We start from the raw sequence: 98,395 nt of genomic DNA on the forward strand, positions 1-98,395 counted from the left end.
GGATACTGTTATACCAACGTATAGCAAATTTTACAACCCTAATTTTTCTGTTTATGGCCATCGACTTACAGCAAATCGGTAAAAGATTCAGGTTTTATACCAACCTTAAAGAACTGGACATGGAGCAACTCAAGTCCATGACCGGAAGCGATGAAACCACCCTGGCGAACATCATTTCGGGCCAGAATTACTTACTCGACGACCTGGTAGCTATTGTGCAGAACTTTAAGGAGCTTAATTCGCAGTGGCTCATTTACGGCGAGGGCAGTATGTTTAAGCCCATGAACGCCGACGGCTCCTGCCACGACCATCACAAGGGCTGCCTGAAAAAAAGCAAGACCGCCTACCTTAACCAGATGAAGGACATGCTGCAAGAGCTGGATGCCGCGGAGGTAGCCCGTGGGCACCATGCAGACGTAGACGCGCTAAAAGCCAAGCTGGATCAGTACAAAGCCACGCTTTAATACCATTCTCATTGCTACTGGCCAGCTCAGTGCGCAGCGACACAACGCTGCTGTGCGGCCTGTTGCGGAATAGGTTGGATTAAATATGCCCCCTTTAAGCGGAGTCGCCTTTAAGCGTGATCCCGTTCAGGATCAGGTTAACCGTAAACAGCACGTCGCGCTCTATCTTTTCAAAGTCGATGGTGGGCAGTTGATGGAAGTCTGCCCGCTGAAACTCATCAAACTGGATCAGGTCTTTTACGACCATGATCGAGTACCCCACCCGCTCTGCCTCGCACGCAGCAAAAGTACCGTTGGCGATTCCCTCTTTCAGCACTGTAGCGTAATAGTTGGTTTCCTTTGCCCTCGATTCGCGAAAGAGCTCCAGGAATAGAGTGCGTGTTTCGATGAGCACTTTTATGGAGATGGTGTGGTGCGTTACGATTTCCTGGTAGTAGCGCAACGAAGAGCGGATGTATAACAGCAGGCGCTCGTGCGGGTCGGCTTCCTGCTCGGCAATACGCTTTATCCGCGATAGGCTCTCTTTCCACTCCTGCGAGAAGGCCTCGATAAATAGCCCTTCCTTGCTTTTGTAATAGTAATACAGCGTGGGCTTTTTCAAGCCGATGGCATGCGCAATGTCGTCAAGCGTGGCTTTGCTATACCCTACCCTGCCAAAAACTGACTTTGCTGCCTCCAGGATCAGCTCTTTTTTAGCCTCTGCTTTCTTACCCAAAATGTTAGCGGTATGGTTTACAGGCGGAAAGCACAAGTGCCCTTCGTCGGATATATGGTGTTTTTGTATACTTACAAGCCTGCTTACTATTGTTTTACAGGTACTTCCAGCACTCCCTTGTCATTTTCAGGAAACCACTCTACGTAAAAGTCCTGCAGCTGCAGTTGCTCCTCCTTGGCATAGTCGAAGGCGGCCGCGTACAACTTTTTTGGCGAAACGGTTACATGTGCGTTTACTTCGGCGTGTACCACCTTTTTGCCTCCGGGCACCGTGCGCAAAGTAAAGCCGGCAGGCAGCGCTACTGAAGAGTCCGGCACTATAACGCCAATAAACGCCCGGATGCTGTCGCCGCTCTTGTCGGGGTCGTTGTAGTAAATGTTGCCCAGCATGCCTGCCAGTTCTTTCTTATCGAGCACCTCGGCTGCCCGCTGAAATGCCTTACCCATGGCTTCATCTTCCACGGAGCCCATAAAAGGTTGCCCCGCCACATACATGGTCTGCGATGTTGCCATGCGCACCTCCGGCGCCGTAAATCCTCCGATATAGGTATAAAGCACCAGCAGGATAATGGCTAAGCCAGCCATTACATAGAAAAGTTTTTTCATAAATCGATCATGTTCTTGTACTGCATGTGATACAACTGCGCATAGTAGCCGTTATGCTCCAGCAGTTCCTCATGGTTGCCCATCTCTTTCAGTTCGCCCCGGTCCAGCACAATGATCTTGTCTGCCTTTTGGATGGTGGACAAGCGGTGCGCGATCACGATGGAGGTACGACCCTGCATCAGCTGATCGATGGCGTACTGAATCAGCTCCTCGGTTTCGGAGTCTACGCTGGAGGTGGCCTCATCCAGGATGATGATCTCGGGGTTGTACACCATGGCGCGCACAAAGGAAATAAGCTGCCGCTGGCCCACCGATAAAGTGGCGCCCCGCTCCATTACTTTGTAGTGCAGCCCGCCCGGCAAACGCTCAATGAACTTGCGCGCCCCTACCAGGTCGGCGGCCTGCCACATCTGCTCCTCGGTAATGCTTTGGTTACCCAGGCTAATGTTGTCGGCTATGGTGCCGGAGAATAGAAACACATCCTGCAACACCACCCCGATGTGGTGGCGCAGCACGCTCAGGTCATACTCTTTCAGGTCATGGCCATCCACGATGATATGCCCCTTGTTGATCTCGTAGAAGCGGTTGAGCAGGTTGATCACCGAGGTTTTTCCGGCACCTGTGGCCCCGACAAAAGCAACGGTTTCGCCGGCTTTCACTTTAAACGAGATATCACGCAATACCCACTCCTCATCATTGTAAGCAAACCACACGTTCTCAAAGGTCACGTTGCCTTTTATCCTCTCCGGGGCATAGTTTCCGGTATCGGCTATCAGCTCGGTGCTATCCAGTAGTTTCATGAGGCGCTCGGTGCTCACCACCCCCAGCTGCAGGGTGTTGAACCGGTCCGCGATCATGCGTATGGGCCTGAAGAACATCTGGATATAAAGTATAAAGGCCATCAGCGTACCCAACGATGTTTCGTCGTCTATCACGCCATGGGCCCCATACCACACCAGCAGGCCGAGCCCGGCCGCACCAATGATCTCGGCCACCGGGAAGTAAACCGAATAGTAGAGCACCGAGCGAATGTTGGCGCGGGTATGCTCTTTGTTAATGGCCTTGAACTTATCCAGCTCGCGCTTCTCGTTGTTAAATATCTGCACGATGCTCATGCCCGTGATGTGCTCCTGCACAAAAGAGTTCAAACGGGCCACCGCCGTTCGCACCTCCTGAAAGGTATCCTTTATCTTCTCTTTAAAAATGTAGGTGCTGATGATCATGATCGGAAAGGTGGAAAGGCTGACCAGTGCCAGCTCCCAATCAATGTAAAACATGAAGCCCACAATAAACACCAGCTGCAGGATATCACCGATCATGGCAGCCAGGCCCTCGCTGAACACGTCGGAAAGCGTTTCCACATCCGACACGTTGCGGGTAACCAGGGTGCCGATGGGGGTGCGGTCAAAGAACTTGAGGCGCAGGTCCAGGATGTGGCGGTAAAGTTTGATGCGGATATCGCGCACCACGTGCTGCCCGAGCCAGCCGGCAAAGTAGGTATGCAGGTATTGCACAATGGCATGCACGACCAAAAGGATGCCCAGGATCACGAACATCTTATTGAGACCTTCCCAGTCGTTCTGCAGTATTTCCTGGTCTACGGTGTACTGGATGAGGAAAGGGCGCAGGGCTGCAAGTATGGCCGAAGCGAAGGTCAGGAAAATGATAAAGTAGAATATCCGCACATACGGCTTCACAAACGTGAAGAGCCGCTTCAGCACGTCTGAATCAAATACTTTACCGGGGGCTTGCTGTTTGTCTTCCAACGTTTGTGTAAGGTTTTAACTGGTTTGCAGGTGTATACGCCACGAAACAGTCTCTTCTGTACGTACACCTATGCTAAACCGGTTGTAAAGTTAATGGTTTTGGATCAGGATTTTAAGGATTTATAGGCAAGCGGCTTTGGGTGCCCGAAAGATTTATACTTGCCAGCCAACACTCCGGATTTTACTGCCTGCCTTCCTGACGGAGCTCTCTATACCACAGGATTGGGGTTTATGCGTCAGCTCAGCCTCGTTAATCATGAAATTTGAAAATGATAGCAGGTGTGGCAGGTTCACTCCTCGCTTTCAACAAGGAAGTGCCAGGTTGGTTGCGGCTGACTTTCAAAAGCAAAAGGGCCGGCACCAAACCGATGCCAGCCCCTTCAAGACGGTGCCAGTGGTTTACACTTCCGCCAGGGCCTGCGCTATATCCGAGATAATATCATCGGGGTGCTCTAGGCCTACGGATATCCTCACCATGCCTTCGCCGATGCCCATCTTGGCGCGGTCGGCCAGGCAGATGTCGGAGTGGGTCATGGAGGCGGGGTGCTCGGCCAGCGACTCGGTGCCGCCCAGGCTTACGGCCAGTTTGATTAAGCGCAGGCTGTTCAGGAATTTAAAGGCTTCCTTTTCGCCGCCTTTCAGGTCGAAGGAGATCATAGAGCCGGCGGCTGTGCACTGCTTGTCGTAGATGGCCTGCTGCTGCGGGTTGTCCTGCAAATCGCCCAGGTAGTAGATCTTCTCCACTTTCGGATGCTGCTTTAAATACGCTGCCACAGTCTCAGCGCCTTTGGCTTGCGCTTCCATCCGTATCTTCAGTGTCTCCAGGCTGCGCATCAGCATCCAGCCCGTCCAGGGGCTGGCCATAGAACCAGCGAACGTGCGCATGCCCTTTATCGCTTTCATCAGAGGGGCCGCGCCCACGCAGGCACCTGCGATCAGGTCGGAGTGGCCGCCGATGTATTTGGTGGCGGAATACAGCACCAGGTCGGCGCCATGCTTGAGGGGGTGCGAGAAAACCGGCCCCAGAAAGGTATTGTCTATGGCTACAACCACTTTTTTATCGACTGTACTGTGTTTCCTGGCCAGTGCCACACAGGCTTCAATGTCAACCAGGTGGTTGGTTGGGTTTGCCGGCGTTTCTACGTAGACCATGGCCAGTTTATCGCCCAGGCCAGAATCATCCAGTTGCCTGGAAACCTCTTCGGCGGTAGCGCTTGCCTGAAAGCCCATACTCTGGATGCCGAACTTGGGCAGTATGTTTTTGATGTAATAATCGGAGCCGCCGTAGATCGGCTCGCTGTGCAGGATCACATCGCCAGGCTTCAGCAGGGCAAGCAGCGTGGTGCTGATGGCAGCCATGCCACTGGCGAAAACGGCGGCGTCTTCGGCGCCGTCCCAAAGGCGGAGGCGGTTCTCCAGTATTTCCAGATCAGGGTTATTCAGGCGACTGTAGATCAGGCCCAGCTGCTCTTCGGCGCCTTTCTCACGCAGGCCATAGGCCAGTTCAAAAAAGGCTTTGCCCTCCTCGGCATTCTTAAAAACAAAGGTGGATGTTTGATAAATCGGGGCTTTCACGGCCATTTCTGACCACTCGGGATTATACCCGTAGCTCATCATTAAACTTTCTGGCCGCAGGTGCTTACCGTTTAAATGCGGCCCCTGATGGTCTTCTTCCAATTGCATAGATCTATAGTTTTGTTTGAGTCGTGCTCTTTAAAATGTGCTCCGGGTACGCTACTTTGGCTAGAAAAAGGCCCTCGGCGGGTGCTGCCCCACTTGCCCTACTCCTGTTTTGGCTGGCTATGATCTCCTCGAAAGCCGCAACTGTTAATTTGCCACGGCCCACATCCACGAGTGTGCCCACCACCAGCCGCACCATGCCGCGCAGGAAGCGGTTCGCCCGGATAGTGAAGATCAGCTCCTCGCCCTGTTGCTGCCAGGCTGCTTCGTACATGGCGCAGCGGTAATGCCTGGTGTCGCCTTTCACTTTGCTGAAGGTAATAAAATCCTCGTGCTTTAAAAGTATGGCCGCGGCTTCGTTCATCTTTCCTACATCCAGGGGGCGGCTGTGGCACCAGGCATAGTGTCTTTTAAAGGGATTGGCGCGCAGGGTGATGTGGTAGTGGTAGGTGCGGGCCAGGGCATCAAAGCGGGCATGCGCCTGGTCTGACACCGGGTATAAGTTCAGGGCCGCCACATCGTTTGGCAGGATACGGCTCATGCGGTACAGGACATGCGCCACATCCAGTTGCTGCGCAGTATCGAAATGCACGAACTGCTGGCTGGCGTGCACGCCGGTGTCGGTGCGCCCGCTGCCTGTGGTACTGATCGGCTCGCGCAGCACTTTGCTAAGGCAGTCTTCCAGCAGCTCCTGCACCGACAGGGCGTTGGGCTGCACCTGCCAGCCATGGAAACGAGAGCCGTCGTAAGCTATTTCTAAAAAGTACCGCATGGGGCAAAGGTATAAAAAATCCCCGCACGGGCTTAGCGCCTGTGCGGGGATGTTGGTAGCAATTGCTAAAGTAGACGCCGTAAAGTGCTGCTGCCTTTTCGGGCAGGCAATGGGCTAATTTGTTACGCTTTACGAATACACGCGTTTATACTTTATATTAGTTAGATCCGGTTTGCCCGTTTCTAACGCCGCCTAAAATAATATCACCTACTGACCGGGATCCGTTTCTGCTGCGGTCCTCTCTTCTACGGTCCTCCTCACGTCGTTTCTCCCAGCGCCCATCCTCACTTCTTCTCTCTTCGTCGCGTCTGCTCCAGGTGCCGTCCTCATGGTTTTTGCAGTCGTCGTGCTTCTTGGCGTATTTCTTTTGCTCCTTATCATATGCTTTCTCTTTTTTCCAATCGGCGTGGGCGCGGTGTTTCTCATCTACAAAAGAAGGCTTGCCCTTTGCTTTGCCTTTGCCATTGTTATGCCCATGCCCATCTGCCAGCGCGGCGCGGCCCGTAAAGGCAAAAGACAACATGATCGCGAAAGTGAGTAACTTTTTCATATCCTTAGTGTTTAGGTTCTACTACTGTAATGCAAAGTGAATGCCAAAAGCTATATAGTGGGGCTACATTGTGGTGGGCAAGTTTACCAGAAAAGCAAAAAGCCCGCTCTACGGCCGTAGAGCGGGCTTTTTAAAATATATTAAGTTACCTCTTTAACGCTGCAAAGTATAAATTATACTTTCTCGTAGATAACGGCTACTCCCTGGCCTACCCCAACGCACATGGTGGCCAGGCCATACTTCACCTCGCTGCGTCGTTTCATTTCGTGCAGCAGGGTAGCAGAGATGCGTGTGCCGCTGGCTCCGAGTGGATGGCCAATGGCGATAGAACCTCCGTTCACGTTCACGATATCCGGATTGATATCCAGCTGCTGTACGCAAGCCACAGCCTGCGATGCGAAAGCCTCGTTAATTTCTGCCAGCCCAATGTCATTTATACTTAGTCCGGCACGCTTCAGCGCCTTCTGCGTGGCTGGCACCGGCCCCATGCCCATGTGCGCCGGATCTACGCCGGCTACGGCAGCCGACACCACGCGCGCCATGGGTGTCAGGTTGTAGCGCTTCAGCATTTCCTCACTCACAACAATGGAAATGGCAGCACCGTCGTTTATGCCTGACGAGTTACCAGCCGTTACAGAGCCTCCTTTTTTGAAAGCCGGATTCAGGCTTGCCAGCTTCTCTACTGATGAAAGGCGAGGATGCTCGTCTGTGTCGAACACGATATCCTCACCCTTGCGCTGCGAAATATGCACTGGCACGATCTCATCTCTAAACTTCCCCGCCTCGGCGGCGGCTTTATACTTTACCTGTGACTGATGCGCAAATTCGTCCTGGGTTTCACGTGAAATGCCGTAGTGCTCTGCTACATTCTCGGCAGTTTCACCCATGGCAAACGGGTAGTGCAGTTTCGACAGCTTTTCGTTGGTGAAGCGCCAGCCGATGGTGGTATCGTATATTTCCGGTGTGCGCCCAAACGCCGTTTCGGATTTTGCCATCACAAAAGGCGCGCGTGTCATACTTTCCACGCCCCCGGCCAGGTACACCCCGCCGTCGCCGGAAGTGATGGCCCTGGAGGCGTCGATGATGGCTTGCAAGCCGGATGCGCACAGGCGGTTCACGGTAACGCCCCCAATCTCCTGCGGAAGCCCCGCCAGCAGCAGCGCCATACGCGCCACGTTGCGGTTATCCTCGCCTGCCTGGTTAGCCGCCCCCATTACCACGTCCTCAATCAGGGCAGGATCCAAGCTCGGGTTACGGGCCACGATTTGCTTCAGCACAAGGGCCGCCATATCATCGGGCCGCACCGTGCTCAGGGCACCGCCGAACTTGCCGACCGGTGTTCTTAAAATATCAACTATGTATGCTGTGTACATCTATTTTTTAGTTTACAGGTCTTTGTCTAATTTTGCATCTCATTGCAAGTTAAATTAACCACTCTATGATACAAAGAATTCAATCCGTATTTCTGTTCCTGCTGGTGCTGGCAATGGTTGCCATGCTGTTTCTGCCGCTATGGTCTAAGACCGACGCCACAACCGGCGAGGAGGTGGTGCTCACAGCCTGGAACATTACATCCTATGCGACAGCTGAGAACTCCGCTCCCGGCACTATTCCACAACAAAACACTGTAGCGATTGGTTTGCTGGCACTTGCCGCAGGCGCTGTGGCACTTTACGAGATCTTCCAGTTTAAAAACCGCCTGAACCAAATGAAGCTGGGTTTGCTGAACACGTTGGTGCTTGCAGCGCTGTTGGGCACTTCGTTTTATTATGCGGCCTATGTTGGTGCAGAACTGGTAAAGGCTGATGACAACGGCGCCTACCAGGCTGGTTTCTATATGCCGATGCTGGCACTGCTGCTTAACGCCCTGGCCAACCGTTTCATCAAACGCGATGAGGACCTGGTCAGGTCGGTGGACAGGTTGAGATAGGTTTTTTTAAATTTAAATGAGCGGATGGGTGATTATACTTACTGCTCATATGACAAAGAAGCCGCTTTCGGATAAGTCCGGAAGCGGCTTCTTTAGTTTTAGACAGACTCGCAGTTGTAAAACCCACCCCTAACCCCTCCGAGGAGGGGAATTTCGTGCCATTCTACTTTGATAAAGACTAAATACTAGTTGTGGATTCAAGTGCAGACGAATTTACATAATAACATCTTTATTTTACGCCACCTTGCTGCATCTTTATTTCAAATACCAGGAACGATTCCCCTCCTCGGAGGGGTAAGGGGTGGGTCAATCATTAGTAGAACTCTCCTCACCTCCTGCCACTATACCGCTCCAGTTCCTGCACACTGCTATCAAACTTGAAGAGGTCGTAGATGTAGTAGAAGTGCTCTTTATCGCAGAGGTAGTCGTAGGCGTATTTGGCAAACTCTACCCGGGTGGTTTCATAGTCGAACTGCTGCAGCACGCGCTTCAGGTCATCGGCAAGTATACTGCTGCTGCGCACGGCATCGCGGGCTATACTTAGTTTAGTGCTCTCGAAGTCGCGGCTGCGCATGGTCTGTATCAGGCGGTCCACTTCATGAGCTGTCATCAGGTTACGGCAATCGCCTCGGTAGCGGTCATCGTAGCGTGGCGGCACGGGCTCGTAGCGGTGGTCGCGTTCGTGGTCGTCATAGCGGTCTGGGAAGCGCGGCAGTGGCCTTGGTACCAGAGGCGCTAAGGGCACTTCGCTGATCAGGCGCAGGTACGCTTTGCCGCTTCTGCCTACGGTGCGCACGGCATAGTTTGCCTCTACCCCATTGGGCACCACAATGCATTGCCCCATTGTGTATACTCCATGGCGAGCTCTCACCTTCACCTCTACATAATGCTTGCCCGGCCTTACCGGCGCTATGCGCACAAAGTTAGAGGCGGTGTGGTTAACGGTTCTGTCGTTTAGTTGAATGTGGAACACCTCACCACGCTCGGCGGTGAAGGTTATTACAGAGGCTTGTGCAAACACCGGCACAGTCAGCAGCACAAGCAAAAGCGGAAGTAGAAGCTTTTTCATCGAAGTATAGGTTTTTGCTTATACTTCCGAGAATTTCAATTATTGTGCCAGTGTTTTAAAAGTAAGTGATAAACTACAGTGGCCTGAATCCCGGCCTTATGCTAACCCTGCCTGTAGGCTTGTCTGCTTTTGTTTGAATAGTACCCAACATTCCCTACAAAAAGAGCAGCCCCAGGTTCTGCACCTGTGGCTACTCAAAAGTATAGGTTTATACTTTGCTTACCCTGCGTAGTAGAACTCGCCTTTATCGCTTTTAATAGTAAGTTCGTTGTGTTCGCTTGCTTCTACACGGCCAATGATCTGCGCCTCCACGCCAAAAGATTTTGAGATGTCGACCAGGCTTTGGGCGTATTCCTCCGGCAGGTAGATCTCCAGGCGATGGCCCATGTTAAAGACTTTGTACATCTCTTTCCAGTCGGTGTGGCTCTGCTCCTGTATAATGCGGAACAGCGGCGGCACCGGGAACAGGTTATCTTTGATGATGTGCACCTTATCAGTGAAATGCAGCACTTTGGTTTGAGCGCCTCCGCTGCAGTGCACCATGCCATGTATGTTTTGGCGATGCTGCTTTAATACCTCCAGCACAACGGGTGCGTAGGTGCGGGTTGGCGAAAGCACCAGTTTGCCTATTTCCATACCGGTTTCCTCATCCAGGTCGGTTAGCTTGTGGCTGCCGGAATATACCAGGTCGGCGGGCAGTTCCGGATCGTAGCTCTCCGGGTAGGAGGCCGCCAGGTATTTATGGAACACATCGTGGCGGGCCGAGGTGAGGCCGTTGCTGCCCATGCCGCCGTTATACTCTGTTTCATACTTAGCCTGCCCATAAGAGGCAAACCCCACGATCACATCGCCGGGCTGAATGTTGTCGTTGGAAATCACCTCATCGCGACGCATGCGGGCCGTAACGGTGCTGTCCACGATAATGGTGCGCACCAGGTCTCCTACATCGGCTGTCTCGCCGCCGGTGCTGTAAATGCCCACGCCGTTTTCGCGCAGCATCTGCAGCACCTCTTCTGTACCGTTGATAATGGCGGCAATCACCTCGCCGGGTATCAGGTTTTTGTTTCGACCGATGGTGGAGGAAAGCAGGATGTTATCGGTTGCCCCCACACACAGCAGGTCGTCGGTGTTCATCACTACGGCATCCTGGGCTATACCTCTCCACACGCCCAGGTCTCCGGTTTCTTTCCAGTACATGTAAGCCAGCGACGATTTAGTACCCGCCCCATCGGCGTGCATGATGGCACAGTAGTCAGGGTCGCCAGTAAGTATATCGGGGATGATCTTGCAGAACGCTTTCGGGAAAAGCCCTTTGTCGATGTTCTTGATGGCGTTATGCACATCTTCTTTAGAGGCAGAAACGCCGCGGCGCAAATATCTATTTTCTTCCATAGCTGTGGATGATTTGCTTACAAATTTAACAAACGGAATGGCAATAGCGACAGCAGCGGCTATTAATTATGCATTCCTGCATAATTTCTGATGCCAGTTGCAACGGTTTCATCTGCGCCGGGGTCTCGAGTATAGATGTATCACCATAATTACATATAACTATGAAAACCAAACTGCTGCTCCCGCTGCTGGGTGCCTTCGCTATTTTCGCTGTGCCTGTTTTAGCACAGGATGCCGTTCCTACGTCTAAACCAACAGCCACGGCTCCTTACAGGACATCCGTAGGTTTACGTTTTTCACCTTCCGGCAGATATGGTACTGACCTTACGCTTACTGCAAAGCATTTTATCAAACCAGAATCCGCTATGGAGGCACAGGTCGGATTTACCAATTACAACAGAGGGTATCAGGCGACTTTACAGTATGTATGGCAGCCGCAGTTGCTTACATCCAACCGGCTGAGGCCTTATGCCGGCATCGGCCTTGGGGTAACAGGCACTGAATTTAACCGCTATGGAGAGCAACAGCCTTTAGCCACTAACCTGATAGGCGTAGCAAGCATTGGCATAGAGTATACATTCCCGAAAGTGCCGGTTACCTTGTCTCTGGACTACCGGCACGCTTTCGCCGGCTATAAAACCGACCCAATTAAAGATGTACCGCTTAACCGATTTAACAATGTTGGCTTAAGTGTAAAGTATAGTTTCGGGAGGTAACTTTGGTTTTTTTAATCAGGATGTGCAGGACTAGTGGATAGGCAGGGTTGTTTTGCGGCACCGGGTCCAACCACCCCCGCCCCTCCTTATCCAAGGAGGGGAGTTTTTTCTACTCATCATACTTCTTTGCGTTTACTTAACTACAACAAGTTATTACTACTAAATGAAGAGGAGAAAAAAGAGCTTGAATATTAGAGTGCTCCGCTTCGAGAATAAAGAAGTATTCGAACACCTTGAGTCAGTACTACAGCGCATTAGAAGCGCCTTTGGTAAATAAAGTTCCCCTCCTTATTCAAGGAGGGGAAGGGGTGGTTGGACCTGGTACTTCCGAAACAAAAAGAGCCGCACAAGTATAAACTTATGCGGCTCTTTTTGTAGCGCTACACTGATTACTCTTGTATACGCACTACTTTAAATTCGGTGCGGCGGTTGCGCTGATGTTCTTCTTCGGTGGTGGCGTTCTTAACCACTAGCCTGCTCTCGCCATAGCCCCTTGCCGTAATGCGGGAGCGGTCTATGCCTTTCGAGATGATATACTCCACGGCAGACTCGGCACGGCGCTGCGACAGATCCTGGTTATAGGCGTCGCTGCCGCGTGCATCGGTGTGTGAGCTAAGCTCTATCGAAATGCCGGGGTTATCGGTGAGTACCTGTACCAGTTTGTCCAGTTCCTGGGCTGCATCCGGCCGAATGTCGGCTTTGTCGTAGTCGTAGAAGATGTTCTCCAGTACTATGGCCTTTTCTTTCACTATCTCGTTCAGCACTAGCGTAGCCGTCAGGCGCACCTCGTTCTCCTCCTCAGTGAGCTCCTCCTGCCTGGGCATTTTACCTACCGTGCTGATGCGCTGGCGGGCCGTAAAAAAGCCGGGTTTCTCGGCTATCAGAAAGTAGGTAGCGGCCGTGTCCAGTGCAAAAGTAAACTGGCCATTTTCACCTGTTTTCGTGCTACGAATGGCGTTACCAGCCTCATCCTGTAAGGTTACCTCATGGCTAGGCACTGCTGCGCGTTGCTTGGCCCCTTCGCGCAGCTGGAAAAGCATGCCATCCAACACGAAGTTCACCCGCTTGCGCGCAGACTTGGAGAGGGCATACAGGTCGTCTCCTCCTTTGCCGCCTTCCCGGTTAGAAGAGAAGAAGCCTTTGTTCTCGTTTTGCAGAAAGATGCCAAAGTCGTCGCCGGGTGAGTTGATGGGCTGCCCCATGTTAACGGGCTTACCATCTTCTATCTTAAACAGATCCAGATTGCCTAAACCAGGCAAACCATCCGAAGCAATGTAAAGCGTACCATCCGGACCAACCGAAACAAAGCTTTCGTTGCCTGCGGTGTTGATGGATGGACCTAAATTTTCGGGAGTAGAGAAGCGGCCGTTTCCATCAATAGTTGATTTGTAGATGTCATTCCCGCCCAGGCCTCCCTTGCGGTCAGAGGAGAAGTATAAAGTTTTGCCATCCGGAGAGAAAGCCGGGGATGAATCCCAGGCGCGGGTATCGTTGATGCTCAAAGGCTTTGGCTCGCTCCAGGCACCTGACCGGAAGAAAGAGATGAACAGGTCCACGTTCTGGCGGCCTTTCTTGGTGCCCTCGTTGCTGCGTGCGAAAACCATGGTGCGGCCCTCGTCGGTAAAGGTCGGCAGCGCATCGTGCATCCCCTCCAGATTAATGTTCTCATACTTGCGCACGTTACGCCCTATCGCTGCAACAGAGTCTGTAAGTGGTGTGGCAAAAATGTCTATAAAGCCTTCGCCGTTGCCCAGGTATACTTTGCCTGCACCGCGCGTGGATGAGAACACCAGATCATTGTTCAGCACGTACGGCGCAAACTCCGACCCTTCGGTGTTCAGGGCTTCCAGGTTTTGTATCTCGTAGCGTGGCGCTTTATCACGTATACTTTGTACGGTGCTGAAGGTCTCTATCTCACGGGCAGCTCTTGCTTTTAACCCAGGATTTGAGCCAAACTTCACATAGTCCTGGAACTGGCCGCGTGCTTTGTCATACTTGCCGTTCGCCTTCAGGGCCAGTCCGTAATAGAAAAAACCATCTTCTTTTCGAAAGTTGGCATCCAGGGCGGCCTTATAGTACGGCTCAGCTTCTGACAACCGGTTAGAAAGGCGGTAAGCTTCCGCGATTTTATAGTTTACCTCTCCTGGGTTCGCTGCATTTTCGAGTCCTTTGGTATAGTACTGAATAGCCCGCTCATACTGCTCCTGCTCAAACCGCTTATCACCTTTACTGATATTTTTACCCGCCCCGCAGGAGCCCAGAAACAGTGCCAGCAGCAGTAGCAGTGCAGCTAGTCTAAACTGATGCGCAAGATGCCCGATATATAGCGTTTGAAGCATGAACAAGTGTGGTTAGTGTTTGCTTTATCAGAAATATTTGGAGAGCCAGCTAGTGCCGGCAGGCCGTGGCCATGCCTGTTGCAGCTCTCCATAATTATTTATTAAAGTATCGAAGTATAAGGTATGTTGCTCTATCTCTTTTGCCGCCACTTTGCTTTTCAGGTCGCTTAGATTAACCTGCTTCACTTCACCCTCTTTTAAAAAGGCCAGCTTTGTACGGTCAAAAAATGAAACCCTGAGCCGCTGCTCCAGCTCCCGCACAAAACGCACAGAGGCATCAATGGAACAGCCACTAGCCGATGTAGCCGACTCATTATTTGCCAAAACCAGAAACTGGCCATAAAGCAACTTTGCAGATGCCTGCAAGCCTTTCCCGTGGCTACTCCACTCCGTAGCAAAACGCTCCAGAAGCGGTTTTATTTCGCTTTGCTCCGCCTCGGTTAACGGCCTGTCGGCCTGGTAAATCCAGAGGCGCGCATGTGGCGGCAATTCGTCAAACGGAATATACATAGTAATGGTTAAATAGGTAAACTATTGTGTGGCTACACAGTTGATGATGAAGCCACGTAACAGTTTATTTAGTTAAGCCTTCGGCCTGTGCGATCAGTTCAGCTATGTCGAAAACTCTTACGTTTTCTTCCTGCTCCTTGTTCTTCACGCCATCGTTCATCATCACCATGCAAAAGGGGCAGGCAGTGGCAATTACCCCTTCGCCGGCACCCAGCGTTGCCAGCGCTTCTTCGGTACGCTCTATGTTGATGTCTTTTTTACCCGGCTCCGGCTCTTTAAACATCTGGGCACCTCCGGCACCGCAGCAAAGGCCGTTGGCGCGACTGCGTTTCATTTCCACCAGATCAGCATCCAGGGCAGCCAGCACTTCGCGCGGCGCCTCGTAAATATCGTTTGCACGCCCCAGGTAGCAGGAGTCATGGTAAGTGATGCGCTTTCCTTTAAAGGCCTCGCCACCCTTTACGTGCACTTTGCCCTCGTTTATCAGCTGCTGCAGGAACGTGGAGTGGTGGATCACCTCGTAGTTGCCCCCCAGGTCGGGGTACTCATTCTTGATGGTGTTAAAGCAGTGGGGGCAAGCCGTCACGATCTTCTTCACGTTATAAGCGTTCAGCACTTCGATGTTGGTAAGCGCCTGCATCTGGAACAGGAACTCATTGCCGGCACGCTTGGCCGGGTCGCCGGTGCAGCTTTCTTCGGTGCCCAACACGGCGTACTTCACACCTACATGCTCCAGTATCTGCACAAAGGCGCGGGTTACTCTTTTATAACGGTCGTCGAAGGCGCCTGCGCAACCCACCCAAAACAGGATCTCCGGCTCTTCGCCATTCGCGGCCAACTGGGCCATGGTAGGCACCTTTACTAATCTTTTATTCTCTTCCATCTGGTTATTTAAAAAGGACAAAGGACTGTTTGACAAAAGACAAAGGAATACAACACATAATTATCTTCCCTAGCAAAGGTCTTTCGTCCTATGTCTAAAAGTTCTTTTGTCTAGTTTTTCGAAGGTACATAAAGCTCGTCGGCCCAGTTAAAGCGGTCGGCTGGCGAGAAGGCCCACGGCGCACCGTTGTTCTCGATGTTGGTGAACATGGCGTTCAGCGAAGCCGGCGCTGCCGACTCCTCCAGCACCAGGAAACGGCGCAGGTCCATGATAGTGGACAGCTGATCGATGTTTACCGGGCACGACTCTACACAGGCGTTGCAGGTAGTGCAGGCCCAAAGCTCTTCAGGCGTGATATAGCCGCGCAACAGGGTTTTCTCATCGGTTACCTCCACGCGCTCCACACCCATTTCTTTATAATGGTTAGGGTGATATATAGCAGGGTGTTCTCCTTTCTCCTCCATCCTGTCGCGGGTGTCCATCACGATCTTGCGCGGCGACAGGAGCTTGCCCGTTATGTTGGCCGGACAAACGGATGTGCAACGGCCGCACTCGGTGCAGGTATAAGAGTCCATGAGCTGTTTCCAGGTCAGGTCTTCCACGTCTTTGGCGCCGAAGCGCTGAATAATCGGGTTTCCTTCGGCATCCATCTCCGGAGCGGGTGGCTGGTAGCTTGGGTCCAGCATGGCCTTGATCTCGTGCGTGATGGTTGGGTTTGTGGTGAACTTGCCCTTCGGTAACAGCTTAGAGAAGTACACGTTCGGGAAAGCCATGATGATATGGAAGTGCTTGGAGCTTGGCAGGTAGTTCATAAAGGCCAGGATGCCCAGAATGTGGAACCACCAGCCCACACGCCCAATGATGCGCAGGGCATCCGGGTCGCTGCCCAGGGCATTCACAAACAGCGAGCTCACCGGGAAGGCCCCGGCCAGGTGCGTGCCCCTCAGTTGGGCCAGCTTCAGGTCAGAGATATTGAAGGCAAACAGGGCGATCATGAGCACGATCTCAGTGATCAGGATCAGGTTGGCATCCAGCTTCGGCCAGGCACGCATTTCCACCCCGTTAGACAGGCGCGGCACATGCGTTACATTGCGGCGCCACAAGAACATGGCGCAGGCCACAATCACAAGCGCGGCCAGTATTTCGTTTACTGCCATCAGGCCGCTGTATAGGATACCGGCAAACCCCAGTATCCGGTGCGTTCCAAAAACCCCGTCGATCAGTATTTCCAGCACCTCGATGTTGATGACCAGGAAGCCTACATAGACAAAAAGGTGCAACACAGCCGGCAGCATGCGCTTGAACATCTTCTGCTGGCCAAAGGCCACCAGCAACGTTTTCTTGATGCGTTCGGCAGGATTGTCTTCCATTTCCAGGTCGTGGCCCAGGAGCACGTTTTTACGGATCTTGCGGATCTGCCATACAAAAAGGCCAATACCCAAGGCAGCTACAATCAGAAAGATGATATTCTCTAGTCCTATTATCACAGCAATTTATTCGTTATACATACTAATTGGTATATAAAGATAGCAGATTAATGAGAAACATGTACGCCAGCGCACTTTTTAAAAATATTTTTCTCGAGAATGCTTGCTACTTAAAAGTTAGTTACTACTTTTGCATACCCTTACGAAAGGGAAACAACAAGAGCTGGTGATGTAGCTCAGTTGGTAGAGCAAAGGACTGAAAATCCTTGTGTCGTTGGTTCGATTCCAATCATCACCACCAGCACAACCCTCTCCTTAACCGGTGAGGGTTTCTTGTTTTTATAGCCTTTCATTAAGCTGCTCTTTACTACACAACCGATCAAACAGTTACTCCTGCACTTTCCTTTATATAGCATCAAAGCGGATGCACCCGTCTCAGTCCTGGCAATTAGCCCTCAGTTCCAGCAGGGCAGCAGAATAGCCCAACTGGTAGGCTTTGTAAAAATGCACACAGGCCGAGTCAGACATTTGCTGCTCCTGTTCTGTGCGGCCCAACAAGTACAGCGCCCTGCCATTCTCCTTATCCGAATAAAGCACCATCCTGTAATCCTGCTCCGCCGCAACGTAGTCTTTCAGCTTATAGTACCCAAAGCCCCGGTAGGTCAGGGCGTCCACCCAATCCGGACTGCCCGCTTTCTCGTGTTGGAGCATGGTTGTCAGGTCCTCTATGGCCCCCTCATATTTATGCAGGAAGAACAACCGCACCTCTCCCCGGGCCAGGTACGCGCGCCAAAGCTCCTCGTTCAGGCGAAGGGCGCGGGTGAGGTCTTCTTCCGCTTGCTCATACTTGGCTAGTTGTTGGTAACTGCGGCCACGCATGAGGTATACTTGGGCCGAGGGACTCTTCCGGAGAGCCATTGCCTGGTTGAGGTCGTTTAGCGCTGCCGGGTAATTCTCATACACGTCCAGTTCTATCTGAGCCCTGGCCTCGTAAGCGGCGGCGTTGTCGGGCATAAACTGAATGGCATCGGATAGCAGGCGGTGCGCGCTACTATATTTGCCATCTTCTATATATGTTAAAGCAGTTTTATACTTATCTTCACCCGTCACCTGGTCCATAACCACTTTCAGCAGCAGGCTGAAAGTGAGCAGACCGGCAACAAAAGAGACGGTGATGTACCAGTCTTTGCGCGAAAAGCGTTTTTCTTCGCGCCTGATGGGGCGGTAATGCCTCTCGGAAACGCCTGCCGGCTCACGGGTGTGGGCATAGCGGGCATCCGGCTGGTAGGTTTGCTGCCGCACGCGCCTCTGCTCCTGCTGGTATTGCAACCGCATATCGTAGCGCACCCGTTTGCCGGGGTTCCCCAGGGTTTGGTAGGCTGTGTTCACCAGCTTAAACAACTCCTCGGCCCTGGCATTGCCCGGGTTTCTGTCAGGGTGGTATTTAAGCGCCAGTTGCTTATAAGCCACCTTCACCTCCTGCGAAGAGGCCCCCGGACTGATACCCAAAATATGGTAGAAGTTACGTTCCAATCAGGTAAAAATCTAATAAAGATCAGGTTTAAAATTAGCTAAAAACAGTCAATATACGTCAATTACCGTACTACACTTTTGTTAAGGCGTACTTAACGTAAATATTTACATCTACCCCACGTATACACAAAAAGCATAAAAAAAAGCTGCATCATACTATGGATATACAAGACAACGGCACTCGCGAAAAGAGCAATAACCTCATCGAGAATTTAATGGGTTACATCGATACCCGTATTGATATCATACGATTGGAAATACAGGAAAAGCTAAAAGCGACTTTTGTAAGTCTGATCCATGTGGTACTGCTGGGTGTAATTGCCTTCATGTGCGTTATTTTTGTGAGTATTTTTTTAGGCCTGTTGCTCAACGAGCTGCTTGACAGTTCTTTCTGGGGCTTTGGCATAGTGGCTCTGATCTATATCATCTTACTGATTGTGCTGGTAGTAGGGCTTGATAAGAAGGTATTTGAAGACATCGCCGATAAAACATTTGACAACACAATTTATAAGTCTGACAAAAGAGAGAAAAACATATGAGTGAATTATCAAATCCGCTGTTCGATAACGAGCGGGAGTTTCTGGAACGACAAAAGGAAGAATACAAAAATGCTTTGATGGGTGATGTAGACCACATCAAAACACAAGGCCAGGAGATCGGGAAAAAGGTAGCCATGGCAGGCGGCGTTTTAATGGCAGGTTACTTGCTAAAGCGCCTGTTCAGCGGCAGCGAAAAAAAAAAGGCAAATAAGCCCGGAAAAATAAAAAAGAATAAGAAGCCCGAGTATCATGCCATTCCGGTAACAGCTCAAATGGCCGGTTACGACTCGTTTGTGCACGAACAGGAAGACGGTTACACGCTTTCGTCGGAGCGCATGCCGCATGCGGCACAGGGCAGCCGCTCAAAAAAAAAAGCTAAAGGCATCCTCGACTCAGGCGTTGCAAAAGTAGTTTCGTCGCAGGCTGCGGCGCTGTTGCTGCTGTACATAACGAAAAAGGTGGATGAACATCTTAATAGTGTCTCTAAAAATAGCGATATTGCGGCAGCCCCTGTAGCGGCTACCACAAGAACCACTAGCGAGTACATTGTTCCAAAAGAAGATGCCATTTAAAGACCTTCGCCAAAAAAAGCATATTTCAGGCAGAAAACACTTTGCTGTTTTGCTCGATCCGGATAATCTCACAGAGACCTCTTGCCTGCAGGTGCTCTCTATGAGCGAAACGCACCAGGTCGATTTCTTTTTTGTAGGCGGCAGTCTGATCACATCTGACAACCAGACAGCGATCATTAAACTCATCAAGGATAACAGCAAGATCCCTGTTATCCTCTTTCCCAGCAATAGCCTCCATATCGACAAGCAGGCAGATGGCATTCTGCTGCTTTCCCTGATCTCGGGGCGCAACCCCGATTTTCTGATCGGGCAGCACGTGGTATCTGCCCCCATTCTGAAGGACAGTCAGCTGGATATTTACCCAACCGGATACATGCTGGTGGATACGGGCCGGCAAACCACTGCGTCTTACATGAGCGGCACAACCCCTTTGCCTTACGATAAACCAGCTATAGCTGCCTGCACGGCCCTGGCCGGTGAGATGCTTGGCCTGCGCTACATTTACATGGACGGAGGAAGCGGCGCCATGAAACCCATTTCCCCTGAAATGATAGCGGCCGTACGCAAGGCCGTTGATGTTCCTTTGATTGTAGGTGGCGGCATTGATACCCCCGAGAAAGCTAAAACAGCTTTGCACGCAGGAGCAGATGTGCTGGTGGTAGGTAACCACATAGAAAAAAACCCCGGCTTTTTGGCCGAGGTTTCTCATCTTGTTGCTTCGTATAACGTAGCCTTAGCTTAGATATTCATCGCTGACTCACGTCGGCGCATCTTACCTGCTGGTATACCAAACATCATCTTAAAGCGACGGCAGAAGTAAGCGGTATCTTTGTAGCCCACCTCTTTCCCGATCTCGCGGATACTCTTCTTGGTAGTGCGAAGCAAGAACACGGCACGCTCCATACGCTGGTACTCAATGTAATCTTGCGGGTTAATGCCTGTCAGCATTTTAAAGTACTGCCCTACATAATCCTCGGATACATTGGCCACGTTAGAGAGCACTTTATTCGATAAGTCGCCACCCAGGTTCTCCTTGATGTAGTTGAACAGGTCGATGAGGCGAGGATCTTTAAAGTATGTGCTGTTTGTAGCTAACTGCTCAACAAACATTCTGTTTCTCAGGATGTGACGAACGATCTCTACCACAATGTTCTCTGTGTAGATGTTGATCAGGCGTTCTTTTCCTGGCAGTTCCTGCATGCTCTCCTCTACAACTTTGATAACCAGGTTGGCTAACTTGTTGTTATTCGAGATCAGGAAGGCAGGCAGATCCAGGGAGGCAAAGAAGTTAACCGAGTCAAAAACCTTTGCCTCGAAGCTCACAAAGCTGTGGCTTTCCTCTGCGTCTCCGATCAAATCCAGATCGTTGTTATTTTTGAAAAACTTCTCTTTGTTCGTGATCAGATCATCGTTAGAGATCGTCTTTCCTTCTCCGGCAGGACCGTACGTAACTCGTGTACTGCGTCCACCTGGTATAAACAACAACTCGCCTTCTTCAACCATTTGCTCTTCGTCCCCAAAGAAGATGCTACCTTTATGAAGCAGGATTAAGTTATTGCCTACATCGTAGGAGTTGCGAACCGTAAACGGCTGCTGCAACACCAGATTCTTTGCTTTAATGAACCGCACCCCAAGCGATTCAATAATTTTATTGTAATCTTCCATGTGTGTTACCAACTAACTTTTATACTATAAACCCTTAATTATGGCCTAAATCTAAGACTAATCTTTATAAAATTCAAAATTATTTAAAAAATTAATTTTAATTCAGAAAATTCTATTCTTAGCTTAAACAACATGGAAACAATGTTTTAATGGTATTTCTACTTCAGCAGTTCTCTCGAAATTACTATTTTCTGTATCTCCGAAGTGCCTTCGTAAATCTGTGTTATTTTGGCATCGCGCATTAAACGCTCTACATGGTACTCTTTCACGAAACCATAACCACCATGAACCTGAACAGCTTCCACAGTTGTTTCCATCGCTACTTTTGATGCAAAAAGCTTCGCCATAGCGCCCGACTTGGCATAATCTGCGTGCGTATCCTTATCGTGTGCCGCCTGAAGGCACAGCAGGCGCGCCGCCTCAATGTTTGTGGCCATATCGGCCAGCTTGAACTGGATAGCCTGGTGCTTGGCAATCTCTACGCCGAACGCCTTACGCTCCTTGGCATACTTCACGGCCAGCTCATAGGCTCCGGAGGCAATGCCCAGCGCTTGTGAAGCAATCCCGATCCGTCCGCCGGCAAGGGTAGCCATCGCGAACTTAAAGCCAAAGCCATCTTCGCCAATTCTATTCTCCTTTGGTACTTTAACGTCAGTAAACATTAAAGAGTGCGTATCTGAACCACGAATACCCAGTTTGTTCTCTTTCTGGCCAATAACAAAGCCGTCCATGCCGCGCTCTACAATCAGGGCGTTAATGCCGCGGTGTCCTTTTTCGACGTCGGTCTGCGCGATAACCAGGTACACCGAAGCCGTGCTGCCGTTGGTTATCCAGTTTTTAGTGCCGTTAAGCAGGTAATAGTCTCCTTTGTCTTCGGCGGTGGTGCGCTGTGAGGTGGCATCGGAGCCTGCCTCAGGCTCCGAAAGGCAGAAAGCACCGATAATCTCGCCGGTAGCCAGCTTGGTGAGGTACTTCTGCTTTTGCTCCTCTGAGCCGAACTGCTCAATTCCCCAGCACACCAAAGAGTTGTTCACAGACATGACAACAGAAGCCGAGGCATCAACTTTGGAGATCTCCTCCATGGCCAGCACATAAGAGATAGCATCCATGCCGCCGCCGCCGTATTTCGGGTCAACCATCATTCCTAAGAATCCAAGCTCTCCCATCTTCTTGATCTGCTCTGTCGGGAATTTTTGATGCTCGTCGCGCTCAATAACCCCTGGCAGCAGCTCAGTCTGTGCAAATTCGCGTGCAGCAGCTTGTACTGCCAAATGTTCTTCTGTTAATTGAAAGTTCATGCTTATCTATGTTAAGAATGATGTAATCGATATATGCGTGCAAAATTAGAAAATACAATTGTATTAAATCAACCAGGTATACTATAATTTGTTATGCCTGCCGAATAATTATGCCTGAGCAGGTGCCATTTGCCAGCTGGTTAGTGTGGCGCTAAACAAAAAACGCCTCCTGTGTGAAAACCACAGGCGGCGTTTTTTTAAGCTATACTTTGCCAGGTTGCATTAGTTGCGGCGACCCATTAAAATAGATACGTAATAGAGCAGGGTAGCCAACGAGCCCAGTGCCGCCACTACATACGTCAGGGCAGCCCACTTCAGGGCGTCTTTTGCCATGGCGTGCTCTTGTTTCGTTACAACGCCGCGCTGGTCTATCCAGGCAAGCGCGCGCTTGCTGGCGTCGAACTCTACGGGCAGGGTGATAAAACTAAAGATAGTGGTGAGTCCGAACAGCGCCACGCCAATTGCAAGCGGGACGGGGGTAGCCTGTATCATCAGGATACCGATCAGGATAATCCATTGCATGTAGCGGGAGGCAATGCTGAGGGCCGGTACCATGGCCGATCGGAACTTCAGAAACGCGTAAGCCCTGGCGTGCTGCACCGCATGGCCGCACTCGTGTGCCGCCACTGCTGCGGAGGCGGCACTGCGCCCCTCATACACATACTCGCTCAGGTTTACAGTTTTATCCGAGGGGTTGTAGTGGTCGGTCAATCTCCCTGCCACCGACATCACCTTTACATCCGTGATCCCGTTATCCTGAAGCATCATCTCCGCAATCTCGCGGCCGCTAAGGCCCGAGCTAAGCGGCGTTTGGGAGTACTCTTTAAACTTGCTTTTTAAGCGGGCACTCACGGCCATGCTTATCAGCAAAAAGGCGATACCTATAATATATATTCCTGCCATGGCTTTGCGTATGAATTAAACGTGTTTTTTAGTATTCTCTATTTTTCTAACGATGTTCGTGGTAGAATAACCTTTAACGAGCGGTACTGTTTTCACTTCGCCACCTGCCGCCATTACTGCCTCGTGCCCCACAATCTGCTCCGTGCTGTAATCATCGCCCTTCACCAAAATATCGGGCTGAACCGCTTTGATAAGTTCCAGGGGCGTGTCCTCGCTAAAGAGCACCACAGCATCCACAAACAAAAGGGATGCCATAACCCGCGCCCGCGACAATTCGTCCTGCAGTGGCCGGTCCGGTCCTTTTATACGGCTGATGGAAGCATCTGTATTAAGGCCCAGCACCAATTTATTGCCAAGTTGTCGTGCTTTTTCCAGGTAGTCTACGTGGCCGAGGTGCAGCAGGTCGAAGCACCCGTTGGTGAACACGACCTTATCCCCTTGCGCGCGCCAGGCCTGTAGCTGCTCTAGCAGTTGCGCTACTGTTACGATCTTATCACTTGAGAGCATAAGCTTAGGTATTGATTTGAGCGGGCTGCCCCGTTGGTTTTGCATGCCGTTGCAACACACTGCCTAAAAAGCTGGCCACTCCCATTAAAACGACTAAAAGCGTCTGGGAAGTATGCACGAGAAGCGCGTAGGCCATACCTGCCTCTTTGGGCACCCCGTACAGCAGCAGTGTTGCCTGCACGAGCAGGTGGTACACCCCCACGCCGCCTTGCACGGGCGCCGCCATCCCCAGGCTCCCGACTACCAGTATCGAAAGACCCGCCCCCCAGCCAAGGTTACTGGTGGCCGGCATGGCATAAAAAACAACGACGCTCATGCCATAGTACATCAGCCACACAAAAAAAGTGTGGCCCCAGAAAGCCGCCTGGTTATCGAGCTTGCCAATACTGAAGATGCCCTGCAGCATCCCCTTAAAAAAGACCGCCGCCTTTTGGTAGTAAGCATTTTCGCGCAGGCGGCTCAGGTAGCGGAGCACCAGGACCAAACCGAGCACCGCCGCGCCCATAAATACCCAGAAGACCCAGTAAAGCGAACTCATTGCCGCTGCCAGGTTGGTGTACTTATCAGAGAAAAGGCCTAGAAAAAAATCCCGTATCCGGTTAAACTCTACCAGGAAGGTAATGCCAATGGCCAGCAACAGCATCAGCATGTCAATAAAGCGCTCTGCGATCACGGTGCCGAAGCCCGTGTTCACCGGCACGCCATCGGTGCGTTTCAAGATACTGCACCGCACCACCTCGCCCATGCGGGGCAGCACCAGGTTGGCCAGGTACCCAACCATCATGGCCCGGTAAGTATGCAGTAAGGAAGGGTGGTATCCGGTTGGTTTAATCTGCATGTGCCAGCGAAGCGCACGGCTAATATAGGCCGTTATCCCCATTACCAGCGAAACGCCTACCCACAGGTAATTGGCGTTGCGCAGCTCTGCCCACATTCTCTGAAAATCCAGCTCCTTAAGCGCATACCACATTAACAGGGCAGATACGCCAAGCAGTACCGCATATTTCAGAACCGAAAGCAGTTTTTTCATGCAGCAGGTTTAAACCAGGCGATTATGCTGATCCGGGAAAACAAGCGTTGGGGTATGGCTTTTGGCATCCTCGAACTTAATGCTGCAGTAAGAGATCACGATCACAATATCCCCGACCTGCACCTTGCGGGCGGCCGGGCCATTGAGGCAAACGGTGCCGGTGCCCCGCTCTCCTTTTATCACATAGGTCTCGAAGCGCTCGCCGTTGTTGATGTTAACGATCTGTACTTTTTCATTCTCCACCACGTTGGCGGCGTCCATCAGGTCCTCGTCTATGGTGATGCTGCCTACATAATGCAGTTCGGCCTGTGTTACCTTGCAACGGTGGATTTTGGATTTTAAAACCTCAATATACATGGTTCTTTCTGTAATAAAGCGCAAAGTTAGAGAATTGCCTGCACATTAGCTATCCACGCGGGGGGGGCTGCCTGACGATTTCCTACGTTCTGCTAACATTTTACTGTTCCTTAAAATTCACCAGCAGGTTGTCTATTAACCGTACAGGCCCCACAAAGGCAGCCAGGCAAAGCGCTACCTCCTGCCCCCCCGTAAGTTGCTGCACCGGTTGCAGGGTGGTTGCATCGGCTATCTCAAAGTATTCCACCTCCACCTGCTCCAGGCCGCTCAGGAAATCAAGCACCTGGTTTTTAACAGCTGGCAGGGGTTGCCGCCCCAAATGGCTTTCTGCCAGTTGCAAGGCCTTGTACAGGTTAGCGGCAAGCAGGCGCTGCTCGGCATTGAGTCGCTTGTTCCTTGAGGACATGGCCAGCCCATCCTCTTCCCGAACGGTGGGGGAACATACCAGCTCCAGGTCGAAGCTCAGGGCCTGTATCAGTTGCTTCACGATGGTTACCTGCTGCAGATCCTTTTGGCCAAAGTATGCCTTGTGCGGCTGCACATAATGGAAGAGTTTACTGACAACAGTGGCAACGCCGTTGAAGTGCCCGGGCCGGTGCGCGCCCTCCATCACTGCCTCCAAGGGGCCGAAACTAAATTGAAGCAGCGCTTGTTGAGGATACACATCCGCCGCACTTGGGGCAAACAGGTAATCGCAGTTGACAGACGCTAACAGCGTGATGTCCTGCTCCAGGGTGCGCGGATACAGTTGGTAATCATCCGGGTTGTTGAATTGTGTGGGGTTAACAAAGATGCTGCAGATGGTGACCTCGTTCTCCTGGGCAGAAGTACGCAGCAGCTGCAGGTGCCCCTCATGCAGCGCACCCATGGTGGGCACAAAGCCGATCCGCTTTCCGCCACAACGTAGCGCCTGCACCTTTTCGCGGATGGTGCTAACCTGCTTTATAACTTCCATGTAAACGGTAAACTTTAGAGGTGCCTGCTCAGAACCGGCAAATGTAAGTTAGAACGCATTAAATTGAAAATTAGAATAAAAAATGCTAATTTTGCACGTCCTATTACTGTTGCTTATTAATTTTTAACCCAATACCCATGTCTAAATTGCGAATCCTATACGCTGCCACCGAGATCAATCCTTTCTTACAAACCACTAAAGTAGCAGAATTTCTCCAAACGCTACCACAGGGAATGCAGGAACGGGGAATGGAGATTCGTATCTTTGTCCCACGATTTGGCCTGATAAACGAGCGTAAGAACCGTTTGCATGAGGTGGTTCGCCTGTCGGGCATCAATATCGCGGTAGGCGAGGAGGAGAAACCATTGGTCATTAAAGTGGCCTCTATCCCGAATGCCAAATTACAGGTTTATTTTATTGACAACGAAGACTATTTTCACAGAAAATCCGTTTTCGTTGACAAGAACAACAAATTTCACCAGGACAACGACGAACGGGCTATCTTCTTCTGTAAAGGTGTGCTCGAAACTGTTAAAAAATTAGGCTGGGCACCAGACATTGTGCATTGCAACGACTGGATGACAGGTTTAATACCCATGTACCTGAAAACGACTTACAAGAAAGACCCTATTTTTAAGGATTCTAAGTCGATGTTTACAGTGTATAACCATAATTACAAGCACCAGTTTGATGGCAACCTGCTGGAAAAGGTGAAAATGCTGGATATCGATGATAGCATGCTCTCGAACCTGAAATCTGCGGACCTGGATAGTTTTCTAAAGATCGGAATGGAATATGCCGACTCGGTAATTAAAACGAACGAGGACTTCAGCGAGAACATCGACGCCCTTTTTAATGAGTACAAGCAAACCAACAGCATCAGTACTGTTTGTGCCGACGACACCCTGTTAGACTCTTACTATAACCTGTATAATGAACTTAGCCGTTAGAAGATTTCTCTTATTCTTCTTTTCTATCGCCACCCTTGCCTCCTGCGACGACCCAACTGAGATTGGTATTGAGCTTCAGGATGAGAACCAAATAGGCACAGATTTTACTGACACCCTTACGATCAACACGGCCACCGTGCTGTTAAGCGACTCTTTGTTGTCGTTTAAGGTGCCGCCTACGCAGGCTGGCAAGCTGGTAGACCCGGTATTTGGCGCCCTGCAAGCGACCACCTTTACCCAGGCTACCTTAGGCGGGGCAGATGTGAAGTTCGGTGATAACCCCGTGCCAGACTCGTTGGTTCTCACGCTGGACTACAGCTATATATACGGCGCCAAGAACCAACCCCTGACACTGCAGGTTTACCGGTTAACGGAAGGTTTTAACGAAAAAGCCTCTTACTTCACCAGTTCTACGCTGCCTACTGAGGCCATGCCTTTGGGCTCAACCACATTTGTGCCCAAGTTGCTGGAGAAGAAAAAGTCGTTTGCTGACTCTACCTCGGCTCAGAAGCTGGTTAAGATCAAGCTCAACCAACGCTTTGTGAATGAGCTGGTGGCACAGTCTGGCCAGACAGCGCTGAAAACGCAGGCTGATTTCAATAATTTTCTGAAGGGCCTGGCCATTGTTCCGCAAGGAGACCCATCCAGCATCCTGACGATCAACCTGAACGCCGACAGCACCAAGCTGGTCTTGTTTTACAAGAATGGCGCCGACAAGAAGAAGCATACTTTCCGGTTTGCCCAAACCAACACGATCAACTTCTTCACAAAGTTTGAGGGAGACCGTACCGGTACTGCCGTTGCCACCCTGGATGAGAACGCCGAGTTATTGCCCTCCAGCCAGACAGGCGGAGAAAGTTATATCCAGAACAACACCGAGCTGGTAACGAAGTTAACATTTCCATACCTTCAGAAATTCAGGGAGGCGAACCCATCCGTTATTATTAACAAGGCAGAGTTGATCGTTCCGGTTAAAGCAGCTTCTACTGGCTTCTTGCCCGCTCCGCCCCAGCTGGTGCTTTACCAGACCAACGACACGAACCGTATCCTGAAAAACGCTAACGGTTCGCCACTATCTGTGCAACAAAACAGAGTAGGCGCTTTGGAGAGCACGGCTTTCACTTTGCCGCTTATATTTGACACCAGCAGAAACAGGTACACCATTGACATTACCTCTTATTTTCAGGCGATGTTGTTAGGCAAAAAGCCGAATACGGGCCTGTTGCTGGCCCCTGCTTCGGTAAGCGCAAATCAGAACGGGTCTTTTCAGATCATTCCTGACGTTAGGCCCAACAGAGCCATTATTACTAATACGCCTGACAGCAAGGTAAAGCTAGTGGTGTATTACTCAAAACTTGATTAGAATTTTATTGTATTTAAGATAAATAGGTACCTTTGCGGGTACCTATTGTTTTTTTAAGAAGAAAATATGTGTGGAATTGTAGCATATGTAGGGCACAGAGAAGCCTGCCCGATTATAATTAAAGGTCTCAAAAGACTAGAGTATAGAGGTTACGATAGTGCTGGCATCGCCTTAATGAATGGTGGCCTTAGCGTTTATAAGAAAAAAGGCAAAGTGGCGGAGCTGGAGGCCTTTATCGCTGACAAGGACACACACAGCAACATTGGCATGGGCCATACACGCTGGGCAACACATGGCGAGCCTAACGACGAGAATGCACACCCCCATTATTCTACCTCCAAAAATATTGCGATCATTCACAATGGCATCATTGAGAATTACGCGTCTTTAAAGAAATTATTGATCGGTAAAGGCCATACTTTCCATTCAGACACCGACTCGGAAGTGTTCATTAACCTGATCGAGGACATACGTGTGAACAACAACTGCACCCTGCCGGAGGCAGTGCGCCTGGCCATGCACGAAGTAGTGGGTGCGTATGCCATCGTGGTGCTGTCAAAAGACAGCCCCAACCAGTTAATTGCCGCCCGCAAAGGCAGCCCGTTGGTGGTAGGCGTTGGAGACGGCGAGTATTTCCTGGCTTCCGATGCAACCCCCATCATCGAGTACACCAACGATGTGATCTACCTGAATGATTTTGAGTTGGCAGTGGTCAACAACGGTGAGCTGGAGATACGCACCAAAGAGGATGTGAAGCAAACGCCATACGTGCACCGGTTGGAGATGGCCCTGGAGTCAATCGAGAAAGGTGGCTACGAGCACTTCATGCTGAAAGAGATCTACGAGCAGCCCCGCTCTATCCTGGACAGCATGCGCGGCCGCATGGTGGCCGAGAACGGGCACCTGATGATGGGTGGCATACGTGAGTATGAAAATAAATTTGCCAATGCAGAGCGCATCATTATTGTGGCCTGCGGCACGTCTTGGCATGCCGGCTTGGTAGCCGAGTACCTGATCGAGGACCTGGCACGGGTACCTGTAGAGGTAGAGTATGCCTCAGAGTTCCGTTACCGAAATCCGATCATTACGGAGAAAGATATCGTGATCGCCATTTCACAGTCCGGAGAAACAGCGGATACGTTGGCAGCCATTGAACTGGCGAAATCAAAAGGCGCCACTATTTTTGGCATTTGCAACGTGGTGGGTTCCTCTATTGCCCGTGCCACCGATGCCGGTGCATATACCCATGCGGGCCCGGAGATTGGCGTTGCCAGCACCAAGGCCTTCACGGCACAGGTGACGGTACTTACCATTATTGCCATGATCATTGGCAGCAAGCGCGGCGCTTTAGAAACAACCAGGCTGCGCCAGATGATCGTCGAACTGGAGAACATTCCTGCCAAGGTAGAGAAGGCTTTGCAGCTGAACGAGCAGATTGTGGAGATTGCCGAGGTGTTTAAAGATGCAACCAATTTCCTGTACCTGGGCCGAGGCTATAACTTCCCGGTTGCCCTGGAGGGTGCGCTTAAGCTAAAGGAGATTTCCTATATACACGCAGAAGGCTACCCTGCCGCTGAAATGAAGCACGGCCCGATCGCTTTGATCGACGAGCAGATGCCAGTGGTGGTAATCGCGACAAAAGACAGCTCTTACGAGAAGATCGTATCTAACGTGCAGGAGGTAAAGGCCCGTAAGGGTAAAGTTATCGCCATTGTAACGGAAGGCGATACGACAATCCCATCCATGGCCGATTATGTGATTGAGATTCCGGAGACAAGCGAGCACCTGATGCCTTTGCTTTCTGTGATTCCACTGCAGTTGCTTTCGTACCACATTGCGGTAATGCGCGGCTGCAACGTAGACCAGCCACGAAACCTGGCCAAGTCGGTAACAGTAGAATAACGCTTATCTGTTGATATAAAACAAAAATGGGAGCCCTGCAGCTCCCATTTTTGTTTTATAATCCTTTCTGCTAAAAGAAAGGTAGCATAACTATAGTGCTTCGCCTCGCAGGTACTGTGTTTTCAGCAGTGGGCATACCTTGTATCTTTCTTCCTTCGTATCCTCATAAACAGCCTGCAGCACCTTGTAAACATTTTCGATGCCGAGCTGGCTTGCCCACTCAAAAGGGCCTTTCGGGTAGTTGGTGCCGAGTTTCATGCCCTGGTCTATATCCTCCATGCTGGCTGTGTTCTCCTGCAAAGTATAAAATGCTTCGTTAATGATCATGCAGATCATGCGCGGCGTAACCATTCCGACACGATCATCCACCAAAAGGTAATCGGTGCCTAACGCATTACATACTTCTTTCAGCTTCTGCTCTCCTTTCTTATTTAGCAGGCTTACCTCCAGTACCGTGCGATTGAAAAGGGTAGGCAGTCCGTTGAAACCAATTAAGGTGCAGGGCTCCTTCAGCTCGCTCTGATGAACAAGAGAAGCCAGTTGCATAGTTGCGGCATTGCAAAACACGATTTGTCCCGGCGCATACAGGCTTATCCGCTCAAGTTGCTCATGCAGCAAAAAATCAAACACAACATCGGAGGGGTCTAGTTGCTCATCCAAAAGGCTGTGGCTGTTCAGAAAAGTATAGCTTATCTCTTCTTTACCCTCCGGGAACTTCTGCTTGAATTCGGCGGCCATTTCGGGGCCAGATAAAACAACTATGTGCATATTTCTGTACTTTTGATGGTAAAGATACACATTTAAAAGAATCTACTATGGCACATACCATCATCAACTCATCTAAAGCACCTGCCCCCATCGGGCCTTACAGCCAGGCAACCCTAGCCAACGGAACACTATACGTTTCAGGTCAGATAGCCCTGGACGCCGACAGCGGAAACCTGGTGAACGACAGCATTGAGAATGAAACGCACAAAGTAATGCAGAACCTGCAGGCTATACTTACCGAGGCCGGTATGGATTTCAGCAACGTGCTCAAGTGCACCATCTTCGTTAAAGACCTGAACAACTTCGGAAAGATAAACGAGACATACGGCAGCTATTTTACCAGCAACCCGCCTGCCCGCGAAACCGTGGAGGTAAGCCGCCTGCCAAAAGATGTGAACGTGGAGATTTCCTGTATTGCGACGAAGTAAACTTTTCTAAACAAAAAGCCTCCCATTAAGGAGGCTTTTTGTTTTTCTCATTCTAATGTATGCCCTCACAGTTCACAAGTGGCCTGTCATCTTCCCCTAGTACAAAGTCAACAACAACAGAATCCCCCTTGCTAAAATCAAAAGGCATTGTTTCTACTGTTAAATAGCCTAGAGCAGCTACTTTTAACTGGTGCTTGTTATCTAATCGCCTAACCTTAAAGCTAGCCTGATTTTGCTGTGTTTGTATCTTTTGGCAACCATAAGCTACGCTCAAAGGCATAGGTGCGTTCCCTCCTGCTTCATCTTTCACCTTAACTGTAACCCAGGCGCTGTCAGGCATTGTCGTACTGCTCTTAAACCAACTCCAGCTGTACCCACCTTTGCTGTAAGTAGAATGCTGTGGTGCAGATAGCCTATGATTGCAAGCCGCCAGTACACAGACTACAACAAGACAAAACACATTTTTTATGCAGTATGGGCACAGGTTAACGCAGCGGCTCGGGATCATCTTTCAGATATAGTTTTACATAAACAGAATCGCCTTTTGCTACGGTAAGCTTATCTAGAACAGTTTGCAGCTTAGAAACATATTTGCCTTTAATTATAAAATTGCCAGGCTGAACAGTTATTGTTGTATCAGCTAACTTATTTGTAGGATCAATAGCTACATTATTGATAAAATAGAAAGCTGGTGCTCTTTCTTTTTTATCCTCAAAGTGAAAGGAGCCTATAGTTATGTAACTTCCGCCGACTTTCGATTTATATTTTTGTACGTTATGTGTAGGTCCCTGAGGAATAGTTATGATACTGCATGAACAAAAAGCGATCACCATAAGCATGTTTTCATATATAAATATGTTTTTATTGATCCGCATTAACCTAGTACTGTGATAATTAATAACAGGTCTGGTTTCGAATTCAGCCAGACCTGTTAACTTTCATTTAATTCGTATAATAAAAGGTAAATCCCACTTCCAGTTCCCCTTTAGTAGCTCTGTAGGGGTTGTACTTCAGATCGAATTCTGGCTGATACCAATCATGATCATAAAGAACAGTATCTACTACACCCGGGTACAATTAATATTGATTCAATAAAGCCGTATCATCTAAATTGCCTTGCACATTAATCTTTAATTTGTTTACAAACTTCTCATGCTGTGCAGGCATGCTTACATTGTAAGTTTTAGTCTCATTTACTTCACTAATCTTAACTGAAATTTCTTCCTGATCAAGAGCCATAAGACTACTCTTCCCATAAAAAATAATGTATATAATAGCGCTTAGTACAACTGCTACGAACAACCAAATAACCTTTCGATGTTGCTTCATGTTAAAGATAGTGGTTTGTATAACAGATTTTTTCCTAGCTACTGATTGTCTATAAATGAATTTGTAAACTTGACGTTATATAGCATATATTTTCCTTGTTTCTGTTCGCAGGGTTCCAAAAAATACAAGTTATACTTCTCATTAAATTCTAAATCATACTGCTTAAGGATCTTTACCAGCTCTTCAAAACTAATGAGCTTAAGCTTTTTATACGCTGATTTTAATACTACTCTCGGAGGCTCAGAAGTTTCGCCCACTTCTGGATTGTTATGTCCAAAAAATGAAAGCGAGCCATCTATATGGCAGTCACATCTTATCAAGAAGCCATAGTTTGTGGATTTTCTTGTTGTTTCGATAGTAACGGTACGCTCGAATACATTTTTTTTATAATCAATACGTCCCTTATCCAACTCAAAATATAGATTTTCCTTTTCCGGCGCCTGTCCTTTTACACCTAATCCCCATACAAGTAGAAACCAGATGATAAATATAAATTTTACTACTTTCATATCTTAATTAATTACAACCATCTACTGTGCCTGTCTTTAATAACATCTCCTGCTCTAATATTGCATCTTGCTCTTCCTTTGAAAGCTTTGTAAATGCCTCTGTACCGCGTAGTCCATTCCATGCTACGGCTTTATAAACATCAAGCGTGATGTAGGAGTCATTCTTTATATCCGGTGTGTTGGCCTCCACATAGTCTTTTATACCTAATGCTATGTCAGTAATAAGTATATCTGCAATTAAATTATGCTGTGCAATGCTATTTTCTTCTGACGTGTATACATGGTTATTATCTATAACCTTTACATACTTGGTATAATAATCAAATAAATCATTAAAATTAGTATTGGTGGCGTACTGACTTAAATTGCCCGGCCCGCCAATGGAAATAAGCTTTTGCGCCAAGTAAGCGTGTGCCATTTCTTGTATAAAAGTACCTGCAATTTCCCAGGAAGGCCTGTTAAGTCTGGAACTGTTTATATAAATGGTCACATTGGTGCTGCCAATTGTGTAGGCGGTAGTCCCATTTGCAGGATTACCCTGGCTATCTGTAAGGTTAGATATAAGTTTAAATATTACATTATACTTGGTACTACTCTGAAACTCCGTTAGAAATGTGTCGTAACCATGATTGCCTTCATCTACTTTATCATATATACAATTAGTTGTTGGATTCTCAGTTATTGATTCATCAGCAATAACTTGTACTAAGGGTAAAATTTTATCCTCAATCTCATAAAAGCAACCATGTACTGTGTCGCCACAGTCTTCATAGGTCCCATCTGAGCCACCGCCTCCTGAAGTGCCACCTCCACTTGTACCACCTCCTCCGTAGACACCGCCACCGCCGCCTCCATCACAAGAAGTTTCATAAGTTATATCGGTAAGCTGCGATCCAGAATATACGGATGAACCATCTGGATAAATCTGGTACCAGTCGGTATAGTGATATGTTTTAACAGTATAACAGTCTGGTTCCATTCTTGCAGATTGCAGAAAACGCGTTTGCTCTTCTGCTTTCCGCTGGCTCAAAGTGCCTTTAAACTGCCCCTCCAGGTAATTGCCAACTATAGTCTTTTCCCCATCCTCATTAAAGTAGTAGGATCTACCTGAATACTTTCCTAAAGCGGCAAGCGAGAGGCCTGGCGTTTTGTGCGTGTTCTTCTCTACCAGCCTGACATTATAGAAGTCAATTTTATTTTCTCCGGGTACAGCAATTATCTTATAAGTAGTGTATATATTCAGTTGTTTCCTATTCTGCTCAAGCACATTGGGGTTAAAGTTATCGAGCCACTCAATATTATACTCATAAAACTCTGCCTCCAGCTCCTGAGAGTAACCTTTAACAGGATTTGCCCAGTCTACCTTAAAATTATAGGGTATAACCTTTGCAAAGGCCTCTTGGTTAAATACTGCGTTGTGGATCATGGCTGGCTCAGCTGCTTCATCTTTTGCACTTGGCTCGCAGCCAACTATGAAAAGCATCATAACTAAAATGGGGTGCAAGAGGGTAAATTTGTTTTTCATAAATTGTGGATTATAAGTTATCTAATTATTTTATGCGCCTGCATAGTGTCTCAAGCCTAAACTCTAATAGAACACTAACAAAATATCATTAGACAATTTTAATATATATATATAATCCAAATAAATTTAAATAAAACGATTTACCCTATTATGTAACTCCTCAAATATTCTCCCCCTTCGCAGCTTCTCCCTCATCCGTAACCTCAGGCGCTTCCTCTTCTTCCAACTCCCCATATACCTCTTTCTCATGCTTGCCAGGCTCGGCATTTACGGCTGAATTACCCACCTCTACCTCCTGCCTGATCACCCGCACGGCATAATCGGCGGGATAGATGTTGAAGCCATACTTGCGGGAGTAAACAAACGTGAACACGGCTCCGAAAAAGATGATTTGGGAGGTAAAAAACACCCAGGTAAGTATAACAATGATAGAGCCCGCCGCACCATACACAGAACCCACATCATTCTTGCCCAGGTAAAAGCCTATCAAGCCCCTGAAAAGCACGAATAAAAGCGACGTAACGAAAGCGCCCACCCCCACATCCCGCCACTTTATCTTGGCATCGGGCAGAAACTTATAAACACAGGCAAACAGGAAGGACATCAGCAGGAAAGCCGACACGAAATTCGTGGCGTGCAGTACATATACTACCCAGCCGGAGAAACGCGTTGTCAAGAAGTCGCCGATAGCCACCAGAATGGTGTCCGCCATTAAGGATACCAGCAGGATGATGGCGATGATCAGGATCATGCCAAAGGAAAGGATCCTGTCGAGCACCAGCTTCAGATAACCCCGCTTCGGCACAGGCTTTACGTACCAAATCTCGTTCAGGGAGCTTTGCAGCGAGATAAAAACACCCGTTGCCGCGATAAACAAGGCAATTACGCCCACAATAGCGGCCACATTAAAATCGCCGAACTCGTTCACGTTCTCCACCATTTTCTGCACCGAGTAAGCCCCCTCCGACCCGATCATTTCCTTGATGTAAAAGTATATCTCGCCAGACACGGCCTGCTCTCCGAAGAAGTAACCGGCCGCGCTGATAATGATGATGAGCATGGGGGGCAAAGAGAAAATTGTGTAGTACGCCAGGGCCGCCCCTTTCTGGAAAGAGTTGTTATCAATAAACTCCAGGTATGCCTCCTTCAGCAATCCCCAGGCCATCTTCAGGCGGTGTCGTAGCATGTAACGATGCGTTGGTGTGGTTACTAGCAGATACGCAAATAGCTGATAATGTTTATGCTGTACGTCTGCGCCCGCAGCACGAGCCAATTCATTGCTTGTAAACAGACAGTTGCTGTAACTGTTACCGAATGGCTGGTTAATTTTGTACCTTTGTGCCTGAACTGAAATAACCGAATCAGACTAAATACATGGAAAGAGAAGTTAGAGTACGCTTTGCCCCGAGCCCGACTGGGCCTCTCCATATCGGTGGTGTGCGCACTGCCCTTTATAATTACCTGCTGGCCCGTAAAACAGGCGGCAAAATGATATTGCGCATCGAGGACACAGACCAGAACCGTTTTGTGCCCGGTGCCGAAGATTACATCCGCGAATCGCTGGAATGGGCTGGCATAGAGCTGGACGAGAGCCCCTGGAAAGGCGGCCCTTATGCGCCTTACCGCCAGTCTGAGCGCAAGCCCATGTACATGCAGTATGCCTTGCAGCTGATAGAGGCCGGACACGCCTACTACGCCTTCGATACGGCCGAGGAACTGGAGGAGATGCGTGAACGCCTGAAAGCGGCTAAGGTTGCCACACCGCAGTACAATGCCATTACCAGGGCCACCATGAAAAACTCGCTTACCCTGCCTGAGGATGAGGTGAAGAAGCGCCTGGAGTCCGGCGACCCGTATGTGATCCGTTTGAAGGTTCCCCGCAAAGAGGAAGTACGCCTGAAAGACATGATCCGGGGTTGGGTAATGGTGCACTCCTCTGCCATAGATGATAAAGTGCTGATGAAATCGGATGGCATGCCGACCTACCACCTGGCCAACATTGTGGATGACCACCTGATGGAGATCACCCACGTGATCCGGGGGGAGGAATGGTTGCCTTCTGCGCCGTTGCACGTGCTGTTGTACCGCTACCTGGGCTGGGAAGATACCATGCCTGAGTTTGCGCACCTGCCCCTGTTGCTGAAGCCTGATGGCAATGGCAAGCTGAGCAAGCGTGACGGCGATAAGCTGGGTTTCCCGGTATTCCCGCTGCACTGGACCGACCCAAACACAGGCGAGGTTTCATCGGGTTACCGTGAGGCGGGTTACCTGCCAGAGGCCTTTACCAATTTCCTGGCCTTTTTGGGCTGGAACCCGGGCACACAGCAAGAGCTTTTCACAATGGACGAGCTTATCGAGGAGTTTTCGGTAGAGCGCATTGGCAAGTCCGGCACCCGCTTCGATATTCAAAAAGCCCGTTGGTTTAACGAGCAGTACCTGCGCGCCAAGCCGGACAGTGAGCTGGCCGGATATCTAATCAAAGCACTGGAGGAGCACAACCTGACCACTACGCAAGAGAAAGCGGAGAAAATTGCCGGACTGATGAAGGAGCGCGTGAGCTTTCCGCAGGAATTCTGGAAAGAAGCCGAGTACTTTTTTGTGGCACCCGCCAAGTATAGCGAAACAGTGGCCGCTAAAAAATGGAACAGCCAGTCGGTTGCCGTTTTCGAAGACTTTAAAAATGAGTTGCCCGCCCTGGCAAGTTTTAACGCAGACAGCGTAAAGGACTTGCTGGTGTCAGTTTTAGAACGCCACGGCATGAAGCTCGGCCAGGTGATGCAGGCCCTGCGGTTAGCCGTAACAGGCGCCGAAGCGGGCCCCGACCTGATGCACATCATCGAGGTGATCGGCCAGCAGGAGACGGCTGACCGCATCGAAACGGCTATCGCCAGACTCAACCAGTACGCTACTGCTTAAACAGCAACGCTTTTCGTAGCAAAGTATAGAAGGCTAACCATTACGGTTGGCCTTTTTTTATGCACACTTTTACCTCTATCGCAACCAATTAGGCCAATATGCTTATACATCAGAAGGTATCAACACAGAAAGTTATGGCCAAGAATAAGAAAGAAGGTAAAAGCAGCAAGAAAAAATCGCGGGTGCACAAAGACCTCGAGGGCTTTGAGATAAAAGTAAATGAGCACGGCGAGATCATCTCAAACTATAGCATTGATAAGATAAATGATTTCCTCAACAGCAACGTGGAAGATAAAAAACTGGTAAAGCGCGATGCCGCCGAAAAGGCCAAGCGCGAAGAGGAAGAGTTTCATGTGCAGGAAAGCGAGGAGCAGGAGGAGACTGACGAGGACTTTGTGCGCAACACCACCAAGACCTCTGACGAGGAAGATGAGGAAAATCTGCCAAAAGCCAACCGCAAAAAAAAGAAAGAGGACGACTAAGAATAACGGAATGTCTGAAAATGTGGCTCAAAGCAGTCCGCGCTAAACCTTCCCATTATGCATAACTCACACGAGATTGACTATAAGATCTTTGGTAACGACATACAGGTGCTCGAGATCGAACTTGACCCCAACGAAACGGTAATTGCCGAGGCCGGTGCCATGGTGTACATGGAGGAAGGGATTGACTTCCAGGCAAAAATGGGCGATGGCTCGAACCCAAGCCAGGGCTTCTTCGGAAAAATGCTGTCGGCGGGTAGCCGCCTGATCACAGGCGAGTCGCTGTTTATGACGCACTTTACGCACCGGGGCCAGGGCAAAAGCAGGGTTGCCTTTTCGGCACCCTATCCAGGATCCATACTTCCGATAGACCTTAGCACCACCCGCAACAACACCCTGATCGCTCAGAAAGATGCTTTTCTGGCGGCTGCACTCGGCACAAAGCTAAGCATACACTTTAACCAGCGCCTGGGGGCCGGCTTTTTCGGGGGCGAGGGTTTTATACTGCAGCGCATGCAGGGCAATGGCAGAGCCTTTATACACGCCGGCGGCACCGTGGTGGAGAAGCAGCTAAACAATGAGACGCTGCGCGTAGACACGGGTTGCGTGGTGGCTTTTGAGGAAGGCGTTGACTTTAGCGTGCAGCGCGCCGGCGGTTTAAAGTCTATGATATTCGGCGGCGAAGGTATTTTCCTGGCCACTTTGCGGGGCACCGGCCGGGTCTGGATACAATCGATGCCGGTAAAGAAACTGATCGAAGCCCTTATGCCACGTGGTGAGAACAGCAACAAGGAGGGCGGCATGTTCAGCAGCCTTATGGAGTAGGCTGCATACTGTTTACTGCCATTACTTCCTCCAGGTATTCGCGGGAATTGCTTAAACGCGGCACCTTGTTTTGCCCGCCCAGTTTACCTTTGCTGCGCAGCCATTGTATAAAGGCATTTGCTGGGGCAATGTGTACGATGGGCGCCTGCAGGGCAATATCGTTCTGGCGCTTGGCGTCATAGTCAGAGTTTATCTCGCGTAGTGTCTCGTCCAGTACTTGGGTAAACAAGCGCAGGTCCTGTGGTTTTTTCTCAAATTCTATCAGCCACTCGTGGCCGCCGCGCTTGCCACCTCCCATATAGATAGGGGCGGCTGTAAAGTTCAGGATAACGGCGTCAGTCGCCTGGCAGGCTTTGGTAATGGCGCTCTCAGCGTTCTCCACGATTACCTCTTCGCCAAATGCATTCATAAAATGCTTGGTACGGCCTGATATCCTGATCCTGTACGGGCTTATACTTGTAAAGCGAACAGTGTCGCCAATCTTATACCGCCACAAACCGGCGTTGGTGGAGATCAGCAGGGCGTAATTCTTTCCTACCTCCACCTGGTCAAGGGTCAGTGTCTTGGGCTCCTCCTCCTCAAACTGGTCCATGGGTATAAACTCATAGAACACGCCATAGTCCAGCATCAGCAGCATCTCATCTGGCTGGCATTCCTGATCCTGAATCCCAAAAAAACCCTCGGAGGCATTGTATACCTCCAGGTAATTCATTTTATCAGAGGGGATGATATCAGCGAAAAGCTTGCGGTAGGGCCCAAAGGCCACGGCGCCATGCGTGAACAGCTCCAGGTTAGGCCACACGTCCAAAATATTGTTTTTGCCTGTTACCGCCAGGATGCGCTTTAACAGGATATAGGTCCAGGTGGGTACGCCGCTCAGGCTGGTCACGTTCTCTGGCACCGTTACTTCCACCATTTTCTCGATCTTCTCCTCCCACTTATCCATCAAGGCTATTTTAAGAGGGGGCGTGCGGATGGCCTCGGCCCAGATGGGCAGGTTTTGCATGATCACCGCCGACACATCGCCACAGGACATTTTCGGGTTGAACTCGCTGGGCTGGTGGCTGCCCCCGATGGAGAGGCCCTTGCCGGTAAACAGCCTGGTATCCGGGTGTATGTTCACGTAAAGCGAAAGCATGTCTTTGCCGCCTTTGTAGTGGCAGTCTTCCAACGACTCCGGGCTAACCGGAATGTATTTGCTACGGGCATTGGTGGTGCCCGACGATTTAGCGAACCATTCTATTTTGCTAGGCCACAGCAGGTTTTGCTCCCCCTTCATCACCCGCTCGATGTAAGGGTAAAGCTGCTCGTAGGTGCTGATGGGGACACGCTCCCGGAATTCATTTACCGATAAGTTATCGCCGTACCCGTGCGTTTTACCCCACTCAGTATGCTTGGCCGTGCTGATCAGGTTCTGAAAAAGCTCCTGCTGCACATCATGGGGATACTTCCGGAACAGATCAATGTCATGGATCCGCTTTTTCATCACCCACGTCACTATCGAATTTATGATCTCCAAAGCTGGATTGTTATGGTGGTAAATAGATAACTGCTAAACCTTACGCTTCAGCTCAAAATGTTTGCCCAGGTACACGCGGCGCACCTGCTCGTCAGCGGCCAGCTCTTCGGCGGTGCCGGCCTTCAGTATCTTACCCTCAAAGAGCAGATAGGCGCGGTCAGTGATGGAAAGCGTTTCGTTTACGTTGTGGTCGGTGATCAGAATACCGATGTTCTTGCTCTTTAACTTGGCAACTATGCTTTGGATCTCCTCCACAGCGATGGGGTCTACGCCGGCAAAAGGCTCGTCGAGCAACACAAACTTAGGGTCAACGGCCAGGGCGCGGGCTATTTCGGTACGGCGGCGCTCCCCACCCGACAGTACGATGCCCTTGTTTTTCCGCACGTGGGTCAGGGAGAACTCTTCCAGCAGCTCCTCTACTTTCTCGCGTTGCGCCTGCTTTGGCATGTCGGTCATCTCCAGCACCGACAGAATGTTCTCTTCCACGGAGAGCTGCCGGAACACCGAGGGCTCCTGGGCCAGGTAACCGACACCTCGTTTCGCCCGCTTGTACATCGGCAGACTGGTTATATCCTCCTTGTCCAGGAAAATTTTACCCCTGTTAGGCTTCACCAACCCCACGATCATGTAAAAGGAAGTTGTTTTGCCGGCCCCGTTCGGCCCAAGCAAACCCACTATCTCACCTTGGTTTACCTCCACACTCACATCATCTACAACGGTGCGTGCTTTATACTTTTTAATCAGGTTTTCTGCTCTCAGTATCATCGCTGCTAAATTACGCATAAAGCCCACACCCTGCAACGTGTAGCCGCTACCTGCGCGATTAAGTTAGAGACGTTTATATTAGATTTTTGCTATTAAAACTTAATCAACAATATGTATAAACCTTATGGTGCGCTATTGTGTAAATCAATATAAGTATATAATTTGATACCACGCTTACAACTAGTTTCAACTTTATGCCATTTACTTTACTTATTTCCGCCGGTCAGAAACTGGCAATTACCGGATTCCTGGTAATTGCCGGCTATGCGGGCTTTACTACCGACACCCCCAACCCATCTGAAAACAACGAGCCGAAAATTGCCACTGCCAGCAACAACACCTCTATTAAAGGGATTGACGTATCGAGGTGGCAGAAAGAGGTAGACTGGTCTTTGGTGAAAGAGGCTGATATCTCCTTTGCTTTCGTGAAAGCAACTCAAGGCGATTACAGGCTGGACCCCTTTTTTGAGCGTAACTGGGCAGAATCTAAAAGACACGGTGTAAAGCGTGGCGCCTATCATTTCTTTAAGCCTGAAGCGCCAATTCAGGGGCAAATAGACATCTTTATCAATACCGTAGTAATGGAACCCGGCGACCTGCCGCCCGTGCTGGACGTGGAGGTATCGGACCCCAAGGTGAGTGCCGAAGTGCTTCGGAAAGGTATTAAAACGTGGTTAGAGGCTGTAACGGTGCATTATGGCGTGCGGCCCATTATTTACACCAGCCAAAACTACTACCGCCGCTATTTGCTGGGGCATTTCCCGGAGTATCATTTCTGGATCGCGCGTTACAGCCCGGTAATGCCCGAGGTGCACCACACCGACAGTTGGATGTTCTGGCAGGCCACCGACAGGGGCAGCATCAGTGGCATAAACGCCGCCGTGGACATCAACTTTTTTGCAGGCGACTTTGAAACCCTGGCCCAGCTTTGCCTGCCGGTTAAAACAAATCCATTGGATAGTCCTTTACAGCAATTAAAGCACATGTATCCCCGCCCTTAACAAACTATAACCCTACCCTACTTATAAGAAAGGCTCCTTTAAAGGAGCCTTTCTTATTTAAAACGAATGTCTTTTATCCGCAGCTGCAGCGAGATGATGTCACGGTATATATTTTCTTCAATGGTGTAGCAGACGTTAAAGGGCACTCCCTTTGTTATGAGCGGATAATAATCACTCAGGCCGAAACCGATGGCATCCATGGCGTGGACCCCGTCCTGGGTTAGGCGCAGCTTCAGGTGCGACTCCCCGACTACGCGCACGCTGCCGGTATCATACACCCCTTCCGACATAAACACAGGCTTCGGGTTGCCAGGACCAAAAGGCTCCATCTGCCGCAAAATGTTAAAGAAGTTTCGCGTGATTTGCTTCAGCTCAATTTTTGCGTCGATCGCTATCTGCGGTATCTTTTGCTCATCGGTAATGGTGCTGGCCACCACCTCTTCGAACCGCTGCCTAAAGGCCGGGATGTTCTCTACTGGCAGGGTAAGGCCCGCCGCATACATGTGGCCCCCAAACTGCTCCAGCAGGTCCGCGCAGCTCTCGATGGCGCTGTGCACGTTAAAGCCATGCACAGAGCGGGCCGAGCCGGAAGCCTTGCCATTGGATTCGGTCAGGATAATGGTGGGGCGGTAATACTTCTCGATGCAGCGGGAGGCCACAATGCCGATCACGCCTTTGTGCCAGGTATCCTTAAATAGAACCGTGGAGGTGGCGTCGCGCAGAAAATCATCCTCCTCTATCATCTGCAGCGCCTCGCGGGTAATGTTGCTGTCTTTATCGCGGCGTGCTTTGTTGGACTCGTTAATGAGATCGGCCATTTTAAAGGCCTCCTCCTTGGTTTTGGCCAACAGCATCTTCACAGCATTCTTGGCATCCCCCATTCTTCCGGCGGCGTTTATGCGTGGCGCAAAGCCAAACACAATGCTTGTGATGTCCATTTCACCGGTGGTACCGGCCAGTTCTCTAAGCGCCTCCAGGCCGGGCCGCATGGGCTGTGGCCCGTTGATGAACTGCAGTCCGAAATAAGCCAGTATGCGGTTCTCTCCTGTAATAGGCACAATATCCGACGCGATGCTGACCACCAGCAGGTCCAGCATCTTAAAAGCCTCGCCCTGGTCTATATCGTTCTGGATACAAAATGCCTGCAACAGCTTAAAGCCAACGCCACACCCGGATAGCTCCTTGTATGGATAGGGACAATCCACCTGTTTTGGATCAAGCACGGCAATCGCATCCGGAATGTCCTCGTCAGGCAGGTGATGGTCGCAGATAATGAAATCGACGCCCCGCGCTGAGGCATAGGCGATCTTATCCGCTGATTTTATGCCGCAGTCCAGGCAGATGATCAGGGTAAAGCCATTGTCCGCAGCCCAGTCTATGCCCTGCTGCGATACCCCGTAGCCTTCTTTATACCTATCCGGAATGTAGAAGTCGAGCTGGTGCGTATAATTGCGCAGGAAACCATACATGAGGGCCACAGAGGTGGTGCCATCCACGTCGTAATCGCCATACACCAGTATCTTTTCCTGCTTGTGCAGGGCCTCATTTATCCGGTCCACGGCCTTGTCCATACCCTTCATCAGGAAAGGATCGAGCAGGTGGTCCAGGGAGGGGCGGAAGTAGTTTTTAGTTTCCTCGAACGTGCACAGGTGGCGCTGGCAAAGTATATCGGCAAGTGTCGGACTTATCTTGAGGCTTTGCGCCAGGCGCTCCACCTTGTCGGCTGGCGCCTCCTGAACATATACCCACCTTTTATCCATGTTGCCTGTGCTATGCTTCTTTAAATTGAGGTGTAAAGGTAGCTAATTTTAAGGGGATTCCAGGGGTGCTCAGGCTGCCGGGGCACCCGCTGTTTTTAAAAATCGCTATCTTTGCAGTAGTAGAAGAACAGGATAAACCGTGAAACGATTCAGAGATTTTTTTGAAAAGTATAAAAACTATTCCCTCGACGTGGTGATGTATGGTTTCTTCATCCTGTTTATACTGGTCCTGGTGATCTTCTTCGGCGATTAACCGGCCTTAGTTCACCTGATCTCCCCGCAGCTTCCGGAAACGCTTCCGCGCCTCCGCCACGTAAATGCTCCCTTTGTGTTTTATCAGCAAGTCGTTGTAGAGCTGTTGGGCCCGCTGTTTGTCATGCAAATTCTCCTCGTAGATATAGGCCATGCGGTACAGGGCATCGTCGCTTAGGATATCGTACTGCGGGTTGCTCACAATCTTTTGCAGGTTCTCAACGGCCTTCTCGAAATTGCCCATGCGTTCGTAAATACTAGCCTTCTGAAAGTATATCTCGTCTGTCAGGCTGTGGCCCGGGAACTTCAGGAGCATCGCATCCAGGGCTGCCAGGGCTTCCTGCAGCTTGTTCTGGAATATCAACAGGTCTATTGCCGCATACGCCTCCATGGCGGTGGTGGAGCTATCCAGGCCCGTGTTATCGGTAATCAGCAGGCTCAGGTCCATGGCATCGTTAGCAATTTCGCGGCTGGTGGCCAGTTTCAGAATATCCAGGTGTGCCTGGGCCAACTCGAAGTCGCCTTTATAGTAGTTCAGTCTGGCGTTTCGGAGCTTCGCCTCGTAACCAATGGGCGTATCTTTATGCGTTTTCTCAACCTGAGAGTAAAGCAGGGTGCTCTCCCATGGCTCATTCTTGAGCAGGTATATATCGCCCAGGGTAAGTTTGCTGTCCGCTACCAGGTCGGGGTTGGCGCGGGGCATGTCAATGGTCTCCTGCAGCAGCGCAATGGCTTTATCTTTGTCATCCAGGTAAAAAGCATACAGCGAGGCCATATGCTGCAGCACCTCCGCCGTTTGCGCCGACTTGCCCACCTCTTGCAGCAGTGCCTCGTAATCGACTACCAGCGCACGAATATTGTCTTTGTTTACCGGAAAAGTATGTTGCACCTGCTCCTCCCGGGCATTAATGAGCCGCTGCCTGGCAATCAGGTAATAAGGGCCTTTGGGGTATTCCTTCACAATGTATTCAAAAGCCTCAATCGCACCCTGGTAATCGTTGTTCATCAGGCTGATGGTGCCCAGTTCCATTACCCGGACGCCGCCGGTTCGGGTACGTTTGTCTACCGCACGGGCCTGCAGCAGGGCATTGTAAAAATCGCGCCGTTGAATATATTGCCAGATCAGCAGTTCGTTAAAGGCCAGGTTATCCGGATTTTGCTGCACCCGCAGGATGAGTTCTTTCTCCAGCAGGTCGAGGGCTTTTTCTTCCTGCATGCTGTTCTGCAGCATATTTTGCACATACCCCAGCTCCTGGTTATCTGTCTGCAACAGGTTCAGTATTTCAGGGATAAGCATGTTAGTTTTCTGGCGATAGGCATACAGCGCAATCAGCGGCCGGTTATACTCCTGGGGGTTCCCGCTTAGCGTTCGGCCTTTCAAGTAAGCTTTCTCGGCATCATCATAGCGCTCATGCTGCAAAAAAGCGTTTGCCACCGCTATTACCTCTGCGGGCTTCATTTGCTCCAACAGTTTATCATACAGCTTTGCCGCTGCCTCTTTATCGCCTGCGGCCAGGTAAACCTCACCCAGGTCTACCTGGAAATTCGGAATTGCAGGGTACTTTTTAACTGTCCTCTTTACAAGTTTCTCTGCCTCTTTATACTTCCGTTGCACTAACAGTATTTTCAGGTAATCCGGGTATACCACCTGGAACAGCCTGGGCTCGTCGATCATTTTGGCATACAACTCCTCGGCTTTGCTATAATCGCCTTTGCTGTAGTAGGTGCGGGCCAGTTCCAGTTCCTGCCCCTGTGCCATTGCCCGGGGGGCCTGGAAAAGCAGCAGGAATAAGATCAACAGCGGGAGGAGCGATTTTCTTGTCATCGTGTTTAAAACGGAATTTATACTTAGGATGGTATATACCGGCGAAGCTACCTGAATATACGCTTAAAAAATAAAAGAGCCGCTCTAAAACAGAGCGGCTCTTTTATTTTAAGAAGTTTAGGGCAGGCTAGAAGAATCTTACACGGTTGTCTTTGATCTCTGCCTTGGCTTTAATGGCCTCGAAGGCCTTGTTTTCTATACTTCCGGCAGCGGTGTTGCGTATTTGTTCTTTTACGCTTGCTAAGTCGCTGCTTTCCGGCGCCTTGTTTACGCTCAACAGCTCTACCATCAGCACGCCGTTCAAGCCCTCAAAAGGCGCTGAGGTTACGCCAGGTTTCATCCCGAAGGCTTTGCCAACGGCCACTGGCTCAATGCCAAACCCTGGAAGTGAAGAAGAAGCCAGGGTGACGTTATCAGCAGTTTTAACCATGGCGTTCGGTCCGTAGCTGGCCGCAATCTGCTCCAAAGCACCTTTCTGGCCCTTCAGCTTCTCGATGATCTGCTTGGCTTTAACTTCATTGCGAACAGAGGCTGTCAGTTCATCCTTTATGTCTTCTACTTTGGCGTAGCCTTTCTCGCGCTTGCCTGTAAGGGTGGCAACCACAAACTGATCTTCTATCTCGAAAACAGGAGAAACATCGCCTACTTCGGCATCTTTAGAATAGGCCCAACGAACCAGCTCACGCGCATTGTTCAGGTTGTTTACCAGGATGTTGTTTTTGCCGATGTTAACGGCCTCCTCTTTCACCAGGGATTTATTCTTGGCTACGTTCTCATTGAACTCCTGCGTGCTTCCACTGGTGCCAGAAAGTTCATCAGCAACAGCATAAGCGGCATCGCGGGTAGATTCGCTTGGCTCGATGGAGCGCTGCAGGGTGGCGATCTGGAACTGTTGCTTCGTTTTAGGCTCTGTCACTTTTACAATGTGGTAACCATACTCGGTTTCTACCAGGTTAGGCAATAGGCCCGTACCCGAAGAGCCAAAAATAGCTTTCTCAAACGGGGCTACCATTTGCCCCTCAGGGAACCAACCCAGGTCTCCGCCCACAGAGGCTGTCCCGTCGGTACCGTACTGCGTGGCCATCTGGGCAAAGTCAGCACCGCCTTTAATCTGGTTCAGCACATCCTGTGCCTTCTCTTTTGCAGCTGCTTTTGCTTCCGGGGTATCGTTTTCCGGTCTGATCAGGATATGGCTTGCTCTGGCGGCGTTTACATCGCCTTCTCTGGCATCCATAACTTTGTATAGCGCCATGGTACCTTGGTTGTTGTAAGGTCCGTACACTTTGCCTTTTTGCAACGGCATTTGCTTGCGCAGTTCTTCAGGCAGTTCGCCCGGGTTCTGGTAGCTGCCGTTAAATGGCGCATCGGAGTTGGCGTAAACGAAAGCAGAGTCGTTTGTGGCGGCAGCAAACTGCTGGGCAAGCTTCGACACTTCTTCTTTGTAATATGTGCTGTCGTCGGAGGAAGCACTAACCGGGATGGTGACAAACTCAAGTGAGCGCCCTTCCTCTACCTTATACAGCTCTTTGTTGCGCTCAAAATAATCTTTAAGCTGTGCATCTGTCACCTTTACCGTGGTGTCTGCAACGGTTGCGTAAGGTACAAACAGTACTTTCAGGCTTGCCGTTGAGTTCTGCGCATTGTAAAAATGCTTGGCCTCTGCGGTGGTAACGTACACTGACTTCGAAAGCAAGTTGGCAAATTTTGTTTGAATACGGTCTGCCACCACGCCTTGTTGAAAGTTTGCCCACATCGGACGCGCCTCAGGGCCCATCTGGTCTAGGTTTTGCAAGTATTGGATCACCTGATTGCGGTCAAACTCTCCTGTCTGGGGGTTTACAAAAGCCTGTTTAACGGCCGGGTGGATGTTGTTACCCTGCACCATGTCAACCAGTTCTTCTTCCGTAACCGTTATACCCAGCCGATCATACTCCTTTTGCAGGGCTATCTTAAATATAAGCTGGTTCCAGGCCTGCTCACGCAGCATGGCTAGTTCGCCTTCTGTCGCGGCCCGGCCTACCTGATTCTCATAATTTGTTTTTATCTGCTGAAAGGAAGCGTCAAATTCCTCATACCCGATCTCTTTGCCGCCTATTTCGCCGATAACGTTTGCATCGTTACCCATCAGCCTGGAGTTAGGACCCAGAAGGTCTCCGCCTACCACAAATATGCCAAGTCCTATGGCAATGGCGCCTACAGCCCAACCAGACTTCTCTCTAATCTTGTTAATTAATGCCATTCTTTGTTTAACTTATAAAAGGATTGTGCAAAATAAGGTTAATCGCGCTAAAATTCAAAATTTTGTGTGCTCCTGTTTTTTATTCTGCATCTGCTTGATTCTCTGTTTTTTTAACCAGCTTCACGGCGTTGATGCGGTTATCGTCCATAGAAAGGACTGTAATGTGAAAAGGAGCCACTTCTACCTCGTCGCCAGGGGTCGGAATTTCACCGAAAACAGAGAAAATAAGTCCTCCGAGTGTTTCATAATCCCCTTCAGGCATATTTAACTCGTACTTCTCATTCAGGTAATCAATCTCATGCCTGCCACTGAGCAGGTAAATCCCTTTCTCTGGAATCACCTGTTCCAGCAGTGCCTCATTGACGTCGAACTCATCCTCGATCTCACCGAATATCTCCTCAATCACATCCTCTACCGTAACGATGCCGGAAGTACCGCCAAACTCGTCCACTACCACAGCCACGCTCCGGTGTTCTGACACAAACTTCACAAACAGCTCGCTGGCTAGCATACTCTCCGGCACCAGGCTAACCAACGACACGATCTCTGACACGCTTTCGGGCTGCTTAAACATGTCTAACTGATGGCAATACCCGATGATGTTATCTATCGTATTCTCGTACACCAATATCTTTGAATGCCCTGTCTGAACGAACTTCTGACGGAGAGCCTCTATAGTTTCAGTCACTTCCACGGCTTCTATCTCGGTACGCGGCACCATGCACTCCCGCACCTTCACAGTTTTAAACTCCAGGGCGTTCTGGAATATTTGCTGGTCTACCTCAGGCGCATTCTCCTGGTCTGGGTGATACTGGTGATTTTTGATGTAGGCGTTCAGATCCGTAAACCCGAAAACAGGCTTTTCTTCCGAGAAGGCTATCTTAAAAACTTTTTCCGCCATCCATTTGCTCAGGCGCACGATCAGGTAAACTACCGGGTAGAGCAGGTAATAGAATACCAGGATGGGCACCGCTAAAACCTGTAGCATGCGGTTCGGGTTAATGGCGAACAGACTTCGCGGCAGGAACTCAGCCGTGAGCAGCACCACCACCGATGCAATGATAACCTGCAAGACCACGATCAACGCACCGATTTGCATCGGGGCAGGCAGGTACAGATGCAAAAGCACATTCAGGATTCCGGCAATTGCAAAACCATACAGCACCAGTGCCATTGTATTGCCAATCAGCGTGGTGCCTAAAAGGCGCGAGGGCCGCTGCAGCAAATACCAGAGTATACGTCCGGATAACACGCCGTTCTTTTCGCTGAGCTCTATCTGAATTTTGCTGGCGGCCACAAACGCCATCTCGATGCCTGAGAAAAAGGCGGAGAACAGCAAGGCTGCCAAAAGTAGTATGATCTGACTGGGGTCTATCATCTCAAAAGATTATTTCTCTATACTGTCTTTCTTTTTCCGATGCCGGTAAAGCATGTACAAGATCAGCGCAATCATAAATATCCAGTAATTGCCAGCTATATCGGCTTCCTGAATGCTGCGGTGAGTCCCGATCACTATTGCAACGAAAGCCAAAGACAATATAATGGAATTCAGCAGTTTAGGGTTCATTACTCTTTTAAATCTATGATACCGGTTGGCTTCATGATCCTATACCTTGAAAAGTCCTGGTTAGCCCGTAGCCCCTGCCCCATCAGTATTTCTTCTGCCGTTGTAATCTTTACGAACTTATCAGTATAGATCTCTGCCTTGTTCTTGTTCCAGAATAGCTCCTCCGTCTCCAGTTTCTCTTTTTTTACCAGGTTGGTTACCACAACATTTCCTTTGGCCTGGTATACATCCTTGTTCCTATCCTGCCGGGCATAGTTGGCTTTGATGGTAGAAGTCATCTGCCCTGGTTTTTCGTAAAACTCTACATAGAGGCCCTTCGGAAACACGCCGTCCCCGTTTTCGAATTCCTGCTGAACAGGGGCCTGTAGTTTTATAAGTAGTCTGGCCGAATCGCTGTATAAAGTAACCACATCGTGGTTCTCGATAACCGGGCCTGTATATTTCGGCTCCTTGTCCGGGTCCTGCAAATCGTCGCCACAGCTTATCCCTACGCCAGCTAAAAGTGCCAGCAGCATCAATATCCATGTTTTCCGCATACCGCTCTGCCAGTTTTGTAGTAGTGAATATAACAAGTTTTCTCTTTTTCTGGTGTCCTCGTTCTGATCAGTGCATGCTATCACAAAAAAGGCCGCTCCAAGAACGGCCTTTTCATATGTGTGCAGGCGTGGTCTACTCAATCCTGCGCTTAATAAACCATCTGCTGTTAACAGTAAAACCAAAGCTGAACTGGAAATAGTTCTCTGCGATCAGTCCTTTATCTGTTGTGCCTTTGTTGCCATAACCGAAAGCGGCATTCAGCTGATACAGGTCGTAGATGGTAGCACGGCCAAGCGGCATGGTAAAGCCTGCTGTTACGCCTCTGTCTTTTATCTGCTGCCCGTTAATGCTGTAAGGCGAGTTTCCGTAATATACTCCGGCGCGGTAAGTGATGCGCTTAAAATAGCTATCGATGGAGTTTGCATCTGGTGTCAGTTCCCCTCCCAGGGCTACTCTGTAGCTATCGGTCAGGTCGCTGCTGCCGTCAAAGCCTGTAAAAGTGGACCATTGCTGGGTATAAAAATCAGCGGCTACCGTAAAGTTTCTGCCATTGTCTAGCGTAATTCCGCCACGCAGGCTTGCAGGCACATGTACATTAGATGTAGAGCTGTCGGGCAGGATGTTCTCATCAATGATGTTACCAAAGACCGTTCTGCGCTCAAAGGAGGCTGTGCGTTGCGCGTCAAAGTCTGATTCAAGGGCATACAGCGCTCCTGCACTCAGGTATAGCTTCTCGTTTAGCTGCTTCCTGTAATTTGCGCCCGCTCTAAAAAGAAAATTATCGTAACGTGTGCGCTCACTGTATACCACACGCTCCTGGGCGATGTTCGCAATAGAGTCATCGCGCACCAATGTGGCTGCCTCCTTAGTAATGGTTCCGAAAATGTAAGAAGCACTGGCACCCACGGTTAGGCCCTCGGCCAGTTTCACGCCGTGGCTAAAATAAACCTCCGATAGCCCTCCTTCGCCTTTGTACTGGCTCTCTATGGTGGCGCGTGGGTTGCTTGCCAAGGCCGAGCTTGCCCGGGTTTCGTAATTAACGGTTGTATAGGGCCTTAAACCCACAGCGGCACTCCAGCGCTTCGACACCGGCACGGCCAGCACCAGGTTATAAAGGCTAGCGTTGCCGTCAACCTGCTTTTCCGAAGCGTTTTTTACCGTCTTTACCTGTCCGGCCAGGCCGATATCAAAAACCGTAATGCTGTTGTAGTAGAGCAAAGCCGGGTTTATCGTGTTTGCCTGAAAACTGTTGCCGGCGCTGATCCCAACTCCGGCCATACCAGCATTCCGCACATTTCCCAGGTTGTAATTGTATTCACCTAAGCCATAGCGGGAGTACGGTGTATTACCAATATTCTGTGCCGTTGCGGCATGGGTCAAACATAGAACGGCAAAGCCTATCAGTACTCGGAGTGTTTTATACATTATGTGCTAATATTCTGTGAAGCCCGATCAAAACCAGTTCAGGAATTACAAAGATGCGTCCTTTTAATTTACTTTCAAAAAATCCTGCGTCTCCTCCGCAAAGTATAACCACCAGATCAGTTGCTTTTTCGGCATATGCCTGAATAAAGCCATTCAGTTCTGCCACTGTTCCGGATAGCACACCGCTTAAAATTGACTCCTCGGTTGTTTGCCCTATTAAAGGCACCTTTTCGTTGGTCCGGTGTACTAACGGCAGGCGTGCGGTAAAAGTATGCAGCGCCTTAAACTTCATGCTCAGCCCAGGGGCAATGCCGCCGCCCTGGTAGGCACCGCTGCTGTCTATAAAATCGTGGGTAATGCAGGTGCCGGCATCAAAAACCAGGCAGTTGCGGCCCGGAAAAAAATAATGCGCCCCTGCTGCGCTGGCTATCCTGTCAGCGCCCAGCGTCTGCGGGGTTTTGTATTGGTTAGAAACAGGCAAGGCTGTCTGGGGCGAGAGCAAAAGTATGCTTCCGTCCACAGACAGCCTTGATTTTATACTATGGGCATCGCTGGCCACCGAGGCAATAATGGCATGGTCAAAAGTTTGGCTCAGCAGTTCGTCGGGCAGTTGCGCCTGACTCTCAAAATTCCCTTGCTTTACCAGTGCTTCTTCTTCAAAGATGCCATACTTTGTGCCGGTGTTTCCTATATCGATGGCGAGGCTGCGCATATACTACATAAAGTATTTCAGCCTGATTACTTCTTTTTCTGACAGAAAGCGCCAGTTTCCGCGTGGAACATCCTTCTTGGTCAGGCTGGCATACTGCACCCTGTCCAGGGTAACCACCTCGTAGCCCAGGTGCTCAAACACGCGGCGCACAATGCGGTTGCGGCCTACATGTATCTCTACGCCCAGGAACTGGTTCGACTCCCCAAGTATGGCGATGTCGTCCACTTCCACTTTGCCATCCTCCAGCTCAATGCCTTCTGCTATCTTCTGGAAATCAGCCTTGGTGATGGGCTTGTCCAACTCCACCTGGTATATCTTCTTGATCGCGTTGGAAGGGTGCGTCAGCTTATGCGCTAACTCACCATCGTTTGTGAACAGCAGGAGGCCCGTCGTGTTACGGTCCAGGCGCCCAACCGGGAAAATACGCTCTTTCGAGGCATTCGCCACCAAACTCATCACGGTCTTGCGTCCTTCCGGATCATCGGTCGTGGTAATGAAATCCTTGGGTTTGTTCAGGAGCACATAAACCATTTTCTCACGGTTCAGCATTTTTTTACCATACTGCACGTTGTCAGTGGGCTGCACTTTGTAACCCATTTCGGTTATCACCTCGCCGTTCACCTTTATTTCGCCAGACTCTATCAACACATCCGCCTCACGTCGGGAGCAAACTCCTGAATTGGCGATGTAACGGTTCAGGCGCACGGTGCCATCATCCTCGGCCTCGCGAACCGATTTTTTGATACGCGGGTTGTCTTTGTAACGGCTCAGGTTATAGGTTGGGGCATCCTGCCTGTCGGCTGCATGTTTGTTGCGGCCGTGGCCTGGGGCCTGCTTGCCCAGTCTCTCCTCACGGTTTTCTCTTGGCTTCTTATCGCCATCGAAACTGCGGCGCTCGCCGCCTTCTTCGCGCTTCTGACGGTCTATATCGTAGGCACGTCTTTCGCCACCTTCGCGCCTGTCTGTGCCATACGGTTTTCGGTCACCTTCATCGCGGCGTGGCCTATCTGCGTTGAATGAGCGTCTTTCACCGCCATCCTTTCTATCCTTGTCATACGGGCGGCGCTCGCCGCCCTCGCGTCTGTCGCTTCCGAACGAGCGGCGTTCGCCGCCTTCGTTACGCTCGCCACGGCGGTCATCTCTGCGCTCCGGCCGGTCGCTGTTAAACGAGCGGCGCTCGTCACCTTCTCGCCTGTCTGCGCCATACGATTTTCTTTCGCCCTCCTCACGGCGTGGTCGGTCGTTGCCAAAAGATCGCCTCTCGCCACTGTCTCTTCTATCGTCTCTCCTCTCAGGACGATCAGAATTGAAAGATCGTCTTTCGCCACCCTCGCGTCTGTCGTTGCCAAAGGAGCGGCGTTCGCCCCCTTCCCGGTCAAAACGTTTGCCGCGGTCGCCTTCAGAAAATCTCCTCTCCCCCCCTTCCCTGCGGTCTCCTCCACGGCGGTCGTCCCTTCGGTCGGGGCGGTCGTTGTTGAACGAGCGGCGTTCTCCGCCTTCTTTTCTATCTCCGTATGCGCGGCGTTCGCCACCTGCGCTGCGGTTGTCTCTTCTATCGTCTGATCTTCGGTCGGTGTTAAAGGAGCGGCGCTCGCCTCTGTTATCGCCCGAGCGGTCATCCTTATCTCTTCTGTTAAAGATTTTCTTTCCTTCGCGGTCATTGTTTGGTCTGTCAGTGTGTTTTCTGTCAGCGCCTTCGCTACCCCCGTTATCCCGGGCGGGTCTTTGATTTTCTGTTGCCATGGTATTAAATTAAATAATGCAGTATCGCTACTGTATTGTAAGTGTGTGCAGTAATAATTGAAATTAAATCGTATTGGTTCAAAAAGGGCGTGCTGAACCAATTAGCCGGCAGATTCGCCGATCATGTTCTCTTCCGTTACGAAGTCTTTAAGTTGCGGGAGGTCCTTTATATGGTTGATACCGAAGTAATCCATGAATTTAGGAGAGGTGCCGTACAGCACAGGGCGCCCAATGCTCTCGGCTTTGCCTCTGAGCTCGATAAGTTCTTTTTCCAGTAGTTTATGAATGGCGTAGTCACATCCAACGCCCCGGATCTGCTCTATCTCTGACCTGGTAACCGGCTGCTTATAGGCAATAATTGCCAGCGTCTCCAATGCAGACGCTGACAACTTTTTCTTTGATTTCTGCTTGAGGTAGGTACTAACCGTTTGCTGATAGTCTGGCCTGGTCAGGAACTGGTAGCCTCCCCCGATAGCATAGATCTGAAAGGCAAAGTTTCCTGTGGCCAGCTGCTCGTTAATGCTTTCTACTGCTTCCAGCACATCGCTTACCAACACCTGTTCCATCCCCATCGACTCTTGTAGGCAACGCTGAATCTCTTCGATGCTGATCGGCGACTGGGCACAAAAAACAAGTGCCTGGATATGGTTTTGCAGAATATTCAAGAGGTAAAAATACTAATCGTTACGCTGTAGTTTGGCTTCAATAGAATGTTGTGTATGGGGTACCGCACGCAGCCGCTCTTTTGGGATAAGCTTGCCTGTTACGATACAAACGCCATAGGTGCCGTTTTTAATACGAATCAAGGCGTTTTCTAGCTGCTGCATGAACTTCATCTGGCGGGAGGCCAGCTGGTTCAGGCTTTCCTTTTCAGCAGTGTCGGCCCCATCTTCCAACACTTTGGTAGGAGATGCTGTGTTATCCGTTCCGGAATCATTGCGGCGGCTCAGGGTCTCCTTGATAAAAGTGACCTCTTTGCGCGCATTCGTCAATTTCTCCTGAATGATAGCCTCAAACTCTGCTAAATCTTCGCGCGAGTAGCGCTGTCTTTCTTCGTTTGTATTCATTCTACTATTTTAGAACTGTATATCTTAAACCTGTAATCGGGTTCTAACTCCTCGGTTAACTTTTATAAAAAGATGCTCAAAAAGATAATTAAGCACATTTAAAGCCTTAAAGTATAAACAACGCTATATAATAATTAATTCAACCTACAAAGGGCTGTTATATAGCGTTTTCACTAAATTTGTGCAAAAATAAGACTTATCATTATAATAAGCTAAGTGATGGGTAAAATTAATATAAAGAATATATTTTATTAATATTAGCCATCACTTCCCCCGAGCTTTAGAACAAGAAACGTGCTGGTTTTATCAGAAGCTGAGCATGCCAATTACTGCCGCCGCCGCTTCCACGCCTTTGTTGCCATGCTTTCCCCCCGCCCTGTCAAGGGCCTGCTCCAGGTTGTTGGTGGTAACCAGGCCAAAGGCCACCGGCTTGTTAAATTTTAGCGATACATTGGTCAGGCCGTTAGCCACTGCGTGGTTGATGTAATCATCGTGCTTGGTATCGCCTTTAATCACGACCCCCAGGCATATAACGGCATCGATCTCTTCGTGCAAAGCCAGGAACTGCGCCCCTAACGTAAGCTCGAAGCTGCCGGGCACGGTGTTGATAAAGATATTCTCTTTCAGGGCGCCGTGCTTCAGTAGGGTGTCTACTGCCCCTTGGCATAGTACGCTGGTAATCTCATCATGCCACTCAGCCACTGCAATGCCAAAAGTTTTCTCAGACATGTCTTTGAAAGTATCCTTTTTATACTCGTTCAGGTTTTTAAGTGCGCTAGCCATGTGTATAAATGCTGATAATTGAATAGATAAGCGTTAAAATCGATTGTACAGTTTATTGAAATAAAAAGCGCTTCTGCCTGTTTTACAAGACAAAAGCGCTTTCCCTGAAGTTTACTGCTTTATACTTTATTTTTTGTCTCCTGCCAGCATTTCGGCACGGGCCTTATACTTCTTGGCTTCCGAAACTTCGGTTGCCGCCACAAAATCAGTGATGATTTTATCGTAGGCCTCTGCGGCTGCGGCAAAGTTATTGTCTGCCTCATACGCGATACCGGCTTTCATGAGATATTGCGGAGAGAAGTACTCATTAGCGTTATGGTTTGCCGCCTTCATGTACATGTCGGCAGCTTCTTTATTCTTAGACTGCTCCAACAAGGCGTCGCCTGTCAGGCTGTAGGCGCGCGCCTGCAACAGGTAGTCATCAGACTCAAAATCCTCCAGGTGCTCAGCGGCCTCAGCGAACTGGCCTTGCTTCAGCAAAGCAACCCCTGCATAAAAATCCGCCAGGTTACCTGCGTCGGTGCCATCATACTCATCCGCAATAGCCAGCAGGCCCAGGTACTGTCCGTCGCCGTTCAGGGCTTTGCCCAACGAATCGGCCTCGAAGTAATAAACCGCCTGAAACATGGCGTTCTGCGCCTCCTGGTTCTGGGAAGTGCGGTAATTGTAGTACAAGAAACCAGCCACAACAATTGCTGCGATAGCTGCAAACACACCGAGTAAAGCTGATTTATTTTTCTTCACAAAATCCTCAGAATGCGACAAGCGATCTGCTAACGCATCCGGATTCTCTACCAGCTCCTCAAACTCGCTGTGCTTCTTAACTGTTTCTTTAGCCATTGATTTAAGTTGAATTATAAATTCAAAAGTAAAAATTAAAAATGAATTGCACCAATCTTATTAACAAGACAACATGCTATTCCTGATTTTTAATTCCTGATTTTTAATTCCTGATTATTAATTTTTTAACGAATCTAGTCCATGATATAGGGGTAATCTGACTCCACGTAAATATCCGTGTAGAGCTCAGACGCCTCCGGGTAAGGCGAATCTTCGGCGAATTCAACCGCCTCGGCAACCCGCTGCTTAATGTTGTTGTCGATCTCCTCCAGTTCCTCTTCCGTTGCCCACTTATTTTTCAGGATCGTGGCTTTTACGGCTTCTATGGAGTCACGGCCTTTGTAATCTTCCAGCTCCTCCTTGGTTCTGTACTTGGCCGGGTCTGACATGGAGTGGCCCTTGTAGCGGTAAGTCCGGAACTCGAGCAGGGTTGGCCCCTCGCCTGCACGGGCACGCTCAGCGGCTCTGGCCACGGCCTCATGCACTTTCTCCACTTCCATGGCATCTACAGGCTCCGACGGAATGTCGTAGCTCTCACCCAAAGTATAAAGCTCCTGCACGTTAGACGTACGCTGCACCGAGGTGCCCATGGCGTACCCGTTGTTCTCGATCACGAAGATCACCGGCAGCTTCCAGGTCATGGCCATGTTCAGGGCCTCGTGGAAAGCACCCTGGCGCACGGCTCCGTCGCCCATGTAGCAGATGCACAGTTTACCGGTTTTGTTGTACTTCTCGGCAAAGGCAAGCCCAGCGCCAAGCGGCACCTGGCCACCCACAATACCGTGGCCGCCCACAAAACCTACTTCCTTATCGAAAATGTGCATCGAGCCGCCCTTGCCCTTCGAGCAGCCTGTGGCCTTGGCAAACAATTCCGCCATTACAGCGCCCGGGTCTGTACCCAGCGCCAAGGGATGTGCGTGGTCGCGGTAAGCGGTGATCCACTTATCCCCTTTTTCCAGCGCCGAAACAGCACCCGCCACACATGCCTCCTGACCGATGTAGAGGTGGCAGAAGCCCTTTATTTTCTGCTGCCCGTATAACTGTCCAGCTTTCTCCTCGAAACGGCGCATGAGCTTCATCGACTCAAACCACTCCATGTATGTTTCCTTTGAAAACGTTGGTGCAGCCTGTACCTTTGCTTTCGCCGACTTCGCTTTTGCCTTTTCTTTCGTATCAGCCATGGTAAATATCTAATCTGGTTTTATCCGCTGAGTGCCCAGGCAAAAAACACCTGAACCTGCGGGCTGTCAAGCCCCTAACGGGTTTAGCTTGCGAAATTAAGGAAAAAGAATTCAAAGTAGAAAAAATGCTTCTCGAAAATCTTAGTTTACTATTCTTCAAAAACTACGAAGAGGCCTCCCTGGCCTTCACGGAGCATATCAATTGCTTTATCGGCGACAACGGCAGCGGTAAAACAAATCTGCTGGATGCCATCCACTACCTCTCCATGACAAAAAGCGCTTTCCCGGGCACCGAATCTCAAAGCATTAAGCAGGGGGAGGAATTTTTTATAGTGAAGGGCCGCTTTTTGGTAGAGAGCGCCAAACATACGGTGCAGGTTAGTATGAAACAGGGCCAGAAGAAAACCGTGACGCACAACAAGGTGCTTTATGAGAAGATCAGCGACCACATTGGCCAGTTTCCGGTCGTGCTCATCTCGCCCTACGATACCGACCTGATCCGGGAGGGCAGCGAGGAGCGCCGTAAGTACTTCGACAGCCTTATCTCGCAGCTCAACCACCCTTACCTGGAGCAGCTCATCCAGTACAACTACATCCTGAAGCAACGCAACTCCCTGTTAAAGCAGTTTGCCGAGCGCCGCTATTTCGATAAAGATTACCTGCACATCCTAAACGAGCAGCTGGTGCCCTTCGGGGTGCAGCTGGCAAGCGAGCGGGAAAAGTTCCTGGAAGCGTTTGTGCCGGTTTTTCAGAAGCATTACCGCCATATTTCCGACAGCAGCGAGGCGGTTACCCTAACCTACAAAAGCCAGTTATCCGGTTCCGATTTTGCCCAGCTACTGCACCAGGCCGAGCGCAAAGACCTGGCGCTGCAACGCACCACGGTGGGGCCGCACAAAGACGACCTTGTGTTTTTGATGGACGGCAACCCCGTAAAAAGCTTTGGCTCGCAGGGACAGCAAAAGAGCTACGTGATAGCCCTGAAGCTGGCCCACTTCGAGGTAATGGCTGAACGCCACCAGCACAAGCCGCTCTTGCTGCTCGACGACATCTTTGACCGGCTAGACGAGAAACGCATCACTAAACTCATGCAAATGGTGGCAGCCCATACTTTCGGGCAGATCTTTTTAACTGACACCCATTTAGATAGAACCGATAAAATACTGGAAGGCCTCTCAGAAAGTATCCGTAGATTTGATGTGAAGGATGGGGTGGTGAAGGTGATTGGGTAAGTGTTGATTGATAAAATTAATAGTTGACTTTACACTATCTGCTAGTTAGAGGGAATTTAAAAAATGAAAGAAAATCAATTCGAAGAGCTGTTTTTAGATTCCTTTGAAACTTTTAAGGTATTTTACAATCTAACTATACAGGAAACCGGGCGTAATTTGCCAAATGCCCCAAAAACAATTTGGCAAATCTTAAATCATTTGATTGTTTGGCAAGATTATCAACTTACTCAGCTATATGATACTGAAAAAAAAGTTGAAATAAACGAGCAAATGACATGGACTGAAGAGGAGCAATGTGACAGCCAAGAAAGATTAGACAAAACTCTAGCAAAATTTCATAACCAGCTTGAACTTATTATAGAGCAAATATCAAAGTTTGATTTGAAAGACCTTGAGTTACATAGGAAATTGAAGATTGCCCAAGATTTATCTATTCACTTATCATTTCACATTGGCGAAATAATTTTGATGAGGCGAATCACAGGCAACTATCCTTTGCCTCATCAAATGAAGGAATTTCTGAATTAGCCATAATACACCTAATACATTAAGACTATAGCGCCTCGCTCACCTTATGTACAACTCGTTAGCTAGATATTATCTATTCACACATTCAAAATTAAACATTACAACCCGTGCGCTACTACAAGAAGAAAGAAGAGATTGACAGAAGGAAAGCGGACATCCAGCCGATCGGAGACAGCCTTAAGGCGTTGATGAAAGTTTACAGGCTAGATGGAAAACTGGGCGAGGTGCAACTGGTACAGAACTGGGAAAAAATTATGGGCAAACCTATCGCCCTTAAAACCCAACAACTCTACTTTAAGGATGGCAAATTGTTTGTGCGCCTTACCTCCGCCCCGCTTAAGCACGAACTGAATATGTCTAAAACCAAAGTGATCGAGCTCTTAAACACAGAAGCAGGCAGCGAGGTGGTGAAAGACGTGATCTTTCTGTAAGTGCAACTGGCAGCCGCTTGTTAAAGTATAGTTTGTTATACTTCCCTAAAACACCGCGTAAACCATGACCCAACCCGCCTTCCGACCCGTTTCCTATTCCCAAACAACCCTTACCGAGCTCATGATTCCGAGCTATGCCAACTTTGGCGGTAAGATACACGGGGGCATCCTGCTCTCCCTGATGGATAAGGTAGCCTATGCCTGCGCTGCCAAGCACGCCGGCAACTACTGTGTTACGGTATCCGTGGATGGTGTTAACTTTTTGCAGGCAGTGGAGGTAGGTGAACTGGTGTCTTTAAGGGCATCCGTCAACTATGTGGGCAATACCTCTTTGATGGTGGGTATAAAAGTAGAGGCCGAAAACATAAAAACAGGTGTGGTGAAACACACGAACACCTCCTACTTTACCATGGTGGCTAAAAACGAGCAGGAGCAGCCTACCCAGGTACCCGGACTGATACTGGAGTCCAGGGAGGATGCCCGGCGCTTTCTGGAGGCCATCAAACGCAAAGAGTTCTCCCGCCGCTACCAGATGGAGTTTTTTAATACCAAGAGCATCCTGAGCGTGGACGAGGAACTTTACCTGCTACAGGACGAACGCTGCAAAATGGCATTCTGACACCGCAGGGACTCTCATTAACCGCGAGAATTTGTTGCTCCCGGGGCGTTTCCAGGCCTGTTGCAGATACTGCTCAATGATTTCTGCCAATTCTTGTTTAACTTTAGACCATACACAACCACCTAAACTACCTTATGAATTTTAAAACTAGCCTTACCCGACTGCTCGCATTGACCCTGCTGGCAGGTGCATATTTTATGACTATTCCTGTAAGCCTGGCCCAGGAAGTGGTTCGCCAGGACGATGAGATCAAGCAGATGGTCAACCAGATCTCTGCCAAAAACCTGGAGGAACTGGTGCGCAAGATGGTCAGCTTCGGCACACGCCATACCATGAGCACGACTACCAGCAAGAAAGAAGGCATTGGCGCAGCCCGGGAATGGGTAAAGTCTGAATTTGAGAAGTATGCCCAGGCCTCTGATGGGCGCATGAAAGTAGAAATGGACCGGTTTGTCGTGAAAGCTGACGGACGCCGCATTCCTGCAGATGTGGAAATGGCCAACGTGATGGCTGTTTTAAAAGGCACAGACCCCAACGATGACCGTGTGATCATTGTAGGAGGGCACCTCGATTCCCGCGCCACCGATGTGATGGATGCCAAAAGCAAGGCCCCCGGAGCCAATGACGATGCCTCCGGCGTTGCCATGGTAATGGAAATGGCGCGCGTGATGGCCCCGAAGAAATTCCCGGCCACTTTGGTGTTCGTCGCTTTTCAGGGCGAGGAACAAGGGCTGTACGGCTCAAAACACCTGGCAGAGCGCGTGAAAAAAGAGGGTTGGAACCTGATCGCCATGCAGAACAACGACATCGTGGGCAACTCTTACGCTGCCGAGACCGGCATCCACGACAACTCGCGGGTACGCATTTTCAGCGAAGGTACCCCATCCAACGAAACTGAGGAGCAGGCCCGTTTACGTCGCACCCTGGGCTCGGAGAGCGACAGCCCCAGCCGCAACCTGGCCCGCTACATGGAAATGGTTGGCGAGAAGTATGTAGACCAGCTTGACGTGATTCTGGTGCACCGCGCGGATCGTTTCCTGCGCGGCGGCGACCATACCCCTTTCAACCTGGAGGGCTATACCGCAGTACGCATGAGCGAGATGAACGAGGACTTTGACCACCAGCACCAGGATGTGCGCAAGGAAGACAACAAACAGTACGGCGACCTGCCTGAGTTCATGGATTTTGAGTACCTGAAAAAGAACGCAGGTGTAAACCTGGCCACGATGGCAAGCCTGGGCTGGGCTCCTGCCGCTCCGGATAAGGTAGGCGTTATCACCTCTAACCTGACCAACAAAACCGACCTGAAGTGGGATGCGCCTGCCAAAGGCCAGAAGCCAGCCGGGTATTATGTGCTCATGCGCGAAACCAACAGCCCGAATTGGGAACGCAAATTTTTCGTGAAAGATACCAAGGCCACACTGCCTTACTCCAAAGACAATTATTTCTTTGCCGTGCAGTCAGTGGATGCGGAGGGGCACGCCAGCTTGCCGGTGTTGCCTGCGCCGGTGCGCTAGCTGGTGGGCTTCTATACAATAAACAGGACGGCCGGTGCACATTTGTACCGGCCGTCCTGTTTATAAAAAACGTATGGTTTTCAAGAAAGTACCTGCCATATGCAGCAAAGCAAAAAAGCAGCCTTATGTTAAGGCTGCTTTTCCAAGGAAAATTGTATTCACTTTATAGCTTTGAAATTCTGGCTGCTGCCGATGTCTCTGAGGTTATGCTGGGTGTGCCTTTGTAATAAACTGCCGATGCACCGGAGGCATCGATGGCAAGCGACTCTTTGGCGTAAACTTTCACTTTGCTGGCACCGCTGGCCCCTACCTTTACATGCTTTGCCTCTAATTCGGCTGCATTTACGTTAGAGGCACCAGACATTTCCAGCCTAACATCATCCGCCTTTCCCGATAGCTCTACCTTGCTGGCTCCGCTCATATCGGCCTTCAGCTGCTTGGTGTCAACGGCAAGGGTTACTCTCGAACCTCCGCTCATGTCCAGGGCCAGTGCATTGCTTTTGAACGTAGAGTTTCCCGTCACCCTTACTCCGCCGCTAATATCCAGGCTAGTCAATTCTTTTATGGTGATATAAGCCTTCATGCTTTTAGAGGTGCTCAGGCTTTTGTTGTTGTAGATGTGCAACACACCGTTTTTTACCTCTGTTTTAATGTTATCCAGCAGATTCTCCTCAGCCTCCAGGCGCAGGCTTTCTGTATTGCCCTGGGTTATCTCTACCGTAAAACCGCCACTAACGTCTATCCCTTTAAAGCCCGACACGTTCCGGGTTTGCGACTGCACGTTGCCGTTTCCTTTCAGGTGCTGTGCCATCACGGGCAGGTCAGCAAGCAGGAGAGCCATAGTTAATATGGCAAATGATGTAGCGTAGAATTTTATGATTTTCATGGGATCTGGTTTTTACACTTTTTTTAGAGGCAGTAGGCATCTTCTTAACCTGCATTCGAACTAAAGATGCAGCCCAACCGAAAAGGTTGCTTAGGTAGCTAAAATTTTCTGTAAAAGTTTAAATATAGCGTGGATGGTGGTAACGCCGTGCGTTAGTTGCCCGTGCGTGCTCCTGCTCTGTTGATTCCGAAGTGAAAGATGCCTGCACCCACCGCATAGGCGACCAGGTCCAGGGTATCGGCGGTATGCTGCTTTGTGATAAGGGGAAGCAGGCCTTCAAACACAACCGCGAAGCAGGCCAAAGCCAGCAGTATGTAATGCATGGGCAATACGAAGCGTGAATTTTGAAAATAAGCCTGCTCAGCGGCTAGTATGATGGAGAGCGTGATTGGCAGGCACAGCAGGTCGTCGAGGTATGCGTAGAAGGGCCAGATAAAGGTATGGCTCTGCTCCAAAGCCTGGTTCAAGCAAAAAAGCGACAAGCAAATTAAAAAGATGGGATGGCGTAAAACCTGCATCAGCCCGGGTAGCTAAAGGAACAGACCAACAGCGAATATAATAAGATCAGAGGGGTAGCAGCGTATGGCCGTTTTTAAACAAGCCGCAAAAAAAGGGACTCGTAGAACCTAGAGCTAAGAGTTAGTTGTACACCTGCTCTTTTGAGACACTAAAAATCAATAATCCAGCTACCACACCCACGGCGTAAAGAAGCAGAAGCGACATGAGCAGGTTAAACTCAAAATGATGAACACGCAGTTGCTGCATAAAAGCAGCAAGCAGGAATACAGCTAAACCTAAAAATAAATGCCTGTAGCTTTTTAACATGCTCTTTTGTCCTTTCAGTAAAACTATTCTTGTAGAATACCTATACTTCCGCTGTAACAAGGGGGTTACGTAACCCTAAAGTTATTGTATAATACTAAAATTACAAACCTGTTAATCAGTAATTTAGAATTAAATGTTGCTACACCTGATAACCTCACCAGTCCCTAGTGTTAAATTGCAACAAGTCCTATCAATAGTATCATACTTCCGAGTATCAGCAAGAAAATCTCCACGGCATTCAGGTTTTTGAACCAGCTCCATTTACCCTGTGCCACAGCTTCCCCGCAGTTCGGGCAGCGTTCACTGCCTGCAGGTAAACCTGCGCCACAGGCGCGGCAGGTTATAGGGTAGTGGGATTTTGGCAAAATAGTTTGGTTCTACAGTTTCACCTACGTGTGTTAACGCTTTCGGGTAGTACTCCCTATGCCCTTCCTGCCCTTCTCATTAAATATTTACGGCACTCCTGCTGGGCATGTTCATGCGCCATACTTCCTTTCGCACTTGCTTGCAAAATACCAGGCACACAGTGGCAAGATAACCTTCAGCAGCTGAAAAGGGTACATTCTAAGCAAACAAAATGCTATGAAACAGACAAAAACAGACAACGCCTTTTATACACTTAAGCAAGGCAACAGCCCCCTGGTAGCCACAGCCATCCACAGCGGCCACCAGGTACGGGAGAATATCAGCAACCTGTTCGCCCTGGCCGCCGAAGAGCGCCTGCGCGAAGAAGACCCCTTTACAGACCAATGGGTGAGTATTGCAGACAACCAGATCATTGGGCACAACTCCCGCTTTGAGATGGACCTGAACCGCCCGCCCGACAAAGCCATTTACCGCTTACCCGAAGATGCCTGGGGCCTGGACGTTTGGCAGGATGAGCTGCCCGAGGAGCTGGCGCAGGAGTCAATGTCAAGGTACGATGCCTTTTATGCCGATGTAAAGCAGCTGCTTGCCGCGATACAGCAAAAGCACGGCTGCTTTGTGGTGTTCGACCTGCATACCTACAACCACAAACGCGAGGGGGCAGCCGGGCCAGCCGCCGACCCAGCGCAGAACCCGGAGGTAAACATCGGAACCGGCAACATGAACCGCACCCGATGGGCCCCGGTGGTGGATGCACTCGTAAACACCCTGTCGGCGTACGATTACCAGGGCCGTCACCTGGATGTGCGGGAGAACGTGAAGTTTAAAGGCGGATACTTTATGCGCTGGATACATGACACTTTCGGCGACAGCGCCTGCGTGCTGAGCATCGAGTTCAAAAAATTCTTTATGGACGAATGGACAGGCGAACCCGACGAGGAACAGTTGCAGGAGATCAGAGAAGCGCTGGCGCAAACCACACGCCCTGTACTAGAGGCCCTTGCTAAAGTATGCCAGGAATAAAAACAGCCTTATGATCGAGCACATCACCGACAGTTTCATTAAAAAGATCGTGCGCAGCCTGAAACGCGGCTCACAGGTGCACCGGCGCCTGCCCGACGGCGGGCTGGTGTACATCGACAGGCCCCTGCCCTTCCTGGTGCTTTACCGCCACCCGGCCGACCAGCCCGACCACGCCACTGCTGATTTTGTAAAGGCTAACGCGGCCTACATCATCTCTAACCAGGGGCAGACAGAGGAACTGCGCAGCCTGGTGCAGGAGATTGCCAAGGCCATGGCCGATAAGTTCGGGGCTTTTATGCTCATCGAACTCATGGAAGCACCAGAACCGGATGCGCCCCTGTTCACGGTACTGGGCCCCGAGGCCCAGCTTCCCGGCACCTTAAAAGTACTTACACAGGAGCTGGAGTGCATTAAGCTGAGTGGCATCCGAACCACTGTTAAAACAGCCTCCAACCATTCGCTGCTGCAGGAGCCCCACTGCCTGATGGGCGAAGAGGACCTCAAAAAGTTCAGTATCCTTACGTTGGGGCTGCAGCTAAAACCGGTTTATAAAAACACCGCTACGGGCAAGGTTTACCCTTTGCTGTTGCGAACCCTGCGCGGCAAACTGGCGAACGCGATCAAAAAAGCGGTGTTTGATTTTGTGCAGGTACAAACCACCCACAAGCCGGTTCACTTTCAGGCCCTTGGCCGGCAGGCGGTGAACCAGGTGGTGTGGCGCATCGACAAGCAACTGACCAGCGTCAGCGACCAGTTTCGCTTTCTGCTGCTGGTAACACCCGTTAACAACAAGGAGGCCTGGGAGGAGTTCCGGAAAAGCAAATATAGCACCGCCCCTACCTTCCACTACCGCCTGATGCCCGTTGACGCGGACCAGCTGAAACGCAAGCTCTACAACGTTTCTATCGAGAAGGTGGATGACCCCACCCTGGCCTACCTTTTCCGGGACAAGCGCCACGAGCTGGACAAAATGCTGACCATGCTGGCAGACCGCAACACCCCCAATTTCCTGTACAGCAGCATGCAACTGTATGGCGGCGTAGACGATCAGCTGCTGAAAGTGGCGGAGGGCATATTATCCGCCATACCCGAACCATCCCAGCACAAAGACGTCCCGCTTATACCCGTAGAGGAGTTCGCCGCCCTGGCCGAGCAGGAGATCGCCTTTCTGAAAGAGCAGCACCCCGGCGTAGACTCGGGCGTGGACATCAGGGAGGATGTAGTGGGTTTGATTGTATCGAAGGGCCGGCTGAACGTGGGCGCAGACGCCCAGATTCCGCGCCACCGGGCCGAAGCGCTGATCCAGCACGAGGTCGGCACGCACATCCTGACATACTTTAACGGAAAAGCCCAGCCCCTGCACCAGCTGTATGTGGGCAGCCCCGGCTACGAGGAGCTGCAGGAAGGGCTGGCCGTGCTGAGCGAATGGCTGGTGGGTGGCCTGGACCATGCCCGGATGCGCATCCTGGCGGCCCGCGTGGTGGCCGTGGCGCACCTGACCAAAGGCTGCTGCTTTTCAGACAATTACCGGCGCCTGAAAGAGGATTACCATTTTAAAGACCAAACCGCCTGGGACATTACCATGCGGGTACACCGCGGCGGCGGGCTTACCAAAGACGCCGTGTACCTGCGGGGCCTGGTGCACCTGCTCGAGTACCTGCAACAGGGCCATGAGCTGGAGCCGCTGCTGATCGGCAAAATAAGGCAGGACTACATCCCGATCGTGCAGGAGCTGATCTACCGCAAGGTGCTCCGCCCGGTGCCCCTTAAACCGCGCTATCTGCTCGATCCGGCCATCAAACCCAAGCTGGAACAACTTAAAAAAGGCATTTCAGTATTTAACTTACTGTAATCTTCCAGCCACATCAATTCATACAAAAGCAAAACACCCCATGACAGTAGGATTTGTAGTAAATAACATAGAAACCGAAAAGGCCGCCTATACCACCATTTTTTTAGCACAGCGCCTGCACAATGCCGGCCACTCCGTGTACCTGATGGGCGTGGGCGACCTGGCCTATTACCCCGACGGCTACATGGGCGCCACAGCGTTGCAGGCCGACCCCAAGCACAAGTATAAATCACCGGCCACTTACATCGACTTCATCCACAGCGAAAAGGTAAACAGCGTGCACATTACCGCCCGCGACCTGGACGTGCTGATGCTGCGCAACGACCCCTCGTCGGAGCCGGAAGGACGTGCCTGGGCCCAGAACGCAGGCATTATTTTCGGGCAGCTGGCCATGCGCCACGGCGTGATCGTGCTCAACGACCCTACCTCGCTCTCTGATGCCGTGAACAAAATGTACTTCCAGCATTTTCCGGAAGCCGTCAGGCCCCGCACGCTTATCACCCGCGACAAAGAGGAGATAAAGGAATTCTTTAATGAGCAGAAGAACAACATCATCCTGAAGCCCCTGCAAGGCTCGGGCGGCTCTGGTGTGTTTATGGTAAAAAAGAAAGACGCCACCAACCTGAACCAGATAGTGGAGGCCATTAGCCGCGATGGGTATGTGATTGCCCAGGAATACCTGCCTGAGGCCACTGAAGGCGATGTGCGCCTGTTTGTGATGAACGGAGAGGCCTTGCAGCACAAAGGGAAATACTGCGCCATACGGCGTGTAAACAGCAAGGACGACATCCGCAGCAACATCCACGCGGGGGGCTCGGCCGTGGCCGCCAAAGTAGACCAGCGCATGCTAGACCTGGTAGAGCTGGTAAAGCCGAAGCTGATCCAGGATGGCATGTTCCTGGTGGGCCTCGATATTGTGGGCAACAAACTGATGGAGATAAATGTGTTTAGCCCCGGGGCTATGCCAACCGCCAGCGAGCTGGAAGGCGTGGATTTCTCGGAACCCCTTATCGCCGCCCTTGAGCGAAAGGTGCACTACAAGAAAACGTACGGCGAGCAGATCGATAACAAAACTGTGGCCATGATCTGATAACTCTTTATGTTACAAGGCTTAACGCCCCACCCCGGCAAACAGCCAGGGATGGGGCGTTTTTTATGACTGCCTAGCAAGCGCGGTATGGTAACACATGCTGTTTGCTGCTACAACTTAACCAGACGCTGCGCGCGCAGTGTTTTTGGTGCCTGAAAGTAAAATTTTTTAAAATTTATTTTATTTGCAAAGCACTGATATTCAGTATTATGTAAATAAAAAGGGAAGGGATTGGAAATTTATGAAAATATTTTCGTGGCTTTCTTTGCAAAAGGAAAACAAACCCCTAATTTTGCACCCGAATTAAGGGGAACGGAATTGCGGAAAGCTAATATCCTGATAAGTTTTTAGATCTGCAAATTCTTTTGTCAGAATTTTTTAAAAATGCCCTTGATTCCTGCCTGACCAAGGTTGGTTTTTTACTGAAACGAAGCAGGGTTGGCTCAAAAACAGAAGTTTATTACTAAAGATAAGGTTAGTTAAAGTTTAGATTAGTTTAGTTTGTTTAAGGTGAGAGAAAGCCCCGTCATTTTTTGGCAGGGCTTTTCTCATTAAAGTAGAGGGGTATACTTCTCGATTATAAGCTAGACACTTAGCAGCAGAGCCCAACCCCCACAGTTGGGCTCTGCTGCATTTAGCGCTGCCCTAATCCGTTAAGCTATACTTTGTTCATCACCAGCAGCCAGGCAACCAGGATAGCGATCGGGATGATGGCCACAAAGATTTTACCGGCCAAGCCCGGCCTGGCGGTGCCGGCCAGCCAGGAGCGCCTGCTAAAGAGGTAGCGGGCACTGGTTATAAAAGAGGCCACTACCAGAAAAAGCAGCACGGCATGCACAATCAGCAGGGCTCCACTTAAAAAAGCATCCTGTGCCAGGGCCTGCTGGCCGGCTTCCACCGTCCAGGGCAGCAGCGCCAGCAAACATAAGATCGCCATTACCGCCCCCACCTTCTCCAGGAACAGCTTTAGCCACGATACCAGCCCGAAAAGCACCATGCCCCCCACCAGGGCTACAGTGGCGTATGTGCTGGGGGCGGCCTCCAGGTATCCTCTGTAAAAAAGAATCACTACGGCGTGGGCAAAGCCCGTCAGGAAATAAAGTAAGTACCGTGTCATAAGTTGGCGGCGTTTAATAGTTGTGTAGGGTAAAAAGAGGCGCTCCGTGCGTTAGTTTCCTCTGCCATATAAAGGACGTTACCTGATAGTGAACCTGACAGGCAAAAAATACTGGACACTCACTTCTTCTCCCTCTGATGTGCCGGGCTGCCAGGCCGGCATGCCGCGCACCACCCGCATCGCTTCTTTGTCCAGGTCGCGGCTTACGCTTTTAATGACGTGCAGGTCCTCTATTCCGCCGCTTTTGTTTACCTGAAAGCTTAGCACCACCAACCCACTCTCCCGGCTTCGCTGGCTGGACGCCGGGTAGCGGATGTTTTGAGCAAGGTAACGCAGCATGGCGGTCTCGCCTCCCGGAAACAGCGGCATTTCCTGGTAAGGCACAAAGGCGACTTCCTTGCCATCGGCCGCATAGCATTTGCCATACACCTGCTTGCCTGCCTCGTAGCGTTCTTCGCGCTTTAGCCGCCCGCTTGCGTAATACGACTTTAGCGCGCCGTCATAGTCGCCAGCTTTATAATTGATCAGGTGCTGCACGCTGTCGTTTTCATACCAGCCCATGTCTATGCCGTGCAGTTTACCATCTAAATAAGTCTGCACATTTTTCTTTTTGCCATTAGGATAATACGTGATCAACTGCCCGTGTACTTTTCTGGGATGCATAACAGAGGCATAAGCGCCTTTCTTCACTAAAAGGTAATCGGCCGAGTCGGGCATAACTTTGTACAAACTGATAGTGCCCTGCTCCGCCTCGTTGTCTTCGCGCTCGATCAATTCTACAAACGCAGCAGCCTTTATGTCCGGCACCCGAGCCATGTGGGTATTGTAGTAGAGCACATGCTGTACCTGCGCCGTTACATTTCCTGAGACTGCCAGCAACACTACCAGACAGGCAAAACGACTTACATGAGTCCTCATAAAGCTGTTTTCGTTTTTAAAGTCTAATTTTGATGTGCGAAATTACGATTTTCTATAAATTTTGTGTTATAAAATGGATGATCCGGCAGCAGGTTAAACATAATGCACAAGCGCCGGTATAGATAAGGCCAAGGTGGTAGATAAGGAGTTGACAGATAAAATATGCGGAGTCAGAAAAAAGGAACAGGCGTAAAAAACGAGGCACAGGAAGAAAAGAAAAGCTTTAAAGAGCAGGTTGGCGCCTTAAAGAACCTACCCAAGTTTTTCAGGCTCATCTGGGGCACCAGCAGAACCATGACCGTGGGCAACATGCTCCTGCGCCTTGTAAAGGCTTCGCTGCCTTTGGCGATGCTGTATGTGGGCAAACTGATCATTGATGAGGTTATCCGCCTTATCCCGCTTTCAGATGCCCGCGACCTGACCTACCTCTGGACGCTGGTGGGGCTGGAGCTGGGGCTGGCCATACTTTCAGACATCATCAACCGCGGCATCACCCTGCTCGACAGCCTGCTGGGCGACCTTTTCTCGAACCGGACCTCCATTGCCTTAATAGAGCACGCTGCCACCCTGGACCTGGCGCAGTTCGAGGATGCCACTTTCTACGACAAGCTGGAGCGGGCCCGCAGGCAAACGGTTACGCGGGTCGTGCTCATGTCGCAGGTGCTCTCGCAGTTACAGGATATGGTTACCATCGCTTTTCTGGCCGTGGGCCTGATCGCTTTCAACCCCTGGCTTATTTTGATTCTGCTGGTGGCCGTTATCCCTTCGTTTTTAGGGGAAACCCACTTTAACGAACGCTCTTACTCCCTCTCCCGCTCCTGGACGCCCGAACGCCGCGAGCTCGATTACCTGCGCTACATTGGGGCCAGCGACGAGACGGCGAAAGAGATCAAGACCTTTAACCTGTCCGGTTTCCTGTCGGGCCGCTTTAAGGAGCTGTCGGATAAATACTACTACCTCAACAAAAGCATTACCCTGAAGCGGGCGGTTTGGGGAAGTATACTTTCCTCGTTGGGGGCACTGGCCTATTACGGCGCGTATGTGTTCATACTTTTCCAGACGGTGGGGGGGCTTATCACCGTAGGTACGCTTACCTTTCTGGCGGGCTCTTTTAACAGCATGCGGGGCCTGCTGCAGGGCATCATGACCCGCTTCTCGCAGATTGCCGAGAGCGCCTTGTACCTGCAGGACCTGTTCGACTTTCTGGAGCTCCGGCCTCAGATAACGCCGCCTCAAAACCCTTTAAACATACCGCACCCCATCAAGTATGGCTTTACCTTCGATAACGTGGGCTTTAAATACCACAACAGCGAAAGGTGGGCCGTGCGGTACTTGTCCTTCCATTTACAGGCAGGCGAAAAACTTGCCCTGGTGGGAGAAAACGGCGCCGGCAAGACTACCCTGGTAAAGCTGCTTGCCCGGCTTTACGAACCCACCGAAGGCCGGATTTTGTTGGATGGCATTGATCTGCGCGAGTACGACCTGAACGACCTGCGGCACCAGGTAGGCATTATTTTCCAGGATTACGTGCGCTTCCAGATGACGGCCTCAGACAACATCGCCATTGGCCAGATAAGTAACATCACAGACACGGAGCGTATACAGGGCTCTGCCCAGAAAAGCCTGGCCGACCTGGTTATCCAGCGCCTGCCCGACAAGTATGAGCAGGTGCTCGGCAAGCGCTTTAACAAAGGCGTGGAGCTATCGGGTGGCGAGTGGCAGAAAGTGGCGCTGGCGCGGGCCTACATGCGCGATGCGCAGTTATTGATACTGGATGAACCTACCTCTGCCCTTGATGCCCGCGCCGAGCACGAGGTGTTTCTGCGCTTCTCCGACCTGATCGAGGGCCGCACCGCCGTACTCATCTCTCACCGTTTCTCAACGGTGCGCATGGCCGACAGAATCCTGTTCCTGGAGCAGGGCCAGCTAAAGGAGCTTGGCTCGCACGAGGAGCTGCTGGCCAAGAACGGGAAGTATGCCGAGCTGTTCCTGCTTCAGGCCAAAGGATACCTGTAGGGGTTTCAGTCGTTCCAAATTATTCACGTGGAACGCGGCTCTCAGAAAGGGAAGAACATGGGGAGTATGATGGAGGCCAAGAGCCAGAGCAGGATGTTGAGGGGCGTACCCACTTTCAGGTAGTCAGAGAAACGATAGTTGCCCGGCCCGTAGATCATGGTGTTAGTCTGGTAGCCCATGGGTGTCATAAAGCTCAGGGAGGCCGCATAGGCCACTGCCATCAGAAAGGGCTTTACGCTTACGCCCAGTTCCTTGGCTGTAACAATGGCGATGGGTGCCAGCAGCGCGGCCGTGGCATTGTTCGACATAAAGTTGGTTGCCATAAAGGTGATGAAGAAAATGACCGAAAGCAAGGCATGCGGCCCGTAGTCCCCTACGCCATAGATCAGGTAATCGGCCAGTAGTTTAGCCGCTCCCGTTTTCTCCAGCGCAGCCCCCATCGAAAGCACTCCTGCCAGCATAAAAATCACTTTCCAGTCGATGGCCTTGTACACCTCATTTACCCTGATGCAGCGGAACAGGATAAGCAGCACAACGCCCACCATGGCGCTTAGCACAATAGGAACCATGCCAGCCGCGGCAACAGCCACCACCCCCACACTGATGAGCAGCACCGGTATAATTTTACCATAGTTGTAGGGGCTTCGCTCTGTTTGGGAAATGATAAGGATGTCCTCGTTTTGCCTCAGTTTATCTGCCTGGTACTTATCGGCGGCAATTAGCAGCACGTCGCCGGGAGAAAGCTTTACGTGCGCCAGCTTCTCGTGCAGTATCTCGTTCCGGTGCCGGATAGCCAGCACAGAGGCCCCGTAGTTATACGACCTGAAATCCAGGTTCTTGATCGACTTTCCCTCCAGATAGGAGTTGGGTGTCACGATGGCCTCGTAGAGCTTGGAGTCGCTGGTGCGCAGGTCCCTGTCCCTGAACTTGCGCTCAGATTTCAGCTCGATGCCTTTCTCTTGTTTCAGCAGCTTGAGCTTGTCCACGCTGCAGCGCACCTTCAGCACATCGTTCGCACGAAGCAGCAAAGAGGGAAAAACCTGTATCCGCTCCTTATTCCGCGTTACCTGCATCACCTCCACATCCAGGTTCTGAATTAAGCCTGATTTATAAAGCGGAACACCCACGGAGGGCGAATCGGGTAGCAGCACAATCTCCGTGATGTAGTCGCCCAGGTTAAAGGTTTCGGAAAGGTCTTCGGCCAACACCCTGTTAGGGAGCAGGTGCCGCCCCACGAAGAACATATAGGCTATGCCCAAAAGCAGGAACCAGATGCCGGCCTTCGTGAACTCAAACATCTGCAGCGGCTCCTCGCCCTGTGCCTCGGCGATGCCGCTCACCAAAATGTTGGTAGAGGTCCCGATCAGGGTGCACACCCCGCCCATCAAAGCGCCAAAAGAAAGCGGTATCAGCAGTTTCGAGGGGCTCACTTTAATGTCCTGACTAACCTGTATCACCACGGGCATTAACAGCGCCACCACGGCCGTATCGTTGATAAAAGCTGACAGGCTACCGGAAATAAGCATCAGCGAAAGCAGGCAGAGCAGATAGTTTTTACGGCCTATGCGTGTGAGCCCAACGCCCACGCTACTCAACACCCCGGACTTAAAAATGGCTGAACTGATGGCAAACATGGCTGCAACCGTTATGGTGGCAGGGTTACTGAAACCGGCAAAACCCTCGGTGGGCGTAAGTACGCCGGTTACCATAAACAGCACCATCGTCAGTATGGCCACTGTATCAATAGACAGGCGTTCTGTTACGAACAGTATAACTGCCAGCATAATAATTCCCAGAACTATGGCAATTTCATATGTCATAGGTAGCGCAATTGGGATTAGTTTTCTGAGTTTGGTTCTTGAAAGCGACCCAAGCGGATTTCAGGAACGCAACTGGCAGATAAAATAACAAGAAAATATAGTGTTAATGCTACCATACGGATATCTGGTATAAAAGCTAAGATATCTTTCTGATAATGTAATTGTTAGGGAAAATCAGGGCCCTAATGCCGTGCGCAGGGAGCAGGCAGGAAAGATAGGTAGGCACAATACCAGTCTGGCCAGAAAGTATGGGACTTGTTTATAAGTATGAAAATAGAAGCAACGGGAAGAGGGCTATGGCAAGTAATAGAAGACTCAGATCTTGAGCAGACCACCCATCGTGTGCACCACTCCTGCCTTCAGTTGTGTGTCGGCGTTAACAATGCGCACCCCATCTACCAGCGTGTAATCTTTTTTGCGGCAGATGGTTACTTTCGTTCCCCCCAGGGTCTCCACCGTGGCACCGTCTTTCAGGTCGCTTTCCATGTACCTGCCCTTCAGAATATGCCCTGACAGCACGATACGAATGCGTTGTGCCGATTCATTCTCCAGCGCCTTCAGGTTCTCATCAGTGGGAGCCAATAAGGTATAGGCATTGTCGCCGGAGAGCACAGGAGTTAGTCCGGCCTTTGTTAGCAGGCTTGCCAGCAGGGGGCGGTTATCGATCACATACTGTAGCAGCGAACCACTTTCCTGCGTAGGAACAGCATTTACATGCGCCTGCACCTGTGCCGTACCGCAAGACAACAGCATAACCACAAAAAAAGCAGCAAGGGTGTTTTTATAGGCTACGTTCACGGGTAGAAGGGTTTGTGTAGTCCTTTATACGCAAAACCATCCAGAACAGCCGAATCCTGTAGCAGGAAATAGCCCTCGAATCACACCTTAAAGGCGCGTGTTTTTAAAACAAGTGCCAGTTGCCTATCTCCGAGAAGAAGTTCGGGAGTGCCTGCGGCACCAGTACCAGGCTCAGCAGAAAACCGTAAATAGCGCCGTACAGGTGGGCATCGTGGTTAATGTTATCCCCCATTTTTTTGCCGGAGTAATATGAATACACCACATAAAGCACGCCCAGTATAAACCCAGGTATGCAAAGTATGGCATACAGGCAGATATCCTGGGTAGGGTAAAAAAGGATGCTGGAGAACACGACTGCGGCCACGCCACCCGAGGCGCCCAAAGCGCGGTAAGGCGGATCGTTGCGATGCTTGAAGAACGTGGGGATATCGGAGATGATGATGCCCCCGAGGTATACAGCCAGGTAGATCAGGATACCTGTACCCGGGCCGAAGATCGCTTTAAAGGTTTGCTCCACCACCTCACCGAAAAAGTACAGCGTGAACATGTTAAAGAACAGGTGCGTGAAATCGGCGTGCAGGAAGCCGGAGGTCAGAAAGCGGTACCACGAGTTATCACGCTGCACAGCGTAAGGCTGGAATATCCATTTATGCATCAGCTCCTGGTTCTGCAAAGCATACAAAGAAATTCCGACCGTGATGATGATGAGTATAAGGGTAACGCTCATTTTCTACTTTTGATTAACTGTGTTCTGTGTAACCGAACGGATGAAAGCATCCAGCGATTTAAATAGTTAACTATCCCGCTCCATCAGTTGCAGGGCCAGCCCACGGATCGTGGATTTTCTTTCTTCCGGCAACTCAATGGCGTTCAGGTGCTGCAGGGCCCTCTGGAAGTATAAGTCTATGTGCTGCTCGGTTTGGTGGCGTATGTGAAGCTGGTCGTACACCTGCGTGATGGCCTGTACTTTGTCCGGGGCTATACTTTCCTCGGTTTGGTTGCGCCAGCTGTTAATAGTATTAAGCTGCTCCTGGTTCGCCTGCTCCAGGGCTGTCAGCATCAGAAACGTTTTTTTATCAGACAGGATATCGCCCCCAACCTGCTTACCGAACTTGTCCTGGTCGCCGTACACGTCCAGTAGGTCGTCGCGCAGCTGAAAGGCGATGCCGATGTTATCGCCGAAAAGCCGAAGATGCTCCGCATCGGCATCGGGCGCTCCCTGAAGGATAGCACCCAACTCCAGGCTAAATCCCAGCAATACAGCCGTTTTGAGGGTAATCATGTGGATGTACTCCTGTATGCTCACCTGCTCGCGCAACTCAAAGTTCATGTCCAGTTGCTGGCCTTCGCATACCTCGGCGGCGGTGGTACTGAACAGCCGCAGCACGTGGGCCAACTTGTGCTGCTCTACTCCCAGCAAGAGCTCATAGGCGCGCACCAGCATCACATCGCCACTCAGGATGGCAATGTTGGCATTCCACTTTTCATGCACTGTCTGCTGGCCACGGCGCAGGGGCGCCTTGTCCATGATGTCGTCGTGCATGAGCGTGAAGTTGTGAAAAACCTCTACCGCTGCTGCCGGCAGCAGGGTGTGCTCCACCTCCTCATCATACATTTTGGCGGCTAAGAGTACCAGCAGAGGGCGGATACGCTTGCCCCCCAGCGCCATGATGTACCGGATCGGTTCGTAGAGCGCTGGCGGGTTTTCGCCGTAGCGAAGCGTAGATAAAGTATGCTGGATCTTATCAGAGAGATGTGAAATATCCACAGGTCTGCTTAATGTTGTTTCAGGGTTTTTACTAATTCCAGATCGATGGTGCGGTCGTTCAGGTTGGCGCTTTTCACTTCTACGATCACCTCATCGCCAAACGAGATAATGCGCTTGGTCTGGCGGCCGATGATGCGGTAGTTGTTCGCGTCCAGCTCATAGTAATCGTCGTTCAGGTCAGACAATCGCACCATGCCTTCGCACTTGTTCTCCTCGATCTCCACAAATATACCCCATTCAGTAACACCAGACACAATTCCTTTGTACTCGTTTCCGATGGTATCTTTCATAAACTCCACCTGTTTGTACTTAATGGAGGCGCGTTCTGCATCAGCGGCGCGCTTCTCCATTTCGGAGGAATGCTGGCACTTCTCCTCGTAGGCTTCCTTCTCCGCCGATTTGCCACCGTCGAGGTAATGTTGCAGCAGGCGGTGCGCCATCATGTCGGGGTAGCGGCGTATAGGCGACGTAAAGTGGGAGTAGTGATCGAAGGCAAGGCCGAAGTGACCTTCTGGCTCGGTGCTATACTTGGCTTTGGCCATGGTCCTGATGGCTAGGTTCTGCAATACGCTTTGCTCGGGCTTTCCCTCTATTTCCGCAGTCAGGTGGTTGAGTTCCGCCGATATGTCGCCGTCCGGGTCTACTTTGTAGCCAAACTTGCGGGCAAACAACGAGAAAGTGCTCAGTCTGTCTGGGTCGGGAGAGCCGTGCGTACGGTACACCATGGTGGGGTGCTTGTCGCCTTTGCCGAGCTTGTACACGTACTCAGCCACTTTTTTATTGGCCAGCAGCATAAACTCCTCTATCAGCTTATGGGCATCTTTCCGCTCTTTCACATACACCGACAAGGGGCGTCCCTTCTCGTCGAGGTTAAACTTCACCTCCACAGTTTCAAAGCTGATGGCGCCGTTCTTAAAGCGCTTTGCCTGTAGTTTCTTAGCGATGCGGTTCAGGGTGTTGATCTCCTCGGCAAAATCCCCCTCTCCCGTCTCAATGCGCTCCTGCGCCTCTTCGTAAGCAAACCGACGATCAGAGTAGATGACCGTTCGGCCATACCAGGTATCGTGAATTTTACCGTTATCGTCCAGCTCGAACACCACCGAGAAAGTCAGTTTTTCCTCGTTGGGCCTGAGCGAGCAAAGGCCGTTAGAGAGCCGCTCCGGCAGCATGGGTATAGTTCTGTCCACGAGGTACACCGAGGTGGCCCGATGATAGGCCTCTTTCTCGAGCAGGCTGCGTGGCGTTACGTAATGGGTTACGTCTGCAATGTGCACGCCGATCTCCCAGTTGCCATTGTCCAGCTTCTGGATCGAGAGGGCATCGTCAAAGTCTTTGGCATCGGCGGGGTCAATGGTAAAGGTGGTTACGTCGCGGAAGTCGCGTCGTGTGGCAATTTCCGCGGATGTGATCTTATCCGAAATGCTTTCTGCCTCTTCTTCTATTGTTTCCGGAAACTCGAACGGCAAGCCGAACTCCGCCATGATGGAATGAATCTCCGCTTCGTTCTCGCCAGCCGGGCCGAACACGCGGATCACTTCGCCGGTAGGGTTCTTGTCGGGGTCTTTGGGCCACTCTACAATTTTCACCAGTACCTTGTCTCCTGACTGTGCTCCGTTCAGGCCACGCTCGCCCACGAAAACGTCGAAGTACAGGCGCTTGAAATCGGGTACTACAAAGCCAAAGTTTTTGGTAAGTTCCATGATGCCCACCAGCTCGGTGCGCTTACGTTCGAGCACCTCCACCACTACGCCTTCCTGGCGCCCTCCACGCACGGTAGGCAGCACCTCCACCTTAACCGTGTCGCCGTCCATGGCATATTTCAGGTGCTCCCGGAACACGCGGATATCGTCTTCCCGGTCGTCCGATACAATGTAGGCGTACTTGCTGTTGGCCAGATCTACGCGGCCTGTTACAATATCAACTTTTAAGTTAATGATAAACTTATCGTCTTCTACCTGCAGCAGCCTGCCTTCTTTTTTAAGGGTTTCCAGGATATTATCCACCTGCTCGCGGCCACTTTTATCAATCACACCCATTTTACGGCAAACCTGCCGCTGCGTGAAAGTATAATCCGGGCTGTTGGAGAATATCTCTAAAATAGTTCCCTTCAAAGATTTTTGTGCACCCTTGCGGCCTGTAGGCTCGCGTCTGGCAGAGGACTCTCCTCTTGTGGCTGGTTTCTTTTTAGATGATTCGCCCCTTCCTCTGGGGCTGTTGCGTTCGTTGGAGGCAGTATTACCCTGGCCTCTTTTTTTACTATTCTTACTTCTCATGTATCTTCTTGATCTGGAGCAACCAATATGGCTGCCTCCTTCATTTACAATCTTTAACTCATAAAGTTTTACTTCTATACGCCTGAATACGCGGATTAGCTAAAGGGATGTGTAATTTATAGAGAAATTTCTATATAAGCATTCAGGAAAGGGAAATTTGGACAACTATTATCCTCAAAACAATCTGCCTGCCATACTTGCTTCTTTCTTAAATCACATCGATTAAGGGTAAGTTTTAAGGCAGCACCTTTACATTTCAGAATTTAAAATAGCGGGTTCAACTACGTAATCAAAATTATTATTACTTTAATAATTCTTATTAAGTTTTATATTTTAAAATGAATTTTAATCTTTATATATGCCAGGCTATTGCAATTAAAGAAAAAATGTAATTGTTTTAGCCTACCATCACGAAGAAAGCGTGTCTTTATCTCTAACAAACTTGTTTAAAAAATGCTAGTTGTTGCCTCACTTATCGTAGTACCATTGTTTTTTTATTGTCTTTATCTTTTTGTTAAAGATGCTCAAGCGAGCTACTCTCTTTATAGGTTTAAAAGAAACCGCTTAAGAAACAGAAGGACTGACTAAGCAATAAATACTGCTTACATTACTTAAACCAGAAGGTAATGTTCATAGCTTTAATCCCATGAACAGGGTTAAGGCTTTTTTTGTGCCAACCTAATCCGGGGTCAGGCTGGCCTGCATACTACTGCGCTTCTCCTGTGCTTTTAGTATATCCCTTATTTCACCTGTTGGAATCGCGTTAAGCAGGCTGCGGGTGTATTCCTGCTGCGGATGACGATATAAATCCGCCGTAGTGCCGGTTTCCAGGATTTTTCCGTTTCGCATCACCATTACCCGATCAGCCATGTGCCGGGCTACCGAAAGATCGTGGGTAATAAATACATATGCGAGTTGTAAGTCGCGCTTCAGGTCGTTCAGCAAATTAAGCACCTGAGCCTGCACAGATACGTCGAGGGCAGACACGGCTTCGTCGCAGATAATACATTTCGGCTCCAGCGCCAGGGCCCGGGCTATACAGACTCTTTGTTGCTGACCACCTGAGAACTCGTGTGGATAACGGTGGAAGTGCGCAGGCAGAAGCCCCACCATATCAAGCAGTTGCAGGGTTCTATTGTGCCGCAACGAATCATTTTCATAAAGCTTATGCACACGCATCGGGCCCATAATCGCTTCGCCTACCGTATGCATCGGGTTTAAGGAGGCACTGGGATCCTGAAAAATCATCTGGAAATCGCGGCGGCTTAGGCGCAACTCTTCCTGGGTTAACAAAGCAGCATCCTGGCCCCGAAAATAAACCTGCCCTGCGGTAGGTGCTACCAGGCGCAGCAAGGCCCGTCCTAAAGTCGTTTTGCCACATCCCGACTCGCCTACCAGGCCGATGGTCTCACCAGGGTACACGTGAAAGCTTACGCCATCCACAGCTTTCACATGCGCGATGGTGCGGCCAAAAAAGCCTTTTTTCACCGGGAAGTAAACTTTCAGATCTTCTACCTCCAGCAGTGGGTTGCCAGTTACTTCTTTTTGTAGCTGTTGCTTAGCAAGATCTGCCGCTGTGGCTGCAGTATCCTGCCGTGTGCCTACGCCAGTAGCAGTTGACAGAGGAGAGGCTTCTTTTTCGGTTAGGGTGCCGAATGCGTCTTGTTGAATAAAGTCTGCCACGGTGGCAAGCCTGCCTTGTACGTTGGCCGTCAGGTTAGGGCGGCAGGACAGCAAGGCCTTGGTATAGGGGTGCCTGGGCGAGGAGAAGATATCCAGGGTTGGGCCCTGCTCCACAATCTTGCCTTGGTTCATCACCAGTATCCGGTCTGCAATTTCGGCTACTACCCCCAGATCATGGGTAATGAAAAGCACGGCCGTGTTTTCTTTTACCCGCAGCTCATCGATCAGGTGCAGTATGCGCGCCTGCACAGTAACATCCAGGGCTGTGGTAGGCTCGTCGGCAATCAGTAGGGCAGGCTTGCAGGCCATCGCCATGGCAATCATCACCCTTTGCTTCTGGCCTCCAGATAACTCATGTGGATAAGCACCATATATCTTCTCCGGATCGGGCAGTCGAAAGTTGGTGAAAAGCTGTATCGTGCGCTGCTTTGCCTCTTTTTTATTTAATGCGGTGTGGAGTAGCAGTACTTCAGCCACCTGTTTTCCACAGGTATAAACGGGATTTAAGGAGGACATGGGCTCCTGAAAGATCATCCCTATTTTGTTTCCGCGAATCTGTCGCAACTGCTTTTCGGGTAGTTGCAGCAGATCTACCTGGCCACTGCTTCCGGACTGGAAGTGTATGGCACCACTCGCTGTTACACCACTTTCTTCCAGCAGACGCATGATCGACAGGGCTGTAACCGACTTGCCAGAACCTGACTCTCCCACCAGGGCCACGATCTCTCCCGGAAAAATCTCAAACGAGATTTGATCCAGGGCTTTTACCGAACCGCGTTGGGAAGGAAACGCAGTTTCCAGGTTTATGATTTTGAGTAAGGCGGTTAGGCTAGGCAAGTATAAAGTTGGTTATGCTTCTGTTAAATATAAGGCTTTTTAAACCTTTACAAATAAAAAAAGGACTGCTCCCTTACAGAACAGCCCTTGCCTTGTATCATGAGGCTATTACTGCCCCTGTTGCTGCTCCAGAGTGGTGGCTTCGTGTCTTTGCTCCTCGTGGTGCTCCCCGAAAAAGCGCTTTTGGTTAAAGAGGATCAACAACACCCCTATGAAAATGGCGGAATCGGCTACGTTGAAGATAGGCCAAAGCGACATGGGCTTGCCTCCGAAAAGGGGCACCCAGTTTGGCACGATGCCTTCCCAGATATCCAGGTAAAACATATCGATCACCTGCCCATGGAACCAGGGTGTAGAAGAACCGAAGGGCGCATTGTCAAACCAAACCCCATAAAAAGTACTGTCGATCAGGTTTCCGATTGCCCCACCAAGTATGAGTGCAATACACCACAAAAGACCTTTGGGCGCATGGTGCTTTACCAGGTAATACAGGTAATAGCCAATACCAAACATAGCCACCAGGCGGAACAGGGTCAGGATAAGCTTGCCGTAGTCAGAACCAAGCTCCACGCCAAAAGCCATGCCCGGGTTCAGCGTGTAGTGCAGCTTCAGCCAATCCCCTGCCAAGTGAATCTCGCCGGGAAGCCCCATTTCCATGTTGTAATGCACGATGAGCTTCACGGCCTGATCCAGGATAATCACGGCCAGTGCCGCCATGTAGTATTTCCAGTATTTCATATTTGTTCTTTAAACAGCTTAAGGCAGGATGCACACCTGCGTGAAACGCGATTCTTGTCCTTAGCTGCTGCAATATACCTTTTTAAGGTTATCTAACCACGCCTCCGCCCTCTTTGTGTAAGGCGGGGGTATCGGTTGTTGCCCTCTACAGGTTTAAGCGTGTTTAAATCTATACTTCTACTCTGCTGCTGTGGCCTCTGTCCGGATGTTGATCGCCACGGCGTAATCATCAATCTCCAGCACGGTGGCACTGGTCAGTTTCTCCACAATGTCCAGGGTCAGGGCCTGCGTTTCGGCGCAAATATAGGCGCTGTAGTTCACCACGGCCTCATTTACCTCTGCTTCGGCGCGCTGCATCACAATGTGAATCTTGTCCTGCACTTCCAGGTTGCTGTCTTTTCGCAGGTTCTGGATACGGTTTACAAGGTCGCGAGCGATGCCTTCCTGCTTCAGGTCTTCGGTTAAGGTAATGTCTAATGCCACGGTCAGTTTGCCCTCGCTGGCTACCAGCCAACCTGGGATGTCCTCAGAGGAGATCTCCACATCATCGGGGGTCAGCACGGCTGTCTCATCATCAGAAAGCATGATCTCAAAACCGCCTTCGCGCTCCAGGTGCGCGATATCAGCCTGGTTCATCTGCTGCACGGCGGCGGCTACCAGTTTCATCTTCGGACCAAACACCTGCCCCAGTTTTTTAAAGTTCGGCTTGATCTTCTTTACCAGGATGGCCGACGTGTCGTCGATGTACTCTATGGCTTTCACGTTTACCTCACTCCTGATCAGGTCCGAGACAGCCTCTATCTGCTGCTTCATCCTATCGTTCACTACCGGGATGAGGATACGCTGCAGTGGCTGGCGCACCTTTATCAGCTGCTTTTTGCGCAGCGAGTGCACCAGCGACGAGATGGTCTGGGCCAGTTCCATGCGCTCCTCCAGGTCCTGGTCGATGTCGGCTTTCTCCACTTCCGGGTAATAGGCCAGGTGCACCGATTCTTCCTTGTGCCTGTGGCTAACGCCATTGAGGTCGCGATACAGCTGCTCCATGTAAAACGGGGCGATCGGCGCCGCAATTTTTGCAATGGTTTCCAGGCAAGTATACAGTGTCTGGTAAGCGGCAACCTTGTCCTGGTTGTACTCGCCTTTCCAGAAGCGTTTCCGGTTCAGGCGCACATACCAGTTGCTCAGATCGTCCACCACGAAATCCTGGATAGCGCGGGCGGCGCGGGTTGGGTCATAATCACCGTAAAAACCATCCACGTTGCTCACCAGCGTATTCAACTTCGAAATAATCCAGCGGTCTGACTCCGTGCGCTGCGCCATCGGCACATCGGCCTCGTGGTACGTAAAGTTATCCAGGTTGGCATAAAGCACAAAGAAAGAGTACGTGTTCTGCAGGGTGCCGAAGAAACGGCGCTGCGTCTCCACCACACCCTCCTGGTTGAATTTAAGGTTATCCCAAGGCGGCGCATTCGCGATCATGTACCAGCGCACGGCGTCCGGGCCATACTTCCCGATCATCTCAAACGGATCAATGGCATTGCCGAGGCGTTTGCTCATCTTGTTGCCGTCTTTGTCGAGCACCAGTCCGTTGGCGATCACGTTCTTGTAAGCCACGCTGTCTTCCAGCATCACGGCCAGGGCATGCAGCGTAAAGAACCACCCACGCGTCTGGTCTACCCCTTCGGCAATAAAATCGGCGGGGAAATTGCGCTCAAACTGCGCTTTGTTCTCCAGCGGGTAGTGCCACTGCGCGTAAGGCATGGCGCCTGAGTCGAACCAAACATCGATCAGGTCTGTCTCGCGGTACATAGGCTTGCCCGACTTGCTTACCAGCACGATGTTGTCTACGTAAGGGCGGTGCAGATCCGGCACCTCCACAGCAGCATCCATCACGCCGGCTTTCACCGCTTTGGCTATCTCTTCCGTCAGGTCCGGGATAGAGCCGATGCACAGTTCCTCTTCGCCATCTTCGGTACGCCAGATAGGCAGCGGCGTGCCCCAGTAACGGGAGCGCGACAGGTTCCAGTCAACCAGGTTCTCCAGCCAGTTACCAAAGCGGCCGGCACCCGTAGACTCCGGTTTCCAGTTGATGGTTTTGTTCAGCTCTATTAGCCTGTCCTTCACCGCAGTCGTCCTGATAAACCAGCTATCCAGCGGATAGTACAGCACCGGCATATCGGTTCGCCAGCAATGCGGGTAGGTGTGCTCGTATTTCTCTACTTTAAAGGCCTTGTTCTCTTCTTTTAGCTTGATGGCGATCAGGACATCCGTTGGCTTGTAATCCGGTGCAGCCTCATCTTCCTTGGCGTAGTTTTTCACGTACATGCCGGCAAAGTCTGTTATCTGCGACACAAAGCGCCCTTGCTTGTCTACAATTGGCACTTGCTTGCCAGCTTCGTCGGTTACCAGCAGGGCCGGAATGTTGTTCTGGGCGGCTACTCTAAAGTCGTCGGCGCCAAAGGTTGGGGAAATGTGCACAATGCCGGTACCGTCCTCTGTGGTCACGTAATCGCCGATGATCACCCGGAATGCCGGCTCTTCGGGGGTTACGTAAGGCATCAGCTGGTGGTACTCCACGCCCTCCAGGTCACGGCCATCAAATTGCTCTACCACCTGGAAAGGAATAAGCTTATCACCAGAGCTATACTCCGTTAGCGGGATATCAGCGGCTTTCGGGTTAAAGTAGCGGCTTACCAGGTCTTTGGCAAGTATAACCGATATTGGCTCGTAGGTATAAGGGTTATAGGTTTTTACCTTTACGTATTTGATGTTTTTGCCAACCGCCAGGGCGGTGTTGCCCGGAAGCGTCCAGGGGGTGGTGGTCCAGGCCAGGAAGTAAGTGTGCTCCTCGTCATGATCGAACAGGAACATGTTGCGCGTGATGCGCTTTACCGCAAACTGGGCTACAATGGTCGTGTCTTTCACCATTTTGTAGCAACCCGGCTGGTTCAGTTCGTGCGAGCTAAGGCCAGTGCCCGCCGCCGGTGAGTAGGGTTGTATTGAATAGCCCTTGTACAGGTAGCCTTTATCGTACAGCCTCTTCAGCAGGGCCCAGCAAGACTCGATGTACTCGTTTTCAAACGTGATGTAGGGATTGTCCAGGTCCACCCAGTAGCCCATTTGCTCGGTCAGGGTATCCCACTGGTGCTTGAAGCGCATCACCGTTTCGCGGCAGCGTTGGTTATACTCCTCTACCGTTATTTTTTTACCGATGTCCTCTTTCGTGATGCCCAGCTCCTTCTCTACCTGCAGTTCCACGGGCAGGCCGTGCGTATCCCAGCCGCCCTTACGGTTCACGTGGAACCCTTTCAGGGTCTTATAGCGGCAGAAAATATCCTTCACGGCGCGGGCCATCACATGGTGTATGCCCGGCGTTCCGTTTGCGGATGGCGGCCCTTCATAAAACACAAAGGGGGTATTGCCCTCCCGTGTTGCTACAGAGCGTTCGAAAATATCGTTCTGCTTCCAGAACTCTAATACATCTTCGCCTACCTTAGCGTAGTTCAGGTTCTTATATTCGTTATACTTTGCCATTATAAGGGTATTCTTCTTCTTGACTAACTTCTTCTAATTTTAACTGTAGCTGATTCAGGTCAAGCTCCTCGTCCTCGTGCTCCAGGTAAAACTCATCATAGTGTTCTATCAGGGCGTAAGGGTCGCGGGCATACTTGCCGCTGTCAAAGCTTATGAGCAACGTTGGCAATATAATCAGGTTTGTGAATAATGCAATCAGCAGACTCACCGACATCAGCACCCCTAACGCCTTGGTACCTCCAAACTCCGAGAAAGCGAAAATCACAAAGCCAAAGAACAGAATGATGGAAGTATAGATCATACTCGTTCCGGCTTCTGTGAGGCTGGTGGTAATGGCGCGGCTTACATGGAAACCGTTTGTCAGCAACTCACTCCTATACTTGGCCAGGAAGTGAATGGAGTCATCGATGGCGATGCCGAGGGCAATGCTAAAGATAAGGGCCGTGCTTGGCTTTAGCGGGATGTTGAAAAAGCCCATCAGCCCGCCGGCAATCAGCAAAGGGATCATGTTCGGTATCAGCGAGATGATCACCACCCTTGCAGACTTAAACAACAGGGCGATGACAATAGTTACCAACACAAACGCCAAAACCAGGCTGGAGCGCAGGTTGTTGATCAGGTACTCGTTGCCTTTGATGAACAGCAGCGTGGTGCCCGTCAGGCTCACCGTGGTCTGGCTGCCCGAGTCGTTGCGGGTAAAGGTCATGGTGTTGCCAGATTCGGCTTCCGTCACTCCCTCGCCGCAGTAGATCTCGCGCAGTTCGGGCTTTATTTTGTTGAGGATAAGCGTATCCAGTTCCCTTGACCCCGCATCGGCCACTTTTAAAGAGATGCGAGCCTGCTGGCCGGTGCTGTCTACAAAAGAGCGGAGCAGCAGCTGGTTCGCACCCTCTCCTTGCTTGGCCAGATAGCTGAAGATAAAGTTGCGCTCAGTATTATCCGGTAAGCGGTAGGACCCTGGGTCGCCGCCGTAAAAAGCCTGGGTGGCCGTTTTAATCAGACCCACCACCGATATGGGGGCCGACAGGATGGGCTGGGTACGCAGGAAATTCTCCAGTTTGTTAAGCTTCGCCAGGTTTGGCAAGCGCATCACGCCCTGCTTCACACCCGTATCCACGATGATCTCCAGGGGCATTACCCCGTTAAAGTGATGCTCGAAAAACGTAAGGTCGGCGTTTACGCTGCTCTCCTCGGGCAGGTCGTCCACCATGTACGAAACCGTTTTCACCTTGTAAATGCCCCAGAGCGACAGTACCAGGGCCAGGGTAGTGAAAAAGTATACCAGATGACGCTTGCGGTGCACGATGTAATCGATAAACTCCAGCAGCTTATTCAGGGGGCGGGCATCCAGGTGGCGCAACTGCCTGGGGCTCGGCGGCGGCAAATACGAAAACACCACCGGTATCAGCACCATGCTGATCATGAAGGTGACAAAAATATTGATGCCGGCTACCACGCCAAACTCATACAGCAAGGCCACATGGGTAAAAGTAAACACGATGAAGCCGATGGCTGTGGTGGCGTTGGTAACCAAATTAACCACCCCGATCTTGCTGATGACCCGGGTTAAGGCCAGGATCTTGTTGCCGTGCTTGCGGTAATCGTAATGGTAGCGCGTGAGCAGATAGGTGGAGTTGGGTATACCGATCACGACAAGTATGGCAGGGATCAGGCCGGTGAGCAGCGATATTTTGTAATCAAGGAGTGAGATCGTGCCCATCACCCATATCACCACCACGCTGATCATGAGGAGCGGAAAGATAACGGCGTAGAACGAGCGGAAGAAGATAAACAGCGTGACACCGGTAACGAGCAAGGCCAGCATCAGGAACATCTTCATCTCGGCGGCTACCTTGGTCGTCATCACGGCGCGCACGAACGGCAGGCCCGCATAATGCAGCTTGATGCCTGTTTTCCTGGTAAAAGCCTCCGTGTGGGCCATCACGTTATCCATCACCTCCACCCGGCGCGCCGAGTTCAGGTACTCGGGGTCCACGGTTACGGCCAGCAGGTTGGCGCCTGTCTTCTCGTTTATGATCTGCCCATCATAGAAGCCCTGGTTGCGCACCACCTGCAGCAGGCTGTCTAACTGTGGCTGGGAACTAGGCATTGGGGAGAAAATGGCAGACGTTGCAAATTTCCTGTTTGCCGTGTCTTTTACTACCTGCACCAGGTTTGGCAGCGAGATGACCGCCTTCACCCCTTCTACCTGCTTGAGCTGTTCAGCTAGGGCCTTCAGGGCCCTGAAGTTTTCTAGCTTGTATACTTTGCTGTCTTGCATGCCCACCACCAGGATGTTGCCGTCTTCGCCGAAGGTGCTTCTAAAGCGCTGGAAGTACTGCATATCCACATCGCCTTGCGACACGACGTTGGCAAAATCATAAGACATTTCTACGTCTTTGGCCTGATACGCCATAAACGCAGTAAGTATGGTTAAGAGAATGATAAGCCTTAACCTGTTTTTAATTATAAAAATGGCAATCCTATTCCACATGATCTTCTACAATTCGGCAAAGGTAGGCAATTTTGCTGTGTCATGTGAATATGTCAGGGTAAAGCTGGCGTAAAAGATAACCAGTTCGGGTTGCCTTCGTCACGGTTACTATTTCAATCAGGTTGCGATATATTACATGCTTCGAAGATGTTAACCCGCCCCTATGAGGAGGGGGATTTCGCAAATAGTGATTCCCCTCCTCGGAGGGGTTGGGGTGGGTTAGTCGCAATTAGAATTATTTTCTAGAAAATGGCAGTTAAAGCACTGGAACCTGTGCCGGTAAGCCGACGCGGCAGTACTTGAAAGCATGTTAAAACATGACGGTGATTTTTAAAAATAGCAGTTCACGCCCTTCTGTGTAGCAGGTATATAGCGAATGCCAGGGATGTGGATAAAAATACCGGAATCAGCCTGCTGATACTCCTGAAGTACATTCCGGAAGAAATATGCACATGCTTTATAAAAATGGGCAGCTGCAAATTATAAGTATAGGATTAATTTTATTTTACATAAAAACAACACTACCAGACAAAATTATTAGTTTTGAGGCTGCATGCTGGGCTGCACCTGCTCCATACGGAAAGCGGGGATCTGATAGTTTTCGGGCAAGTAATGGGCAGGGATGGTAACCATGTTGCCGTCGCGCTGGGCCCGGTAGTGCGGAGAAAGAATCTCGATACCCGCCTCGTTAAATTTATCCTGGATGTTCTGGTGAATGTTAGAGTAGATCAAGGCCATTTTAGCGGCCGTAAAGGTGTAGGCGTTGAGTTGATAACTTACATAAAAATCATCGAGGCTGGTTTGCAGCACAAAAGGGGCTGGTGTTTTTTCAACACTCGGCGTGGCCAGCGCAGCCTCGATCAATGCCTTGTGCACTTTAGGCCACGGCACATCATAGCCAATAGTTACGGTGGTGTGCAGTACCAGGCCTTTTTCGCTCTGCTCGCTACAGGTGGTAAAGTTGGTGGTGTGGCTGTTCAGGATCATAGCATTGGGTATGGTGATGTCTTCGTTTTTGGTGGTGCGCACCCGCGTTACCAGCAGGGTCTTCTCGATCACGTCGCCGGTGATCTCCCCTATCTTGATCCGGTCGCCTATTTTAAAGGAACGCATGTAGGTGAGCACCAGGCCTGCCACCATGTTGGCAATGGCTGAGGAGGAGCCCAGAGAAAAGAGAATACCCAGGAAAACGGAAACCCCCTTGAAAATATCCGAATCCGAACCTGGCAGGTAAGGCCAGATCACCACGAACATAAAGGCATAGAGCAGAAAGCGCACGATGTTATAGGTAGGCTTCGCCCAGTCCTTGTAAAAGCCCGGCACTTCCAGCTTGCCCTCTTCCACCTCATCGGCCAAAAACCGCAGAAACTTTACTACATTGTGCGTCACCACATAAATAACCAGAATGGTGAGCAGGTTTGGAATGTAGTTGATAAGCCCCAGGCCAATCTTGCGGAGTGGACTCAGGATGTAAAGCAGCAAGGTGTCGGCATAGCCTTCTGTCCAGGGGAAAATGCTGAACAGCACCGGTAACAGGATGTAGATCAGGATAAAGATGGTAACGAGCCGGATGAACTTGAGTATGGTTAATGCTAGTGCGGCCTCCCGCTCCGGGGTAAGCATTTCGTAGTTCTTTACTTTAACACCCTTCAGCGCCTTTCCCTGCTGCTGCTCCACCTTCAGAAATAAATACCTGAACAGCTTGTTCACATACTTGATCAGGAAAAAGAAGGCGACCAGCACCAGAATGGCCATGCCTATTTCTATGAGAATGGTGCGGAGGCTGTGCTGCCTGGCCGACTCATACACATTAACCTTTATTTTATCGGAATACAGAGTAGCCAACTCCGCGCGTGGCCTTTGAGCTACTGCGGCGTCTCCATCCGTTACACTCAGGATCATCCTGTCCAGGTAGGTCACGTCGGTAGTCAGTACATTGTCTTCTACCCCAATGGAATCAGCGTTGAAGAAGCGATCTTTAGCCAACTCGGCCACGCGCTTGCTAATGGCGCCTGCCCTTTCGTACTTGCTAAAAGAGCCCACCGGGCTATAAACATAAAACAGTGTATCCTTGTGCAGTACCACCGGGGCGCCATCCTGTAAAATGGCCTGTGCAGGCTTCTGGTTAGTTTCCTGCGCTGAAACGCCTTGAAAAGTGAGCAATAAAACCAAGGGAAGCACAATTGTTAGTAATCGCATGCTCTTTGAATTAAAAATGAATCCTTTAAGCTACAAAATCCCTCTTTCCCTTAAAAGTGCTTTTCACCGATTCCTTCGCCAGCTTATGTAAATATTGCCTTGATGCTATGCTTTTTCCTGCACAGGGTAAAAAGAGAGGCAACCTATTTTCATAGATTGCCTCTCTTTTAGGGTATACCAGGTTTTACTTTATACTTAGGCCAGCTGTTCAAAAATGCTTCTGAAACTCACGGCTTTCTCTATGTAATGCTTCAGTTCGCTGATCGGCATGCGCACCTGCTCGCGGCTGTCGCGGTCGCGTACGGTTACCGTATCGTCTTCCAGCGTTTGGTGGTCTACGGCAACGCAGAAAGGGGTTCCTATCAAATCCTGGCGCGTGTAGCGTTTTCCGATGCTATCGCGCTCTTCGTAGATCATATTGAAATCATACTTCAGGGCATCGAAGATCTCGGTGGCTTTCTCGGGCAGGCCATCCTTTTTGGTAAGCGGCAGAATGGCGGCTTTTACTGGAGCCAGTGCAGGGTGGAACTTCAGGAAAGTACGCGACTTGGTATTCTCTCCTTCTGTGATCTCCTCTTCGGTGTAGGCATTGCACAGTGTCATCAGGAAAAGGCGATCAGCGCCGGCAGATGTCTCGATCACGTAAGGGATGTAGTTGCCGTAGGGCTTGCCCTCCTCATTCAGGTCGTTGTCGAAGTACTGCATTTTCTTGCGGCTCAGTTCCTGGTGCTGTGTCAGGTCAAAGTCCGTGCGCGAGTGGATGCCCTCTACCTCTTTAAACCCAAACGGGAACTTGTACTCGATGTCCACGGCTGCATTGGCATAGTGGGCCAGTTTGTCGTGGTCGTGGTAGCGGAGGCTTTCAGCCGGGATGCCCAACGCCAGATGCCACTTTTTACGCATCTCTTTCCATTGCTCGTACCAGGCCATCTCGGTGCCGGGGCGCACAAAGAACTGCAGTTCCATCTGCTCGAACTCACGCATCCTGAAAATGAACTGCCGGGCCACGATCTCGTTCCTAAAGGCTTTCCCGATCTGGGCAATGCCAAAAGGCACTTTCATACGGCCTGTTTTCTGCACGTTCAGGAAATTCACGAAAATACCCTGTGCTGTTTCGGGGCGCAGGTAAATGGTTTGGGAGTCTTCGGCCACTGAGCCTACCTGGGTAGAGAACATCAGGTTAAACTGGCGTACTTCTGTCCAGTTGGCGGTGCCGGACACGGGGCATTTGATGCCTTCACTGATGATGAGCTCCCGCAAGCCCTCCAGGTTTTCGTCTTCCAACAGCTTGCCCATCTCGGCCAGCAAGGCCCCGGCTTCCTCTACCTTGCCCTCTGCTTCGTATTGGGCAGCTTTATCCTCCAGCAAAACATCGGCACGGTACCGCTTCTTCGAGTCCTTGTTATCCACCATGGGGTCGTTAAAGCTGTCTACGTGGCCCGATGCTTTCCATACCTGCGGGTGCATAAAGATGGCTGCATCTAAACCCACTACGTTCTGGTTTAGCTGCGTCATGCACTTCCACCACAGGCTTTTGATGTTATTTTTCAGCTCCACTCCCATTTGGCCGTAATCGTATACGGCCTGCAGGCCATCGTATATATCGCTTGAGGAGAATACGAAACCGTACTCCTTGGCGTGAGAGATAATATCTTTTAACTGTGCGTTTTCCAGCGTTGTCTTTTCTTGTGTTGCCATATTGCAAAGATAGCTGATAAGTGCTTTATTATGCCAGCACGGCCCTATAGATTTTCCGGCCCTGTGGTTTAGACTTTGATATTAGCTTGCCTTTCTTTTAAAATAGTGCATTTAAAAGGATTGAAGACCTGTTTTCCGGTTTGTTAACAATTCCTTAACATTGCCCTTATACCCTACACATCTTTTTGAATTAACTTGCACAGTTTTTTTGAATCCAACCAAATTTCAGTCCTAATGCCTAAAACAAAGAAAGGGAAAAAGGCAGTTGTTCCTAATCAACCCTACAAGTTCAGGAAGCGCTATAATTCCGTGGATATTATCATCCAGAAAGAGAAGAAGTTCCTTTACTTTATCGCTTTTGCCCTTATCCTGGCGGGTGTGGTGTACCCTTATGCCTCTATTGCCATGTGGGTGGGCTTTGCCTTTGCCGGTTATTCCGCTATTGCCAACGACAGTATCCAAACCATCGGTACCTTTATCGCCTCCAACGAGGACAAGAAATGGTATTGGCAGTGGTTGTTCATGGGGACGATTTTCCTGGCTACTGTCGGCTACAGCTGGTATGTGTTTAACGGTGATGTAACGTTTCAGCGCCTTGCTTCGAAGGGTTTTGAGCAAACACCCGAGAACTTCGTTTACCTGCAGCTTGCTGCCCCGATTGTGCTGCTGCTGCTTACCCGCTTTAGAATCCCGGTATCTACTACTTTCATGCTGCTTAGCGTATTCACGGTTAGCTCCGGGGCCATTATCAGCATGGTAAGCAAAAGCCTGATGGGGTATCTGGCCGCTTTTGTTTCGGCGTTCATTATTTACCTGATCTTATCCAAGGTTATCAAGCGGTTTATAAAAGGTAAAGCCCATGGTGCCTGGATTGTGGCCCAGTGGGTGGTGAGCGGTTTTCTGTGGCACACCTGGCTTGCCCAGGACCTGGCCAACATCGCCGTATACCTGCCCCGCCAGCTAAGTGCCACCGAATTCTCTGCTTTTGCCATTTTCATTTTCCTTGGCCTGGGTATTTTGTTTTATAAAAGAGGCGATAAGATCCAGAACATCATCAATGAGAAATCGGAAGTGCGCGATGTGCGCAGCGCCACCATCATCGATCTGGTTTACTCCATCATTCTCTACTACTTTAAAGAGGTGAACAACATCCCGATGAGTACAACCTGGGTGTTTGTGGGTTTGCTGGCCGGGCGTGAGTTAGGTATGCGCCTGCGTGCCCACGACAGCTCCTCTAAGTTTGCTAAAACCTTTGGCCTGATCGGGAAGGATATTCTCTCCGTGTCCATTGGCTTGATCATTTCCATCATTCTTGCCGTGGCCATTAACCCGGTTATCCAGCAGGAGCTGTTAGACTTCTTCTTTAAATAAGAGGCACTTCTTTCATTCAGGAAAAGCCCGGCCACGTCGGGCTTTTCTATTTGCGGCTCTTGCTGTCTGGTGCAAACCAAAAAACCCGGCACTCTTCAAAGTGTCCGGGTTTCTTTTATACTTGGTCCTCGCTTATTTTTCCGGCCACATTACTTCCAGGTTGTCATTGATGAACACCCCGAAGTTAATGGCGATCAGCTGATCATCATCGAAATACATGTCAATCATCTCTTTATCAAACGACACCCGGATTTCGCCTGTTTCCGCCTCTTCCTCCTCCGGGTTAGTGATGTCGTTGTCTGCAAAAAGGCGGATTACCTGATCTTTGCTCATCTCAAAAACGCGCTCTCCCCAAATTTGCACATCGCGGTTGGCGGTTTCAATGCAGCTTAGTTTATAGTCATCCTCTTTATCGAAGTACAACGAGTAGCCTTCTTCCCAGTAGTTCCATGCCTGGTGCTCAAACTCGTCTTCTTCGTCAGACTCTTCAACCTCTTCCGGCTCGCCCAACAGTTCCTCTACTTCTTCCATTGTTAGGCCGAACTTAATCTTACCAAGTCCTTTTCCTAACCTGATGTCTTTGTTAATCATTTTTGGTTCTGATTTTTGTTTCAAAGATACGTGTAAAACTTATTTATTGGATATTTCAGTCTTTCGATGTCGGAGCTTGCGCGTAACTTGCCATAAACTTCTCCTTCATTTCGTTGTACGTTTCATTTTGTTTGGCCTGGTCCCATCGCGCTTTAAATATCTCAGCAGATCTTGCTTTTATCGGATCCGGATCTTTTGGAAGTTCTTTTCGGCCGTGTGCGCCGCTTTCTCCTTTTTTATCATCCGGAACAGGGCCTTTGTATTTCTTTCCAGAACGATGGTTTGCGTAGCGCCTGGATCGGGTATACCCCATCTGCAGGAACTTTCTGGCCATATCAGCTCCTACAAAATCCTCGTTCTCTAGGTACTGTACAAACAACTCGTAGATTTTATCTGACGATTCTGCTGCTATTTCCGGTGTTTTAAATCGCCAATACGGTAATATTTCCGATTTATATGGTTCTACCAGCAACACGCCCTGCTCTCCCTTTCCGACACGGTACAGCTCAGGGTTTTGTCTGAAATCTGTTTTTTCGAAGTCAAGCTTATAGTTAAACGCTTTTTCCTGATTCCTCTTCATACGCTACAGGTATTCTTTTTATCGGCACTGTTTGGTAAACGGAGTACTGTTCAGGATATATCACTATAAAGCTATTCTCTTTATAATCCCTGGACAATACCCTGGGTACGTAATCGAGGTTGCTGTTGTAGGATACGGTTCCCTTCCGTGCAGAGATCACTATAACCATGTCATCCTTTTTCAATTCAGACTTCATGTTTGCAAACTCATTTAGCGTGGCGTACGGTAAGAACTCTGCTTCTACTGCTGGCTTACTATCAAGTACGTTCTTTTTAAGCTTGTTCAGCGTTCTTCTGCGGCCCCGGAATACGATTGGGGCACCCAGTTGCTCCGATAACAGTTTCACGCTCCTGATCCAGCGCATAAAGCCTCTTTCCAGCTCTGCGTTTGTAGGCACAATCACTACTATCCGGCCCGTTGTGTTCAGTGGCTGAATAATTTTGCATACCAGTATCATCTCATCTGTGTTGTTCAGCAGGCTGTCCAGCACTGTCCCGAAGATCCTGTCGCGGGTGGTGATCTTGGCGTTCCAGCCTAGCACCACCTCTGTAATCATCAACTCTTTTATCGCCCTCAGTATCCCACTGGATATATTTACGTCTATTTTAGAGACCAGCTGTACATCATTGTCTGATGCAGAGGCGTGCGTAATGGCCTCCTGCAGCATTTTATTCTTTTTGAAGATCTCTTCCTCGGCATGTTCGTTATCCAACACCACCGCCAGCGGGTAGATAGGCCCCTTATTCTCCGGATTTTTCAACATGATAGACAAGTCAATCAGGTTCTCGATTGTCTTTGGGTTTCCGATGGGTACCAGGATCCTATCAGGTTTCACGCTAACGTCTGGCTTTCTTCTGCTTTCCAGAATCGCCAGTTTTTTACCTACCTTCTCTGTTGTAAACGAGCTGACCATACTTGATACTAGAATCAGGACGACTGCCCCGTTCAAGGCACTCTCACCCAGCAGGCCTATTTCATAGCCTGCCAATACGACTGCCAGTGTTGCCGCCGCATGGGCACTACTTAACCCGAATATCAGGTTCCGTTGCAGTATGCTAAACTTAAATATTTTTTGTGTTAAGTAAGCTGCCGCGTATTTGGCCAATGGAGCCAGCACGACAATAGTTCCGGCTATAAGCAGTGCATGCGTATCTGTAAACAGATCTGTCAGGTTCACCAGCATCCCTGTGCTGATCAGGAAGAATGGAATGAAGATATTGTTGCCTACAAACTCTATTCGGTTCATAAGTGCCGAGGTATGCGGGATAAGCGGGTTTAACGCCAAGCCTGCCAGGAACGCCCCGATGATCGCTTCCATCCCTGCCACCTCTGACAGAAACGCCGCAGCAAATACCACCGTCAGCACAAAAATGTACTGTGCCCCTTTCTCGCTTTCCAGTTGCTTAAACATCCACTTAGCGATCTTAGGGAATACCCACAGCACTATCCCCACAAAAATAGCCATCTCTGTGATCATCCATACCCAAAACCACATGCCGGTTTCGCCTTGTGTTGAGTTGATGACCACGGCGAGTACAAAAAGTACGGCTGTATCTGTTACCAGCGTTCCTCCGATGGTCAGTGTTACTGCCTCGTTTTTACTCAGGCCCAATCTGCTTATGATCGGATAGGCCAGTAGCGTATGTGGAGCAAACATACTGGCTAAAAGTATGGCTGGCTTTATTTCATATTCATGTAAGTAAAAGAACACCAGTGTGCCCAATATTTGTGGGATGAAGAAGGTAAGAGCTCCAAAAGCTAAACTCCTGGCCTTATACTTTTTGAAGTCAATCATGTCGATCTCCAGGCCTGCCTGAAACATGATGTATAAGAGGCCTACCGTTCCGAATAATATAATACTGGCATCTCTGGCCAGAATATTAAATCCGTTAGGCCCTAATATAACGCCTGCTAATATTAATCCCACAATTCCAGGTATTCGCAGTTTGTTCAGGATGATCGGTATTACCAGTATGATAAGTAGCACCAGCGTGAAGATTAAAACCGGTTCTTCAAACGGCAGTGTTAGGTTCATTAACAATTTCATGTTTTTGCGTAGGGTTATGCTGTGTACTTGTGATAAAGATAAAGATTTTTTTTGCTATACATCTCTGTTTACTTTTCTGCCATTTGTTCTCATTATTGAACCTTTATGCACCTTTCCACAAACCTTATTCTTTAATAATTTTTTTTAAGAAGATTTATTAAATCATCTTTCTTTCATTATTGAGTGTGTTAACAAGTTAATAACTCTTTACATTTTTGGGCAATGTGTACAGGTTGTTTACACTTCTGTGATTTTCACCTTTCCTTCCACATTCAGTTTTTATAGTCTCTGCTGTGTGTCAATCTCTTAAATGTGTTATCCACTTTTTACCTTTCTATGTGTATTTCTTTTTGAACATGATTTCGCTAAGTGGATAATTGTCAATTCTGGTCTAACTTGTGCACCGCTTTCCACTTTTTGATCCCTCAGGCTCAGTTTTGGACCTCGCCTCTTTCAGGCTGTGTAAATATTAAACCAGTTTACCCACTTTTGTCCACAGTTATACCCACAGTTTTGTGGATTAGTGCAGACGTTCTAAAATGCCCAATTATGTACGCCTTCGACGTGCGTTATTCTCATACGTGTGTTAGATTATTTATTTACTTCTTGCGGATGCTTTTGCTTTTGGCGGGTCCTTTTTTAAGTACTCGATCTCCGTTTTGCCCTACGTTATTTTATACACCTTGTAAGGCATTTAATACATGGCTAACTCCCAAGTGTCCTTTCAGGATAGTGATAAAATGGATTCGTTGGCGCACGCTACGTGTATCGCGAGAATTTACCCTTAATCCTTTGCTTCGCTACTGCTAGTGTTAATTCGGTACTCTGGGAATTTGCCAGAGGCAAGGTTTTAAGTTGGGTTATAAGTTTTATGCGTGATCCTGTTCTTTTCAATATTGCCGCAATACGCGGGGGCTGCTCATACTGCTTAAATTTTAAGCTTTCATGAATGCGTGAGTAAAGCTTTTGATAATTTGACTGCACGACTTTTTATAATATCAGGCAATAAAAAAAGGGAAAGCTGCTAAAGCCTCAGGAGTGGTCGGAAGAAATTCCGACCATTTTTTGTATGGGGGCTGTTTTTTTGTTCCCTGACTTATATGCTTCTTTTGTTTGTTGTCTTTACAGGCTAAAAGATTGAACAGATGAGCATA

The 98,395-nt window shown here is 50.1% G+C and carries 87 protein-coding genes and 1 tRNA gene; 25 read left to right on the plus strand and 63 right to left on the minus strand.

The annotated features are described in order from the left end of the window. Positions 1-53: 53 nt before the first annotated feature. Positions 54-464 (plus strand): hypothetical protein, encoded by a 411-nt coding sequence (locus AC4BAN_RS14430; protein ID WP_490565115.1) that lies wholly within the window; start codon positions 54-56, stop codon positions 462-464. A gap of 94 nt (positions 465-558) precedes the next feature. Here the strand turns inward: AC4BAN_RS14430 and AC4BAN_RS14435 are convergent, their stop codons facing one another. The 7 genes from AC4BAN_RS14435 to AC4BAN_RS14465 all read right to left on the minus strand — a co-directional run bounded on the left by AC4BAN_RS14435 (position 559) and on the right by AC4BAN_RS14465 (position 7,925). Then, positions 559-1,179, minus strand: coding sequence for a TetR/AcrR family transcriptional regulator (locus AC4BAN_RS14435; protein ID WP_490565116.1), 621 nt, complete (start codon positions 1,177-1,179; stop codon positions 559-561). An 86-nt stretch (positions 1,180-1,265) separates the two neighbouring features. Next, complete coding sequence (locus tag AC4BAN_RS14440; RefSeq protein ID WP_490565117.1) at positions 1,266-1,784, minus strand: GyrI-like domain-containing protein; 519 nt, start codon at positions 1,782-1,784, stop codon at positions 1,266-1,268. Next, positions 1,781-3,550 carry an ABC transporter ATP-binding protein gene (locus AC4BAN_RS14445; RefSeq protein WP_490565118.1) on the minus strand — a complete coding sequence of 590 codons (1,770 nt, stop codon included), beginning with the start codon at positions 3,548-3,550 and terminating at the stop codon, positions 1,781-1,783. Before AC4BAN_RS14445 ends, AC4BAN_RS14440 begins: the two co-directional genes overlap by 4 nt. A 399-nt stretch (positions 3,551-3,949) precedes the next feature. Beyond that, on the minus strand, positions 3,950-5,233 hold the full coding sequence (locus AC4BAN_RS14450) for a cystathionine gamma-synthase family protein (RefSeq protein WP_490565119.1): 1,284 nt from the start codon (positions 5,231-5,233) through the stop codon (positions 3,950-3,952). 4 nt (positions 5,234-5,237) lie between these two features. Next, a complete protein-coding gene (truA, locus tag AC4BAN_RS14455) occupies positions 5,238-6,002 on the minus strand; it encodes a tRNA pseudouridine(38-40) synthase TruA (protein ID WP_490565120.1) in 765 nt (254 codons plus the stop codon). A 157-nt stretch (positions 6,003-6,159) separates the two neighbouring features. Further along, entirely contained in the window at positions 6,160-6,552 is a 393-nt protein-coding gene (locus AC4BAN_RS14460) for a hypothetical protein (protein ID WP_490565121.1), read from the minus strand. 173 nt (positions 6,553-6,725) lie between these two features. Next, the gene (locus AC4BAN_RS14465; protein ID WP_490565122.1) at positions 6,726-7,925 is read right to left on the minus strand and encodes a thiolase family protein; all 1,200 of its coding nucleotides are present in this window, start codon (positions 7,923-7,925) and stop codon (positions 6,726-6,728) included. Between the two features lie 65 nt (positions 7,926-7,990). On the opposite strand from AC4BAN_RS14465, the gene AC4BAN_RS14470 reads away from it, so the two are divergent. Further along, positions 7,991-8,482 carry a DUF4293 domain-containing protein gene (locus AC4BAN_RS14470; RefSeq protein ID WP_490565123.1) on the plus strand — a complete coding sequence of 164 codons (492 nt, stop codon included), beginning with the start codon at positions 7,991-7,993 and terminating at the stop codon, positions 8,480-8,482. 328 nt (positions 8,483-8,810) lie between these two features. Here the strand turns inward: AC4BAN_RS14470 and AC4BAN_RS14475 are convergent, their stop codons facing one another. Beyond that, complete coding sequence (locus AC4BAN_RS14475) at positions 8,811-9,551, minus strand: proline and serine-rich protein 1 family protein (protein WP_490565124.1); 741 nt, start codon at positions 9,549-9,551, stop codon at positions 8,811-8,813. A 219-nt stretch (positions 9,552-9,770) separates the two neighbouring features. Beyond that, positions 9,771-10,943, minus strand: a complete 1,173-nt coding sequence (locus tag AC4BAN_RS14480) for an AIR synthase related protein (protein WP_490565125.1) — start codon at positions 10,941-10,943, stop codon at positions 9,771-9,773. 161 nt (positions 10,944-11,104) lie between these two features. On the opposite strand from AC4BAN_RS14480, the gene AC4BAN_RS14485 reads away from it, so the two are divergent. After that, positions 11,105-11,659 carry a hypothetical protein gene (locus AC4BAN_RS14485; protein WP_490565126.1) on the plus strand — a complete coding sequence of 185 codons (555 nt, stop codon included), beginning with the start codon at positions 11,105-11,107 and terminating at the stop codon, positions 11,657-11,659. A 389-nt stretch (positions 11,660-12,048) separates the two neighbouring features. On the opposite strand, the gene AC4BAN_RS14490 is transcribed toward AC4BAN_RS14485, so the two are convergent. From AC4BAN_RS14490 to AC4BAN_RS14505, 4 genes are all read right to left on the minus strand, one after another. Then, positions 12,049-13,998 carry a CHU_0125 family OmpA-like outer membrane integrity protein gene (locus tag AC4BAN_RS14490; RefSeq protein ID WP_490565127.1) on the minus strand — a complete coding sequence of 650 codons (1,950 nt, stop codon included), beginning with the start codon at positions 13,996-13,998 and terminating at the stop codon, positions 12,049-12,051. 27 nt (positions 13,999-14,025) lie between these two features. Continuing rightward, positions 14,026-14,508 carry a hypothetical protein gene (locus AC4BAN_RS14495; RefSeq protein WP_490565128.1) on the minus strand — a complete coding sequence of 161 codons (483 nt, stop codon included), beginning with the start codon at positions 14,506-14,508 and terminating at the stop codon, positions 14,026-14,028. Between the two features lie 64 nt (positions 14,509-14,572). Continuing rightward, positions 14,573-15,391, minus strand: coding sequence for a (Fe-S)-binding protein (locus tag AC4BAN_RS14500; RefSeq protein ID WP_490565129.1), 819 nt, complete (start codon positions 15,389-15,391; stop codon positions 14,573-14,575). A gap of 110 nt (positions 15,392-15,501) precedes the next feature. After that, complete coding sequence (locus AC4BAN_RS14505; protein ID WP_490565202.1) at positions 15,502-16,875, minus strand: 4Fe-4S dicluster domain-containing protein; 1,374 nt, start codon at positions 16,873-16,875, stop codon at positions 15,502-15,504. A gap of 168 nt (positions 16,876-17,043) precedes the next feature. Between AC4BAN_RS14505 and AC4BAN_RS14510 the strand changes: the two genes are divergently transcribed. After that, positions 17,044-17,119 (plus strand) — tRNA-Phe (locus AC4BAN_RS14510). 134 nt (positions 17,120-17,253) lie between these two features. Here the strand turns inward: AC4BAN_RS14510 and AC4BAN_RS14515 are convergent. Continuing rightward, a complete protein-coding gene (locus AC4BAN_RS14515; RefSeq protein ID WP_490565130.1) occupies positions 17,254-18,351 on the minus strand; it encodes a tetratricopeptide repeat protein in 1,098 nt (365 codons plus the stop codon). Positions 18,352-18,509: 158 nt separating this feature from the next. Between AC4BAN_RS14515 and AC4BAN_RS14520 the strand changes: the two genes are divergently transcribed. Genes AC4BAN_RS14520 through AC4BAN_RS14530 form a run of 3 tightly spaced genes read left to right on the plus strand, consistent with a single transcriptional unit; the run spans position 18,510 to position 20,204 of the window. Further along, positions 18,510-18,890, plus strand: a complete 381-nt coding sequence (locus tag AC4BAN_RS14520; protein WP_490565131.1) for a phage holin family protein — start codon at positions 18,510-18,512, stop codon at positions 18,888-18,890. Beyond that, positions 18,887-19,462 (plus strand): hypothetical protein, encoded by a 576-nt coding sequence (locus AC4BAN_RS14525; protein ID WP_490565132.1) that lies wholly within the window; start codon positions 18,887-18,889, stop codon positions 19,460-19,462. Before AC4BAN_RS14520 ends, AC4BAN_RS14525 begins: the two co-directional genes overlap by 4 nt. Beyond that, positions 19,452-20,204 carry a phosphoglycerol geranylgeranyltransferase gene (locus AC4BAN_RS14530; RefSeq protein ID WP_490565133.1) on the plus strand — a complete coding sequence of 251 codons (753 nt, stop codon included), beginning with the start codon at positions 19,452-19,454 and terminating at the stop codon, positions 20,202-20,204. The genes AC4BAN_RS14525 and AC4BAN_RS14530 overlap by 11 nt, the downstream gene beginning before the upstream one ends. Here AC4BAN_RS14530 and AC4BAN_RS14535 read toward each other — a convergent pair. The 7 genes from AC4BAN_RS14535 to panC all read right to left on the minus strand — a co-directional run bounded on the left by AC4BAN_RS14535 (position 20,201) and on the right by panC (position 26,177). After that, a complete protein-coding gene (locus tag AC4BAN_RS14535) occupies positions 20,201-21,127 on the minus strand; it encodes an AraC family transcriptional regulator (RefSeq protein WP_490565134.1) in 927 nt (308 codons plus the stop codon). The two genes, AC4BAN_RS14530 and AC4BAN_RS14535, sit on opposite strands and share 4 nt — an antisense overlap. A gap of 158 nt (positions 21,128-21,285) precedes the next feature. Next, the gene (locus AC4BAN_RS14540; RefSeq protein WP_490565135.1) at positions 21,286-22,425 is read right to left on the minus strand and encodes an acyl-CoA dehydrogenase; all 1,140 of its coding nucleotides are present in this window, start codon (positions 22,423-22,425) and stop codon (positions 21,286-21,288) included. Between the two features lie 222 nt (positions 22,426-22,647). Continuing rightward, positions 22,648-23,328: a zinc metallopeptidase gene (locus AC4BAN_RS14545; RefSeq protein ID WP_490565136.1), complete on the minus strand. Its 681-nt coding sequence runs from the start codon at positions 23,326-23,328 to the stop codon at positions 22,648-22,650. Between the two features lie 15 nt (positions 23,329-23,343). Further along, positions 23,344-23,835: a D-glycero-beta-D-manno-heptose 1-phosphate adenylyltransferase gene (rfaE2, locus tag AC4BAN_RS14550; RefSeq protein WP_490565137.1), complete on the minus strand. Its 492-nt coding sequence runs from the start codon at positions 23,833-23,835 to the stop codon at positions 23,344-23,346. 4 nt (positions 23,836-23,839) lie between these two features. Beyond that, on the minus strand, positions 23,840-24,865 hold the full coding sequence (locus tag AC4BAN_RS14555; protein WP_490565138.1) for a lysylphosphatidylglycerol synthase transmembrane domain-containing protein: 1,026 nt from the start codon (positions 24,863-24,865) through the stop codon (positions 23,840-23,842). Between the two features lie 9 nt (positions 24,866-24,874). Further along, a complete protein-coding gene (gene panD / locus AC4BAN_RS14560; RefSeq protein ID WP_340408865.1) occupies positions 24,875-25,222 on the minus strand; it encodes an aspartate 1-decarboxylase in 348 nt (115 codons plus the stop codon). Positions 25,223-25,322: 100 nt separating this feature from the next. Next, positions 25,323-26,177 (minus strand): pantoate--beta-alanine ligase, encoded by an 855-nt coding sequence (panC, locus tag AC4BAN_RS14565; RefSeq protein ID WP_490565139.1) that lies wholly within the window; start codon positions 26,175-26,177, stop codon positions 25,323-25,325. Between the two features lie 137 nt (positions 26,178-26,314). On the opposite strand from panC, the gene AC4BAN_RS14570 reads away from it, so the two are divergent. The 3 genes from AC4BAN_RS14570 to glmS all read left to right on the plus strand — a co-directional run bounded on the left by AC4BAN_RS14570 (position 26,315) and on the right by glmS (position 30,392). After that, positions 26,315-27,127: a glycogen/starch synthase gene (locus tag AC4BAN_RS14570; protein ID WP_490565140.1), complete on the plus strand. Its 813-nt coding sequence runs from the start codon at positions 26,315-26,317 to the stop codon at positions 27,125-27,127. Continuing rightward, a complete protein-coding gene (locus AC4BAN_RS14575; protein ID WP_490565141.1) occupies positions 27,111-28,490 on the plus strand; it encodes a DUF4270 family protein in 1,380 nt (459 codons plus the stop codon). Before AC4BAN_RS14570 ends, AC4BAN_RS14575 begins: the two co-directional genes overlap by 17 nt. A 66-nt stretch (positions 28,491-28,556) precedes the next feature. After that, positions 28,557-30,392 (plus strand): glutamine--fructose-6-phosphate transaminase (isomerizing), encoded by a 1,836-nt coding sequence (glmS, locus tag AC4BAN_RS14580; RefSeq protein WP_490565142.1) that lies wholly within the window; start codon positions 28,557-28,559, stop codon positions 30,390-30,392. Positions 30,393-30,482: 90 nt separating this feature from the next. Here the strand turns inward: glmS and AC4BAN_RS14585 are convergent, their stop codons facing one another. Further along, positions 30,483-31,160: a 3-hydroxyacyl-CoA dehydrogenase family protein gene (locus AC4BAN_RS14585; protein ID WP_490565143.1), complete on the minus strand. Its 678-nt coding sequence runs from the start codon at positions 31,158-31,160 to the stop codon at positions 30,483-30,485. A gap of 47 nt (positions 31,161-31,207) precedes the next feature. On the opposite strand from AC4BAN_RS14585, the gene AC4BAN_RS14590 reads away from it, so the two are divergent. Next, entirely contained in the window at positions 31,208-31,588 is a 381-nt protein-coding gene (locus AC4BAN_RS14590; protein WP_490565144.1) for a RidA family protein, read from the plus strand. 52 nt (positions 31,589-31,640) lie between these two features. Here AC4BAN_RS14590 and AC4BAN_RS14595 read toward each other — a convergent pair whose 3' ends face one another. The 6 genes from AC4BAN_RS14595 to AC4BAN_RS14620 all read right to left on the minus strand — a co-directional run bounded on the left by AC4BAN_RS14595 (position 31,641) and on the right by AC4BAN_RS14620 (position 36,137). Next, positions 31,641-31,928 carry a hypothetical protein gene (locus AC4BAN_RS14595; RefSeq protein ID WP_490565145.1) on the minus strand — a complete coding sequence of 96 codons (288 nt, stop codon included), beginning with the start codon at positions 31,926-31,928 and terminating at the stop codon, positions 31,641-31,643. A gap of 145 nt (positions 31,929-32,073) precedes the next feature. After that, positions 32,074-32,463: a hypothetical protein gene (locus AC4BAN_RS14600; protein ID WP_490565146.1), complete on the minus strand. Its 390-nt coding sequence runs from the start codon at positions 32,461-32,463 to the stop codon at positions 32,074-32,076. 202 nt (positions 32,464-32,665) lie between these two features. After that, complete coding sequence (locus AC4BAN_RS14605) at positions 32,666-32,917, minus strand: hypothetical protein (protein ID WP_490565147.1); 252 nt, start codon at positions 32,915-32,917, stop codon at positions 32,666-32,668. Between the two features lie 38 nt (positions 32,918-32,955). Beyond that, positions 32,956-33,426: a hypothetical protein gene (locus AC4BAN_RS14610; RefSeq protein ID WP_490565148.1), complete on the minus strand. Its 471-nt coding sequence runs from the start codon at positions 33,424-33,426 to the stop codon at positions 32,956-32,958. Positions 33,427-33,433: 7 nt separating this feature from the next. After that, positions 33,434-34,951 carry a hypothetical protein gene (locus AC4BAN_RS14615; protein WP_490565149.1) on the minus strand — a complete coding sequence of 506 codons (1,518 nt, stop codon included), beginning with the start codon at positions 34,949-34,951 and terminating at the stop codon, positions 33,434-33,436. 160 nt (positions 34,952-35,111) lie between these two features. Next, positions 35,112-36,137 (minus strand): YihY/virulence factor BrkB family protein, encoded by a 1,026-nt coding sequence (locus tag AC4BAN_RS14620; protein ID WP_490565150.1) that lies wholly within the window; start codon positions 36,135-36,137, stop codon positions 35,112-35,114. 188 nt (positions 36,138-36,325) lie between these two features. Between AC4BAN_RS14620 and gltX the strand changes: the two genes are divergently transcribed. The 3 genes from gltX (at position 36,326) to AC4BAN_RS14635 (ending at position 39,174) form a co-directional block, all read left to right on the plus strand. After that, the gene (gene gltX, locus AC4BAN_RS14625) at positions 36,326-37,867 is read left to right on the plus strand and encodes a glutamate--tRNA ligase (RefSeq protein WP_490565151.1); all 1,542 of its coding nucleotides are present in this window, start codon (positions 36,326-36,328) and stop codon (positions 37,865-37,867) included. A gap of 134 nt (positions 37,868-38,001) precedes the next feature. Next, complete coding sequence (locus AC4BAN_RS14630; protein ID WP_490565152.1) at positions 38,002-38,349, plus strand: hypothetical protein; 348 nt, start codon at positions 38,002-38,004, stop codon at positions 38,347-38,349. Positions 38,350-38,406: 57 nt separating this feature from the next. Beyond that, positions 38,407-39,174, plus strand: coding sequence for a TIGR00266 family protein (locus AC4BAN_RS14635; RefSeq protein ID WP_490565153.1), 768 nt, complete (start codon positions 38,407-38,409; stop codon positions 39,172-39,174). On the opposite strand, the gene AC4BAN_RS14640 is transcribed toward AC4BAN_RS14635, so the two are convergent. Together AC4BAN_RS14640 and lptB are read right to left on the minus strand one after the other, a co-directional pair. After that, positions 39,164-40,693 (minus strand): GH3 auxin-responsive promoter family protein, encoded by a 1,530-nt coding sequence (locus tag AC4BAN_RS14640; protein WP_490565154.1) that lies wholly within the window; start codon positions 40,691-40,693, stop codon positions 39,164-39,166. The two genes, AC4BAN_RS14635 and AC4BAN_RS14640, sit on opposite strands and share 11 nt — an antisense overlap. 33 nt (positions 40,694-40,726) lie before the next feature. Next, complete coding sequence (lptB, locus tag AC4BAN_RS14645; RefSeq protein WP_490565155.1) at positions 40,727-41,458, minus strand: LPS export ABC transporter ATP-binding protein; 732 nt, start codon at positions 41,456-41,458, stop codon at positions 40,727-40,729. 194 nt (positions 41,459-41,652) lie between these two features. Between lptB and AC4BAN_RS14650 the strand changes: the two genes are divergently transcribed. Beyond that, entirely contained in the window at positions 41,653-42,459 is an 807-nt protein-coding gene (locus AC4BAN_RS14650; RefSeq protein WP_490565156.1) for a glycoside hydrolase family 25 protein, read from the plus strand. A 53-nt stretch (positions 42,460-42,512) separates the two neighbouring features. On the opposite strand, the gene recJ is transcribed toward AC4BAN_RS14650, so the two are convergent. The 14 genes from recJ to pdhA all read right to left on the minus strand — a co-directional run bounded on the left by recJ (position 42,513) and on the right by pdhA (position 58,390). Further along, a complete protein-coding gene (gene recJ, locus AC4BAN_RS14655) occupies positions 42,513-44,219 on the minus strand; it encodes a single-stranded-DNA-specific exonuclease RecJ (RefSeq protein ID WP_490565157.1) in 1,707 nt (568 codons plus the stop codon). A gap of 259 nt (positions 44,220-44,478) precedes the next feature. Beyond that, on the minus strand, positions 44,479-46,296 hold the full coding sequence (locus AC4BAN_RS14660; RefSeq protein ID WP_490565158.1) for a tetratricopeptide repeat protein: 1,818 nt from the start codon (positions 46,294-46,296) through the stop codon (positions 44,479-44,481). 127 nt (positions 46,297-46,423) lie between these two features. Then, entirely contained in the window at positions 46,424-48,535 is a 2,112-nt protein-coding gene (locus AC4BAN_RS14665) for a peptidylprolyl isomerase (protein ID WP_490565159.1), read from the minus strand. 79 nt (positions 48,536-48,614) lie between these two features. Continuing rightward, a complete protein-coding gene (locus AC4BAN_RS14670) occupies positions 48,615-49,913 on the minus strand; it encodes a hemolysin family protein (protein ID WP_490565160.1) in 1,299 nt (432 codons plus the stop codon). Between the two features lie 9 nt (positions 49,914-49,922). Beyond that, the gene (locus AC4BAN_RS14675) at positions 49,923-50,102 is read right to left on the minus strand and encodes a hypothetical protein (RefSeq protein ID WP_490565161.1); all 180 of its coding nucleotides are present in this window, start codon (positions 50,100-50,102) and stop codon (positions 49,923-49,925) included. After that, on the minus strand, positions 50,102-50,638 hold the full coding sequence (gene lptC / locus AC4BAN_RS14680; protein ID WP_490565162.1) for an LPS export ABC transporter periplasmic protein LptC: 537 nt from the start codon (positions 50,636-50,638) through the stop codon (positions 50,102-50,104). The genes AC4BAN_RS14675 and lptC overlap by 1 nt, the downstream gene beginning before the upstream one ends. A 133-nt stretch (positions 50,639-50,771) precedes the next feature. Next, positions 50,772-52,064 (minus strand): BamG family beta-barrel-assembly machinery protein, encoded by a 1,293-nt coding sequence (bamG, locus tag AC4BAN_RS14685; RefSeq protein WP_490565163.1) that lies wholly within the window; start codon positions 52,062-52,064, stop codon positions 50,772-50,774. After that, complete coding sequence (locus tag AC4BAN_RS14690) at positions 52,057-52,776, minus strand: type III pantothenate kinase (RefSeq protein ID WP_490565164.1); 720 nt, start codon at positions 52,774-52,776, stop codon at positions 52,057-52,059. Before AC4BAN_RS14690 ends, bamG begins: the two co-directional genes overlap by 8 nt. A gap of 3 nt (positions 52,777-52,779) precedes the next feature. Beyond that, positions 52,780-54,519 (minus strand): pseudouridine synthase, encoded by a 1,740-nt coding sequence (locus AC4BAN_RS14695; protein WP_490565165.1) that lies wholly within the window; start codon positions 54,517-54,519, stop codon positions 52,780-52,782. Positions 54,520-54,620: 101 nt separating this feature from the next. Beyond that, entirely contained in the window at positions 54,621-55,184 is a 564-nt protein-coding gene (scpB, locus tag AC4BAN_RS14700; RefSeq protein WP_490565166.1) for an SMC-Scp complex subunit ScpB, read from the minus strand. 12 nt (positions 55,185-55,196) lie between these two features. Then, on the minus strand, positions 55,197-55,586 hold the full coding sequence (locus tag AC4BAN_RS14705) for a TraR/DksA family transcriptional regulator (RefSeq protein WP_490565167.1): 390 nt from the start codon (positions 55,584-55,586) through the stop codon (positions 55,197-55,199). Positions 55,587-55,892: 306 nt separating this feature from the next. Then, positions 55,893-56,369 carry a 6,7-dimethyl-8-ribityllumazine synthase gene (ribH, locus tag AC4BAN_RS14710; RefSeq protein ID WP_490565168.1) on the minus strand — a complete coding sequence of 159 codons (477 nt, stop codon included), beginning with the start codon at positions 56,367-56,369 and terminating at the stop codon, positions 55,893-55,895. A 126-nt stretch (positions 56,370-56,495) separates the two neighbouring features. Next, positions 56,496-57,209, minus strand: a complete 714-nt coding sequence (locus tag AC4BAN_RS14715) for a tetratricopeptide repeat protein (protein WP_490565169.1) — start codon at positions 57,207-57,209, stop codon at positions 56,496-56,498. Positions 57,210-57,343: 134 nt separating this feature from the next. After that, positions 57,344-58,390, minus strand: a complete 1,047-nt coding sequence (gene pdhA, locus AC4BAN_RS14720; protein WP_490565170.1) for a pyruvate dehydrogenase (acetyl-transferring) E1 component subunit alpha — start codon at positions 58,388-58,390, stop codon at positions 57,344-57,346. 125 nt (positions 58,391-58,515) lie between these two features. Between pdhA and recF the strand changes: the two genes are divergently transcribed. The 5 genes from recF (at position 58,516) to AC4BAN_RS14745 (ending at position 62,717) form a co-directional block, all read left to right on the plus strand. Beyond that, a complete protein-coding gene (gene recF, locus AC4BAN_RS14725) occupies positions 58,516-59,622 on the plus strand; it encodes a DNA replication/repair protein RecF (RefSeq protein WP_490565171.1) in 1,107 nt (368 codons plus the stop codon). 63 nt (positions 59,623-59,685) lie between these two features. Further along, positions 59,686-60,150, plus strand: coding sequence for a hypothetical protein (locus AC4BAN_RS14730; RefSeq protein WP_490565172.1), 465 nt, complete (start codon positions 59,686-59,688; stop codon positions 60,148-60,150). Between the two features lie 107 nt (positions 60,151-60,257). After that, complete coding sequence (locus AC4BAN_RS14735) at positions 60,258-60,581, plus strand: DciA family protein (protein ID WP_490565173.1); 324 nt, start codon at positions 60,258-60,260, stop codon at positions 60,579-60,581. Between the two features lie 64 nt (positions 60,582-60,645). After that, positions 60,646-61,200: an acyl-CoA thioesterase gene (locus AC4BAN_RS14740; protein ID WP_490565174.1), complete on the plus strand. Its 555-nt coding sequence runs from the start codon at positions 60,646-60,648 to the stop codon at positions 61,198-61,200. Positions 61,201-61,334: 134 nt separating this feature from the next. Further along, on the plus strand, positions 61,335-62,717 hold the full coding sequence (locus AC4BAN_RS14745; RefSeq protein ID WP_490565175.1) for a M28 family metallopeptidase: 1,383 nt from the start codon (positions 61,335-61,337) through the stop codon (positions 62,715-62,717). Between the two features lie 163 nt (positions 62,718-62,880). On the opposite strand, the gene AC4BAN_RS14750 is transcribed toward AC4BAN_RS14745, so the two are convergent. The 3 genes from AC4BAN_RS14750 to AC4BAN_RS14760 form a co-directional block, all read right to left on the minus strand. Then, positions 62,881-63,603, minus strand: coding sequence for a head GIN domain-containing protein (locus tag AC4BAN_RS14750; protein ID WP_490565176.1), 723 nt, complete (start codon positions 63,601-63,603; stop codon positions 62,881-62,883). Positions 63,604-63,755: 152 nt separating this feature from the next. Next, a complete protein-coding gene (locus tag AC4BAN_RS14755) occupies positions 63,756-64,058 on the minus strand; it encodes a hypothetical protein (protein ID WP_490565177.1) in 303 nt (100 codons plus the stop codon). Between the two features lie 184 nt (positions 64,059-64,242). After that, a complete protein-coding gene (locus AC4BAN_RS14760) occupies positions 64,243-64,428 on the minus strand; it encodes a hypothetical protein (RefSeq protein WP_490565178.1) in 186 nt (61 codons plus the stop codon). Positions 64,429-65,010: 582 nt separating this feature from the next. Between AC4BAN_RS14760 and AC4BAN_RS14765 the strand changes: the two genes are divergently transcribed. From AC4BAN_RS14765 to AC4BAN_RS14775, 3 genes are read left to right on the plus strand one after another with little or no spacing between them, the layout of a single operon-like run. Next, a complete protein-coding gene (locus AC4BAN_RS14765; RefSeq protein ID WP_490565179.1) occupies positions 65,011-65,817 on the plus strand; it encodes an N-formylglutamate amidohydrolase in 807 nt (268 codons plus the stop codon). 10 nt (positions 65,818-65,827) lie between these two features. After that, entirely contained in the window at positions 65,828-67,669 is a 1,842-nt protein-coding gene (locus AC4BAN_RS14770; RefSeq protein WP_490565180.1) for a peptidase MATCAP family protein, read from the plus strand. A gap of 40 nt (positions 67,670-67,709) precedes the next feature. After that, positions 67,710-68,759 (plus strand): glutathione synthetase, encoded by a 1,050-nt coding sequence (locus AC4BAN_RS14775; protein ID WP_490565181.1) that lies wholly within the window; start codon positions 67,710-67,712, stop codon positions 68,757-68,759. 658 nt (positions 68,760-69,417) lie between these two features. Here the strand turns inward: AC4BAN_RS14775 and AC4BAN_RS14780 are convergent. Together AC4BAN_RS14780 and AC4BAN_RS14785 are read right to left on the minus strand one after the other, a co-directional pair. Continuing rightward, positions 69,418-69,876: a hypothetical protein gene (locus tag AC4BAN_RS14780; RefSeq protein WP_490565182.1), complete on the minus strand. Its 459-nt coding sequence runs from the start codon at positions 69,874-69,876 to the stop codon at positions 69,418-69,420. 78 nt (positions 69,877-69,954) lie between these two features. Beyond that, entirely contained in the window at positions 69,955-70,794 is an 840-nt protein-coding gene (locus AC4BAN_RS14785; protein ID WP_490565183.1) for a TonB family protein, read from the minus strand. A 162-nt stretch (positions 70,795-70,956) separates the two neighbouring features. Here AC4BAN_RS14785 and AC4BAN_RS14790 point away from each other — a divergent pair, with 162 nt between their 5' ends. Beyond that, positions 70,957-72,810: an ABC transporter ATP-binding protein gene (locus AC4BAN_RS14790; protein WP_490565184.1), complete on the plus strand. Its 1,854-nt coding sequence runs from the start codon at positions 70,957-70,959 to the stop codon at positions 72,808-72,810. 41 nt (positions 72,811-72,851) lie between these two features. Here AC4BAN_RS14790 and AC4BAN_RS14795 read toward each other — a convergent pair whose 3' ends face one another. From AC4BAN_RS14795 to AC4BAN_RS14845, 11 genes are all read right to left on the minus strand, one after another. Continuing rightward, positions 72,852-74,630, minus strand: coding sequence for an SLC13 family permease (locus AC4BAN_RS14795; protein ID WP_490565185.1), 1,779 nt, complete (start codon positions 74,628-74,630; stop codon positions 72,852-72,854). Between the two features lie 315 nt (positions 74,631-74,945). After that, positions 74,946-75,428 carry a fasciclin domain-containing protein gene (locus tag AC4BAN_RS14800; protein WP_490565186.1) on the minus strand — a complete coding sequence of 161 codons (483 nt, stop codon included), beginning with the start codon at positions 75,426-75,428 and terminating at the stop codon, positions 74,946-74,948. A gap of 103 nt (positions 75,429-75,531) precedes the next feature. Beyond that, entirely contained in the window at positions 75,532-76,155 is a 624-nt protein-coding gene (locus AC4BAN_RS14805; protein ID WP_490565187.1) for a rhomboid family intramembrane serine protease, read from the minus strand. A 66-nt stretch (positions 76,156-76,221) separates the two neighbouring features. Further along, on the minus strand, positions 76,222-77,196 hold the full coding sequence (locus tag AC4BAN_RS14810; protein ID WP_490565188.1) for a polyprenyl synthetase family protein: 975 nt from the start codon (positions 77,194-77,196) through the stop codon (positions 76,222-76,224). An 8-nt stretch (positions 77,197-77,204) separates the two neighbouring features. Next, positions 77,205-79,469, minus strand: a complete 2,265-nt coding sequence (gene rnr / locus AC4BAN_RS14815) for a ribonuclease R (RefSeq protein ID WP_490565189.1) — start codon at positions 79,467-79,469, stop codon at positions 77,205-77,207. A 678-nt stretch (positions 79,470-80,147) separates the two neighbouring features. Further along, the gene (locus AC4BAN_RS14820) at positions 80,148-81,989 is read right to left on the minus strand and encodes an ABC transporter ATP-binding protein (RefSeq protein ID WP_490565190.1); all 1,842 of its coding nucleotides are present in this window, start codon (positions 81,987-81,989) and stop codon (positions 80,148-80,150) included. A 108-nt stretch (positions 81,990-82,097) separates the two neighbouring features. After that, positions 82,098-82,727: a lipoprotein signal peptidase gene (locus AC4BAN_RS14825; RefSeq protein WP_490565191.1), complete on the minus strand. Its 630-nt coding sequence runs from the start codon at positions 82,725-82,727 to the stop codon at positions 82,098-82,100. 177 nt (positions 82,728-82,904) lie between these two features. Further along, a complete protein-coding gene (gene ileS, locus AC4BAN_RS14830) occupies positions 82,905-86,261 on the minus strand; it encodes an isoleucine--tRNA ligase (protein WP_490565192.1) in 3,357 nt (1,118 codons plus the stop codon). Further along, the gene (locus AC4BAN_RS14835) at positions 86,248-88,677 is read right to left on the minus strand and encodes an efflux RND transporter permease subunit (RefSeq protein WP_490565193.1); all 2,430 of its coding nucleotides are present in this window, start codon (positions 88,675-88,677) and stop codon (positions 86,248-86,250) included. Before AC4BAN_RS14835 ends, ileS begins: the two co-directional genes overlap by 14 nt. Before the next feature lie 615 nt (positions 88,678-89,292). Further along, positions 89,293-90,954, minus strand: coding sequence for a mechanosensitive ion channel family protein (locus AC4BAN_RS14840; protein WP_490565194.1), 1,662 nt, complete (start codon positions 90,952-90,954; stop codon positions 89,293-89,295). A gap of 195 nt (positions 90,955-91,149) precedes the next feature. Continuing rightward, positions 91,150-92,652: a glycine--tRNA ligase gene (locus tag AC4BAN_RS14845; RefSeq protein ID WP_490565195.1), complete on the minus strand. Its 1,503-nt coding sequence runs from the start codon at positions 92,650-92,652 to the stop codon at positions 91,150-91,152. A gap of 234 nt (positions 92,653-92,886) precedes the next feature. On the opposite strand from AC4BAN_RS14845, the gene AC4BAN_RS14850 reads away from it, so the two are divergent. After that, positions 92,887-94,023, plus strand: a complete 1,137-nt coding sequence (locus AC4BAN_RS14850; protein ID WP_490565196.1) for a hypothetical protein — start codon at positions 92,887-92,889, stop codon at positions 94,021-94,023. A 132-nt stretch (positions 94,024-94,155) separates the two neighbouring features. Here AC4BAN_RS14850 and AC4BAN_RS14855 read toward each other — a convergent pair whose 3' ends face one another. Genes AC4BAN_RS14855 through AC4BAN_RS14865 form a run of 3 tightly spaced genes read right to left on the minus strand, consistent with a single transcriptional unit; the run spans position 94,156 to position 97,241 of the window. Next, the gene (locus AC4BAN_RS14855) at positions 94,156-94,614 is read right to left on the minus strand and encodes a hypothetical protein (RefSeq protein ID WP_490565197.1); all 459 of its coding nucleotides are present in this window, start codon (positions 94,612-94,614) and stop codon (positions 94,156-94,158) included. A gap of 55 nt (positions 94,615-94,669) precedes the next feature. Then, positions 94,670-95,194, minus strand: a complete 525-nt coding sequence (locus AC4BAN_RS14860) for a DUF4385 domain-containing protein (RefSeq protein WP_490565198.1) — start codon at positions 95,192-95,194, stop codon at positions 94,670-94,672. Continuing rightward, on the minus strand, positions 95,166-97,241 hold the full coding sequence (locus AC4BAN_RS14865) for a cation:proton antiporter (protein ID WP_490565199.1): 2,076 nt from the start codon (positions 97,239-97,241) through the stop codon (positions 95,166-95,168). The genes AC4BAN_RS14860 and AC4BAN_RS14865 overlap by 29 nt, the downstream gene beginning before the upstream one ends. Between the last annotated feature and the right edge of the window lie 1,154 nt (positions 97,242-98,395).

This window comes from Pontibacter sp. GD13 (assembly GCF_058216355.1).

Excerpts from the sequence above, each read along its gene's own strand:
- AC4BAN_RS14600 (WP_490565146.1), bottom strand. The coding sequence starts at position 32,463 with ATGCGGATCAATAAAAACATATTTATATATGAAAACATGCTTATGGTG.
- AC4BAN_RS14780 (WP_490565182.1), bottom strand. The coding sequence starts at position 69,876 with ATGACACGGTACTTACTTTATTTCCTGACGGGCTTTGCCCACGCCGTA.
- AC4BAN_RS14695 (WP_490565165.1), bottom strand. The coding sequence starts at position 54,519 with ATGGCAACAGAAAATCAAAGACCCGCCCGGGATAACGGGGGTAGCGAA.
- ileS (WP_490565192.1), bottom strand. The coding sequence starts at position 86,261 with ATGGCAAAGTATAACGAATATAAGAACCTGAACTACGCTAAGGTAGGC.
- AC4BAN_RS14595 (WP_490565145.1), bottom strand. The coding sequence starts at position 31,928 with ATGCCTGACAGCGCCTGGGTTACAGTTAAGGTGAAAGATGAAGCAGGA.
- AC4BAN_RS14475 (WP_490565124.1), bottom strand. The coding sequence starts at position 9,551 with ATGAAAAAGCTTCTACTTCCGCTTTTGCTTGTGCTGCTGACTGTGCCG.
- AC4BAN_RS14635 (WP_490565153.1), top strand. The coding sequence starts at position 38,407 with ATGCATAACTCACACGAGATTGACTATAAGATCTTTGGTAACGACATA.
- AC4BAN_RS14730 (WP_490565172.1), top strand. The coding sequence starts at position 59,686 with ATGAAAGAAAATCAATTCGAAGAGCTGTTTTTAGATTCCTTTGAAACT.
- AC4BAN_RS14785 (WP_490565183.1), bottom strand. The coding sequence starts at position 70,794 with ATGAGGACTCATGTAAGTCGTTTTGCCTGTCTGGTAGTGTTGCTGGCA.
- AC4BAN_RS14770 (WP_490565180.1), top strand. The coding sequence starts at position 65,828 with ATGATCGAGCACATCACCGACAGTTTCATTAAAAAGATCGTGCGCAGC.
- AC4BAN_RS14860 (WP_490565198.1), bottom strand. The coding sequence starts at position 95,194 with ATGAAGAGGAATCAGGAAAAAGCGTTTAACTATAAGCTTGACTTCGAA.
- AC4BAN_RS14840 (WP_490565194.1), bottom strand. The coding sequence starts at position 90,954 with ATGCGATTACTAACAATTGTGCTTCCCTTGGTTTTATTGCTCACTTTT.
- AC4BAN_RS14855 (WP_490565197.1), bottom strand. The coding sequence starts at position 94,614 with ATGATTAACAAAGACATCAGGTTAGGAAAAGGACTTGGTAAGATTAAG.
- recJ (WP_490565157.1), bottom strand. The coding sequence starts at position 44,219 with ATGGATAAAAGGTGGGTATATGTTCAGGAGGCGCCAGCCGACAAGGTG.
- AC4BAN_RS14545 (WP_490565136.1), bottom strand. The coding sequence starts at position 23,328 with ATGGCAGGAATATATATTATAGGTATCGCCTTTTTGCTGATAAGCATG.
- AC4BAN_RS14790 (WP_490565184.1), top strand. The coding sequence starts at position 70,957 with ATGCGGAGTCAGAAAAAAGGAACAGGCGTAAAAAACGAGGCACAGGAA.
- AC4BAN_RS14525 (WP_490565132.1), top strand. The coding sequence starts at position 18,887 with ATGAGTGAATTATCAAATCCGCTGTTCGATAACGAGCGGGAGTTTCTG.
- AC4BAN_RS14650 (WP_490565156.1), top strand. The coding sequence starts at position 41,653 with ATGCCATTTACTTTACTTATTTCCGCCGGTCAGAAACTGGCAATTACC.
- AC4BAN_RS14540 (WP_490565135.1), bottom strand. The coding sequence starts at position 22,425 with ATGAACTTTCAATTAACAGAAGAACATTTGGCAGTACAAGCTGCTGCA.
- AC4BAN_RS14775 (WP_490565181.1), top strand. The coding sequence starts at position 67,710 with ATGACAGTAGGATTTGTAGTAAATAACATAGAAACCGAAAAGGCCGCC.
- AC4BAN_RS14570 (WP_490565140.1), top strand. The coding sequence starts at position 26,315 with ATGTCTAAATTGCGAATCCTATACGCTGCCACCGAGATCAATCCTTTC.
- AC4BAN_RS14705 (WP_490565167.1), bottom strand. The coding sequence starts at position 55,586 with ATGAATACAAACGAAGAAAGACAGCGCTACTCGCGCGAAGATTTAGCA.
- AC4BAN_RS14845 (WP_490565195.1), bottom strand. The coding sequence starts at position 92,652 with ATGGCAACACAAGAAAAGACAACGCTGGAAAACGCACAGTTAAAAGAT.
- AC4BAN_RS14480 (WP_490565125.1), bottom strand. The coding sequence starts at position 10,943 with ATGGAAGAAAATAGATATTTGCGCCGCGGCGTTTCTGCCTCTAAAGAA.
- glmS (WP_490565142.1), top strand. The coding sequence starts at position 28,557 with ATGTGTGGAATTGTAGCATATGTAGGGCACAGAGAAGCCTGCCCGATT.
- AC4BAN_RS14690 (WP_490565164.1), bottom strand. The coding sequence starts at position 52,776 with ATGCGCAGCCTCGCCATCGATATAGGAAACACCGGCACAAAGTATGGC.
- AC4BAN_RS14470 (WP_490565123.1), top strand. The coding sequence starts at position 7,991 with ATGATACAAAGAATTCAATCCGTATTTCTGTTCCTGCTGGTGCTGGCA.
- AC4BAN_RS14555 (WP_490565138.1), bottom strand. The coding sequence starts at position 24,865 with ATGAAAAAACTGCTTTCGGTTCTGAAATATGCGGTACTGCTTGGCGTA.
- AC4BAN_RS14760 (WP_490565178.1), bottom strand. The coding sequence starts at position 64,428 with ATGTTAAAAAGCTACAGGCATTTATTTTTAGGTTTAGCTGTATTCCTG.
- AC4BAN_RS14590 (WP_490565144.1), top strand. The coding sequence starts at position 31,208 with ATGGCACATACCATCATCAACTCATCTAAAGCACCTGCCCCCATCGGG.
- AC4BAN_RS14535 (WP_490565134.1), bottom strand. The coding sequence starts at position 21,127 with ATGGAAGATTACAATAAAATTATTGAATCGCTTGGGGTGCGGTTCATT.
- bamG (WP_490565163.1), bottom strand. The coding sequence starts at position 52,064 with ATGTATAAAACACTCCGAGTACTGATAGGCTTTGCCGTTCTATGTTTG.
- panD (WP_340408865.1), bottom strand. The coding sequence starts at position 25,222 with ATGTATATTGAGGTTTTAAAATCCAAAATCCACCGTTGCAAGGTAACA.
- AC4BAN_RS14585 (WP_490565143.1), bottom strand. The coding sequence starts at position 31,160 with ATGCACATAGTTGTTTTATCTGGCCCCGAAATGGCCGCCGAATTCAAG.
- gltX (WP_490565151.1), top strand. The coding sequence starts at position 36,326 with ATGGAAAGAGAAGTTAGAGTACGCTTTGCCCCGAGCCCGACTGGGCCT.
- AC4BAN_RS14660 (WP_490565158.1), bottom strand. The coding sequence starts at position 46,296 with ATGACAAGAAAATCGCTCCTCCCGCTGTTGATCTTATTCCTGCTGCTT.
- AC4BAN_RS14465 (WP_490565122.1), bottom strand. The coding sequence starts at position 7,925 with ATGTACACAGCATACATAGTTGATATTTTAAGAACACCGGTCGGCAAG.
- AC4BAN_RS14610 (WP_490565148.1), bottom strand. The coding sequence starts at position 33,426 with ATGAAAGTAGTAAAATTTATATTTATCATCTGGTTTCTACTTGTATGG.
- AC4BAN_RS14485 (WP_490565126.1), top strand. The coding sequence starts at position 11,105 with ATGAAAACCAAACTGCTGCTCCCGCTGCTGGGTGCCTTCGCTATTTTC.
- AC4BAN_RS14630 (WP_490565152.1), top strand. The coding sequence starts at position 38,002 with ATGGCCAAGAATAAGAAAGAAGGTAAAAGCAGCAAGAAAAAATCGCGG.
- rnr (WP_490565189.1), bottom strand. The coding sequence starts at position 79,469 with ATGAGAAGTAAGAATAGTAAAAAAAGAGGCCAGGGTAATACTGCCTCC.
- AC4BAN_RS14620 (WP_490565150.1), bottom strand. The coding sequence starts at position 36,137 with ATGCTACGACACCGCCTGAAGATGGCCTGGGGATTGCTGAAGGAGGCA.
- ribH (WP_490565168.1), bottom strand. The coding sequence starts at position 56,369 with ATGGCTAGCGCACTTAAAAACCTGAACGAGTATAAAAAGGATACTTTC.
- AC4BAN_RS14670 (WP_490565160.1), bottom strand. The coding sequence starts at position 49,913 with ATGATAGACCCCAGTCAGATCATACTACTTTTGGCAGCCTTGCTGTTC.
- AC4BAN_RS14740 (WP_490565174.1), top strand. The coding sequence starts at position 60,646 with ATGACCCAACCCGCCTTCCGACCCGTTTCCTATTCCCAAACAACCCTT.
- rfaE2 (WP_490565137.1), bottom strand. The coding sequence starts at position 23,835 with ATGCTCTCAAGTGATAAGATCGTAACAGTAGCGCAACTGCTAGAGCAG.
- AC4BAN_RS14605 (WP_490565147.1), bottom strand. The coding sequence starts at position 32,917 with ATGAAGCAACATCGAAAGGTTATTTGGTTGTTCGTAGCAGTTGTACTA.
- AC4BAN_RS14500 (WP_490565129.1), bottom strand. The coding sequence starts at position 15,391 with ATGGAAGAGAATAAAAGATTAGTAAAGGTGCCTACCATGGCCCAGTTG.
- AC4BAN_RS14865 (WP_490565199.1), bottom strand. The coding sequence starts at position 97,241 with ATGAAATTGTTAATGAACCTAACACTGCCGTTTGAAGAACCGGTTTTA.
- AC4BAN_RS14615 (WP_490565149.1), bottom strand. The coding sequence starts at position 34,951 with ATGAAAAACAAATTTACCCTCTTGCACCCCATTTTAGTTATGATGCTT.
- pdhA (WP_490565170.1), bottom strand. The coding sequence starts at position 58,390 with ATGGCTGATACGAAAGAAAAGGCAAAAGCGAAGTCGGCGAAAGCAAAG.
- AC4BAN_RS14430 (WP_490565115.1), top strand. The coding sequence starts at position 54 with ATGGCCATCGACTTACAGCAAATCGGTAAAAGATTCAGGTTTTATACC.
- AC4BAN_RS14795 (WP_490565185.1), bottom strand. The coding sequence starts at position 74,630 with ATGACATATGAAATTGCCATAGTTCTGGGAATTATTATGCTGGCAGTT.
- AC4BAN_RS14675 (WP_490565161.1), bottom strand. The coding sequence starts at position 50,102 with ATGAACCCTAAACTGCTGAATTCCATTATATTGTCTTTGGCTTTCGTT.
- AC4BAN_RS14835 (WP_490565193.1), bottom strand. The coding sequence starts at position 88,677 with ATGGCGTATCAGGCCAAAGACGTAGAAATGTCTTATGATTTTGCCAAC.
- AC4BAN_RS14440 (WP_490565117.1), bottom strand. The coding sequence starts at position 1,784 with ATGAAAAAACTTTTCTATGTAATGGCTGGCTTAGCCATTATCCTGCTG.
- AC4BAN_RS14495 (WP_490565128.1), bottom strand. The coding sequence starts at position 14,508 with ATGTATATTCCGTTTGACGAATTGCCGCCACATGCGCGCCTCTGGATT.
- AC4BAN_RS14715 (WP_490565169.1), bottom strand. The coding sequence starts at position 57,209 with ATGGCTAAAGAAACAGTTAAGAAGCACAGCGAGTTTGAGGAGCTGGTA.
- panC (WP_490565139.1), bottom strand. The coding sequence starts at position 26,177 with ATGGAAGTTATAAAGCAGGTTAGCACCATCCGCGAAAAGGTGCAGGCG.
- AC4BAN_RS14490 (WP_490565127.1), bottom strand. The coding sequence starts at position 13,998 with ATGCTTCAAACGCTATATATCGGGCATCTTGCGCATCAGTTTAGACTA.
- AC4BAN_RS14575 (WP_490565141.1), top strand. The coding sequence starts at position 27,111 with ATGAACTTAGCCGTTAGAAGATTTCTCTTATTCTTCTTTTCTATCGCC.
- lptC (WP_490565162.1), bottom strand. The coding sequence starts at position 50,638 with ATGCGGAAAACATGGATATTGATGCTGCTGGCACTTTTAGCTGGCGTA.
- AC4BAN_RS14745 (WP_490565175.1), top strand. The coding sequence starts at position 61,335 with ATGAATTTTAAAACTAGCCTTACCCGACTGCTCGCATTGACCCTGCTG.
- AC4BAN_RS14850 (WP_490565196.1), top strand. The coding sequence starts at position 92,887 with ATGCCTAAAACAAAGAAAGGGAAAAAGGCAGTTGTTCCTAATCAACCC.
- AC4BAN_RS14450 (WP_490565119.1), bottom strand. The coding sequence starts at position 5,233 with ATGCAATTGGAAGAAGACCATCAGGGGCCGCATTTAAACGGTAAGCAC.
- AC4BAN_RS14530 (WP_490565133.1), top strand. The coding sequence starts at position 19,452 with ATGCCATTTAAAGACCTTCGCCAAAAAAAGCATATTTCAGGCAGAAAA.
- AC4BAN_RS14805 (WP_490565187.1), bottom strand. The coding sequence starts at position 76,155 with ATGAGCGTTACCCTTATACTCATCATCATCACGGTCGGAATTTCTTTG.
- AC4BAN_RS14750 (WP_490565176.1), bottom strand. The coding sequence starts at position 63,603 with ATGAAAATCATAAAATTCTACGCTACATCATTTGCCATATTAACTATG.
- truA (WP_490565120.1), bottom strand. The coding sequence starts at position 6,002 with ATGCGGTACTTTTTAGAAATAGCTTACGACGGCTCTCGTTTCCATGGC.
- AC4BAN_RS14665 (WP_490565159.1), bottom strand. The coding sequence starts at position 48,535 with ATGGCATTAATTAACAAGATTAGAGAGAAGTCTGGTTGGGCTGTAGGC.
- AC4BAN_RS14825 (WP_490565191.1), bottom strand. The coding sequence starts at position 82,727 with ATGAAATACTGGAAATACTACATGGCGGCACTGGCCGTGATTATCCTG.
- lptB (WP_490565155.1), bottom strand. The coding sequence starts at position 41,458 with ATGATACTGAGAGCAGAAAACCTGATTAAAAAGTATAAAGCACGCACC.
- AC4BAN_RS14765 (WP_490565179.1), top strand. The coding sequence starts at position 65,011 with ATGAAACAGACAAAAACAGACAACGCCTTTTATACACTTAAGCAAGGC.
- AC4BAN_RS14460 (WP_490565121.1), bottom strand. The coding sequence starts at position 6,552 with ATGAAAAAGTTACTCACTTTCGCGATCATGTTGTCTTTTGCCTTTACG.
- recF (WP_490565171.1), top strand. The coding sequence starts at position 58,516 with ATGCTTCTCGAAAATCTTAGTTTACTATTCTTCAAAAACTACGAAGAG.
- AC4BAN_RS14520 (WP_490565131.1), top strand. The coding sequence starts at position 18,510 with ATGGATATACAAGACAACGGCACTCGCGAAAAGAGCAATAACCTCATC.